Below are 90,328 nucleotides of genomic sequence, written 5' to 3' on the forward strand. Positions count from 1 at the left end.
TTACCAGTCCTGACGCTCGACGATGCGGCAGGCGACCGAGAGTTTCGCGGCGCCGAGGCGCAGGGCCTCGCGGGCGATGACTTCGTTCACACCGTCGATCTCGAACATGACGCGGCCGGGCTTGACGCGGGCGGCCCAGTAATCGACCGAACCCTTACCTTTACCCATACGCACTTCGGTCGGCTTCGCGGTCACCGGGGTATCCGGGAAGATCCGGATCCAGACACGGCCCTGACGCTTCATGTGACGCGTGATCGCGCGGCGAGCCGCCTCGATCTGGCGTGCCGTGACGCGCTCGGGAGCGGTGGCCTTGAGGCCGAAGTGACCGAAGTTCAAATCAAAGCCGCCTTTGGCTTCGCCGTGAATCCGGCCTTTGTGCATCTTGCGGAATTTCGTCCGTTTCGGTTGCAGCATGACTATCTACTCCCTCAGCGATGATCGCGACGCGGGCCGCGCGGTGCCGGACCCTCTTGGGCCTCAGCGTGCTTGCGGTCGCGAGCTTGCGGATCATGTTCCATGATCTCGCCTTTGAAGATCCACACCTTGATCCCGATGATCCCGTAAGGGGTCATGGCTTCGGACAAGGCGTAGTCTATATCGGCACGCAGGGTGTGCAGCGGCACGCGACCCTCACGATACCACTCGGTACGCGCGATCTCGGCGCCGCCCAGACGGCCAGCGACGTTCACACGAATACCAAGTGCACCGATGCGCATTGCGTTTTGCACCGAGCGCTTCATCGCGCGACGGAACGAAACACGACGCTCAAGCTGCTGAGCGATCGACTCAGCCACCAGCTGCGCATCGAGTTCCGGCTTGCGGATTTCTACGATGTTCAGGTGCAGCTCGCTGTCGGTGAAGTTCGCCAGCTTCTTGCGCAGCGACTCGATGTCTGCGCCTTTCTTGCCGATGATGACGCCCGGACGTGCTGCGTGAATGGTCACACGGCATTTCTTGTGCGGACGCTCGATGATGACGCGGCTGACGCCGGCCTGCTTGGCTTCCTTGTGGATGAACTCGCGGATTTTGAGATCCTCGAGCAGCAGGTTGCCGTAGTCTTTGGTGTCGGCGTACCAGCGGCTATCCCAGGTGCGGTTGACCTGGAGACGCATGCCAATCGGATTGACCTTCTGACCCATTACGCTTGCTCCTCGATCTGACGCACCTTGATGGTGATTTCCGAAAACGGCTTCATGATCTTGCCGAAACGGCCCCGTGCCCGCGGACGGCCACGTTTCATCACCAGGTTTTTGCCAACCCAGGCTTCGACCACGACGAGCTCGTCCACGTCCAGGCCGTGGTTGTTCTCAGCGTTTGCGATTGCCGATTGCAGGCATTTCTTGACGTCGCCCGCGATCCGCTTCTTCGAGAAGGTCAGATCGGTGAGAGCTTTGTCGACCTTTTTACCGCGGATCATCGCAGCAACGAGGTTGAGCTTTTGCGGCGAGGTGCGAAGCATCTTGGTTTTTGCCATTGCTTCGTTGTCCGCCACGCGGCGCGGATTCTTTTCCTTACCCATGACGATTACTTCCTCTTGGCTTTTTTGTCAGCCGCATGCCCGTAATAGGTGCGGGTCGGTGAGTATTCACCGAATTTCTGGCCGATCATTTCCTCGGTGACGTTCACCGGGATGTGCTTGTGGCCGTTATAAACCGCGAACGTGAGACCCACGAATTGCGGCAGGATAGTGGAACGGCGCGACCAGATCTTGATCACATCGTTTTTGCCCGAATCGCGCGACTTCTCTGCTTTTTTCAGCAGATAGGCGTCAACGAAGGGGCCTTTCCAAACAGAACGAGACATATCTTAACGACCCTTTTTCTTCGCGTGACGCGAACGCAGGATGTACTGGTCCGTCTTCTTGTTGACGCGGGTGCGCTTGCCTTTGGTCGGCTTGCCCCACGGCGTCACAGGATGACGGCCACCCGAAGTGCGACCTTCACCACCACCATGCGGGTGGTCGATCGGGTTCATCGCAACACCGCGAACGGTCGGACGCACGCCCATGTGGCGCTTACGACCGGCTTTACCGAGGTTTTGGTTGCTATGGTCAGCGTTGGACACGGCACCGATGGTGGCCATGCATTCCTGACGCACGAGACGCAATTCGCCCGAGGACAAACGCAACTGCGCGTAGCCACCGTCACGACCCACGAACTGGGCATAGGTGCCTGCGGCGCGTGCGATCTGGCCGCCTTTGCCGGGCTTGAGTTCGACGTTGTGAACAATCGTCCCGATCGGCATGCCCGAGAAGGGCATTGCGTTGCCGGGCTTCACGTCGGCCTTGGCCGATGCAATCACGCGGTCACCCAAAGCAAGACGCTGGGGCGCGAGGATGTAGGCAACCTCATTGTCTTCATAGCGCACCAGCGCGATGAAGGCCGTGCGGTTGGGATCGTATTCGATACGCTCGACGGTAGCCGAGATGTCAAATTTGCGACGTTTGAAATCGACGATGCGATAGAGACGCTTTGCGCCACCACCTTTGTGCCACATCGTGATCCGCCCGGTGTTGTTCCGGCCACCAGTCTTGGTCAAACCCTCAGTGAGGGCTTTGACCGGACGGCCTTTCCAAAGCTCCGAACGGTCGATCAGAACCAGCCCACGCTGGCCCGGCGTCGTCGGTTTATACGACTTGAGTGCCATGCTTTCTGTCTTCCGTTAGCTTGAGACGGGTTGCCCCGCCTACTTATGTGTAGGGCCCCGAAGGTCCCCGAATGCAAAAGTCACAGGCCCCGGAACGAATCCGAGGCCTCGAGACTGGCGCGTAGCTAGCAGGGTTGCGCGGGGCTGTCTATAGGGGAGCCCTTGTTTTGCACGAGATTGCGCGCGGAACTGGCGCTTGGTACGCGCAACGGGCAAACTCGCGGCTGAGGCGAAAGACATAACAGGAGAAACTGATGCATCCAAACCGTATACAACCCCGTTTCCCAACCCGAATGATTGCGCTGATCGCACCGCTACTTGTCACGTCCCTTCTTGCATCCCCCGCCCTCGCCGGTTGGAGCGGACGCTACGAGGTGCGCGGCGTCAAGGGAGAGGATATGCTCAAAATGCGCGCAGGCCCGGGCATCGGCTATAAGGTGATCGTCGGCCTGCCCAACGGCACCCTGGTCCGGGTGAAGGATTGTGAGCGGATCGGGAATACGCGCTGGTGTGACGTGGCGCTTGAGGCTGCTCGCGGGCTGCGGGGCTATGTCTCTGAAAGCTACCTGCGCGAGAAGTGAGAGGCGGGGGCAAGTGGCCCGACGCCCCCTACCCTCCCCGACAAACGAAAAGGCCCCCGCAAATGCGAGGGCCTTTCCAAATCTTACGTCCGACCAGATTACAGGCCGGTGGAGACGTCGATCGTATTGCCTTCTTCAAGCGTCACATAGGCTTTCTTCACGTCCGAGCGGCGACCAGGGGTGCCACGGAAACGCTTGGTTTTGCCTTTGATGATGGTGGTGTTAACCGCCTTCACCTTGACGCCAAAGAGAACTTCGACGGCTTCTTTGATCTGCGGCTTCGAGCTGTCTTTCGACACTTCGAAAACCACCGCACCATGCTCCGAGGCCATCGTGGCTTTCTCGGTGATGATCGGCTTGACGATCACGTCATAATGTTCGGGTTTCGCACTCATTTCAGACTTGCTCATTTCAGACGAGCCTCCAGAGCTTCGATACCCGCCTTCGTGATCACGAGCGTGTCACGCAGAAGGATATCATACACATTGGCACCCATCGAGGGCAGCACGTCGATGCCTTCGATGTTGCGCGCGGCTTTGGCGAAGTTTTCATTCACCTCGGCCCCGTCGATCACCAGAACGCGCTTCCAACCCAACTCCTTCGCGGCTTTCGCGAGATCCTTGGTTTTGGAGCCAGCCATCTCAACGTTCTCCAGAACGATCAGATTGCCGGTTGCGGCTTTGGACGACAGCGCATGCTTCAGACCGAGCGCCCGGAACTTCTTGGGCAGGTCGTGGGCGTGGCTGCGCGGGGTCGGGCCTTTATAGACGCCACCTTTGCGGAAGATCGGAGCCTTGCGCGAGCCGTGGCGTGCGCCGCCCGTGCCCTTTTGGCGATAGATCTTCTTGGTCGAGTAGGACACGTCCGAACGACCGAGCGTCGAGTGGGTGCCAGCCTGTGCTTTCGCACGCTGCCAGCGCACCACACGATGCAGGATGTCGGCGCGCGGCTCGAGCCCAAAGATCTCGTCGGCGAGTTCGATCGAACCGGATTTACCGGCGTCGAGCTTGATCACATCGAGTTTCATTCTTTGTCTCCTTCGGGCGCAGCTTCACCGTCAGAGGCCTTGTCAGCTTCGATCGAAGCTTCGGCGTCTTTCAGCGCAGCAGCCTGCTCAGCGGCGGCAGCTTCTTCGGCGGCCAGACGGGCGGCTTCTTCCTCGGCGGCGGCAGCGGCAGCAGCAGCTTCAGCAGCCTTATGTGCAGCCTCGGCAGCCGATTTCAGCGCGGCCGGGTAGATGATGTTTTCAGATGCCGGCTTTTTGACCGCATCCTTGACCGTCACCCAACCACCTTTGGAACCGGGAACCGAGCCTTTGACCATGATCAGACCACGATCTGCATCGGTTTTCACCACTTGCAGGTTCTGGGTCGTCACGCGGGCAGCACCCATGTGGCCAGCCATCTTCTTGCCTTTGAACACCTTGCCCGGGTCTTGACACTGACCGGTCGAACCATGCGAACGGTGGCTGATCGAGACGCCGTGCGTGGCGCGAAGACCGGCGAAGTTGTGACGCTTCATCGCGCCCGCAAACCCCTTACCGATCGAGGTGCCCGCGATATCCACGAACTGACCTTCGAAGTAATGATCGGCGGTGATTTCTTCACCCACTTCAATCAGGTTTTCTGCAGCGACGCGGAATTCCGCGACCTTGCGCTTGGGGGCCACATTCGCCTTGGCGAAGTGACCACGCAATGCAGCGGTCGTGCGCTTGGCTTTCGCCTCGCCCGCGCCAAGCTGAACGGCCGTGTAGCCATCCGTGTCGGCGGTGCGCTGTGCAACAACCTGCAAGCTGTCGAGTTGAAGGACGGTCACAGGAACCTGACGACCATCTTCAAGGAAAAGCCGGGTCATCCCCAACTTCTTGGCAATAATACCAGTGCGAAGCATGTGACCCTCCTTACACCTTGATCTCGACGTCGACACCAGCCGCCAGGTCGAGCTTCATCAGCGCGTCCACGGTTTGCGGGGTCGGATCGACGATGTCGAGAAGACGCTTATGCGTACGGATTTCCCACTGGTCGCGCGACTTCTTGTCGATGTGCGGACCGCGAAGAACCGTGAATTTCTCGATTTTGTTGGGCAGCGGGATGGGCCCGCGCACCGTAGCACCCGTGCGCTTTGCGGTGTTAACGATTTCTTGGGTGCTGGCGTCCAGCACACGGAAATCGAACGCCTTGAGCCGGATACGGATATTTTGGCCGTTCATGTGTCATGCCTCTCGCATGGCGTGAAGATTGAGAGGCAGACGACGCCTCATGCGCGCCTGCATCGAACCTTTAATCTAAGCTAGATCAGAGGCGTCCCCTACGGGGCTCACCTGAGTCTGTCAAGAGCGAATGGCGCGCCTTGCGGCGCACCACCCAAATTCGTGTCACCTGTCGGTTTTCGGGGCCGCAAACACGGCCCCGGTCCCCTCGATCAAGCGAGGATTTTCGACACCACGCCGGCGCCGACGGTACGGCCGCCTTCGCGAATGGCGAAGCGCAGACCGTCTTCCATGGCGATCGGTGCGATCAGTTCGACTTCGAACTTCAGGTTGTCGCCCGGCATGACCATTTCCGTGCCCTCGGGCAGGTTAACAGTGCCGGTGACGTCCGTGGTGCGGAAGTAGAACTGCGGACGGTAGTTCGCAAAGAACGGCGTGTGACGGCCACCCTCTTCTTTGGTGAGGATATAGGCCTCAGCTTCGAACTTGGTGTGCGGCTTCACCGAACCCGGCTTACACAGAACCTGACCACGCTCAACGCCCTCACGGTCGATGCCGCGCAGCAGTGCGCCGATGTTGTCGCCAGCTTCACCACGATCCAGCAGTTTGCGGAACATTTCCACGCCCGTGCAGGTCGTTTTCTTGGTGTCGTTGATACCAACGATTTCCAGTTCGTCGCCAACGTTGACAACGCCACGCTCGATACGGCCGGTCACAACCGTGCCGCGACCCGAGATCGAGAACACATCCTCGATCGGCATCAAGAAGGGCTGGTCCACGGCGCGCTCGGGCGTCGGGATCCAAGCGTCGACAGCTTCCATCAGCGCCTTGATCGAGTTCTCGCCGATTTCCGGATCACGACCTTCGAGGGCGGCCAAAGCCGAACCACGCACGATCGGGATATCGTCGCCGGGGTAATCATACGAGCTCAGCAGCTCGCGGATTTCCATTTCGACCAGCTCGAGCAGCTCTTCGTCATCAACCTGATCGACCTTGTTCATGTAAACAACCATCGTCGGGATGCCGACCTGACGACCGAGCAGGATGTGCTCGCGCGTTTGGGGCATCGGGCCGTCAGCAGCGTTCACCACGAGGATCGCGCCGTCCATCTGCGCCGCACCGGTGATCATGTTTTTCACATAGTCAGCGTGGCCGGGGCAGTCGACGTGGGCGTAGTGACGGGCTTCGGTCTCATACTCAACGTGAGCGGTCGAGATCGTGATGCCACGTGCCTTTTCTTCGGGCGCGCCGTCGATCTGGTCATAGGCCTTGAAGTCACCAAAATACTTGGTGATCGCCGCCGTCAGCGTCGTCTTGCCGTGGTCAACGTGGCCAATCGTGCCGATGTTGACGTGCGGTTTGTTACGTTGGAACTTTTCCTTTGCCATGATGGCCTCCTGTCATTTCGGGACGTGGGGGAGGCGCCGGTTTCCCGGCGCCAAACCCTTACGCGTATTTCTTCTGGATCTCGTCAGAGATGTTCTGCGGCACGGGCTCGTAGTGATCGAAGATCATGGTGAACACCGCCCGGCCCGAGGACATCGAGCGCAGGTTGTTGATGTAGCCGAACATATTGGCGAGCGGCACGAAGGAGTTGATGACGATCGCGTTGCCGCGGGTCTCTTGTCCTTGCACCTGGCCCCGACGCGAGGTCAGGTCGCCAATGATCGAACCGGTATATTCTTCCGGCGTGACCACTTCGACTTTCATCATCGGCTCAAGCAGTTTTGCCCCAGCCTTGCGCAGACCTTCGCGCATCGCAGCGCGCGAAGCGATCTCAAATGCCAACACCGAGGAGTCGACGTCGTGGAACGCACCATCAAGGAGCTGAACTTTGAAGTCGATAACCGGGAAGCCGGCAAGCGGACCGGAATCCATGACCGATTTGATGCCCTTCTCGACGCCCGGAATATATTCCTTCGGCACCGAACCACCCACGATTTTGGATTCGAACGAGTAACCCTCGCCCGGCTCCGTCGGAGTGATTTCAAGCTTCACGCGCGCGAACTGGCCGGTACCACCGGTCTGTTTCTTGTGCGTATAGTCGATCTCGGTCGCGTGGCTGATCGTCTCACGATAAGCAACCTGCGGGGCACCGATATTCGCCTCAACCTTGAATTCACGCTTCATGCGATCAACAAGAATGTCGAGGTGAAGTTCGCCCATGCCCTTCATGATCGTCTGACCCGACTCGATGTCGGTTTCGACGCGGAAGGACGGGTCTTCGGCGGCCAGACGTGCCAAAGCGAGGCCCATCTTTTCTTGGTCGGCTTTCGTCTTCGGCTCAACCGCGATCTCGATAACCGGATCGGGGAAGGTCATCGTTTCCAGAACCACCTGGTTGTTGATGTCACACAGGGTGTCACCGGTGGTGGTTTCTTTCAGACCGGCCAACGCGATGATGTCACCGGCAAAGGCTTCATCGATCTCGTCGCGGTTATTGGAGTGCATCATCATCATACGACCGATGCGCTCTTTCCGACCTTTGGTGGCGTTCAGGATCGAGTCGCCCTTCTTCATTTTGCCCGAGTAGAGGCGCGTGAAGGTGAGCGTGCCCACGAAGGGGTCGTTCATGATCTTGAAGGCCAGACCCGACAGCGGCTCATCGTCGTCAGCGTGACGCGCGATGTTACGCTCTTCCGTTTCATCATCAGGCGAGAAGCCCATGTAAGCGGGAACGTCGAGCGGCGAGGGCAGGAAGTCGATAACCGCGTTCAACAGAGGCTGCACGCCTTTGTTTTTGAACGCCGAACCACCCAGAACCGGCACGAAGGACAGCGACAGCGTGCCCTTGCGGACCAGCTTGCGCAGCGTATCAACGTCGGGCTCTTCGCCTTCGAGATAGGCCATCATCGCGTCATCGTCTTGCTCGACCGCGTTCTCGATCAGGTGCGAACGCCATTCGTCAGCGGTTGCCTTGAGCGAGTCACGGATCGGACGACGGAACCAGGACGCGCCCAGATCCTCGCCTTCCCAAACCCATTCTTCCATGGTGATCAGGTCAACGATGCCTTCGAGATTATCTTCCGAACCGATCGGGAAGTTGACCGGAACCGGGGTAGCGCCCGTGCGATCCTTGATCATCTTCACGCAGTTGAAGTAATCCGCGCCGATTTTGTCCATCTTGTTAACGAACACCATCCGCGGAACCTTGTAGCGGTCAGCTTGACGCCACACGGTTTCGGTTTGGGGTTCGACACCGGCGTTGGCGTCCAGCAGGGCAACAGCACCGTCAAGCACAGCCAGCGAACGCTCAACTTCGATGGTGAAGTCAACGTGGCCGGGGGTGTCGATGATGTTGAAGCGGTGCTTGGGCGTCTGTGCCTCGGTACCGGTTTCGGTGCGCTCCCAGAAGGTGGTGGTTGCAGCCGAGGTGATGGTGATGCCGCGCTCGGCCTCTTGTTCCATCCAGTCCATGGTTGCGGCACCATCGTGCACTTCGCCGATCTTGTGCGATTTGCCGGTGTAATACAGGATCCGCTCAGTCGTCGTGGTTTTACCCGCGTCGATGTGCGCCATGATCCCGAAGTTACGGTAGAATGTAAGCGGATATTCGCGAGCCATAATGGCGTCCTTCCGTTTTTACCAGCGGTAGTGGCTGAACGCTTTGTTCGCGTCGGCCATCTTATGCGTGTCTTCGCGCTTTTTCACAGCCGTGCCGCGCGAGTTGACAGCGTCCAGAAGCTCGCCTGCAAGGCGCTCTTCCATCGTGTTCTCGTTACGGTTTTTCGCGGCGGTGATGAGCCAGCGGATTGCCAGCGCTTCACGGCGGATCGGACGCACTTCGACGGGCACCTGATAGGTGGCACCACCGACGCGACGCGAACGCACTTCGACAGACGGCTTCACGTTTTCCAGCGCTTCGTGGAACACTTCGATGGGCTCGCGCTTCAGCTTGCCCTCGACGCGGCTCAACGCGCTATAGACGATCCGCTCGGCGGCAGATTTTTTGCCGTCGATCATCAGGTTGTTCATGAATTTGGTGAGAATGCGGTCACCATACTTGGCGTCCGGCAAAACTTCGCGCTTTTCAGCGGCGTGACGACGAGACATGTGGTGATCTCCTTACTTCGGACGCTTCGCGCCGTATTTCGAACGGCGTTGACGACGGTCTTTAACACCTTGCGTATCGAGCACACCGCGCAGGATGTGGTAACGAACGCCCGGAAGGTCTTTCACACGACCGCCGCGGATGAGCACAACGGAGTGCTCTTGCAGGTTGTGCTTTTCGCCCGGGATGTAAGAGATGACCTCGAAGCCATTCGTCAGGCGCACCTTGGCGACCTTACGCATAGCGGAGTTCGGTTTCTTCGGCGTCGTTGTATAGACGCGCGTGCAGACGCCGCGTTTTTGCGGGCACTGCTGAAGGTGCTGCGATTTCGAGCCCTTCACTTTCGGCTGCCGCGGCTTGCGGATCAGCTGTTGAATCGTTGGCATTCCGGTTCCCCGTATCTGCTTGTCAATACTCGCACCCGGTCTCGGATGCGCCACTTCTCGACGGTATTTCGCGCCCATTCGCGAAACGCCAATTCACACCCTCCCCACCCGAAGGCAGAGGAGACTGCGTTGAATTCCAGAGGATCGGGGCTATGGGCCCGGATCGTGACCACTAGAAATCGGTGACCCGGCAGACACAATGCACCCGTCAGGTAGCGCGGCGTATAGGGGGAGTCGGATGCCTTGTCAACTGCGCGACCCACGCGCGCGCCAAGCCTGCAAGCGCGCAAGCCAGTCGCCAAAGATCAGCCCCCAGAGCAGCCACGCCACGCTAAGACTGATCATGCCAGCGAAAAACGCGTCCGACAGGAAATGCCGCCCCGTGCCCACTCGCTGCAGGGTAATAAAGGCGCTGATAAACACGGCGGTTGCGCGGAGATATAGCAGCCCCCAGCGCGGCAGTCGGTCGCGCATCGCCTCGGCGCCCAGCCAGATCACCACGCTCAACGCCACCGCCGCCGAAACCTCGCCCGAAACGAAGGAACAGTTGCGCGTGCATTGATCGGTGAAATCGCCCGCAATCGAGAAATGATGCGTGCCGCCAAACAGATCGACATTGGCCGGGCGCGCGCGCCCCGAATTGGGCTTGAGCAGCCCATTCACGATCACCACCGGCGCAAAGAAAAACAGCCCCAGCACAAAGCCCCAAGCCCGCGCCCCAAGCCGTGCCACCCTGCCCTTCCACAGCGCCAACGGCCAGCAAATCAGCGATGCCAGAAACACCAAAATCGCCAGATCCCAGATCCGCTGACGCAGCCATTCCCAAAGCGGATTGGTGATCACCGAAAACCCGGTATCGGCGCGGTAAAACAGCCCCGTCACGAACAGATCGACGCCGGGGGCCGCGCGAAACAACACCAGCGCGCCAAGCCAAAGCGCCAGCAGCACCCAGCCGCTGCGCGCGAGATCAATTTTGGGAACGGACACAGCGTGCCTCCACGAGATAAGGGGCATAGCCTTTGCCGGCCCAGGTTCCAGTTGCATCCAAGCCGGCCATCGGTGCCACCGGACCGTCGCCGCAATCGGGCGGCGTCGTCGCAATCACCAGCAGTTTGCCGGTATAGTCCTCGGGCAACGGCCACATCTGTTCATAATAGCTCTGCGCGCGTCTTTGAGGATTGGGCGCATAGATCACCACGTTCTCATCGCGCCCGGTATAGTACAGATCGGCCAGAATATCGCGGTTGGCCGAATAGATCGGCACGTGATTGGTCTGGGCAAGATCAAGGATCTGATCGCTCAAATCGACTCGTCCCAGCCAGCGGTTCAACAGCGGTTCATCATTGGGATCGGGCCAAGGTGCCAGCACAGTCAGCAGCGGGATCGCAATCGCGATGATCAGATTCACCACCAGCGCGGCAATCCGCCAGCGCCGCCCCATCACCAGCACCACCAGAACCGTGCCCGCGAAATAGGCCGCGATTGCCCAGTTGGCATAGGCGCGATCCAGCAGCGCCTCGATCGTCACCGCCACCAGTGGCGGGACCGATAGCATCGTCAAGCCGCGCTTGTCGGGATCGCCCCAACTGCCATAGCCGACCAGCAGCGCAACAAAGGTCAGCGGGCCAAACACCGCGAATTGGCTGCCCAGGAAATCGCTCATCGAGTCGAAGTTCAGCATCGCCCCGGTGCGCACCCAGCCGACATTGTCCATCGTATGCGACACGGTGGTCAGATCATGGGTCAGGTTCCACACAATATTGGGAGCGATCACCAGCCCGGCCATCACCACCATCGCTAGCGCATTGCGCCAGCCGATCCGCCAAGCGGGGCTGACCAGCGCGGCCAGCGCCAGACCCGGGATCAAATAGATCGCGGCGTATTTCGCCATAAAGGCCAGCCCTGCGCACAAACCCGCCACCAGCGCATTCTGCAGCCCGCCCCCGCGCGCGGCGCGATGGGCAAACAGCAGCGCCAACGCATAAAACGGCGCCATCACCGTATCGGTCGAGATCAGCACCGAGCCGAGCGCCACGAAGGGAAGCGTCACATAGATCGTCGCCGCCCAGAACGCCGCACTGCGCCCCGCAATCCGCCCCGCCAGCGCGCCCAGCACCAGCGCCGTCGCCCCATGCAGCACCGCTCCCGGCATCCGCACCCAGAACGGCGCATCAGAGCCCGCCAGCTCGGTCACCGCCCGGATCAGCCAGCCAATCAGCGGCGGCTTGGAGTAATATCCGAAATCAAGATGCTGACCCCAAAGCCAATATTGCGTCTCATCGACGAACAGATCGGTGTGATCAAAGGCCAGCGCGATCAGCCGCAAAACCGTGGCTGCGGCGACCAATGCCAGCGCGGGGCCAAACCAGCCCCGAGGATCAGGCTTCGCGGCGACGTTTGGCATGGATCAGCCAAAGATTGCGGGAATAGATGAACACGCCCAGCGACTGCCCGAGAATGAACACCGGGTCATGGCGATAGACAGCATAGCTGAACAGCATCAACCCGCCCGCCAGCGAGAAATACCAAAACGCGACCGGCACCACGGAATCGCGCTGCCGCTCGGAGGCGATCCATTGCACAATGAAGCGCCCGGTGAACATCAACTGCGCCAGCAGGCCGAAGACGACCCACCACAGCTCTGTTATGCTGTCGACGTGAAGCATATTCATCAGCCATTGCATGGGGCTCACTCCTTGCGCGCAGCTTCGGTGGCGCGGGCGCGCTTGCGGCGACGCAACAACCAAGCCACGCCCATCAGATCGACGATGCCGACAAGGCCGCGTTGCAAATTGTTGTAATTGGACGTCCCGCCCCCGCGCGAGCGATGGGTGACATCGACATGCGCCACTTCCCAGCCATCACGCGCAAACAGCGCGGGCAGATAGCGGTGCATGTGATTGAAATAGGGAAGCGCCAAGAAGGCCTCACGCCGAAATGCCTTAAGCCCACAGCCGGTGTCGCGCGTGCCATCCTTGAGGATCGCCGAGCGGATCGCATTGGCGAATTTCGAGGCCAGTTTTTTGGACAACGTATCTTGCCGCCCGACCCGCTGGCCCGCGACCAACCCGATCGCCTCAGAGCCGGGCGCGCGCAAAGGCGCCATCAGCGCGGGCAACTCGCTGGGCGGGTTTTGCCCATCGCCATCCAGCGTGCAGATGATCGCGCCCCTCGCGGCCATCACGCCCGAATGCACCCCGGCACTTTGGCCACCCGATTTGGCGTGATGCAGCAAGCGCAGGTTGGGATGATCGGCCATGCGCGCCTGAACGATCTCGCCCATGCCGTCATCCGAGCCGTCATTGATCACAATCACCTCGTAATCGCACACCGGTGCGCAGGCTGCGTCGATCTCATCGAGCAGGGCGGCGATATTGGACGCCTCGTTCTTGGCGGGGATGACGATGGAAATCTCGGGCATGGGGCCGGAACTCGCTTGGGGCGGCGCAGGATTGGCCCCTCATATCTGCGCCGCCGCGCCTTGTAAACGATCCTTGGGGCAGACCCACGGCTTCGTCAGCGCACAGATCAGCCGAATTTCGCGAAAAGCTTTGCGTAAGACGGCTTTAATTGCGCACGCGCGGCAAGTGCGACGGGCAGCTTGCCCGAAAGTGCCGCGTCATAAAAATTCGCGGCACTGATGGCGAGCCCATCGACCAGCTTTTGATAGGCGGGATCGTTGGCTTCGGGGGCGGGGTTTTGCACGATCTGGATCGCAAGATAGCGCAGGATCGCGGCATCCTCGATCAGTTGCGCGCCCGCCTCGCTGCCCATCGCGGCGTAGTTGCGCCCCAGCACCTCCTCCATTTCGGCGTGATAGGCGTTCATGCGGTCCGAGAACCCGATCACCCCGTTGCGGATATGCAAATCCCCCAAAGCATAGCGCACCTGTTCAAGCGTTTCATGCGCAGGGGCTAAGGCCCCATCCGCGACCTGCCCCTCGGCTTTGCGCACAATGTCAGAGACCTGCGTGAGCGTCGCGTCCAACTTGGGATCATCGCCATATTGCGGCGGTGGCGCGCTGCGCCATTGCGTGGCAAGCGCGCTCCAAGCGGCCTGAAATTTGCCAAGCGCGGCTTCGGTTTCGGGCCCTTTGCCCTGATTGCTTAGAAACAAGGCTGCGCGATAGGCGCCGTAGGCCTGACGCAACTGCGCCTCGCCATCGCTGTAGGGGCCGGCCCAAACGCCCGTTCCCGTGGCCCCAAGCAAGGCCAAAGCCAGTGTCGCTATTTTCAACATATCGCGCCCTTTCTCTGCTGGCGTCGCGGCACGCTGGCCCGCATGCGCCCCGCCCGTTGACCCGATCATAGGGCAAAGAAAAACCCCGCGCGAGAGGCTCGCACGGGGTCGTATCAGTTCAGCCGTTCAAGGCTGGGATCAATCGCGGCTTTCCGGCGTTTCGACCGGGCCAAAATCGGGCTCGACCTCGACCGGGGCGGCAAGCGCTGCGGCCTCGGCAGCCTCGGCTTGACGCGTCTCGATGACCTTGTTGTCGCGCTCGGTTGCGATCTTGCGCACCCGCGTGGTTGCACCACCCGTGCCCGCCGGGATCAGGCGACCCACGATGACGTTTTCCTTGAGACCGACCAGCTTGTCGCGCTTGCCCTGCACCGACGCCTCGGTGAGAACACGCGTGGTTTCCTGGAACGAAGCCGCCGAGATGAAGCTGCGCGTTTGCAGCGACGCCTTGGTGATCCCCAACAGCACCGGTTCACCCGTTGCCGGACGACCGCCACGGGCCACAACCTTGGCGTTCTCCTCTTCGAACTCGGCCTTATCGACATTCTCGCCTTTGAGAAGGGTCGATTCACCGGAATCGAGGATCTCGATCTTCTGCAGCATCTGGCGAACGATCACTTCGATATGCTTATCGTTGATCTTCACGCCCTGCAGTCGATAGACGTCCTGCACTTCGTCGATGAGGTAATCGGCCAAAGCCTCAATCCCCATGATGCGCAAGATGTCATGCGGCGCCGGGTTGCCATCCATGATGTAGTCACCCTTCTGCACGAAGTCGCCTTCCTGCACCGGGATGTGCTTGCCTTTCGGCACCATGTATTCGGCGGGCTCAAGACCTTCGTCGCGCGGATCAATCGAGAGCCGGCGCTTGTTCTTGTAGTCCTTGCCAAAGCGTACATAGCCATCAATTTCGGCGATGATCGCGTGATCCTTGGGACGACGTGCCTCAAAGAGTTCGGCCACACGCGGCAGACCACCGGTGATGTCCTTGGTCTTGGCACCTTCACGCGGAATCCGCGCCACAACGTCACCGACCTTGACCTGCTGGCCGTCTTCGACCGACAGGATCGCGTCCACCGACATCGTGTAGGTCACCGGGTTGCCCGCATCGTTGCGCACCGGTTCGCCATCTTCACCCAGGATCAGAACCTCGGGCTTGAGGTCGTTGCCTTTGGGTGCCGAACGCCAATCCGCCACGATCTTCTGGGTCATGCCGGTCGCATCATCGGTATCTTCGCGCACCGAGATGCCCGAAACGAGATCGACGAAACGTGCCAAACCGGCTTTCTCGGCGATGATCGGCAGGGTGTAGGGATCCCATTCGATCAGCTTGTCGCCGCGCTTGATCGGCGCACCGTCGGTGACAAAGACCTTGGTGCCGTAGCCGATCTTGTGGCTGGCCAGCTCTTCGCCCTGATCGTTGACGATCGCAATCTGCATGTTGCGGCCCATCACGATCTGGTCGCCTGCTTCGTTGGTGATCAGGTTCGCATTGCGGAACTCAATCTTACCTTCTTGGCTGGCTTCCAGGAACGATTGCGAACCACCCTGAGCAACGCCGCCCAAGTGGAAGGTCCGCATCGTCAGCTGCGTGCCGGGTTCCCCGATCGACTGCGCGGCGATGATACCCACCGCTTCGCCTTGGTTCACCAGCGTACCGCGTGCCAGGTCACGACCATAGCACAGCGCGCAAACGCCCTCTTCGGCCTCACAGGTCAGCGCCGAGCGGATGCGCACCGATTGCACGCCCGCCTGTTCGACCGCATCAGCCTTGCGCTCGTCGATCAACTCGCCTGCGCGCACCAGCACCTCATCGGTGCCCGGCACGTTGACGTCATCGGCAGCGACACGGCCCAAGATACGCTCGGACAGCGGCGAGACGATTTCACCGTCATTGACCGCCGCAGACGCGGTGATCGCACGATCGGTGCCACAGTCATGGCTGCGCACGATGCAATCCTGCGCCACGTCCACCAGACGCCGCGTCAGATAGCCCGAGTTCGCTGTCTTAAGCGCGGTATCGGACAGACCCTTACGAGCGCCGTGAGTCGAGTTGAAGTACTCGAGAACGGTCAGGCCTTCTTTAAAGTTCGAGATGATCGGCGTTTCGATGATCTCGCCATTCGGCTTGGCCATAAGGCCGCGCATCCCGCCCAGCTGTTTCATCTGGGTGACCGAGCCACGCGCGCCCGAGTGCGCCATCATGTAAACCGAGTTCGGTTCCATTTCTGCGCCATTCTCATCGTATTTGGGCGCGGAGATGGTGTTCATCATCGCGTCCGTGACCTGATCGTTACATTTCGACCAAGCATCAACGACCTTGTTGTATTTCTCACCTTGGGTGATCAGGCCGTCCATATATTGCTGTTCGAAATCTTTGACCTGATCGCGAACGCCTTCAACGATGTCCCACTTGTTATCGGGGATAACCATGTCGTCCTTGCCGAACGAAATGCCCGCCTTGAACGCCTCGCGGAAGCCCATGCCCATGATCTGGTCACAGAAAATAACCGACTCTTTCTGACCGCAATAGCGGTAGACGGTGTCGATCGTGTTCTGCACGTCTTTCTTACGCAGCAGACGGTTAACCAGTTCGAACGGTGCCTTCGCATTCAGCGGCAGCAAGCTACCAAGACGGCAGCGGCCCGGCGTGGTTTCGAAGCGTTGGAACACCTCGTTGCCGGTTTCGTCGATCTGCTTCACACGGCAGGTGATCTTGGCATGCAGACCCACTTCGCCCGCATTGAGCGCGTGTTCCACTTCCTCGACCGAGCCAAAGGCCATGCCTTCGCCCTTCATGCCTTTGCGTTCCATGGTCACATAGTAAAGACCCAGAATCATATCCTGCGAAGGCACGATAATCGGCGCGCCGTTGGCAGGCGACAGCACGTTGTTGGTCGACATCATCAACACGCGCGCTTCAAGCTGGGCCTCAAGGCTCAGCGGGACGTGCACGGCCATTTGGTCGCCGTCAAAGTCAGCGTTAAAGGCCGAGCAAACCAGCGGGTGCAGCTGAATGGCCTTACCTTCGATCAGCATCGGTTCAAACGCTTGGATGCCCAGACGGTGCAGCGTCGGCGCACGGTTGAGCAGCACCGGGTGTTCGCGGATCACCTCATCGAGGATATCCCACACTTCGGGGCGCTCTTTTTCGACCAGTTTCTTGGCCTGTTTGACGGTAGAGGACAGCCCCTTCGCCTCAAGACGCGAATAGATGAACGGCTTGAACAGCTCGAGCGCCATCTTCTTGGGCAGACCGCACTGATGCAGTTTCAGCTCGGGACCGGTCACGATGACCGAACGACCCGAGAAGTCCACGCGCTTACCCAAAAGGTTCTGACGGAAGCGACCTTGCTTCCCTTTCAGCATGTCGGACAGCGATTTCAGCGGGCGCTTGTTGGTGCCCGTGATCACGCGACCCCGACGGCCGTTGTCAAACAGCGCATCGACCGATTCCTGCAGCATCCGCTTTTCGTTGCGCACGATGATGTCGGGCGCGCGCAGCTCGATCAGCCGCTTGAGGCGGTTGTTGCGGTTGATCACGCGACGATAGAGATCGTTGAGATCCGAGGTCGCGAAGCGGCCACCATCAAGCGGCACCAGCGGGCGCAGTTCCGGCGGGATCACCGGCAGCACCGTCAGCACCATCCATTCGGGGCGGTTGCCCGACTCGAGGAAGCTTTCTACGATCTTCAAACGCTTGATGATCTTCTTCGGCTTCAGCTCGCCCGTGGCTTCCTTCAGCTCTTCGCGCAGCTGCTCGGCAGTCGCCTCAAGGTCGACCGCTGCCAGCATTTCACGAATGGCCTCAGCGCCGATATTGGCGGTGAAGGCGTCGGCGCCATAAGCGTCCTGCGCGTCGAGATACTCTTCCTCGGTCATCAACTGACCATAGGTCAGATCGGTCAGACCGGGCTCGATCACGACGAAGTTCTCAAAGTAGAGAATCCGCTCAAGGCTGCGCAGCGTGGTGTCCAGCATCAAGGCGATGCGCGAGGGCAGCGACTTGAGGAACCAGATATGCGCGACCGGCGAGGCCAGCTCGATATGGCCCATACGCTCGCGGCGGACCTTTTGCAGCGTCACTTCGACGCCGCATTTCTCGCAGACAACGCCGCGATATTTCATCCGCTTATATTTGCCGCACAGGCATTCGTAATCTTTGATCGGGCCAAAGATGCGTGCGCAGAACAGGCCGTCACGCTCGGGTTTGAACGTGCGGTAGTTGATGGTCTCGGGCTTTTTGATTTCGCCAAACGACCATGACAGGATCCGCTCCGGCGAAGCCAGCGAGATCTTGATCTCGTCAAAAGCTTTCGGCTGCGCAAGCGGGTTGAACGGGTTTTGCGTCAGTTCCTGGTTCATCTGTAAATCCTTGAATGAGGGCAGAGGGGAGGGAGTGAGGGCCTAAGCCCTCACTCGTCGTCCTCCGCATCCAGGAGTTCCATATTGAGGCCAAGGCCCCGGACCTCTTTGACGAGAACGTTGAACGATTCCGGCACGCCGGCTTCGAAATTGTCCTCGCCCTTGACGATCGACTCATAGACTTTGGTACGGCCAGCCACGTCATCGGATTTGACCGTCAGCATCTCTTGCAAGGTGTAGGCGGCACCGTAAGCTTCGAGTGCCCAGACCTCCATCTCACCCAGACGCTGACCACCGAACTGCGCCTTACCACCCAGCGGCTGCTGCGTGACAAGCGAGTACGGACCGGTCGAACGGGCGTGCATCTTGTCATCGACCAAGTGGTGCAGCTTGAGGAAGTATTTCACCCCAACCGTGACCTTGCGGGCGAATTGCTCGCCCGAGCGGCCATCGAACACCACCGACTGACCGGACTCGCTAAAGCCCGCACGCGTCAACGCGTCATTGATGTCGGCCTCTTTCGCCCCGTCAAAGACCGGGGTTGCAATCGGCACGCCACCGCGAACGGTTTCCGCGCTTTCCAGCAGGCCTTCATCGTCCATGTCCGAGAAGGCCTCTTCAAAGGTCTCATCGCCATAGCCGTGACGCATCGCAGCCTTGACCGGGGTCATGTCGCCATCGCGGCGATAGGCCCGGATTGCCTCGTCGATCTGGATGCCCAGACCGCGCGATGCCCAACCCATATGGGTTTCAAGGATCTGACCGACGTTCATGCGCGACGGCACGCCCAGCGGGTTCAGCACCAAGTCAACCGGCGTCCCGTCGGCGAGGAAAGGCATATCCTCGACCGGCACGACCTTGGACACGACACCTTTGTTGCCGTGACGACCAGCCATCTTGTCGCCTGCCTGAAGCTTGCGCTTCACGGCCACGAACACCTTGACCATCTTCATCACGCCCGGAGGCAGATCGTCGCCCTGACGGACTTTCTCGACCTTGTCTTCAAAGCGCAGATCAAGAGCGCGTTTCTGCGCCTCGAACTGATCGTTGAGAGCCTCGACCTCTTTCGCGTCACCCTCGTCTTCAAGGGCAAGCTGCCACCACTGACCTTTGGACAATGTGCCAAGCAGCTCTTCGTTGATCTCGGAACCCGGCTTGACGCCTTTAGGGCCTTTGACAGCCTTTTTGCCCATGATCAGCGTGCGCAGACGCGCGTAGATGTTGCGCTCGAGGATCGCCAGCTCGTCGTCGCGGTCGCGTGCGAGACGTTCGACTTCTTCCCGCTCGATCTGCAATGCGCGCTCGTCTTTTTCCACACCATGGCGGTTGAAGACACGCACTTCGACGATCGTGCCAAACGCACCCGGCGGCAAACGCAGCGAGGTATCGCGCACGTCGCTGGCCTTCTCCCCGAAGATGGCGCGCAGAAGCTTTTCTTCCGGCGTCATCGGGCTTTCGCCCTTCGGAGTGATCTTGCCGACCAGAATGTCACCCGGGCCAACTTCGGCACCGATATAAACAATCCCGGCCTCGTCGAGGTTGCGCAGAGCTTCCTCACCGACGTTGGGAATGTCGCGGGTGATCTCTTCCGGCCCCAGTTTCGTGTCGCGCGCCGCTACTTCGTATTCGTCGATATGGATCGAGGTGAACACGTCATCGCGGTGAATGCGCTCAGAAATCAGGATCGAGTCTTCGTAGTTATAGCCGTTCCACGGCATGAACGCGACGATCACGTTGCGCCCGATAGCCAGCTCACCTTGATCGGTGGACGGACCGTCGGCCACGACCTGACCTTTTTGCACCCGGTCGCCAACTTTGACGACAGGACGCTGGTTGATCGTCGAGGACTGGTTGGAGCGTTTGACCTTGCGCAGACGGTAAATGTCCACGCCCGGAGCGCCCGCTTCAAGGTTTTCGGGCACGCGGATAACGATCCGCTGTGCGTCCACCTGGTCGATGATACCACCACGGTTGGCCATGATCGCCGCGCCAGAATCGCGCGCCACGATCGCTTCCATCCCGGTGCCCACGAACGGAGCCTCGGAGCGCAGAAGCGGAACCGCCTGACGTTGCATGTTCGAGCCCATCAAGGCCCGGTTAGCATCGTCATTTTCAAGGAACGGGATCAGCGCCGCGGCGACCGAAACCAGCTGCTTGGGCGAGACGTCGATCAGGTCAATCACCTCGGGCGGGTTGAGCGAGTATTCGCCCGACTGACGCGTCGAGATCAGGTCGCTGGTGAACTTGTTGTTTTCATCCAGCGTCGCGTTGGCCTGCGCCACGGTGTGACGCATTTCCTCGGTGGCCGACATATAGACCACCTCATCGGTGACCTTGCCGTCTTCGACCTTGCGATAAGGCGTTTCGATGAAGCCATACTTGTTCACGCGGGCGAAAGTGGCCAGCGAGTTGATCAGACCAATGTTCTGACCTTCGGGCGTTTCAATCGGGCACATCCGACCGTAGTGGGTCGGGTGAACGTCGCGCACCTCAAAGCCGGCACGTTCGCGCGTCAGACCACCCGGGCCAAGCGCCGAGAGACGGCGTTTGTGGGTGACTTCCGACAGCGGGTTGGTTTGGTCCATGAACTGGCTCAGCTGCGAAGAGCCGAAGAATTCACGCACCGCAGCCGCAGCCGGTTTCGCGTTGATCAGATCTTGCGGCATCACCGTGTCGATCTCGACCGAGGACATACGTTCCTTGATCGCGCGTTCCATACGCAGCAGACCGACGCGATACTGATTTTCCATCAGCTCGCCGACCGAGCGCACCCGGCGGTTGCCGAGGTGGTCGATATCGTCGATCTCGCCCTTGCCGTCACGCAATTCCACCAGCCCGCGGATACAGGCGATGATGTCTTCGCGACGCAGCGTGCGCTGGGTATCGGGCGCATCCAGATTGAGACGCATGTTCATCTTCACCCGGCCAACAGCGGACAGGTCATAGCGATCGGAATCAAAGAACAGCTGGTTGAACAGACCTTCGGCCGCCTCAACGGTCGGGGGCTCACCCGGACGCATCACGCGGTAAATATCCATCAACGCGGTTTCGCGGTTGAGGTTCTTATCCGCCGCCATCGTGTTGCGGATATAGGGGCCGACATTGACGTTATCGATGTCAAGGATCGGCACTTCGGTGATGCCGTTATCCACGAGCACCTTGACCGAACCACCCGACAGCTCGCCGTCTTTGTTGTATTCCGCCGTCAGCTCATCGCCCGCTTCAATATAGATGAAGCCGGTCTCTTCGTTGATGATATCCTTGGCACAATAGCGGCCCAGAATATGATCGAAGGGCACCAACAGCTCGGGGATCGCATCGTCATCGCGCCATTTCTTGACCATGCGCGGGGTCGCTTTCTCGCCCGCTTTCAAGATCACTTCGCCGCTTGCCGCATCGACCAGATCAAAGGTCGGACGGGTGCCGCGCATCCGGTCGGGGAAGAACTTGGTCACCCAGCCGGATTTGCCTTTGGCGGTGTAGCTCACGGTCTCGTAGTAAGCATCCATGATGCTTTCCTGATCGAGGCCCAGAGAATACAGAAGCGTCGTCACCGGCAGTTTGCGGCGACGGTCGATGCGTGCGAACACCAGATCTTTGGCGTCGAATTCGAAATCCAGCCACGAACCGCGATAGGGAATGATGCGGCAGGCAAACAGCAGCTTGCCCGAGCTGTGGGTCTTGCCGCGATCATGGTCAAAGAACACGCCGGGGCTGCGGTGCATCTGGCTCACGATGACACGCTCGGTGCCGTTCACGATGAACGTCCCGTTATTGGTCATCAAGGGCATGTCGCCCATGAAAACGTCTTGTTCTTTAATGTCTTTGACCGAGCGAGCGCCGGTATCTTCGTCGATATCAAACACGATCAGACGCAGCGTCACCTTGAGGGGCGCTGCGTAGGTCATGTCGCGGTTTTGACACTCTTCGACATCGTATTTCGGCTTCTCAAGCTCGTATTTCACGAACTCCAGAATGGCGTTGTCGTTGAAATCCTTGATCGGGAAAACCGATTGGAAGACGCCCTGAATCCCGTCGCCATCGGTGGGCTGATCAGCCTCCCCCGAGCGCAGGAACAGATCGTATGAGGATTTCTGAACCTCAATGAGGTTCGGCATTTCAAGGACTTCACGGATTTTGCCGTAATAGCGACGGATGCGTTTCTGACCAACGTAAGCTTGAGCCATGCTCTGCGTGACCTTTCGTCTCTTCGCGGCTGCGCAATGTCGGGGCCCATTGCACGCCGCAAGGCGAATGAAGGGGGGCGGTTCCATACCTGCCATCCGTCCCACCGGATAGCTCCCGAACCGCGAACACCGCCTTGGAGAGGGCTTCTAATAGGCCAAAGCCCTCTCCAAGACAGGTTCGGCTGGGCCCGGAAATTCCCGGACCCAGCCCTATCTCATGTCGGATGCGAGCGCATCCGGCGAAATTACTTGAGCTCGACTTTCGCGCCAGCTGCTTCAAGTTTTTTCTGGATCTCTTCAGCTTCGCCTTTCGACGCGCCTTCTTTGACTTTGCCGCCAGCCTCAACGAGGTCTTTGGCTTCTTTCAGGCCGAGGCCCGTGATGCCGCGAACTTCTTTGATCACGTTGATTTTCTGAGCGCCGGCTTCGACGAGAACGACGTCGAATTCGGTTTTCTCTTCAGCGGCTTCGCCAGCTGCTGCCGGGCCAGCCATCATCACAGCGCCACCAGCGGCGGGCTCGATGCCATACTCGTCTTTGAGGATGGTTTTCAGTTCCTGGGCTTCCAGAAGGGTCAGGCCCACGATTTCTTCGGCGAGTTTTTTCAGATCAGCCATTTCTCAGTTCCTAGATTTGGGGTTCCAACGTCGCGGTTTCAAGCCGCTACGGGACATGTCGATTGCTTAAGCAGCCTTTTCCTCGATCGAGGACAGGATGCTCGCGATGTTGCTTGCAGGCGCGCCAATGGCACCGGCGATGTTGCTTGCAGGCGCACCAATGCACGACGCGATCTGAGCAAGAAGCTCTTCGCGCGAGGGCATATCGGCGACGGCTTTCACACCGGCGATATCCAGAGCCGACTCTCCCATAGAACCACCAAGGATCGAGAGTTTCTCGTTTTCCTTGGCGTACTTGACAACCACCCTCGCCGCAGCGACGGGATCATCCGAGTAGGAAAGCACGGTCATGCCCGTCAGGTAATCAGCGATGCTTGCGCAGGGCTGACCTTCAAGGGCGATCTTGGCGAGCTTGTTCTTGGCAACGCGAACCGACCCGCCAGCTTCGCGCATGCGCGCCCGCAGGTCCTGCATATTGGCAACCGTCATACCCTCGTAGTGGGCAACCACTACGACGCCAGAGCTTGCGAAGATCTGGCCGAGTTCCTCGACCACTTTCTCTTTTTGGGCTCTATCCACAGTTACACTCCAAGTATGGGGGTTTCCCCCCGGCTCTCATTTTCCCGGTTTCCCGGGGTCGGGTCCGAAAGGGCCCGAGGCCAGATCGCCCGAGATCAGCCAAGCGGCTTACCCCGGAAATGGTCTCGATCCCCATCTCAGGAAGGAAATTAAGCCAGTTTCCCGGCACCCTCCGTCTCGGACAGGTCAGGGCGGTTGTACAAGACACCCGCCCCACCATCCACCGGTTTCCCGGTGGAATTCTGTTAGTTGCCGCTTGCGGACGCGACGTCCAGCGACACGCCCGGGCCCATCGTGGAGCTCAGCGACACCTTCTTCAGATAGGTGCCCTTCGCGCCAGCGGGGCGAGCTTTCGAAACGGCGTCCACGAAGGCGCGCACGTTCTCAACCAGCTTGTCTTCCGAGAACGACACCTTGCCGATGCCGCCATGGATGACGCCAGCCTTCTCAACCTTGAACTGGACTTCGCCGCCTTTGGCCGCAGCCACAGCCGTTGCGACATCCATCGTCACCGTGCCAACCTTGGGGTTCGGCATCAGGTTGCGTGGGCCCAGCACCTTGCCCAGACGACCGACGAGCGGCATCATGTCCGGGGTTGCGATGCAGCGATCGAATTCGATCTTGCCCGACTGGATGGTTTCCATCAGGTCTTCGGCGCCAACGATGTCAGCCCCGGCTGCCTGTGCCTCATCGGCTTTGGCACCACGAGCGAACACAGCCACGCGCACGGTTTTACCGGTGCCGTTGGGCAGGGCGACAACGCCGCGCACCATCTGGTCTGCGTGACGCGGGTCAACGCCCAGGTTCATCGCGATTTCCAGCGTCTCGTCGAATTTCGCATGTGCGTTCGACTTGATCAGCGCCACGGCCTCTTTGATCGAGAGGTTGTCTTTGCCAGCGAAAGCTTCGCGGGCGGCTTTGGTCCGTTTACCGAGCTTTGCCATGACTTACCCTTTCACCTCGATACCGATCGACTTCGCCGAGCCGAGGATGATGTTCATCGCGCCTTCGATGTCGTTGGCGTTCAGGTCAGACATTTTCGCTTCAGCGATCTGACGCACTTGAGCCGCGGTGATCGTCGCAGCGGTCACACGACCGGGGGCCTCAGAGCCCTTCGGACGGTTGCGCTTGCCAACCGGCTTGAGGCCAGCAGCTTGCTTGATGAAGAAGCTCGCCGTCGGCTGCTTGATCTCAAAGGTGAAGGACTTGTCAGCGTAATAGGTGATGACCGTCGGGATCTTCGCCTGCTTGTCCATTTCCTGCGTTTTGGCGTTAAACGCCTTGCAGAATTCCATGATATTGATGCCGCGCTGACCCAGCGCAGGACCGACGGGCGGGGACGGGTTTGCCGCACCAGCCGCGATTTGCAGCTTCAGCTGCCCAACTACTTTCTTGGCCATTTGGCCCTCTCCTTATCACTGTCACACCCGAAGGGGCGCGAAGTTTAGTGGTCCGGTCCGGGGATGCCTGCTCTCAGGGCCCCTCGCCTCCCACGGGTTACACTCAGGCGGTTTTCTGCACCTGCGTGAATTCCAATTCGACCGGCGTGGGCCGACCAAAGATCGACACCGTCACCTTCAGACGGCTTGCCGCCTCGTCCACTTCCTCGACCATGCCCGAGAAACCCTCGAACGGGCCGTCGGTCACGCTCACGTTCTCGCCGATCTCGAAGAAGATCAGGTTGCGCGGAGCAGCGGCCTCACCGGTCTCATCGACACGGCTGAGGATACGGTTCACCTCGGCATCGCCCATCGGCATCGGGCGGCCTTGCGGCCCCAGAAACCCGGTGACCCGGTTGAGCGAGTTCACAAGGTGATAGCCCTTGTCGGTCATCTCCATGCGCACCAGCACATAGCCCGGCATGAAGCGCCGCTCAGAGGTGACTTTCTTGCCGCGACGGACTTCGATTACTTCTTCCGTGGGCACCAAGACTTCTTCGATCTGGTCCTCAAGACCCTGATCGATAACAGCCTGACGGATCCCCTCGGCCACTTTCTTCTCGAAATTCGAGAGAACGCTCACCGAATACCAACGCTTCGCCATGCCGACCTTAGCCCCTTCATACCGACGCAAGAGCGCCGTAAAATTCAAATCTTGCAGCGGGTTAGCCCGCACGCTCCGAACAAAAAACAGCGCGCACCACGCGAATCGATGCACGCCGCCTCTGGGAAAGTTCCGCTCCCATACCGCCGTGCGCCAATGATTTCAAGACCGTTAAAGACGCGTTCGCGCGATCTCGCCCTGTTTGACGCAATCGCAGGCGGGCGCGATCAACTTCCGATAATCTGGCTAACACCCAGACGGATCACCCAATCCACCAGCGAAAAGAACAGTGCCGTCAGCGCCGCCATCGCCAGCACCATGCCGGTCGTCAGCAGCACTTCGCGGCGCGAGGGCCAAGTGACCTTGCCCGCTTCCGAGCGCACCTGCTGGAGAAACTGAAGAGGGTTCGCCATGATCGTTATCCCTGTAAAGCGCGCCCATTTGCGGCGCCTGCCTGTCTGTCTTGGCGCAACCATCAGCGCGCAACTGCTGCCAGATACGCGCTGAGGGGCGGGATTTCAACCCATTTGCGCCCCCTGCCCCGAAACGCAGCGCTGACGTGGCGCTGACGGGGCCCTGCTACCCCTGCAAGACGGCTTTGCGCCGAAACCCGCGACGGGATCGGGGGATCGAACCGTTAATCCTTACATGCGCCGCGCATTGGCGCATGGACCTATGACGCAACAGGAGCCCGCTATGCCCAGCCTTCTCAATCGCTACGCCACGCCGCTGATCACCGGGCTGTTTCTGGTCTCGCTGATCTCGGGGATAGCGCTGTTCTTTCACTGGGGCAGCAACTGGTTTCACAGCATGCATGTTTGGCTGTCGATGGTGCTGATCGTGCCTTTCGTGCTGCATATCTGGCGCAATTGGCGGCCGATGACCTGCTATCTCAAACGCGCGCCGATGGCGATTGCAATGGCGGTTTCGCTGGTGGCCGCTCTGGCCTTTGTCGTGCCCCAGATCGGCGCGTCCTCAAGTCGCGGCGCGCGCGGTGGCCCGCCGCAATTTGCCTTGGCGCAAAAGCTGCTCGATGCCCCGCTAGAGGCCGCAGCCCCGATCCTGGGCCTCAGCGCACAAGCCCTCGGCACCAAGCTGACCCAAGCCGGCTACACCGTGCGCGACACCAGCACGCGCCTCAGCGACATCGCCACGACTTCGGGCAAATCAAGCGCTGCCCTCGCCAACCTGCTGAGCGCGCCGTAATTTCGCCCGCCCCCTGCGCCCCCTGCCCAAAGGTCTTTTGCGCAATCACCCAGCGCAGAAACGTCTCGCGCTGCGCCTCGGTCAGCCGTTTCGGCCCCTGCTGGCTTTCGCTCCACGCCAGAACCCCACAGACCGCCGCAATGATCAGCCGGACCCAAAACGGCCCGGAAAAGACGTTGATGATGTAACCGCCCTCCGACGGCATCGATGTGCCAAAGTGGGTCTGCAACGATCCACAAAGGAGAGCGGTCACATCAACACTGCCGTGCCAAACCCGTGATGCAGAGAGGGTTTCTCGATCACGGGTTTGGAAATCGACTTGGGAGCGGGTGAGACTTGCTGTGCTGCATGAGAACTAGATCGTTTGTCGCTCAGGTTTTAACGCTTTCCCCTCTGATGGGAGTGAACCTGCACTCACGCAAGCAAAGACAATCTCCATCAGTTCCGCTTTCAGCTCTCCTCCTCGAATAGATGCGCCTGCTCAGGGGCGAAGATCAGATCGACGCGCTGACCGCGCTCGAACTCTTTGTCTTCGCCAAACGCGGCGATCACGTTCTTGCCGTCCTGCATCACCAAATCGACGACCGTCTCGCTCCCAAGCCGTTCGGTCAGGGTGACCTGACCGTGTAAGACACCCTGATCGGGCGCGCAGGCCGAGATATGTTGCGGGCGCAGGCCCAGCACCGCGCGGGCACCGGGAACAAAGCGCCGTCCACGCGTGGGCACCACGATCGGGTCCATCGAAGGACGCGCAACCTTGGCGGTCTCGTTGTCTGCCGCGACAATCTCTACGTCGAGGAAATTCATCGACGGCGCACCAAGGAAGCCCGCCACGAAACGATTAACCGGGTTTTGATACAGTTCCATCGGTGCGCCCGCCTGCATCACCTGCCCATCGCGCAACACGATGATCTTATCGGCCAGTGTCATCGCCTCGACCTGATCATGGGTAACATAGATCATCGTCGTGCCAAGTTGCTTGTGCAGTTTGCCAATCTCCATGCGCATGTCCATTCGCAGCGCCGCATCGAGGTTCGAGAGCGGCTCATCGAACAAGAACACCCCCGGATTGCGCGTGATGGCCCGCCCGATGGCGACCCGTTGGCGCTGACCGCCCGAGAGTTGGCTTGGGCGACGGTCCAGCAGATGCTCCATCTGCAATATCTCGGCAGCGCGCTGGACTTTCGCGGCCTTCTCCGCCTTCGACGCATGAGCAATTGTCAGCCCGAAGGCCATATTCTCGCGCACGCTCATATGCGGAAATATTGCATAGTTTTGGAACACCATGGCGACGCCGCGGTCGCGCGGCTGCGCCTCGTTCACCCGCTGCCCACCGATTTCGAGCGTTCCATCGGTGATGTCCTCGAGCCCCGCGACCATCCGCAAAAGCGTCGATTTTCCGCAGCCCGATGGCCCGACAAAGACGCAGAACTCGCCGTCCGCAATGTCGATATCGACGCCGCGGATCACCTCATGTCCGCCATAAGATTTGCGCAATCCGCGCAGCTTGATCTCGGCCATCTCACGCCCCTCCCTGGTCAGGATGCGGCCCAAGTTGCAGATAGCCAGCAGCATCGACATGGACCGGCTCAGGATCGCGGATCTGCCCCACAAACGCATCGCGCCCGTTATCGTCAAAGCCAATGATCACCAGCCCCTCCTCGGTCTGCAAAATGCGCGCGGCATAGCGCCGGCACGGGTTTGCGCCATCCAGAAATCCGGGCGCAATGCGCCAGGGCCCGCGCGGATGCTCGGCGATCAGATAGTGGTTTCCGGTCACTGGCGTCATGCCGGTCTCTGCGATGCGCGCTTCGCTCCAATGCTCGGCCGCGGTGCAAAACAGGCAATACCACCGCCCGTTCACCGTGAAGACCTGCGGCACTTCAAGCTGGCCATAGCCGCCCGTGAACACCGGGGGCTGCAACTCCCAGTGCATCAGATCGCGGGAGGTTGCCAAGCCGATCGCCCCTGCGGCATTGCCCTCGGCGATCCCCGAGGCGCGGCCGGTGAAATACATCAGCCAGCCCTCACCCGCTGGATCACGCATAACCCACGGATCCCGCATTGCCCGGTCATGCCAGTGACCGCGCTGGTGCTCGGCCTCGTAGAAGGTCGCATTCGGGCCAGTCATATCCAGACAAAGCCCGTCGCCGACCCGGGTCCAATTGTGCAAGTCGTGCGACGTGGCATGACCGATACGCTGATACAGCGCCTGCTCAGAGCGCCGGCCACCCGTATAGAACAGGTGCCACAGCCCCTGCTCATCGCGCAGCACCGAGCCCGTCCATGTCACCATGTCGTCCCACGCGGGTTCCGGCGCAGGGGCCAGCGAGGTACCCAAGTGATGCCAGTTTTTCAGATCATCCGAGACGGCATGCCCTTGGCTGACATTGAAGTGACGCAGCTCCGGATTGCCCAGCGACTTGTCGGCTTTGAGAAACCACGCATGCCAGCGCGCGCCATCATGGGCATACCAGCTGTCCCAGACCCATTGGTTTTCGAGTGAGAGAACCATATCGACTTATCCTTTCACGCCCGTCGTGGCGATAGAGGCGATGAACGCCCGTTGTAGCGCCAGGTAAAAGGCGAGGACCGGCACCGTGATCAGTGTCAGGTAAGCCATGATCTCGCCCCAGGCTGGGCTGAGTTGGAAGAAATATTGCAGGCCGACCATCACGGGCCGATATTGCTCTTGCTGGACCACGATCAGCGGCCAGAGGTACTGGTTGTACATCACAAGGAATTTCAAGATCGCCGCGGTGGCGATTACCGGGCCCGAAAGCGGCAGGACCACACGCAGATAGATCTGCAGCCAACTGGCCCCCTCCACCCGCGCCGCCTCGATCAGCTCCTCCGGCAGGCCCTTGAAATACTGCACGAAGAGGAAAATCGTCAGCCCGTCCGCGATCCACGGAATGATCTGCACGCGGTAGCTGTCGAGCCAGCCCCATTCCAGCCCGGACAGGCCCAGCCACGGCAGTTTCGACACTTCCAGCAGCAGCGGAATCGCGATGGTCTCAAAGGGCACAATCAGCGTGGCCAGAACGATCGACAGCATCACGTCGCGCCCCCGCCATTGCAGAAAAACAAAGGAGAACCCAGCCAGCGAACAGACGAGCAGCGACAGCAGAACCGTCGTACTCGTGACGAAAATCGAGTTGACCACGAACAGCCCTACCGGCGCGCGCTCAAACGCGCCCATGTAGTTATGCAGGCTCAGATCGCCCACTGGCAGGAAGGCCCGCAAGCTTGAGGTATCAGACAGCAGCTGATCGCTGGGCTTGAAGCTCGACATGACCATGAACATCAGCGGGAAGATGAAGATCGCCGCGATCAGGATCAGCACAAGGTAGCGCACGGCAAGCCGCAGGCGGTGGTTATCGGCACGAATGGCAGCCATCTCAGCGCTCCCTCGTCAGCCAGCGTTGCAACAGCGAAATCGATAATACGATCACGAACAAGATGACCGAAATTGTCGAGCCCCCGGCGATATCTTGCAGCCCGTAGCCGCGCTGCACGGCCTGAAAGACCAACGTCTGCGTGGAATCGAGCGGTCCGCCCTTGGTCATCACGTCGATCTGGCTGAACAGCGCAAAGGACTGCATGGTGATCACAATCAGCACCAGCACCGCCGTATGGCGCAATCCCGGCCAGGTCACGTAGCGAAAGGTCTGCCAACTCGACGATCCCTCGATCGCGGCGGCCTCGTAAAGCGTGGGCGAGATCGTTTGCAACCCGGACAGCCAGATCACCATGTGAAACCCGACGGCCTGCCAGATCGACATCACCATGATCGATCCCAGTGCAGTATGAGGGTTGCCCAGCCAGTCGACCGGGTGAAAATGCCCAAAACTCAGCCCAGCAAGCATGTTGTTAAGCAGCCCGTCATGCCCGTCATAGATGAAGCGCCACAACAGCGAGACCACGACAATCGAGACCACCACGGGCATGAAATAAATCGTTCGGAACAGTGTGATCCCGCGCAATTTCTGGTTGATCAACAAGGCCAGCCCCAAGGCGAGTCCCGCCTGCACTGGTGCTACGATCAGAACGAAGAGGCAGGTGTTCACCAGCGCCTTCCAGAACACCACGTCCCGCGCGATCACTAGATGCGCTTGCGTGCCCGTCTCCCAGCGGAACCATTCCTGCATGCCGCGATATTGCGGGGTGTCGGCGTTGCGCGTGATCGTGCGCAATGGGGGAAATTCGGGATGGCCGCTCGGATCTGTCGCGACCTTGCCGTTTGGGTCTTGCTTGGCGTCAAGCGTCACAAACGCCAGCCCCAGCATTTGCTGATAGTTCTCCAGCCCGACATAGCGCGTCGGATTCGGCGAAATCAGCCGCTGATTGGTGAGCGAAAAGCCAAAGGCCAGAATGAACGGCGTGATGATGAAGGCAAAGATCAGAACGATCCCCGGCAAGGCAAAGGCCCAGCCCTCACGGTTGGCGGATGTCAGCGAGGAGCGCATGACTCAAACTCCAGATCTTGGGGAAGACGGGAAGGGCACGGGTGGCCCGTGTCCTTCCGCAGGCGCAGGGCTTAGTTTTTCTTGTAGCCATCGTTGCGCTTGATATCGGCGTCGATCTGATCGACCGAAGCATCCAGCGTGTCAGTCACCCCAGCGCCATCGGCGATATCAGCCGCGGCCTTCTGAAACACCTTCGACTCCACGACATAGCCTGGCGTTACCGGACGTTTCTTGGCCTGCGCCTTGGACAGGTTGAAGAACACCGATAGCGCGCCGCCATCCTTGTAATTATCGGTCATCTGGGCGGCAGAGGCAGTGGCCGGTATCAGGCCAATCGCGTTCGAGAATTCCGCCAGATACTTGTCCTGAGTCGCGAATTTGATGAAATCAGCCGCGCCGTCGGGATGCTGCGAGCTCGCCGAAATTCCGAATTGCCACGAGGCCGCGCCAATGGTCGGGCCCTGCCCGAAATCGGGCGCGGGCAGAAACTCGACATCATCGACCTTGGCCATCGTCTTGACCGCGTTCCAGTTGCCATTCCACGAAAAGGCATATTTCCCGTCGATGAAGCCGTTTTCATGATCGGCCGGATCCTGACTGGTGCCCGGCGCAAGTTTGTCTTTGAACAGCGACTGCCACCAGTTGCCCCAAGCGATCGCAGCATCGCCATTCAAAGCGCCCTCGGCCGTGTCGTAGGTCTTGCGATCGACAAGTCCGCCACCGAAGCTTTGAAGAAACGGCAAAAACGCATAGGTATACCACTCCGACTTATCCGACATGCCAAGATCGATGGCGTAATCGAACTTGGCACTGGATTTCGCAGCCTGCAGGGCGTGGTCAAATTCATCTTTGGTCCAAGGCTTGTCCAGCGTCGGAGTGCGCAGACCAAGCTCCTTCAGCGTCGACTTGCGGGCGTAAAGCACCACTGCCGCATCCCACAGACCGATCGAATAGAGCTTGCCATCATAGATGCCCTTGGTGCCGGGCAGGAAGTTTTTGAAATGATCCTCAGGGATCGGCAGCGGCTGCAAATAGCCCGACCAAGCCCAGTTTGGCATGATCGGCCCGTCCATATCGAGGATGTCAGGCAGCTTGCCGGCCAGTGCCGCGGCGGTCACCGAGTCATTGTAGCTGTTTTGCGGAAAGCTCTCGAGCGCAACCTTCCAGTCTGACTGGCTCGCGTTGAAATCATCGATGATCTGATTGATGATCTTGCTTTCCACCTTGTTGCCCGCGCCGTGATACCAAATCGAAAGCGTGGTCGTCGCAAAGGCAGCATTGTACAGCCCGGTGGCGGCGATCACCGCCCCGGCTGTCACGTTGAAGAGTTTCATGTCATCCTCCCTTGGATGTCTGGCGATCGGGTTCGAGATCAATCACGGAAGAGCGCCAGAATACGCCCCCCGGCACCCGCACGGGATCGTGCGGAGGGGGCGCCTCCTCCGAGATCAGGGACAACAAAAGCTCGGCCGAACGACGCCCCATCTCCGCATAGGGCAGCTCGACCGTGCTGAGCGACGGGTACAAGGTTTCGGCAATGGTGCGGTAATTGTCGAAACCGGCGACCGAGATTTCTTCGGGGACACGGATGCCTCGCGTGCGCAACAGCCCGTAGAGTCGCATCGCCATCTCATCGTTGCCACAGCAGATCACGCTTGGCCGATTGGGCAGCGCAAGCATTCGGTCCAACGCCGCGCCCAGCCATTCATGCGAGGGCCCGTCGGTCATTTTGTACCCAGTCGCGACAAGCTCGGGATCAAACTCGACCCCCGCGGCCTGCAGCGCATCGCGATACCCCGCGACGCGCAAGGGCGTGGCCAGCATGTCCTGATCCAATGTCAAATAACCGATCCGGCGATGCCCATGCGCAATCAGGCGCTCGACCAGCGATTTTTGGCAACTTTGGTCGTCAGGCACGACGGCGGGCGTCCCTGACGCATCATAGCAATTGGCCAGAACCAGCGGACAGCCTTGCGGCACCGGATCAAACGCGACCTGCTTGTGATAATCCGCGACATAGATCAGCCCCTCGACCCGATACTGCTGAAACGTCCGGATCAGAGAGGGAACTTTTTCGAAGCTGCCGCCAGTATCTGCGATCATCAAGGTCAGATCCTGCTGCGCGATGATTTGCTGGATCCCCTGGACGATAAACAGGTCCGGCAGGCCCTTGGGATCTGACAACTCCGCGGTGCGCGCGATCGCGCCAGTGATCACACCAATCAACCCCGAACGGTTCGAACGCATCATCCGCGCCGCGCTGGAGGGCACATATTCGAGACTGCGGATCGCCGCCTCAACCTTTGCACGCGTCTTCTCGCCCACGGGCGCATCACCGTTGACCACTCGCGAGACCGTCTTTGGCGAAACGCCCGCCACTTTCGCAACATCGTATATTGTGGCCAAAGTCTTCCCCCTTGCCGCGTTCTATCTGCACATTCGATCGCGCATGATCAAAAAGACATCGATGTCATACGACTCAATGACATCGATGTCAATCGTCGTATGACTGCGCAAAGTCAAGCAACGCAGCTACAGCGCAAGGTACCTAGCTGAGACTGGGTGACGGGCATATTCGGCACTCGTTGGACCTGTCACGGGTCGATGCCGCCCCTTTGATAGCATTTACTGCAACAAAGGAGACGAGCGATGGGACATGGGAGAACGGACGAATTCCCCCAAAATGCGGTGCGGATCGCGTTGACCAGTGGGCAGACGCGTCCGCAGGGGACTGACGATCTGGGTGTCGGCATGTCGACGCTAAGCCGATCCTCCAGAAAGATCAGCCATTCCCGCTTCCAAGTTAGGCGCATGAACGATAAGCGGCCCGTTTCTAAGATCGGGCAGCTTGAGAGCTAAGGCGAGTCGCTACGGTCGTTGGCCTCTTGACCTGCGACGCACTACCCGCACATTCGTGCTCCCCGTGCCGCTTTCCCGGATGCTCGCAGCATACACCTTGATCCGAGAAACAAAGCCGAACATCGGCACCGAGATCCGGTTACCAACATCATCGCGTCGATGAACAGCGTGATCCGCCAGGTCTGCCGCAACGTGAAGCAGTGGCGGAACGCGAAGACGGACCTTGCGCTGAATCGCCGTCGGCATATTTGAGGCCGCCAAGGGCTTTCGCCGCCTCAAGGCCCACAATCAGCCACCCATCCACAAGGCGCGCTTGAGAGGGGCCGCCAAAAGGACGCCAGGACCTCCGTTTCCCGGATTCACAGCGGCCGCCTAACCGTCAACCACGCAGCCCCACCCACGCGTTGTTCAACATCGCGCGGGACATTTTCGCCCCACCTCAAGACCGCTTCCTTTGACAGAGCGAGAACTGATGCAAAACCGGGGCCGTCCACAAATGACACTGCCAGCGAGACGACAGCGCTCAGCCGGCGACCATTTCCCTAACCTTCCAGCGGTCGCCGCGCGCCGCGTCCAGCCAGGCTTCGCGATGCAGGCGCTCCATTGCGCCCGCGTGGCGCAAAAGCAAGGTCTTCTCAGAATCCAAGAGCGCGGCCGGGCCGTCGCTCAGCGCCTTGTCGAGGGCGCGCGACTGGGCGTCGGTGGGCGCCCGCAGGCGTTGAAGCCCGATATGAATCGCGTTGATCTGCGGATCGACGACGACGCGGGTGAAGACGTCCACCCCTTCGAGGCGCGGGTCAGAGAACGGCCGCAGGTCAAGAAGGGGCGTGCCCAACGTCTCTTCAGGGATCGCGAAGATCGAGCGTCCACGCAGCCAGCGCCCAACCCTCAGGCTCGAGGTCAGCACCGCCATGGGAACCGAAAAGGTCATCCCACCGAGCACTGGGCTGAACCACAGGAGGATCGAGGCCCCACGCGGATCGAGACCGATCGTCGCGAGCGCCCCCATCATATTCGAGGAGGAGACCAGCCAGTAGAGCCCCAGCCAGACGGTGAGGCCGATAAAGGAGGTCGTTCCGAAGGCGTGCCAGGCATCGGCCCAGCTCAGCCCGCGGTCGTCGCGTGTCTGAACGCCCCATTTCACACTTGACCCGGCCAGCGCGCGGATGACGAAGAGCGAATGGAACAGCATCTTGACCGGGGCAATCAGGATCGAGGCGACGCTTTCGACGATGACGCCGCAAAGTAGCTTGTCAACGCCGCCGTAATGCTTCGCCTCGCCCCGTCTGGCAAGCACGGCGACGGACAGGAACTTGGGCAGGAACAGGAAGGTCAGTGTCAGCGCCCCGATCCAGACCGGGATTCGCGGCAAGGAGATCACGAACTCGACCATCGAGAGGCCCGTATTCGCGCGGTTGATGCCGATGAAGAGGGCGATGTTCATCAGGATGAACAGCGCCCAGATCGGCGCCGCCAGAAACCCCATCGCGCCGTTGAGGAACAGGAAGCGGTGGACCGATTTCAGATTGTCCATCAGGAGGATGCCGAGATGCTGGGTATTGCCCTGGGCCCAGCGGCGGTCTCGGCCGAGCTCGTCGATCAGCGTCGGTGGGATTTCTTCGTAGGAGCCTTGGATCTCGGGCATGAACCAGACTTCCCAGCCGCCGCGCGCCATCAGAGCCGCCTCCACGAAATCGTGGCTGAGCAGATGCCCGCCGAAGGGCTGGCGGCCGGGCAGGATGGGCAAGCCGCAGGCGTCGATGAAGGCCCCAATGCGGATGATAGCGTTGTGACCGATATAGTGGCCGTCGCCCATCTGGATGTATTGCAGCCCGGCCGAGAAGAGCGGGCCGTAGACCCGGCCGGCGAATTGCTGGAGCCGTCCGAACATGGTGTCGCGTAGCACGGCGATGGGCTGGGTCTGGATCAGGCCGAGCTTCGGGTTGCCTTCCATGATGCGCAGCATCTCCGAGATGCTGGCGCCATCCATGATCGAATCCGCATCGAAGATGACCATGTAGTCGTAATCGGCGCCGTGCCTGCGCAGCCAGTCCGAGGTGTTGCCACTTTTCGAATGCTGATTCATGCCTCGGGGGCGGTAAAAGAGCCGCGCGGTCAGGTCCTGTTCCTGCGCGAAGAGAAAGGGTAGCAATTGCTCCCGCGCCCAGGCATCCGCGTTGCGGCTGTCGCTGAGGACGTAGAAATCGAACAGGTCGAAATCCGGGGTCTTCCGCAATGTCCGGATCAGCACCTCCAGCCCGGCGAGAACCCGGGGCATATCCTCGTGATAGACCGGGAACAGCACCGCGACGCGGGTGCCAGGAGCGGGCGCGCGCCTGTTGCGGCGCGGGTGCCATCGGTCGTCGCCGTGCGTGCGCAGCAGCCGGACCGCGCCGACGATGGCAGTCCAGAAGCCAATGGCGATCCAGACATAGAGCGTCATGTAGCAGGTGAAGAAGGCAAGCGAGACGGCAACCGGAAGCGTGCTGTCGATCAGGGCGCTGGCGATCGTCCAGCCGACGAGGCAGATGGACCCGCCCGAGAGTAGACCGAGCAGGCGGCGTCGGCGGCGGGCTTCCGCCTCCCAGGCGGGCGGCTCGTTAGTCATCCTCGATCATCCGCCGGATCTTGCGCTTCAGCGCCGCGCCGATCGAACGTTCCATCGGGCGCGCCACCACCACGCTGCGCCGGACCTGTGCCGCGCTCACCTCGTTCAGCCGACCATGGCTCATCCCGGTTGCGATCTTGATGCGCTCCGACGTGGCCTGCCAGCTTCTGGTTTCGGAGGGAAACAACGCCGCCGCGATTGATCTGTCGACGTCGAGCATTTTCGCATAGCGCTGATGCAGCTCTTCCACCATTGCGCTGGCTTGCTGCAGATCGGGGGCATTCTTGCTCATCTCAGGAAACTCCAGACGAGGAGGGAGGCGAGAAGGGTTCCCAGAATGATCCAGACTTCGCCGGTGTAATCGGGCTGATCCGGCAGACTTGGCGGACTCAGAACCTCAATGAAGTAATCCGACTTCGCGGCATTCACGCGGGCGGCCTGTTCGGCCTCGCGCGCTGACAGAAGCAGTTTCTCGGTGATCTGGCCCGCCGACTTGATCGAGGAGATCTTCAGGTCGCTGCTCGAAATGGAGTTGCCCGACCCGCTCAGCTCGGCATTCAGATTCTTGATCTTCTTTCGCATGTAGTTCAGCTGGAATTGCAACTCGGGGATCTGCACGCTGTCCGGGGTCTTTTCCTGCAGATACTGAAGCTGTGCTTCTTTCTTGAGCACTTCCTTCTGCACCGCTTCGATCAGGTCCTGAACCTGCTGGGCGTCCGCCTTGGGGCTGAAAACCGCGCCCTTCGAACGCGCCGCCAGCATCTCGGACTCGAGTGTGGCGAGCTTGGCCTTCACCACCTCGACATTACTGTGCGCGACCGTCGCAACCTGATCGACACGCTGCTTGTTGAGCGAGTTGATGACCTCAAGACTCTGGCTCAGCACCGTCTTGCCGATCTTCCGGGCGTCGGCAGGCGAATAAGCGGCTACCTTCAGCGTGCTGACGCTGCTTTTCTGGTTGATCGTGTCCGAGATCCGGCCGCGCATGTAGCGTTGCAGGCCAATGTCAGTGGTGACGGGATGAAGCAGGCCGCCAAAGCGTTGGGCGAAATCGCCGCGCGGTGCCGCGTAGGCCTTTCGCAAGTCCAACGACGAGTTCAGGCTCTCGATCGAGGCGGGGGAACGGATGTAGCTCTTGACCAGATCCGCGCCGCCAAGCGAATAATCCGCCTGGGACAGGATGCTGCTGAGGCTCGGGGCCTGACGTGCGCCGGACTGGTCCACGACGAAGCTCGCCTCGGAGACATAGACCGGAGCGGCGAAAAGGCCGAAATAGCCCAGAACAAGGCTATTCGGCAGCATGAAGACAAGCCAAAAGAGCCTGCTGCGAAAGAGTGTTTTTAGCATGGATGAGGATTGCCCTGTAGGATGGATTGCGCTTGAACTTTAACGATTTCTTGTAGTGCTCTGATGCCTCACCCGTAGCCGCACTAACCTTGTGCGACATCCAAGCTCGAACAACCTTAGGATGTGCCTTGGCCCGTTTCCAGCGAGAGTTGTTCAGTCTTTCGTGAGGTGCATTTTTGTGGGGGTGGGGGGCTGGTTTCAGCGCAAATTGCGGATTGTTCAGTATGCTAAGAATATCGGGCACGTCGCCAAGGCGTGCCGCAATTTTTGGGATTTGCAGGACGCGTTTTTACCGATGGCGCAAAGCCTATTCCGAGCGCGGTGAAGCAGGGCTGATCAACGCACCCCCGATCCCCAAACGTCACGCCAATAGGACGCCAGTGGGGCCAAATTCCCCCAACCAAACGCCCAACTGTCTCGGATATACGACTTGGCCAATGAAAAATCGTCAATTTTCATTGGCAGGGGCAGAGGGACTCGAACCCACGACCCTCGGTTTTGGAGACCGATGCTCTACCAACTGAGCTATACCCCTATGCCGTGCGGCGGTTGCTAAGCCAGCGCGCAGGCGAAATCAAGAGCGATTTGCGCAAATCGCGCGAAGCTTTCGCCGCACGCCCTGCGCAGGCCCGTTTTTGTCCAAAGCTGCGGGGGTGTGCCGCCCTCAGAACGCCGCAAACCACGGCGACTCGCCTAGCGCACGGCGCGGCGCAGCACCCAGCGCACCAATCCCATCACGCCAAGCTGAGCAATCACCAGCACCACGCAGCCCACCACCAAAAGACCAAAGGCGACAGGCGATTGCAGCCCCGGCATGCCGCCCAGATTGACCCCGAACAGCCCGGTCAAAAAGCCCAGCGGCAGAAAGATCGACGTCACCACCGACATCACGAACGTGTTCCGGTTGACCCGGTCTGACAGCTGGCTCGACAGCTCCTCGCGCAGCACCTGCGCCTGATCGCGCAGCTCATCCATATCCTCGGCAATCCGCGTCATCTTGAACGCCTCTTCCTCGATCTCGCGCCGTGTAACCGCGTCGATGATCGGGGATTGCGCCTGTGACACCTTGATCAGCACGTCACGTTGCGGCCCCAGATAGCGGCGCGCCGCGATCACCTTGAGGCGCAAATCCAGCACATCATGGCGCACATGATCCCCCTGCCCGCCAAAGACCCGATCCTCCAACTCTTCGGCATGCGCGTCCAGATCGCTTTGAAACACGTTGATATTGCCCACGATATCTTCGGTCATACGCACCAGAAACGCGCCCGCATCCAGCGGCCCGGTGCCCTCGCGCAAGGCCTCATTCATCCGCTCGACAGCGCGTACCCGCTTGCGGGAAATCGTCAGGATTCGCTGCGTGTCCAGATACATCCGCAGCGAGACCATATCTTCGGGGTCTTCGCCCTCGTTGAAGTTGATCGCGCGCAAGATCACCAGCACCCCATCGCCCACAAGGCTCATCCGCGGGCGCGTGTTGACGTCCACCAGCGCCTCGACCGCCTGCGGATCAAGGTAATCCAGCTCTTCGCGAATCCAGTGCTGCGCGTCGGGATGGGTGCCATCCAGATGCGCCCAGGCCAGCCGCTCATCGCGCAGGGCCGCAACGATATCGACAGGCCCGTCGGGATCGGGCGCGCCAGAAAGAAAATGGGAATACAGGATCGGGCTGTTGGTCATCGGGCGCAGGCTAACCTTATGATTTCGCAAATCCTAGCGCAGAAGCCCGCCAGTGCAAGCGCGCTTAGGGGCGAAACTGCGCTAGGGCTGCGACATCGCCCGCCTCAAGGGCGGGCAGCGCGGCGCGGATCGAGGCCACCGGCCAGTCCCACCACGCCAGCTCCAACAGCCGGGTCACCTGATCGGGCGCAAAGCGCATCCGCACCAGCCGCGCCGGGTTGCCCGCGACAATCGCGTAAGGCGGCACATCGCGGCTCACCACCGCGCCCGCCGCCACGATCGCCCCCGCCCCGATCGTGACCCCCGCCATCACGCGCGCCTCAAAGCCAAGCCAGACATCGGGGCCAATCACCGTATCCCCAATCGCGGCATTTTCATCGCGATATTTCTGCGCCGTGGGCATATCGAATATCCGAAACGGATAGGTGGTGATCCCGCCCATCGGATGATTGGCCGATGCGGTAATGAACACCACTCCGTGGGCGATCTGCGCGAAGGGACCGATCACCAGCCGCTCGGGCGCACCGGGATACAGATAGGGCGCCAGCACCGCCGCCGGATCGGGCTCGGGCGCATGCGGGCTGTAATAGGCATAGGGCCCGACCGCGATATTGGGATGGTCGATCACCGCCTGCAGGAACACGGTCGGTGCGTGCGGCGTGCCATCGGGCAGGATCACAGGATTGCGGGTCTCGGGTGCAGGAAAGCGCTGGGGCAGCGGATAGTCAGACATGAACAGCCTCTTTCGGATCGGGTTACGGGAACGGGATCAGAAAAGGGTCTTGGCCATCGCAGCCTCCATCGGTGTGCGCTCAGGTTAGCGGATTTCAAGGCGCTGCGCCAGTTGGGGACGGGGAATGACTGCTTCGCGCCCGCATCTACTGGAAAATAAGCTCTTGATCGGAAGTGGATTTGAGGTTGGAAAAACGTCTCGTGATCCAAAACAGTGGAGCCCTCTATGACAATCGCAAAGTTGCGCATCGCGCGTCCGACTGATGACATCGAGGCGCTGAAACCCTTTTACATCGATGGCCTTTGTTTAAAGGTTCTTGCCGAATTTTCGGACCATAGCGGCTTTGACGGCCTGATGGTCGGCGATCCCGAGCTGCCCTATCATTTTGAATTTACAAAAAACTTCGGGCACCTAGCAGGTCGAGCGCCGACCAAAGACAACCTGATAGTCTTCTACCTGCCCGACACGCGCGAATGGAAGCAAGCGGTTCAGCGGATGCAAGACGTTGGGTTCGCGCCTGTCACGTCGTTCAACCCCTATTGGGATATTCTAGGACGCACTTTTGAAGACCCCGATGGGTATCGTGTCGTCTTGCAAAATGCGTCTTGGGGTTAAGTCCCCCATGCCCCGAACGGCAGCGAGGTTCCACACCCCCCAACGCAAAAGGGCCGCCCAACCGGGCGGCCCTTTCGTTAGCAAGTGATCGCGATCAAGCGAGGATTTTCGACACCACGCCGGCGCCGACGGTGCGGCCGCCTTCGCGGATGGCGAAGCGCAGACCGTCTTCCATGGCGATCGGTGCGATCAGTTCGACTTCGAACTTCAGGTTGTCGCCCGGCATGACCATTTCCGTGCCCTCGGGCAGGTTAACGGTGCCGGTGACGTCCGTGGTGCGGAAGTAGAACTGCGGACGGTAGTTCGCAAAGAACGGCGTGTGACGGCCACCCTCTTCTTTGGTGAGGATATAGGCCTCAGCTTCGAACTTGGTGTGCGGCTTCACCGAACCCGGCTTACACAGAACCTGACCACGCTCAACGCCCTCACGGTCGATGCCGCGCAGCAGTGCGCCGATGTTGTCGCCAGCTTCACCACGATCCAGCAGTTTGCGGAACATTTCCACGCCCGTGCAGGTCGTTTTCTTGGTGTCGTTGATACCAACGATTTCCAGTTCGTCGCCAACGTTGACAACGCCACGCTCGATACGGCCGGTCACAACCGTGCCGCGACCCGAGATCGAGAACACATCCTCGATCGGCATCAAGAAGGGCTGGTCCACGGCGCGCTCGGGCGTCGGGATCCAAGCGTCGACAGCTTCCATCAGCGCCTTGATCGAGTTCTCGCCGATTTCCGGATCACGACCTTCGAGGGCGGCCAAAGCCGAACCACGCACGATCGGGATATCGTCGCCGGGGTAATCATACGAGCTCAGCAGCTCGCGGATTTCCATTTCGACCAGCTCGAGCAGCTCTTCGTCATCAACCTGATCGACCTTGTTCATGTAAACAACCATCGTCGGGATGCCGACCTGACGACCGAGCAGGATGTGCTCGCGCGTTTGGGGCATCGGGCCGTCAGCAGCGTTCACCACGAGGATCGCGCCGTCCATCTGCGCCGCACCGGTGATCATGTTTTTCACATAGTCAGCGTGGCCGGGGCAGTCGACGTGGGCGTAGTGACGGGCTTCGGTCTCATACTCAACGTGAGCGGTCGAGATCGTGATGCCACGTGCCTTTTCTTCGGGCGCGCCGTCGATCTGGTCATAGGCCTTGAAGTCACCAAAATACTTGGTGATCGCCGCCGTCAGCGTCGTCTTGCCGTGGTCAACGTGGCCAATCGTGCCGATGTTGACGTGCGGTTTGTTACGTTGGAACTTTTCCTTTGCCATCTCGCGGGGCGCCTCTGCTTTAGGGGGCCGCTAGCGCGGGCCCGAGTCAATATCGCGCGCTACCTATTGCGCTGGCGGGAAAAAATCAAGCCCGGATCGTCGAAATCCACCATCTGGCCCCGTGGAAAGTTTGCGCAATCGCGCGCGCACGCCTACCTTCGCAAGATGGATCACGTCACACCCACTGCCCCGCTGCGGCTTCCCGCGCGCGCCCCACTTGGGCGCAAACCGCTGGGCATTGTCGCCAGCCTGCGCGCCGCACGGCGCAACCTGCTGGAAATCATACCAGAATTGGCCACATATGCGCCGATCATTTCGGGCAATACCGGGGCGCGTTGGCATATGGTGATGGACCCGGACGCCGCGCGCCATATCCTCAAGGACCGCGTCGAGGACTATCCCAAATCGGTCGTGACGAAGCTGATCCTTGGCCCGGCGGTCGGTAAGGGGCTGTTTGTCGCCGAAGGCGCGGAATGGCGCTGGCAGCGCCGCGCCGCCGCGCCGGTTTTCGCGCTGCGCAACATGCAAGCGCTGGCCCCGGTCATGCAGGCCGCAGCCCAAGCGAGCGTTGCTCGCATCGGCCAACATGCCGGGACCGGGCGCGCGGTCGATCTGCATCAGGAAATGGTCACTGCGACCTTCGAAGTGATCTCTGAGGTCACTTTCTCGGGCGATGAGGGGTTTGACCGTGCCGCGATCCATCGCGCGATCGACGCCTATATTGCGCGCACCGCCAAGGTCTCGCTGCTCGATTTTTTCGCCCTGCCCGGCTGGGTGCCGCGTCCGCATCGCATCGCCTCGGCCCATATCGTGCGCGAGCTAAAGCGCCATGCCGATGCCGCCATCGCCGCACGCGACAGCGGCCGCGCGAAACCACTGCCCGACCTGCTGGACCTGCTCAAAGGCGCAAGCGATCCTGAAACCGGGCGCGCGCTTAATGCCGCTGAGCTGCGAGACAATCTGCTGACCTTCATCGTGGCGGGGCATGAAACGACCGCGCTGACGCTGGCTTGGGCGCTTTATCTCTGCGCTTTCGATCCTGCCATCCAGACCGCCGCGCGCGAGCAGGCGCAAGCGGTGTTGGGGGGGCGAGTGGCAAGCGTCGAGGACTTGGACAAAATGCCCCTGATCCAACAGATCGTGCAGGAAAGCCTGCGCCTTTACCCCCCCGCCGGGTTCCTCTCGCGCACCGCACAAAAGCCCGACCGCCTGCTGGGCCGCGAGGTGCGGCGCGGCGATACAGTGATGCTGCCGATCTATGCGCTACATCGCCACCACGCGCTGTGGGACGAACCGGATGCGTTTCGCCCCGCACGCTTTGCCACCCCGACCCATGACCGCTACGCCTTTTTGCCCTTTGGCGCGGGGCCGCGCATTTGCATCGGCGCGGGGTTCGCGCTGCAAGAGGCCGGGATCATTCTGGCCACGCTGCTGTCGCGCTTTGCGTTCACCGCCGTGCCGGGAAAAGATCCGGTCCCCGAGATGATTATCACAACGCGGCCCAAGGGCGGCATCTGGCTCACTGTCCAAGCGATGTGAGTAGATTGCGAAGTTTTTCCCATATCCCTGCGCGTCACGGCGGGTAAAGTTCCCCCGTAAAACTTTACAGGGGGAACAAAATGTCTCTGGTCGGAACACTCGCGAAAGTGGCAATCGGCATTGCCGTCGCCAAAGGCGTCTCAAGCATGGGGCGCAGCGCCTCCGCCGGCACGTCCAGCGCCCGCACCTCGGGCGGAGGCGGGCTTGCGGATATGATGGGCTCGCTGCTGGGCGGATCAAGCGCCTCGGGCAGCGCCGGGCCCGCAGGCGGCTTGGGCGGCTTGCTCGAAAGCCTCAGCGGTGCCGGATCACGCACCATCGCCACCCGGTCCTCGCCACGCGGCCAGACCAGCGGCGGCTTGGGCGATCTGCTGGGCCAGTTGACGGGGGGCAGCGGTGGCGCGTCCTCTGGCGGCTTGGGCGATTTGCTGGGCTCGCTGACAGCCGGGGGCGCTGCGGGCGGTCTTGGCGGGATGCTGGGTGGCATGTTGGGCGGCGGCTCGGCGCAAGCGGCCCCCACGCAAAGCTTTGGCGATCAGCTTAACTCGGCCTTCGCCAATGGCGGCGAACCCGCAACCCCGCCCAGCGCGGCGCAGAATGCGGCAGCGGCGCTGATGCTCAAGGCGATGATCCAAGCGGCGAAATCCGATGGCAAGATCGACGCCGACGAAGAGACAAAACTGATGGGCCAGCTTGGCGATATCAGCCCCGAAGAGCGCGCCTTCGTGCAGCACGAACTTGCCGCGCCGGTGGATGCCCAAGGTCTGGCGCGCCAAATTCCCGACGGGCTTGAGGCGCAGGCCTATACGATGTCGGTCACCGCGATTGACCTCGATAATCAAACCGAGGCGCAATATCTGGACAGCTTCGCAAGGGCGCTTGGGCTGGATCATCAATCGGTCAATCACGTCCACGCCCAGCTTGGCGTGCCCCCGCTTTACACCTGAGCGCGGGGAAGCCGCCTAGTTAAACCGGTTGTCGCGCGGGAAACCGCGCGGCGCCATCCGCCCCGCCGAGGCGCGCTTACCCGCCCACTCGCTCAAGTCCAGTTCGGTGCGGGTACGTCCAGCCGGATCTTTCCAGCTCAGACCATCGGCCAGCGTGAAGGTGGTGGCATCTGACAACCCGCCATCCTTATACTTTTGCAGCCGCACGCCCTTGCCGCGCGCCATTTCGGGCAATTCATCCAGCGCAAACACCAGCAACTTACGGTTTTGACCAACACAGGCGACATGATCGCCGCTCGTCTTGGCGCACACCATCGTCTTGGCCGTGCCGCGCATATTCAGCACCTGCTTGCCCGAACGCGTCTGCGCGATCAGCTCTTCACCGGGGCAGATGAACCCATCGCCATCGCTTGAGGCGAGCAGGTATTTCTCGCCCGGCTTGGGCAGCAACAGATGCGTCACCTCGGCCTCATTGGGCAGATCGACGATCAGGCGCACCGGCTCGCCCATGCCCCGCCCGCCGGGCAGATTGGCACCCAGCACCGTATAGGCCCGCCCGTTCGCGCCCATCAGCACGATACGATCCGTGGTCTCGGCATGCATGGCGAACATCGGACCGTCGCCATCCTTGAACTTGACCTCGGCATCCAGCGCATTGTGCCCCTTCATCGCGCGTACCCAGCCCATCTTGGACAGGATCACGGTGATTGGCTCGCGCTCGATCATCGCCTCGATCGGCACCTCTTCGACTTCGCCCGCCTCGGCAAAGCCGGTGCGGCGCGCGCCACCGGGCGCGGATTTGCCGAATTTCTTGGCGACATCCTTCAACTCGCTGCTGATCTGCTTCCATTGCAGCTTGTCCGAGGCCAGCAACTCCACAAGCCCGGCGCGCTCAAGCGTCAACGCTTCATGCTCGCGTTTCAGCTCCATCTCTTCAAGCTTGCGCAAGCTGCGCAGCCGCATATTCAGAATCGCCTCGGCCTGCACATCCGACAGCTCAAACTCGGCCATCAACAGGGCTTTGGGCTCATCCTCATAGCGAATGATCTCGATCACCCGATCAAGGTTGAGGAAGGCAATGATATAGCCCTCAAGCACCTCAAGACGCGCATCGATCTTGTCCATCCGGTGCTGGCTGCGCCGGATCAACACTTCGCGGCGATGATCAAGGAAGGCACGCAACACCTCTTTGAGCGAGCAAACCTTGGGCACCCGCCCGTCGATCAGCACGTTCATGTTCATGCTAAAGCGCAGTTCCAGATCCGAGCTTTTGAACAACATCCCCATCAGCATTTCTGGCTCAATGGTGCGGGTTTTCGGCTCCAGCACGATGCGGATATCATCAGCACTTTCGTCGCGCACATCGGCCAAAGCGGGCACTTTGCGGGTCTGGATGACCTCGGCCAACCGCTCGATCAGCTTGGATTTCTGCACCTGATAGGGAATCTCGGTGACCACGATCTGCCATTGACCACGGCCCAGATCCTCTTTTTCCCAACGCGCGCGCAACCGAAACGCCCCGCGCCCGGTGCGATAGGCCTCAAGGATATTCTCCTTCGGCTCGACCAGCACGCCACCAGTGGGAAAATCGGGTCCGGGAATCAGATCGACCAAATCATCATCGGGGATCGCGGGATTCGCAATCATCGCCAGACAGGCCTGCACCAGCTCATCCAGATTATGCGGCGGAATGTTCGTCGCCATGCCCACCGCGATACCGCTGGCACCATTGGCCAACAGATTCGGGAAAGCAGCGGGCAGCACGATCGGCTCTTCCAGCGTGCCATCATAATTGGGGCGGAAATCGACCGAATTCTCGGCCAGACCATCCAGCAACGCCTCGGACGGGGCGGCCAGTCGCGCCTCGGTATACCGGCTCGCAGCGGGGTTATCGCCGTCGATATTGCCAAAGTTGCCCTGCCCGTTCACCAGCGGGTAGCGCATCGCGAAATCCTGCGCCAAACGCGCCATCGCGTCATAGATCGCAGCATCGCCATGCGGGTGATAGTTACCCATCACATCGCCCGAAATCTTGGCCGATTTGCGAAAGCCCCCGGTGGGCGACAGCTTCAGCTCGCGCATCGCAAACAGGATGCGGCGATGCACCGGCTTGAGCCCATCGCGCGCATCGGGCAACGCCCGGTGCATGATGGTGGACAGCGCATAGGTCAGATAGCGCTCGCCAATCGCTCGGCTCAGCGGCTCGGAAACCATGGATAGGGGATTTTCGTCATCATTGCTCATGATCTAGGGTGTAAAGCCGCGCCGCGTCCCGGTCCAGCGGGAAAACGAAGCAGTACATCCCGGCGCCCTATTTTTTGGCCAACTGCGGAATTCCCCAACGAAGCCCTATAGCAAAATGTGATAAACTAAATGTGATCCGATTCTGCCACGGGTCTGGGGGGTATTATGGGAAAACTGCTGTTGGTCACGCTTGCGGGGCTGTTTGTGACCCTGTCTGTGCTGGGACGAGAGATGCCCGATGATGGCGCGAAAGCGCAGATCGGGGGCGACTCTGAGCCGCAGGTGACGCGTACCGCCAGCACGCCTGATCCGCTTTACGCACCTGACAAGATTGCGACACAAGCGCCACCCCAAGTGGTGCCCGTCGCTGCCGTTGTCACACCTGTCATCGCAAAGTCGCGCATGCCCGGCCCTTCGCTCAAACCCTCACCCGAATATCGCACGACCGAGCCCCCCGAAGTCGCGGGCGGCTCCCTCTGGGTCGTCTCGGCAAAATCGCTCAATGTGCGCTCGGGACCCTCGACCTCCAACAGCGCGCTAGACCGCATCCAGCGCGGCGAACAGGTGCTCGTCATCGCGCAAAGATCGGGCTGGGCGCAGATCAAGATCGAAGGCGACGGCATTGAGGGCTGGGTCGCCGCGCGCTTCCTGACGCCCGCAAACTGACGCGCAACGCCGCCAAAACCTTGCCTTTTCATCTAGCTCGAAATACTCCCGCCGGAGGCTGAGCCGCCAAGGGCACCCTTTCGGGTGTCTGCGGCGGCGAACAGATAGGGCGGGACAGATGGCCAAGACAATCCTGATTACCGGTTGCTCCTCGGGCATCGGTTACGACGCAGCCCATGGGCTCAAGGCGGCGGGCTGGAAAGTGCTGGCCACGTGCCGCAAGGAAGAAGATTGCGAACGCCTGCGCGCAGAGGGGCTGATCTCGTTCCAACTCGACGTGGCCGATCCGGCCTCAATCGAGGCGGGCTTCAACGAGGCTCTCGCGCGCGGCCGCGGTCGTCTGGATGCGCTTTACAACAATGCCGCCTTCGCCTGCCCCGGCGCGGCCGAAGACATCCCCACCGGCGCGCTGCGCGAAATATTTGAGACCAACCTGTTTGGCCTGCACGACCTGACCGCGCGCGCCATCAAGGTGATGCGCGCCCAAGGCGACAACGGCGAGGGGCGGATCATTCAATGCTCGTCCGTGCTCGGGATGGTCGGCTATCGCTGGCGCGGCGCCTATGTGGCCACGAAATTCGCGCTTGAGGGCCTGACCGACGTGCTGCGTCTTGAGATGCGTGACACCGGTATCAAGATCGTCCTGATTGAACCCGGCCCGATCACCTCGAAATTCCGCAAGAACGCGATCACGCATTTCGAGAAATGGGTGGATTGGGAAAACTCGGCGCGTCGTCAGCAATATGAAGACGACCTGCTTAACCAGCTTTACAAAAGCCGCGGCCCCGCCAAGTTCGAATTGCCCGCCTCGGCGGTGACGCGCGCGATCCTCAAGGCGCTCGAAGCCCCCAACCCGAAACCGCGCTACGCAATCACCGTCCCGACTCATCTGATGGGGGTGGCGCGGCGCATCCTTCCGGGACGTGCGCTCGACTGGTTGCTCGCGAAAGGGTGAAAAAGCTTTCGCATTTGCCCTTGTCCCAGCTATGTCTTTGGGAACCGGGAGAGGAACTCTATGCGAAACGACCCTTTGTTTTATTTGGTAGCTGCGGCCAGTCTGTCGGTCTTGGTAATTTTGATGATCGGGATTGCGGGGTTCGGGCGTGGGGGTGATTTCAACCGCAAGCACGCCAACAAGCTGATGCGCTTGCGCATTGCGGCGCAGGCCGTGGCGATCGCGCTGATCCTGCTCTTTGTCTATCTTCGGAAAGGTGGCTGAATGGTCGTTCTCAATCGCATCTATACCCGCACCGGCGATGCCGGGGAAACCGCGCTGTCCAATGGCGCGCGGGTGGCGAAACATTCCCCCCGCGTCGCCGCCTATGGCAATGTCGATGAACTCAACGCCACTGTCGGGCTGGCGCGGTTGCATGCCAACGCCGAGGTGCAGGCCGCGCTGTCACTGATCCAGAACGACCTGTTCGATCTGGGCGCCGATCTCGCGCGCCCTGAAATGGAGCGCGACGGTGAGGCGGGCTATCCGGTCTTGCGGATGATCGAAACGCAGGTGACCAGGCTCGAGACCGAGATCGACGCGATGAACGTGAAACTCGAACCGCTGCGCAGCTTTATCCTGCCCGGCGGCACCGCGCTGGCGGCCCATCTTCACCTGTGCCGCACCGTCGCGCGCCGGGCCGAGCGCGGCGCGGTCGAGCTTGCCACCACCGAGGGCGTGAACGAATGGGCGGTGAAATATCTCAACCGCCTGTCAGACTGGTTCTTTGTCGCAGCCCGCATCGCCAATAATGACGGCCAGGATGACGTGCTGTGGGTTCCCGGCGCGAACCGGTGATGATTGGTTAGCCGTCTGCGCCCGTCTCACCCGCGGGCGCAAGCGGCTAGACTGCAAGACCGTCCTTGTCGAAAAACACCAGCTTTTCAGGCTCGAATGACAAGCCAACACTGTCGCCGGGCACCAGATCGGTATCACCCGCGACGCGCACATTGATCGCGCCCAGCGCGCCGCAATCAAACAGAATGAACGTATCCGCGCCAAGGAATTCCACCACATCGACGCGGCCATCGCATTGCCCGTCCCCCGGTGCGACCAGCGTGATATGTTCGGGCCGGATACCCAGTTGCGTGGCGCTTGGTGGTGCGCTGTCGCCCCCGCGCCCGCCTTCCAAACTATAGCCCCCGCCCGAGGCCGAGGCCGAACAGGGCATCACGTTCATTTTCGGACTGCCGATGAACTGCGCCACGAACAGGTTGGCGGGGCGTTCATACAGCTCGCGCGGGCTGCCCACCTGTGCGATTTTCCCATATTCCAGCACCACGATCCGGTCGGCCAGCGTCATCGCTTCGACCTGATCATGGGTGACGTAGATCATCGTGCGATGCAGCTTGCGATGCAGCCGCGCGATCTCGAGGCGCATCTCGACGCGCAAGGCGGCATCAAGGTTAGACAGCGGCTCGTCAAACAAAAAAGCGGTCGGATCGCGCACAATCGAGCGCCCGATTGCCACGCGCTGACGCTGCCCGCCCGACAGATCCTTGGGGCGACGATCCAGATAGGGGTCGAGCTTGAGAATTTCTGACGCCGCACTGACCTTGGCGCGCCACTCCGCTTCGGGCGCCCCCGCCATTTTCAGCGAGAAGCCCATATTTTCGGCCACCGACATATGCGGATACAGCGCGTAGGATTGAAACACCATCGCCAGCCCGCGTTTGCTGGGGGGCTGATCGGTCACGTCGCGCCCATCAATCGAGATCGCCCCGCGCGAAGTATCTTCCAGCCCGCCGATCATGCGCAGCAACGTGGATTTCCCGCAGCCCGAAGGGCCGACAAACACAACGAATTCGCCATCGGAAATCTCAAGGTCGATGCCCTTGATAACCTGCGCCTCGCCGAACCATTTCTCGACCCCTTTGAGAGTGATCGCCCCCATGTTCAGCCCTCCTGCCCGGCCCAGGCCAGCCACACGGCCGCCGTCCATGTAAACGCCTTGCCGCCCGCCGCTGCGCCGGTCATCGGGTCGAAATATTCAACAAACCCGTATTTCCCGATCACCTCGCGCGTGCGCGCACGCACCTCCTCGCCCAGCGCCACGCCCTGCTCGCTCGCGCCCTCGCCGATCATCATGTTCATCATCGCCCAAGTCGGGCCGCGCCAGTATCGCTTGGCGTCAAAACGCGGATCGAACGGCGCAAGCGAGGGCACGCCATAAGGCGCTGCATCCAGAACGCGCGCCAGATGCGCCTCCATCTGCGGCGCTTTGAGCCCACCGAACCAGCACAGGAACGAGGCATTGCTTAGCGCATTCGACCAAATGCCATTGGCGCAATTATAGCTATCGTAATACCCCATGCCGGGGTTGAACAAAGCCTCGGCGCCGGATTCCAGCGCGGCCAGTTGATCGGCCAGACCATCAACGTCCAAGCCCTGCGCAGCACCTGCCGCCAGCAAATCGCGCACGCCGCGCATCAAGGTGAAATGCATCGTCGGATCGGCCACCCGGAACGGGTTGTCTTGCGCCATCAAAGCGTCGTCCCACCCCAAGGCCTTGGCGCGCTTCACCAGCCAGATATAGCGGTCGTAATCGTATTTCGTAGGCCGCATCGAGGCATCGACATGCTGGGTATCACGGCGCTCGTAATGGCCCACGCCCTGCGGGTCGATCGCATCCATCGCATTGTCCCAATCAGGCGCATTATCGCGACCCGATTCCCACGGGTGGATCACGAAAATCGCGCCTTTCTCATCGCGCCGCCAGCGCAAAAACCAATCGGCCCATTTGCGCATCTTCGGGTAAAGGGCGGCAAATTTCGCAGCCCCCAGCGCCGGATCGGCAGCCAGCAACCTAGTCGCGAAACTCAGCGCCACGGGCGGCTGCGTGATACCCGACGATGCAATCGGCCCGCTGCATCCCCAGACATCGGGCCCCGGAAAATAGCCCGGATCGGGTTTGTGGAACAGGATATGGGGCACCATCCCGCTATCCCATTGACCCGAAAACAGCGTCTCGATTTCCGCCCAGGCGCGGGTCATATCGAACTGCGCAAATCCCAGCGCGGCAAAGGCGCTGTCCCAGTTCCACTGGTAAGGATACAGCCCCGCCGTAGGCACCGTGTAGCCACCGCGATCATTGGCGGTCAGGATCGCGCGCGCCTCGGCGTTACGTTCAGAGACCGCAGCTTCAGCGGCCAGAGTTTCGGTATTCATCATCTTATCCTTTCACCGCGCCAGCCGTCAGGCCGCGGGTCATGAAACGCTCCAACCCAAGGAACAGCGCCATGATCGGCACCGTCGCAATCACTGCGCCCGCCATCAAATGCTGACGCGGGATCTCGGAGGAATTGAGCGAGGCAATGCCCCGCGTGAGGGTGAATTTGCTGGGATCGTCCAGCAGCATGAAGGCCAGCAGGAACTCGTTCCACGCAATCATAAACACATACAAACCGACCGAGGCCAGCGCGGGCAGCGCCAGCGGTAGCGTAATTTTCCAGATCACCTTGAGGCGGCTCAGCCCATCCATCAGGCCGGCCTCTTCGACCTCGACCGGCAGGCCCCGGAAATAGCCTTGCAGCATATAAAGCGCGACCGGAATGGTGGTGACCGGATAGATCATCACGATCCCAAAGACCGAGTTGCGCAGCCCGACCATCGAATAGGCGATGTAGATCGGCAGCGCCAAAACGATCATCGGCACCATGTAAATCAGCAAAATCCCGCGCGAAAACACCTTGCGCCCGGAAAACCGCAACCGCGCCACCGCATAGGCTCCGGGCACCGAAAACAGCAGCGTCAGCGCCACCGTCAGCACCGAAACATAGAAGCTCGTCCACAGGTAGCGGCCAAAATGGAACTTCGTCATCAGCTCGTAATAGCTGTCAAACAGATGCCAGCCCTTGGACAGATCCAGCGAGAAATCGAGCGGATTGAGCATCAACTGTTGCTGCGATTTCATCGAGGTCATCACCATCACGTAAAACGGGATGATCACGATGGCGGTGAAAAACAGATAGCCGAACCCGGTGAGAAACCGGATCACCGCCGCCTCGAATTCATGTCGGTTTGTCGCGCCGAAAGGCAGGTCCTTCAGGATCGTATTAAGCGGTATGGCCACTATTCCCGCCAGCACGATGCTGAGCGCGACACGGCTGCCCGGCGCGAAGCCCGCACCAAATTGCAGCGCGCCCAGCCCAATCGCCGACACGCCCAGCGCCACGACCACCGCGACCCCAAGGCTCAACCAGCGATTGGCGCGCCACACATGCACCAACCCCGTCACCACGCCAAGGATCAACGCGCCCCATAGCGCAGGCCGCGCTGCCTCGCCCGTGGCAAAAGAAATCGCGACGCCCAAAGTCACCGCCATCACAACCGCCCAAAGCGCCCCGATGATCGGCCCGGTCAGATAGCCTTTGTAGAGAAATTTCATAGCCCTTCCTCCCGGCTCATGGTGCGGAAAAAGAGCGCCGCAAAGATCAGCAGACAGCCAAACACCACGACCGCCACCGCCGCCCCCGCGCCGATATTTGAGATCGCGAAGGCCTGCTCATACACATCGACGGTCAGCGTGCGCGTGCCCGCATTTCCACCCGTCAGCAGAAAAATGTCGTCGAATTTGTTGAAGGTCCAAATGAAGCGCAGCAGGAACAACACCGATAGAATGCCCAGCAATTGCGGCATCGAGAGATACCAGAATTTCTGGAACGGCGAGGCCCCATCCATATCGGCCGCCTCATACATATCGCTGTCGATGCTTTGCATCCGCGCAAGGATGAACAGAAAACTCAACGGGAAATAGCGCCAGATTTCAAACACCGTCACCATGATCAGCGCCAGCGGCTTTTGCCCAAAGAAATTGATCGCGCCCTGACTGACCCCCATCTGGATCAGCAGCGCATTGGCCGAGCCCGAAAACGGATCGAACAGCGTGATCCATGTGAAGGCGACCGCGATCACCGGGGCGACATAGGGAAACAGGTAAAGCCCGCGCAAAATCCCCTGTCCGCGAAAATCCTTGTTAAGCAACAGCGCCGCAAACAGCCCGACCAGCAGCGCGCCAAGCGTGCCAAAGATGGTGTAAAACAGCGTCACGCCAAGCACGGACCAGAATTCGCTGCCATCAAACAGCTTGCGGAAATTCTCCAGCGTAAAGGTGGCGTTGGTCAGCATGTTATCGACCTGCCCGCGCGCCACCGAGACACTGTCGCGCACCGCACGATTGGCCGCTTTGGCATCGCCCGTGACCTGCGCGTCGATCCGGTAGCGCTCATTGAACGCCGGCGCCAGATCGCCAAACTCGCAGCGCAAATCCTGCCCGCTCAGCGCACATCCCTTGGGCAGATCGCCCGTCAGGGTCACGCCCTTGGGCAGCGTGTTGTCAAATCCCGCGCCGTGGATCGCATGATCGCGCGACGGGTTAATCACGCGATACTCGATCTGGGGCTGCGCTCCGGCTTCGCGCAAACTGACCCGCAGCCGCATCTCGGCGGGGCGCAGGTCACCCAGTTTCACCGGCTTAACCGAGATCCAGAATATCGCAAGCAGCGGCACGATCACCACCAGCGACACAATCGCGATGGTCGGGAACAGCAGGCCCCAAGCCAGACGCGCTTCGCGTTTCGCCAGCGCGCCGCGCCCTTTGGGCGGCGAAATATCGGTCATGACAGTCTCCTGGCTTGCCCCCATCTTGAAGGGGCGCGCAAAAGGGGGCGGGCGCGAACGCCCAGCCCCGAAGGGCAGCTCTCGGATCAGTTGATCTTGGACAGCTCGTCGTTCATTTTCTTGACCGCATCTTCAGCCGAAATGCCGCCGTCGATATAATCGCGCACCACCCGGTTGATCACTTGGCTGTTGAGCATTTTCGACGCCAGTGCCAACTGCCCGTCAGTCACACCCCAACGCTGCGCGGTATCCAGACCCTTGGTGATTTCGTCGATCACGGCAGGCGCATACAGATCCTTCAGCGGTGCCTTGCGATCCACGCCGACGGGCAAGGTCGCCCAAAGCGTGGTGAACTTGGCGGGATCGGCATCGGTGCCGCGACGCACCGGGAACTTGCCTTCGGGCGCGATCGAGAGCGTCTCGCCATAGCCGTCATTCATCGAATAATCGACGAATTTCTCAGCCGCCGCCGTATCGGCGTCACTGGTGATCCCGAAATAGCGAATATCGGCCCAGCTTGCGCCCGCCGGATCGGACGGCCCCGACAGGTTGGTGACAACGCCCGTATCCTGCGCCAGCGCGGTCGAGGTCGGATTGCCGTCAATCATCGGCGGCGCGCTATCGCGCAGACCGGCGAGCTCATCAAGAATGAAGGGCGACCACATGATCATCGCCGCCTTGCCCGAGAAATACAACTCGCGCGATTGCTTCCAGTAATTGTCACCCGGCGGCGAGGCTTTGGCGAGAGCCTTGTAGAAGTTCAGCACCTCGACGGTCTTCTTTTCGTCCAGCGGTTTGAACCCGTCCGGGCCCACCGGCGAAACGCCATTGGCGAGGAAAATCTGCTCCAGCACCTGGCTCATGTAATTGTCGTCCACCTTTGTAGCGGCAACGAAGCCATACATATTCGGCGGGTTATTAAGCTTTTTGAGCGCGGCTTCGATATTGGCAAAGCTGGTTGGCGGGGCCAGACCTTCTTTTTCGAAAATATCCTTGCGATACAGGATCATCTGCGTCCAGCCATCGACCGGAACGGCGGCATAGTCGCCATCCGTTTCGACCATTTTCAGCGCGCCGGGCGCGAAGGTTTTCGGGTCCAGCATGTCCACGACATCGCTGGACGCGGCGCTATCGAGAATGCCCGCCTCGGTCCAAGGCAGCACGTTCTGAATCGGCGTGTAGATCACATCGGGCAGATCGCCCGCGGCAAAAGCGGCCGTCGCGCGGGTGTTGAGATCGCTTTCCGTGACCGGGATCACCTCGACATCGATACCGGTTTTCGCCTTGAAATCATCGGCCAGCTTTTGCTGTTTGGCCAGACGCTCGGGCTGTTCCTCGGTCGTCCAGAATTTGATCGCTTCGGCCTTTGCCGCCACGCCGCCCAGCATCAGCGCGACTGCCGCCGTGCCCAGCAAACCGGCCACTCCCGTTCCTCGAATAAGTTTCATTTATTTTCCTCCCGGTCGATTAAGTTTCTCTTTTGGTGAAGACAGGCGGCCCATCCGAGCCCCCCGGTTGCAATTGCGCCGAGACCAGCTCGGTCAAGTCAGCGACAGGCGCGCCGCGCAATTGCGCGATCAACAGCGCCGCAAGCCGTTCCCCGGCATGGCGACTGTCAACCGCAAAGGTCGTCAGCGGGGGCTCGATCATGCGGCCCTCGGGGATGCCGTCATAGGCGATCAGCGACAGATCACGCCCGATCGTCAGGCCGCGTTCGCGCGCCACATCATACGCGCCCAGCGCCGTGGCATCGGTAGCATAAACGATCGCTGTGGGCGGGTCGGGCAGGTCCAGCAACGCGCGCGCAGCCGCCGCCCCTTCGGCGCGATCCGAAACCCCCATGATCTCAAGCGCGGGGTCATGCGCAATTTGCGCCAGCGCCAGCCCATCGCGATAGCCATCGCGGCGCAGCATCGCGAAATTGTACGCCTCGCACGGACCAACAAAAGCGATCCGTTTGTGCCCCAGCGCGACCAGCCGCGCCACGCCATCGCGCATCGCGCCCCTGCCATCCACATCATACCAAGACAGCCCCGGATCGGGCTGGCCATACCCGACGCGCCCGTACAGCACGAAGGGCACCCCTTTGGCGCGCAAAAACAGCGCGCGGGGATCGTGAATACGCGTGCGCGGCAGGATAAACCCGTCGACCTTATGTTCTTGCAACAGCCGCGCCAGCGTCGCTTCCATATCCGCGCGCGAGGTTGAGGAGGCGATGGTCAGCGTCCAGCCCTCCAGCGACGCCTCTTGCGTGATGCCGCCCAGAAAATCCGCCAAGAACGGGCCGTAGCGGTCGGGGGCATCGAGTTCCAGCACGAGACCCAGCGCACGCACCCGCCCCGTGCGCACAGCTTGCGCATAGGGCATCGGCGCGTAGCCCATCTGCGCAGCCATTGTGCGCACACGCTCACGCGTGTCAGGGGCGATGTCGGCATAATCGTTGAGGGCACGCGAAACGGTGCTCTTGGTTAGCCCAAGCGCCGTTGCGAGATCAGAAATGCGCACCCGGCGTGCGGGGGCCGTTTGATCTTGCGAATTGGTGTCGCGAATCTCCTCCATGACGATAGCCTAAGACAACGAAACCGGTTTCGTAAAGCCGAAACCGGTTTCGGACGCGATAAAGAGTCGGTGAACTCCGACCCACAATCCCTTGCGTTCAACTCGAACGGGGGGCCAAAACGGATCGAAATCACACCGGCGAAATCGCCGCGCAAAGGTACGATCACATTTTGCCGCTTCCGTGGGGTCTCGATCCCTCTATGTCGCATAGCTCTGGGGAAATTGAAAAAATCAGATAAGAGGGGATTGAGGCCCAAGGTGTTTGTATGACTATTGGTAGAAACTACATGAAGACGAAATTAACACCCGAATGAGGTCCAAGCCTGTCACGCATTTCTGACCCTCAGCGCCTTCGCGCGCTTCAGCAGACCGGTCTTTTGGACGCCCCGAGCCAAGAGGCGTTTGACCGTGCAACGCGGCTCGCGGCCCGTATCGTGGGCACACCGGTCGCACTGGTGTCGCTGGTCGATGAGAGCCGGCAATTCCTGCTGTCGCAAACCGGGGTCGATGACAGCACAGCCGGGTTGCGCGAAACCCCGCTGAGCCATTCGTTTTGCCGCCACGTGGTGGAGAACGATAGCTCTTTGATCGTGTCGGATGCGCGCCAAGACCCGCGTGTGCGCGACAATGGCGCGGTCGATGATCTGAACGTGATCGCCTATCTGGGCGTTCCGCTGCGCACGATTGAGGGCGATGTGCTGGGCTCATTTTGCGTGATCGGCCATGAGCCGCGCGTCTGGACCGATGAGGACCACGCCACCCTGCTGGATCTGGCCGCCGGGGTTGAGGCGGAAATTCGACTGCGCCGTCAAACCAACCTCGCCCATCAAGAACACGAGGTGTTTCGCGCCATTCTGGATCAGATGCCAATCGGTGTCGCGCTGGCCGAGGCGGGAACCGGGCGCTTGCTTGATGCCAACAACACGGCGCGCAATCTGATGGGCGCTGCGGTGGAAGTTTCGGCGGGCTTGGCCAATTCCGGTCTGCAGGCGTTTGATGCCAACGGCCAGCCTTATAGCAACGAGGCATTGCCGCTGAACCGGGCCGCTTTGCGCAATGAGGTGATCACCGCAGAGGAGGTCACCATTCAGCAACCCGGGCGCGCGCCGCTGCATCTGTTGATCTCGGCGCACCGGATCGACAGCGACCCGCCTCTTGCGGTTGCGACCCTGCTGAACGTGACCGAGCGCAAACGCGCCGAGCGCAACGCCTTCCAAAGCGCCGAGCGATTGGCGCATTTTCACGAGGTGACGCGCGACGGCATTCTGGAACTCGATGCCGAGAATTGCGTGCGCTATTCCAATGGCGTGATGCGCGAACGCGTGCGCAGAGCCCATAGTGCGCAACTGGCCGACGCGCTTCTGGGCGCAAATATATTACAGGAATTCCCCAATTTGCAGGGTACAGAGTTGGAGGCCGCGATGGGACGTGCGCGCGCAACCCAACAGCCTCAGGCCGCCGATGTGGTGGCCCATGACTCGCGTGTCCTTGAGGCGCGGTTGTTTCCCGAAGACGGCACGCTGCTGATCTATCTGCGCGATGTCACCGATGAGCGCGCCGTCGCCCAAGCCCGCGAAATTCTGGCGCGCGAGCTGAACCACCGGGTCAAGAACCTGTTTGCGATGATGTCAGGGCTGATCGGCATGACCGCGCGCCATGCCACCTCGCCTGCATCGATGGCCGAGGGGTTGCGCGCGCGCATCAACGCTTTAGCGCGCGCCCATGATCTGGTCAGCCCGACCGCGACGCTGGAAACCGGGTTTCGCGGCGAGGTCGATTTCGATGCGCTGATCCGCGCCATCCTTGCCCCTTATGTCAGCGCGCAGGACCTGCGGGTGGTGCTGGAGGGGCTGCCGGTGTTGCTCAATCAGGCGGGGGCGACGAATTTCGCGCTGGTGCTGCATGAACTGGCGACCAATGCGGTGAAATACGGCGCCCTTTCGTGCGAAACGGCCAAACTGCACCTGAGTTGGCAAATTGTCCCCGGCGATGAGGGCCCGATGCTGGCCTTTGACTGGCACGAAAGCGGTTGCCCCGAGCGCCTTGAGCCGCCCCGCCCGACCGGCTTTGGCAATCGCCTGATCGATCTGACAATTCACGGCCAGTTGCGCGGCACCTATGGAACCGAGTGGCCCGCTGACGGGTTCCTTGCACGAATTCACGTGCCAATGGAGCTTATTAAAGGGTAATTCGATGCGTATCGAACGGAAAGAGTACTGGCTCAGGGGCTGCAAAGTCCTTGTGGCAGAAGATGAAATGCTGATCGCCTATGACATCGCCTATTCCATCGAAGAGGCCGGTGGCGAGGTGGTCGGCCCCGTGGCGACGCTCGCCAAGGCCCGCAGCCTGATCGCAACCGATCAAATTGATGCGGCCGTGCTGGATATGAACCTGCTGGATGGTAATTCCGAACCGCTGGTGAAGGAATTGCGCGCGCGTCATATTCCGGTGCTTGTAAACACCGCCGAGCGTCTGCCGCTGCCGTTTCAAACGGTATTGCCCGAGGTTTTGGTCTTTGGCAAACCCACCATGCCCGAGACATTGGCGCAGGCGCTAGGCGAGAGTCTGCAGGGCGAACTCTGGGCCTGATCAGGCCCAAGCTTTGCGCCGCAAGCGCGCACACCCACCACATAACCTAGCGTAAACGTGATCGGGGTGCGACGTTTCGGCCCCTCGCCGGATCGCCCTCAGTGTCGCGATACTTCCCTGATATCTTGATTGCGCCAAAGGGAGGTGACGCATGACTGGACGAAACACACGCACCCCAATCGACAAGACCCCGCGCCGCACGGCACCGTTTCACACGATGAACGGGCTGTTGGCGGCGCTGGGCTTTATCGTCTTTGGATTTGAGATCGATCATGGCGGGGCCTCGCATGCTCAGACGCTCGGACTTGAAGCCGCCAATGCCACGCCGCATGACGATGATGCAAACCCGGCGCTGCGCGCAGAAATGCCACCGGAACTGGCGATTGGCGGGGATGGGGCGCAGATAACGCTGCGCGGCCATATCGCAGAGGGAGACGCCGCACGCATCGCGCGCACGCTTTCGGCGCGGCGCGCACAAGGCACGCCGGTGCGCGTCGTCAGCATGAATTCCACCGGAGGCTCGCTGCATGAGGCGCTGGTGATCGGGCGGATGCTGCGCGCGGCCGGGGTCACCACGCAATTGCGCGCAAATGCGATCTGCTATTCCGCCTGCCCCTATATGTTTGCCGGCGGACAAGACCGGAGTGTTGATGTGCAGGGACGGCTGGGCGTCAATCAGGGATATATCAATCCTGCCAGCCCCCAAGACAGCGCGCAGACCGCCGCTGATGTGCAAAACGGCACCGCGCGGGTGATGCGCTACCTTGCGGAAATGGGGGTGGATGTCGGCCTTTTGGAGCCTGCATTGGCAACCCCGCCCAACCGCATCCACCTGCTGAGCCGCCCGGATTTGACGCGCTATCATCTGACCACGGGTGCTTAGATTAGCTAAGGAAATTCGGCCCAATCGCTGGACCCTATTGAAACTTGCCCTAGTCTTTTCCCCATCAACGATCTGTGAAAACACAGTGATGGGGGAAAGATGTTTACCGAGATCATGGTTCCGGTGGATTTGCGCCACGCGGAAAAACTCGCCAAAACGCTTACGATTGCCGCCGATCTCGCGCAGAAATATGGCGCGCGGATCACCTATGTCGGCGTGACCGCGAACGTCCCGAGTTCGATCGCGCGAAACCCTGAAGACTATCACGAGAAACTCGTGCAATTCGCGGCCTCGCAGGCAGCGATGCATAGGCTGGAGACGCGCGCGCACATGATTGTGGCCGATGACCCGGCCGTCGATCTGAACCACAAACTCTCGCAAGCGGTGCAAGAGCTGCGCGCCGATCTGGTGGTCATGGCATCCCATCTGCCCAATGTGGGCGATTACGTCTGGTCGTCGCATGGCGGCCTTCTAGCCTCGCATTCCAAAGCCTCGGTATTTCTGGTGCGCGCGTAAGGCGCGCCGCCACCCCCTCGCAACGACAACACACAATAACAAGGAGGACGGCACATGGCCGAAGCCGACGAAAGTCAGGGCATCCCCGCACCCCAAGGCGACACGCAACTGATCGACACCGATTATGAGATCGGTCAGGACAACCTGGAAGGCAGCGTTGGCCCGATCGGGTTTGACGTGCACAACCCGGTCTTCATGGTCTCGGCGCTGTCGATCATGGCCTTTGTATTTTACGCGCTGGCCCTGCCCGAACAGGCCAGTGCGGTCTTTGGCTGGTTGCGCCCTTGGCTGACCTCGACCTTCGACTGGTTCTTCATGTCGGCGGCGGATTTCTTTGTGCTGTTTTGCCTGTTTCTGATCGTCAGCCCTTGGGGCAAGGTCCGTTTAGGCGGCAAAGATGCAGCGCCCGATTATTCCTATATCGGTTGGTTCGCGATGCTGTTTGCCGCCGGGATGGGCATTGGCCTGATGTTCTTTGGGGTGCTTGAGCCTGTCTATCACATGGCGATTTCAAGCCCGCTGGGCACGCCCTCGCCCTTTGATGCCGACGGCAATATCATCCCCGGCAATGTCGATCGCGCCAAGGCGATGGGTTTGGCGGCGACGATCTATCACTGGGGGCTGCACCCGTGGGCGATCTATGCGGTGGTGGCGCTGGCCTTGGGGCTGTTCTCTTTTAACAAGGGCTTGCCGCTGACGATCCGTTCGGCATTTTACCCGATTTTCGGCGAAAGGATCTGGGGCTGGACCGGCCATGTGATCGACATTCTGGCAGTGTTTGCGACGCTGTTTGGTCTGGCCACGAGCCTTGGGTTCGGGGCGCAGCAGGCCAATGCGGGGCTTAATCACGTCTTTGGCGTGCCGATCTCGATCACGGTGCAGGTAATCTTGATCACGATCATCACCGGCATCGCGCTGTTTTCGGTGCTGCGCGGTCTGGATGGCGGGGTCAAGCTGCTGTCTGAGATCAACATGGGCATCGCCGCGGTCTTGTTGCTGTTCGTTCTGCTTGCAGGTCCGACGCTGGCGATTTTCACGGATTTCGGCAAAGGGCTTTGGGCCTATGCCAAAGAGATCGTCCCGCTCTCGAACCCGATCGGGCGCACCGATGACGCCTATCGCGATGGCTGGACCGCGTTTTACTGGGCGTGGTGGATCAGCTGGTCGCCCTTCGTGGGCATGTTCATCGCGCGTGTTTCGCGGGGGCGCACGGTGCGCGAGTTCATCACCTGCGTGCTGATCATCCCCTCGATGGTCTGTGTGCTGTGGATGGCGGTGTTTGGCGGCGTGGCGATTGATCAGGTGCTGTCGGACCCGGCGACCTCGGCGGTCAAGGCGCAGGTGATCGATAACTACAACCCGCCGCTGTCGCTGTTTGCGATGCTCGAAGGGCTGCCGCTTTCCTCGATCACCTCGGTGATTGCGATTGTGCTGGTGATCGTGTTCTTCGTCACCTCGTCTGATAGCGGCTCGCTGGTGATCGATACGATCACGGCTGGTGGCAAGGTCGACGCCCCGGTGCCCCAGCGCGTGTTCTGGGCGACGTTTGAAGGCGCGGTGGCGATTGTGCTGCTGGTGGGCGGCGGTCTCAGCGCGTTGCAGGCGATGGTGATTTCCACCGGGCTGCCTTTTACCTTGGTGCTGTTGGTGATGTGTTGGGCGATCCTCAAGGGCTTGCGCGCCGAGCCGCGCTGAGCGGTCTGGCCTAAAACCACGACGAAAGCGGCGGGTCAGATCCCGTCGCTTTTTTCATGTCGCGATGCGGCTTCACCTCAGGCTGGCATGCCGTATTCTGCCACGATGGCCCAGATTTCTGTATTCAGCGCCCCGAGTTCCACGAGGGCCGCGTTCAGATCGTCCAGCGTGGCGCGATCCAGCACGGCCTCTTCGCCAATCCGCAGGCTGGTTTTGCGATCGGCGATGCGCATCTGGATCGTGCGCACCGGACCGCCACCCGCATCAAAGGCGTAAAGACAGTGATTGTAATGATTGCGCAGCCCGGAGACTTTTTTCATCCGGCCTGCCACTTTGATAACGCGTGCGCGCGCCGCTTCGGGCACCGGGCTTGCGCTGCGCTTGGCCAATCGCTCGACCAGATCGAGTCGCGCCCGCGTTGTGTTCAACGTCAGGTGCAAGATCACCGCCGTTTCCTTGTCGGTTTGCGCCAAACCTGCGATCAGGTGAATCAATAAACTCTCGGTATTGGTCCAAGCGTAGTTGATGCGCCCTATCTGCATCAGGAATGTATCAAACTCTGGCGGTGGTGCGCCCAGCGGCCCCTCAGGCGCCGCCATTGCGATGAAACCAGATCGCCGCCTCGGTGCGATTTGAGACGCCCAATTTGCCGATAATGCGGTGGATATGAAGCTTTACCGTATGCTCGGATAAAGAGAGTTGATTGGCGATAATCTTGTTGGGCTGACCCGAAGCGAGCATTCCCAACACCTCGGTTTCGCGCGGCGTCAAACCGGTGACCGGGCGTTCGCCATTTTGCGACGAAATCCCCGGGCCAGCGTCAAAGCCGTTCATACCGGGCAGATGCGGATTGCTCGGGCGGCAGCGCACCAGAACAGGGGGGATATAGTGCCCCCCCGACACCACCATCCGCAAGATCAAGAGCCATGTCGTCAGATTCACGTTCATCGGCAGCACGCTGATCTGGTTGGAGATGATTTGCGCGCCAAAGCGATCCATCAACTCGCGCCCATAGTCTTCATTCTCATAGGCGATCACGAATTTCACCCGAGAGAAGCGCGCATTCGGCTCTTGCGACAAGGCAATCAAGGCCTCGGCTTGGCTTTCATCCGCGATAAGCGTGCAAAGATGGCCCACCCCATCAAAGCGCCCGTCTTCCTGTAGGTCCGCATACAGAGTCTCGACATCAGAAATCCGCAGGCATTTGGCCGGTGAGATTTCCGCGTCAACCGTACGCAGAACCGTTTCCGAAAATTGTTGTCCCGTCCCCAAGAAGCAGATTGCAGCATTATCATGATGACAGGATGGACTCATTCGAGAGCCCACTAGTTCACTCTTACGCAACGCATTCATGGCGGCCCCTTTCCCCAACCAAGAACTATTGACGTTTATGTCAATCGCAGAGCCCACACGCTCTACGATCTACATCTTAACACAAAGGCGTGAGGCGAGCGTCGATCATTCGGTTTACCTAGGGGTAAGGGATTCCAGAATTGCGATCTATTTGGTCAAAATTGGGGCAAATTCGACTGATTCTCAACACATTAGAAGCTTCCCGAGAGCAGGTATTGAGGGTCCCGCGACGCCTTCCACAAGCTTTAGTGGTCGCTACGATTTCGTTACGGCGGCATGAAAATCAACGACAAGCGCAAAAAATTTTTGCGTGATGCACGAAGCTCACAAAAAAGTGTGAATTAAGTGCAATTTTTTCAGGCAATTGACCTCTTTTGCGGGCGTGTTCACCCAATGGCTAACTATGTCGCGGCCCCCTGCTGACACAGGATATTAGGGTCGCAGCAGGGGGCTGTGATCCTTTTCAGTAGCTCGACAGATCTGTCGAAGTGGGTCTCGCGCAAAGCAATCGTTTTGCGCTGCGTGAGAGGCATGTCTGAGGGCAAACGGAGAGGCGGGGGAAACCCCGATCAAACCCCGTAACTGGTTCGGTAGACCCGTTTGAAAAATGAGTGACGGATGCCGGGCCCTGTCTAACAGGGAGAGACACGATGTCTTCGAAGAGAAATCACCACAACAACATGGGCGATCCCGACAGCAACCAATCGCAGGATCAGTCGCAAGACCAGATGGAACTGCAAGGCCAAGGGCAAGCGCAAGCTGAACTGCAAGGCCAGATGCAGGATCAAAACTCCACCACCACCAATGTTTCAGATTCCGGGTCGACCTCGGATTCCGGATCGGGCGCAGGTAGCCTGGCGGGTGCTGGTAGCTTGGCCGGGGCTGGTAGCCTTGCCGGGGCGGGTGCCCTTGCCGGTGCAGGCGCCGGGAGCCAATCTGATTCAGGCAGCACGTCCGGTTCGGATGCCAATGCGAACAGCTCAAGCGCCAACATGAATGGCAACGGGAACCTCAACGGCAATCTCAATGGCAACCTGAACCACAGCTCGAACACCAGCGCGACCAATGTCGACGTGCAGGTTGGCATGAACATGGAAGGCTATGTGCCCACCGATGATGACTTTGCTGACTTCGATCTCGCTGGCAGTTCGTCCGTCGGCGATGTGCTGATGGCGAAGGGCGATGTCAGCTATGATCCGGGCAATGATGTCAGCCTGTCCGACATTCTGCGCGATGCGCTTAATGGTGCGGGCAACGATGTTGGCATGGTTAATAACATGTCCAACCAGCTCACCGACAATGACACGCTGTCCAACGCTTCGGTGTCGAATGCGGGCGGCACGTTCAACGCTACCGGCTCGATCTCGGGCAATGCTGCGACCTCGGATGACGGGATCAAGGCTGAAGGTGGCACGGGTGGCAACGGATCGGACGCGCCCTCGGCTGATGGTGGTCTGGCACTTGCCACGGGCAGCATTTCGCTTGCTGGCGGCGGCACGGCCATGTCGATGTCTGATGCCGCGGGCACGGGCGGAGATGGCGGCGCTGGCGGGGCTGGCGGTGCGGGTCTTGGTCTGGGCCTTGGGCTTGGTCTGGGGGCTGCAGGCGCAGAAGCGACCGATGGCAGCGCCACCTCGTCGGCCAATGACTCGGTGACGGGCGACACCAACTTGGGCGCTCCGGGGCCGGGCGACTTCTCCTCGGCTCTTGATGGCGGCTCGATGGCAGGCGCAATCGGCATGGGCGCAGGTCTGGGAGCCGGTATGGGTACGGGCGGCGCTGGCGCTGATGGCGGCAATGGTGCAGCAGGCTATGGCACCTCAAGCTCGACGGCTGACGCCATGGGCGGCATGGCGACCTCGACGGGTGGTCTTGCAACCTCGGGTGCTGGCGGCTCGGTGATGGGCGGCAATGGCGGCACTGCGGGCGGCCTTGGCAGCTGGGGATCGGGCAATGGTGACGACGGAATGGTGACCGGCCAATCCTATGCGGATGCCAGCGCGGCAATCGACACCACCGCGTTCAACCAGTCGATCGTGATGGGCGCCAATGTCCTTGGCAATGCCGTGGATACCACGATTGTCGGCGGCTCGATGAGCTCGACCTATATCGGCGACGACGACGCCAGCTGATCAAAGACCTGCGGCGCGCCCGGGCAACCGGGCGCGTCTGCGTCCCGGCGCCCGGCTCGGCATGGATGGGCAGGCGCACAACGGGACGGCCAAGTTCGAGGGGGCAATCGCGACACGATCACATCGCCCAGACCTCTTTGGACCCGGCCCAACGCAAGGGAGCTGAACAATGCTTGACCGTCAGACAGAGATAATCGCCCATTTCATTGGTGCGTTTCAGCTGACGACCGAACAGGTTTCGGCCCGACATCATTATGATACATTCCGCGCGCTCCAATTGGCTCAGAAAGAGCCGGGGGCGCTGCTGAACGTCAATGTCCATGTGACCTCCGACTATCTGTTGCAGGACTTCACGCCGGGACTGCGTCTGGCAGTGCCGCCGCCGCTCGCGCCGACGGTGCCGATGCTGCCCCATGCCGATCATGTCCGGCTGCCGCAGCCGGGGCAGCCCGTATATCCGGGGGACAGCTATGAACCCCAAAGCGTGATGTCGTTTCAGTCCAGCATATCACAAAGCTTTTTCGTCACGCTGGCGCCGCCCTCTTCGGTGGCGACCCTGACGGTGCAAATCAACAATCTGAGCGACACTGACAGCGTGATGTCGCAGCCTTTCACCTTGCCCGAACAGTTCGCCGGCGCGTTTTCGTCCGAAGCGATTGCGGCCAAGATGGCGGATCTGGTGGAAACGGCCAAGACGCTGGGCGCGCCCGACACCTCAGTGCAATGGCTGTCGGTGCAAGATCAGGCCAGCGTCCTGCGCGACCGGCTTGATACGCTTGATCCAGAAGACGCCCCGGCGGGGGCTGAGGTCGCGATGTTTCATCATCGCCCCTGGGTCCCTGAAGCAGCACAAGAGACAGGCGCGGGTGGCGGCGATGCGGGGTCCGACGCGCAAGAGGCCCCTGCCCCGAGTGTCTTTGGCGGCGCGCCGGTGCTCAACGGACAGATTGTCAGCGACGCACCAACCACGCTGAGCGATCGTTTGGAGGCGCGCAACCCTGCGCCAAGCCCGACCGAAACACCCCAAGGTCAGGTTCTGGTCGAGGATGGCGCAGCGGGAACGGTGATCAGCCCAACGCTGAGCGGCGGCGCCATAAGCGCAGATCAGAGCCTGAGCACGGGCAATAATCTCGCGTTGAATGAGATCCATATTCAACATAACTGGATCGACGCGCCAGTGATCGCGGTGGCGGGCATGGCGCAATCGCTAAGCCTGATTTCGCAAATCAACGTGCTGCGCGATTTCGACAGTTTTAACGGCGATGCAGGCGCGCCCAACATGGGCGGCGGCATCGGTTCGCAGATCGTCAATCTGGCGACACAAAACACGCTGGCCAATCCCGCCCAAGACCTGGCACCCGCCGTGACGGGGGGCGCGAAACTGCTTGGGATGGTGCGCATTGATGGCGATCTGATGATCGACAACACCACCTACCAGATCAATCACATCAACGATTCCGATGTGGTCAGCTATGAATTCGGCACCCATCACATTGAGATTTCGACTGGCGGCAACACTGTCTCCAATCTTGAGTTGCTGTTGCAACTGGGCGGGCATTTCGATGCGATCTTTGTGGGCGGCGACATGGTGCAGCTTGCCTCGATTGAGCAAATCAACGTGCTGCTGGATGATGATCTGTTTCTCAGCAACGGCAGTGGGACGGCGCTGTATTCGGGCCACGACAACCTGCTGTGGAACGAGGCCAGCATCACCCATCTCGGCACCGACACCGCCCTTGAGATGTCGAGCAGTTTCCAATCCACGCTGGATGCGCTTGGCGCGATGGCGGGGACCGGTGACAGCGCCGCGTCCAGCGGGTCGGGGGCGCAAAGCACGCCTGACGCGGCTGCGTACGCCGCTGTCTCGGGGCTGTTTGGCGACCCGCTTTTGGGCGATCTCGATGCGATGCGGGTGTTGTGGATCGAGGGCGATCTGCTGATCCGCGACTCGCTGACCCAGATCAATCTGCTCAGCGATAGCGATGTGATCTCGGTCGCGTTGCCGGGCGATGACGCGCTGGCGGATATCTCGGCGGGCGACAACATTCTGGCCAATGTCGCGTCGCTGACGGTCGCAGGTGTGGACAGCACGATCATGGCCGGGGCGGGCAGCTACAGCGATGCGGTTCTGTATCAGGCGGGCATGTTTGCTAGCGATCAGGGGCCGTTCGATCTGGCGGGCACGTTTAGTGCGCCCCAAGGCGATCTGGCCTCCGAAGCGGTGGTTTTTTTGAGCGATGATTTCAACGACGGGCCGGGCAGCGGGTTCGTCGAGGGCGCGGGGTTCATTCCAGACACGATGAACTCGGGCTCTCTTGATGCGCTGCACAGTGTTTTGGCCTGACCGTGGGGGTCACCAAAACGCGCTAAATTCACACAAAACTCGAAGGGGAGAGTGACGTGAGCAAGATTGGGGATACCACCGGTGGGGGACCGGATCGCCAAGGGGATGTAAGCAAAACCGACATGGTGGAGCGGCTGGTGTTGGATGCCGGGATGCGCGCCGAACGGTTTCGATCCTGTAGGACCAAAGGCAGGGCAATCCCTGCCAACGAAACCGGGCAGTGCACGGCGCCAACGCAGGCGCTTGCCCGGGAGGAAGGTGGCGTGGAAAGCCCTATGGGGGTGAAAAACGTCCCCGCGAAAGACGCCTCCGGCTCCCCACCCGCGCCACCTTCCGCCACCAAATTTCACCAGCGCGTCGCGCCGCTGGATTACACGCGCACGCTGTCGCTGATGAAGCGCAAACTCAGGTCCAATCTGGCCTTTGTGGTGCTGATGACATGCGCCACCAATATCTTGATCCTCGCGGTGCCGATCTACCTGTTTCAGATCTCGGACCGGGTGTTCACCTCGCGCTCCATCGACACGCTGGTGATGCTCACGATCGTGATTTTGGGCGCGATCATGGTGCAGACGATACTGGATGCGCTGCGCCGGCTGGTTCTGATGCGCTCGGCCGTCGATGTGGCAGCGCGGCTGGGTGCGCCGGTTCTGTCGGCGGCGGCGCAGGCCTCGTTGCATTCCAACGGGCGCGAATATCAGGTGCTCGGCGATCTGGGCGCGCTGCGCAGCTTTCTGGTATCTGGCACGCTGCTGTCGTTTCTGGACGTGCCGTTTGCGCCGATTTTCATGGTAGTGGTGTTCCTGATCCATCCGCATCTGGGGATGATCGTGGTGGGCACGGCGGCGCTGCTGGCAGTGTTTGCCTGGGTCAACCAAAAGATCACCAGCGACGGGTTTCGCCGTGCCAATCAGGCGCAGACCCGCGCCAACCTGCATCTCGAATCCATGTCGCGCAACAGCCAGATCATCAACGCGATGGCGATGATCCCCGAGGCAGTGGCGATCTGGGGGCGCGACACCGCGCAATCGCTCAAGGCGCAGATCGAGGCGCAGGACCGCAACGTCTATACCGCCTCGCTGTCGCGGATGTTTCGTCTGTTCACCCAGATCGCAATGCTGGGCTGGGGGGCGTGGCTGTCGTTGGATGGCCAGATCACCGGCGGCATGGTGATCGCGGCCTCAATTGTGGCGGGGCGTGCGCTGGCACCGATCGAAGGCGCGATCGAGGGCTGGAACAGCTTTCTTCTGGCGCGCGGTGCCTATGACCGGGTGGCGCAGTTGCTGGCCTCGGCCAAAAGCCGCAATGACAAGCTGCGCCTGCCCAAGCCGCTAGGGCGGCTGGATGTCGAGCGGCTGCTCTATGTCCCGCAAGGCACGAAACATGTGGTGCTCAATGCGCTGACCTTCTCGCTGGCGCCGGGCGATCAACTGGCGATCATCGGCAATTCCGGCGCAGGCAAGACGACGCTGGGCAAGATGCTGGTGGGTTCAATCCTGCCGACCTCGGGGGCGGTGCGGCTGGATCTGATGGATCTGCGCAACTGGGATCCGCGCCAGCTGGGCGAAATTCTGGGCTATCTGCCCCAAGACGTGCAGCTGTTCCCCGGCACGATCAAGGCCAATATCGCGCGGATGCGGGAGGATGCCAGCGACGAGGAAATTCACCGCGCCGCCGATCTGGCCGATGTGCATGACATGATCGCAAGCCTGCCGCAGGGCTATGAGACCGTGGTGTCCAGCGATGGCTCGCCGCTGTCGGGGGGGCAGAAACAGCGCATCGGGTTGGCGCGCGCTTTCTTTGGCGATCCGAAATTCGTGGTGCTGGATGAGCCGAACTCGAACCTTGATACGCTGGGCGATGCCGCCCTTGTGCGCGCCTTGGGCCATGCGAAACGCTCTGGCATCACGACGATTGTGGTGACGCAGAAACCCTCGCTGCTGAGCGCGGTCGATAAGATCATGCTGCTGTCAGATGGCAATATCGCGCTGTTTGGCTGGCGCGCGCAGGTGCTCGCCGAGCTGGAACGGCGCAAGCGCCCGCAACAGCCCCAAGTCGCGCCACAGGGCCGCACGCCCGCATTTCAAGGAGCTCCGGCATGAACAATCGTCAGGACATATCCGATAGCGCAAGCTGGTTTGCCGAGGTGCCGCGCTCGATCCGGGGCATGGTAATCATGGGGCTGGTGGTGTTTCTCGCGGCCTTTGGCGGGTTTGGCGTCTGGGCCTTTAGCGCGCCACTTGCGGCGGCAATCATGGCGCCGGGGTCGTTCGTGGCGACCGGGCGCAACAAGATGATCCAGCACCTCGAAGGCGGGATCATCAAGGAAATCCATATCTCCGAGGGCGATTTTGTTCAAAAGGGCCAGCCGCTGATGCGACTGGATGAGACCTCGGCGCTGGCCAATGAGCGCGCACTGTTTTTGCGCCGCGCCCGGCTGGAGGCGATGGAGGCGCGCATCACCGCCGAATATGACGGCTGGCGCGAATTGCGCCTGCCCGAATGGCTACTAGAGGCGCGCGCCGATCCCGAAGTGGCGGCGATGCTGGATGCTCAGCAACTGTCGTTCAACGTCACCAAGGCCAAGGTCGAAAGCGAGTTGGACCTGCTGTCACGCAATATCGCCGCGATGGAAAGCCGCATGCGGGGCTATAGCGCGCAGCTTGAGGCCACGCGCGCCCAGCGTGGGATGTTGGCCGAAGATCATGCGAGCAAAAAACAACTGTTCGAAAACGGACTGATCCGGCGCACCGAGTTCAACGCGATCCGGCGCGCGCTGGCGGATGCTGATGGTCAGATCGGGCGGCTGGCGGCGGAAGTGTCGGAAAGCGAGGAGATGCGTGCGAAATATCAAGCGCAAACGACACAGACGATTGAAACGCACCGCCAAGCCGCGCTGGATGAGCTGGAAACCGTGCAGGCCGAACTGGACGGCGTGCGCGAACAGGAACGCAAGGCCAACTCGATCCTGAAGCGTATTGTGATCGAAAGCCCCGTGTCGGGCACGGTCGTGGCGCTGAATTATTCGGGCGCGGGCGGCGTGGTCGAGGCGGGTAAGGTGATTGCCGAAATCCTGCCCTCTGAGGCGCCGCTGATCATCGAGACGATGATCGCGCGCACCGATATCGACGCGGTGAAGATCGGCCAGACCGCCTCGGTGCGCCTGACCGCGCTGAACCAGCGCACCACCCCGATCTTGAAGGGCGAGGTCTATTACATCTCGGCGGATGCGATTGTCGAACGCTCGGCGGCAACCCCGCGCGAGGTCTATCTGGCGCGCATCCGGCTGCCGCAATCCGAATTGCGCCGGGTGCCGGGATTTGCGCCGATGCCGGGGATGCCCGTTTTGGTGATGATCGAGACCGCTTCGCGCACATTTGCGCAATATATCGCCAAGCCTGTGGCGGATTCGATGCAACGCGCCTTTCGCGAACATTAAAGCCCGCCGCAGGGTTTGACCTTACGTAAAACGCGGGGCCATATGAGTTGGTCCCGCGTTTTAAAGTTAGGTTTTTTAGATGTCGCATCGCTCCCTTTTGCCTCTCGCTATTGTCGCCAGCTTGCTGCCCGTGGGTGCGAACGCGTTTGAAATTGGAGTGGGCTATGAGGGCCTGAACAATCCGCGCACCCCGATTGAGGGCTTGGCGCGGGTCTATTTCGGGCGCGATCTGGGGCGCGGCATCAGCTTTGGTCAGTCGATCTATGCCGGGGCCAAGGGCGATGGCGGGGGCGCGTTTTTCTGGGGCATTGAGGGCATCAAACGCTTTGCGCTGAGTGAGCGCATTTCGCTGAACACCGCGTTGTTTCTGGGCGGAGGCGGTGGCGCGGCGGTTGTCGTGGGCGATGGTTTCATGACCCGCGCCGGGATTGGCTTTGGCTATGCGCTGAGCGAGCGTGTCGATGCCGAACTGGGCGCGAGCTATATCAAAATCGCGGGTGCAGACATTGAAAACACGGCCCTGACGGCGGGGCTGACCTGGCATATCGGCGCAGGCGAAGATCAGCGCGCGCTGACGGGATCACCGCTGTCGATGCCGCTGCGCTCGGTTTCGATCCGGGGGTCGTATGCGGATATGGGCGGCAGTCGTGACCGCACCGGCGCACCGCAGACGAATTTGAAACTGGCGGGCGCTGAGGCGAGTTTTCTGCTGGGCGGGCGCAATGAGTTGGTGCTGTCGGGTGATGGCGCGGCGAGTGGCGGCGAAGGCTATATGCAAATCTTTGGCGGACTGCGCCACCGCATCGCGCTGGGCAATCGCGCCTCGGTTTACGGGCAAGCCGCGCTTGGCTTTGGCGGCGGTGGTCAGGTCGATACCGGGGGCGGCGTTTTGCTGGATGCAGGGCTGGGCGTCAGCGTGGCGCTGCTGCCTTGGGCCGATCTAGACCTGTCGGTCGGTAAAACCCTTGCGCCCGATGGCGATATGAACGCCACGGTGGCACGCATCGGTTTGACGCGGGTGTTCCGGCGCAGTGTCGAGGCCGGACCGGTCAGCGCACAGCCGCAACACTGGGCCTATACGCTGGGGATTTCGATGCAAGATCCCAATACCGCGTTTCGCAAAGCCGGGGCGACGGCGACGGGCAAGCCTGTGATGCAGGAAAGCTCGATTGATCTGTTCCTCAATGACAAGCTTTATGTCACCGGCAATGCGCAGACCGCTTTGGGCGGCGATGTTGCGGGCTACGCGATCGGGCTGCTGGGTCTTGGCTGGCGTCAGCCGATCGCGGATCGCTGGGCGATTTCGCTTGAAGGGCGCGTAGGCGCGGCGGGCGGTGGCGGCGTTGATGTGGCCGGCGGCGTGATCGGATCTGTGGCGATAGAGGCCGATTATGCGCTCAATGATACGATGAGCCTGTCGGTCGGACTGGGCAAGATCAAGGCACTGAAAGGCGGCGGCATGGCCCCCACCACGCTGACTGCGGGGCTAAAATTTCCCTTTACAACGCATTGAGCGACGGCCCCATCGGGCCAGTTTTTGCCTTGAAAATCAGCGGCGGCGCTATTCCTGACAAAAATAATCGTCATATTTTCGTGAAAAATACCAGAGTTGAATTGTCAGAGATCAAATCGCGCGCTATCTCCTGATTGTAAGGATCGAGAGATTGAGTCGTATCCGCCATGGAGTTGATCGCATGATGGCCAGCCCTGAAAAAATCGAAGCCGCCGTGGCGTTGCCCCTTGGCGAATGTCGCCGTGGCTTTCGCGGCACGCTGGTTTCCGTCTCGCCCGTTGCGACCCAAGGTGGGTTTGACCCCGAAGAACTCGAACGCCGCCTGCTGGAGCTTGGTTTTATCGAGGGTGCCTCGGTTCACATCCTGCACGAAGGCCCGTTCGGGCGTGACCCGATTGCCGTGCGTGTGAATGACACCACGGTTGCGCTGCGCCGACATGAGGCGATGGCGATCCTCGCGGAATGAGTTCGGCGTCCGCCATATCCCAGCCCCAAGCCATCCTGCCAGACCCCGACGCGCAACGCTTTGAGGCCGCGCTGGTGGGTGCGCCCAATTGCGGCAAGACGGCGCTGTTCAACGCGATGACGGGGGCCACCCAGAAGGTTGGCAACTATTCCGGCGTCACGGTCGAGCGCAAAATCGGCATTGCCACCACGGCGGCGGGGCGGCGGTTTTCCGTGATCGACCTGCCCGGCACGCATAGCTTGCGCGCGCGCTCTCCGGATGAAGAAGTCACCCGCGACGTGTTGCTGGGGCAGCGCAAGGGCGAGCGTGTGCCCGACATGATCCTTGCGGTGGCCGATGCCACGAACCTGCGCGGCGCGCTGCGTCTGGTGGGCGAGCTGAAAAAGGTCGGACTGCCGATTGTTCTGATCCTGAACATGATCGATATCGCGCGCCATCGTGGCTTGCAGATCGACCATGAGGCGCTGTCGGATGATCTGGGCATTCCCGTTGTCACCGCAACCGCTGTGCGCCGTGGCGGGCTGGATGCGCTGTGGGCCTGCGTCGATCCGATGCTGGAAGCGGGCGTCGAACCTGCCAAGGAAAGCACATGGCAAGCGCCCAGTTCGCATGATCTGCGCGTCGCGATGCGTGAGGCAGAACGGCTGGTCAACGCCCATGTCATCCGCCCGCCCGAACCCGATACCGTCTCGGCCAAGATCGACCGGGTGGTGCTCAATCCGATTGCCGGGCCGCTGATCTTGCTGGCGATCCTGTTCACGATGTTTCAAGCGGTGTTTAGCTGGGCCACGCCGTTTATGGATGCGATTGACGCTGCTTTTACCGGGCTGGGCGTGCTGGTCAGTGATCTGTTGCCCGAGGGGCTGATCCAGAGTTTCCTCGTGGATGGGGTGATTGCCGGGATCGGGTCGATCCTCATTTTCCTACCCCAGATCCTGTTCACTTTCTTCTTCATCCTGCTGCTTGAAGATTTCGGCTACATGGCGCGCGCGGCGTTCCTGATGGACCGGATCATGGGCAAGGCGGGGCTGAACGGGCGCGCGTTTATCCCGCTGCTGTCCAGCTTTGCCTGCGCGATCCCCGGCATCATGGCGGCGCGCGTGATCGACAATAAACGCGACCGGCTAACGACGATTTTGGTCGCGCCGCTGATGACCTGCTCGGCGCGTATCCCGGTTTACACGCTGATCATCGCCGCCTTCATTCCGCCCATCAAGGTCGCGGGGCTGAGCCTGCAAGGCCTGGTGATGTTCGGGCTGTATGCGGCGGGGGTGCTCAGCGTGTTGGTCGTGGCTTTTGTCGCGCGCTACCTGTTCTCGCGCGAAGAGCGCAACGCGCCGCTGATGCTGGACCTGCCCGATTACAAACTGCCCCGCCCTCGCAATATCTTTCTGGGCCTTTACCAACGCGCGCGGGTGTTTTTGCGCCGCGCGGGCACGGTCATCTTCTGGGCGATGGTGATCATCTGGGTGCTGTCGACCTTCCCGATGGCCCCCGAGGGCGCGACGGGCCCCGCGATCAACTATTCCTTTGCGGCGATGATCGGCAAGTTCATTGCTCCGGCGTTGGCACCGCTGGGCTTTAACTGGCAGATCGCGGTGGCGCTGGTGCCGGGCATGGCCGCGCGCGAGGTTGCTGTGGCGGGTCTGGCGACGGTTTATGCGGTGTCGGGCGATGGCGGGCTGATCCACACGCTGGCCGGGCAATGGAGCCTTGGCACCGCGCTGTCGCTGCTCGCGTGGTATATCTTTGCGCCGCAATGCATCTCGACGCTGGCGGTGATCCGGCGCGAGGCAGGCGCGGCGAAATGGATGTGGGTGGCGCTGATCTATATGTTCGCGCTGGCCTATCTCGCCTCGCTGGTGACCTATCAGATCGCGGCATCCTTGGGCGCGGGTTAAGCGTCGATTCGCGATCCGCGCGCGACGTATTTGCGGCGCGATACGCACCAAACCGCTCTCTTTTAACTCACAACCCATCACATACCTGTGCTTCGCGCGTCAGGTGTCTGGCCACTTCAGAGCCTTGCGGGCTGCGCGATGCGCTAAGTGGGACTGGGATTTTGCGTCAAATTCAGCCCCGCGCAGCAATCACGCGCGCCTTGCACATGCTGAAACCCGTTACAGAACTGTCAAGAACCGACCCTAGCGAAGGGGTTAAGCCATGCCCGAACGTTCGGCGTGGTGGTGAACCAATCACCTGGGATCAAGACAAGGACCGTATCATGATCACCCTTCGTATTCTCGCCCGTGGCGCTGCCCTCGCCGGAGCGACCCTCGCATATGCTGCCGTCGCACAGGCCGCTGACCTGTCGGGCGCTGGCGCGACCTTCCCCTACCCGATCTACTCGGACTGGGCGAAAACCTATCAGGCAAAAACCGGCACCGGCCTGAACTATCAGGCAATCGGCTCGGGCGGCGGGATCAAGCAGATCGAAGCGCGCACCGTGACCTTTGGCGCGTCCGACAAGCCGCTGGGCGGGGATGAGCTGGCCAAGAATACGCTGGTGCAATTTCCTACCGTAATGGGCGGGATCGTTCCGGTCGTGCATCTCGATGGCGTCAAGCCCGGCGAGATGGTTCTGGACGGTGCCACGCTGGCCGCGATCTATGAGGGCAAGATCACCAAGTGGAACGACCCCGCGATTGCCAAGCTGAACCCGCAGGTCAAGCTGCCCGATGCCGCGATTGCCGTGGTGCATCGCTCGGACGGTTCGGGTACCACGTTCAACTTCACCTATTATCTGGCCGCTGTTGACGCGGGCTGGAAGAGCGACATTGGCGTCTCGACGGCAGTGGAATGGCCCGTGGGTCTTGGGGCCAAGGGCAACCAAGGCGTCGCTGCGAATGTCGATCAGACCGCCAATTCGATCGGCTATGTCGAATATGCCTACGCGCTGCAAAACAAGATGACCTACACCGATATGATCAACAAAGACGGCAAGCGCGTGGCCCCGAAATCGGACGCCTTCGCCGCTGCTGCCGCGAATGCGGATTGGTCGAGCCAGCCGGGCTTTGGTGTGATCTTGGCAAACCAGCCGGGTGCGAACACGTGGCCGATGACGGCAGCGACCTTTATCTTGATGCATTCCGATGCCAAAGATCCGGCTGCTTCAGCGGAAGCGCTCAAGTTCTTTGACTGGGCCTATGCCAATGGCGGCACGGCGGCTGCCAAGCTCGACTACATCCCGATGCCCGACAATGTGGTCGCGCAGATCAAAAAAGAATGGGCTCAGATCAAGGGCAAAGACGGCGCTGCCGTCTGGGCAATGAACAACTGATCTGTCCCTAAGAGATGTGGGGAGGGCTGCCATTGGTAGCCCTCCCCTTGCCTATTTTCGCGGAGACTAAAATGGCCATCACGCAAGAGTTCAGCGGCAGGGCACGCGCAAACCCGGCGGCGCGCGCGGACCGGATTTTCTTTGCCCTGACACTGGGCGCGGCGCTGATCGTGTTGGCGGTCTTGCTGGGGGTGTTTGTCTCGCTGAGCTGGGGCGCTTGGCCTGCCTTTCAGGAATTCGGGCTGCGGTTTCTGATCACCGAAAAATGGAACCCCGTGACTGACAAATTCGGCGCGCTCGCACCGCTTTACGGCACGGTTGTTACCTCGGTGATCGCGATGGTGATTGCGGTGCCCGTTGGGCTGGGGATCGCGATTTTCTTGACCGAGACCTGCCCGCGCGTGCTGCGCCGCCCCTTGGGCATCGCGATTGAGCTGCTCGCGGGGATTCCCTCGATCATCTACGGGATCTGGGGGATGTTCGTCTTTGCGCCGTTCATGCAATCGGTGGTGCAGCCCGCCTTGATCGACACGCTGGGGCATGTGCCCGGTATCGGTATGCTGTTTTCGGGCGCGCCCTACGGGATCGGGATGCTGACGGCGGGGCTGATCTTGGCAATGATGGTGCTGCCCTTCATCGCCTCGCTGGCGCGCGACATCTTTCTGACGGTGCCCGATATGCTGCGCGAAAGCGCCTATGGGCTGGGCATGACCCGCTGGGAGGTCAACCGCCATATCGTCATCCCGCATGTGCGCACGGCGCTTGTGGGGGGCGTGATGCTGGCGCTGGGGCGGGCCTTGGGCGAGACGATGGCAGTGACCTTTGTGATTGGCAACGCGCATCGCATTTCGGGCTCGATCCTTGCGCCGGGGACGACGATTTCCGCCGCCATCGCCAATGAGTTCACCGAGGCCACGACGCCGCTTTATACCGCCTCGCTGATCGCGCTGGGGCTGGTGTTGTTCATCCTCACCTTCATCGTTCTGGCCTGCGCGCAATGGATGTTGCGGCGGATGAAACGCAAAGCGGGGGTGTGAGATGTCTGTTCGAATGACCCGGCGCAAACTGACCAATGCGCTGATGATGAGCCTGAGCACCGCCGCCGCCGGGCTGGGTCTGCTGGTGCTGGCGCTGATCTTGTTTCATCTTGTGGTGAAGGGGGCGGGCGCGCTGAATTTGGCGGTGTTCACCCAAGACACCCCCGCGCCCAATGCGGTGGGGGGACTGCGCAACGCGATTGTCGGCTCGTTGATCATGAGCGCGATGGCCGTGCTGATCGGCACCCCGATTGGCATTCTCGCGGGCACCTATATGGCCGAATACGGGCGGTTTTCGCGCCTCTCCACGGTGATCCGCTTTGTGAATGACATCTTGCTCTCGGCCCCCTCGATCATCGTCGGGCTGTTTGTCTATCAGGTACTGGTGGCCACGCTGGGCCATTTCTCGGCGCTGGCGGGGGCGGTGGCGCTCGCGATCCTGGTGATCCCGACCGTCGTGCGCACGACCGAGGATATGCTGCGCCTTGTGCCCGATCAGCTGCGCGAGGCGGGGCTGGCAATGGGTGCGCCGCGCTGGATCGTGATCCGCCAGATCGCCTATAAAGCGGCGCGTGCGGGTATGGTGACAGGGGTGCTACTGGCGATTGCGCGGATCTCGGGCGAGACTGCGCCGCTACTGTTCACGGCGCTCAGCAACAACTTCTTTAGCCTCAATCTGAGCGCGCCGATGGCCTCGCTGCCGATCACCATCTTTCAGTTCGCGCTGAGCCCCTATGACAACTGGCAGGCGCTGGCTTGGGCCGGGGCGCTGCTGATTACGGTGGCGGTGCTGGCGCTGTCGATCTTGGCCCGCCTTGTTACCTCGCAAAAGGACAAATCCTGATGGATACGTTGACCCGAGACCGCAATCCGCTGACGTTTCAAGGCATCGACCCGGCGCCGAAATCGCGCATCTCGATCCGCAATCTGGAGTTTTTCTACGGCGCGACCCGCGCACTCAAAGGGATTGATCTGGAACTGCCCGAAAATCAGGTTACGGCCTTTATCGGGCCCTCGGGTTGCGGGAAATCCACGCTATTGCGGGTGCTCAACCGGATGTATGATCTGTATCCCGGACAGCGCGCTACGGGCGAGGTTTTGCTGGATGGCGAGAACATTCTGGCCAAGGGCACCGATCTGAACCGGCTGCGCGCCAAGGTCGGGATGGTGTTTCAAAAACCCACGCCCTTCCCGATGACAATCCATGAAAATATCGCGTTCGGGCTGCGCTTGATGGGGGTCGCGAAAACCGAAATGGAGGGGCGGATCGAGGCCGCCTTGCGCGGCGCGGCGCTGTGGGAAGAGGTCAAGGACAAGCTGGGCAGTTCGGGGCAGTCGCTTTCGGGCGGGCAGCAGCAACGGCTGTGCATCGCACGCACCATTGCCGTCGAGCCCGAGGTGATCTTGCTCGATGAACCTGCTTCGGCGCTGGACCCGATCTCGACGGGCAAGATCGAAGAGACGATCCATCAGCTCAAGGCGCGTTTCACCATCGCCATCGTTACCCATAACATGCAGCAGGCCAGCCGCGTCAGCGACCGCACGGCATTCATGTATCTGGGCGACCTGATTGAGGCGGGCGAAACCGCACAAATCTTTACCCGGCCCCAGCATGAGCGCACCTCGGATTATATCACCGGGCGCTTTGGCTGACGGCTTGCGCCGCAACATTTCTCAACGGATGGTGAGAGACAGAGACGTTTTACCACCTTGAGTTTTCGGGGCCGATCCAGATTATGCCGCGACATAATCACAACCGAAAGATCGCCCATGTCGCATCGCCGCCTTGCTGCTCTCACGGCCCTGATCGTGCTGTTTATCCCGCAAATCGCCGCGGCCCATATCACCAGCACCGGCTCGGGCGGGTTTACCGCAGGCTTTGAGCATCCGCTAAGCGGCTATGACCATTTTCTCGCGATGTTCGCGGTGGGTCTTTGGGGTGCGCAGATGGGTGGACGGCGTGTCTGGTCGCTGCCCGTCACGTTCCCGATGATCATGGTGATCGGGGGCATCGTTGGCATTTTGGGCCTGCCCGTTCCCGGCATCGAAATTGGCATCGCGCTGTCGATTGTCGTTCTGGGTTTGGCGATTGCCGCCGCGTGGACGCCTGCGGAATGGGTGTCGCTGGCGATTATCGCGGTGTTTGGGTTCTATCACGGCTATGCCCATGGCGCAGAGCTTCCGATGGCCGCCGACCCGGCCGATTACGCGATCGGTTTCGTGCTGGCGACGGGGTGCATCCACGTGATCGGCGTGGGGGTTGGACTTGCGCTCAACCCGGTCTGGAAAGGGCGGCTGTCGCAGCTTTTGGGGGCATTCATCGCCTTTGTAGGCTGTGGCTTCCTCGTGCTGGCCTTTGGCTATATGAAGGGGCAATTGGGCTTTCTCGATGGGGGGCTGAGCCTCTTTGGTAGCTGATAGAACATTGTCCTTCGCAGGTCGGATTTCGTGGTTGCGCCATCTGTGGGTGCTGGCCGGGTTGGGCACGCTGATCGCGCTGGCACTGCTGCCAGTGGCGCAGCGCGGCGAGGTTGGCGCATGGCTGATCCGCGACGCGCTGGCCGTCGAGCGGCTGTTTCCCCTGTTCGGCTTTGGCATCGCGCTGGCACTGGTGCCCAAGCGCTCTGCCCAGATCGCCTGCGTGCTTTGGGGGATCGGGCTGGCGACAGGGTTTGCGTTGCGCATCGAGATGATGGCCGCGCTGCAACAGATCCCCGGTGCGATCACCCATCACTTTCTAACCATGCCGATTTCCGCCATCGCAATCGGGGCGACCTTGGCATTGGGGCGGACGCCGCGCCCGGTGTTGATCCTGCCTGCCGCGCTGATTTTGGGCGCGATGTATGCGCTGGCCACGAAATTGTCCGACCCCAGCTATGGCGGCACGCCTTGGGTCAGCCTCGCGGGGGTGGCGCTTGGCGTCTGGCTGATCGGGGCGGTCGCGCTGAGCCTGCGCTCATGGCGCGCGGACTGGTTTGAGATCGCGGGTCGCATCATTGGCAGTTGGCTTGTGGCGATCGGCATTCTGTATGGCGGCGTGGCGTTGATGGGCAACAAGCTCAAACCCAAGAACGTCCCGCCACAAAACGCCGCCTCGGAAAACGCCCCTGCCGCGCAATCTGCCGTGCCCGAAGCCGATGCCTTCCCCTCTTTCGGGGCCCCGCCCCCTGCCGCCCCGCCGGGCGAGAAAAAGCCAGAGTTCCAACCATGATCCGCCCCCTCGCACTGGCCCTGCTTTGCACCGTGATCCCGCTGGCCGCGACCGCCCATCCCGAGGATGAGTTGCTGGTGCGTCTGCTGGTGGGCATGGACAAGGGAAAGATCACCCATATCGGCGAAAGCTGGACTTTCGACCCCTCGGTCTCGGATTGGTTACTGCAGACCTATGACGCGAATGGCGATGGTAAATTTGACGGCGATGAGTTGAACGCGGTGCACGAGGCGACCAAGCAAAACACCGAAGGGTCATATTACTACACCCGGATCTGGAAGGGCGAGACGCAACTGCCTGACCCCCAGATTTACGGCTTTCAGGCGACGGTGAAGGATGGCGTGGTGACGCTGGCCTTCGCGCTTGGCTTGGCCACGCCCGAAGACCCCAACGCCCTGCGCATCGAGATGTATGACCCCGAGAACCTGACCGGACTGGTGCCCGTAAAATCCGACCCGGTGGTCATTCGCGGGCTGGCTGAGGGACAAACCTGCGTACCCAACATCGCAATAAACAAGCCCGACGTACATGGCGGGCCAGACGATATTCCGATTGCCTTGACGCTGGCCTGTAGCGAGTAGCATGGGTGGGGGCGCCCCCCCCGGCGGCGAATGGCGACAATCATCGGTCAGGCAGGGGGCGCTGCCCCCCAGCGCGTTCCGCGCCTCCCCCCGGGATATTTTTATCAAGAGGAAGAGGGCAGTTTCGGTGCCGGGCGCGGATCGGCCAGTGGCGTGTCAGACAGCACGATCGGGGTGCGAATGCCTGCGATGCCATTGGCCTCGATACGCATCTGGCGCGCTTGCACTTGCGGGTTGGCAAAGACTTGATCGAGCGTATTGATCGGGCCTGCGGGCACGGTCGCGGTCTCAAGCGCGGCGAGCAGATTATCGCGCGGCCATGTCGCAAGCTCGGGCAGCAGGATGGCGCGCAGGGCGGCGCGATTGGCGACGCGGGCCTCGTTTGTGGCGAAGTCCGGCTGGTTTGCCAGATTGAGACCGAGCACCGCGCAGAGCCTTGCGAACTGCCCGTCATTGCCGACCGCCAAGATCAAGTCGCCATCGGCGGCGCTAATCACCTCGTAAGGCGCGATATTGGGATGGGCATTGCCTAGCCGATGCGGCGCGCTGCCAGTGGCGAGGTAGTTCATGCCCTGATTGGCCAGTACACCGACCGCACAGTCGAGCAGTGCCATATCGACCAACTGCCCCCGCCCGGTGCGGATGCGCGCGGCCAGTGCCGCCTGAATGCCGATCACCGCGTAAAGCCCGGTGAAGATGTCAGCGAAAGCCACGCCGACCTTTTGCGGCTCACCTTGCGGATCGCCGGTGAGGTCCATCCAGCCCGCCATGCCTTGGATCAAAAAGTCATAGCCCGCGCGGCTGGCATAGGGCCCGTCCTGGCCAAAACCGGTGATCGAGCAATAGACAAGGCGCGGGTTGAGTGCACTGAGGCTATCGTAATCAAGGCCGTATTTCTTGAGGCCGCCAAGCTTGAAATTCTCGATCACGACATCAGCGTCGGCCACCAGATCGCGCACGATTTTCTGGCCCTCTGGCGTGCGAAAATCGGCGATGACGGAGTGCTTGCCGCGATTGGTGGCGTGGAAATAGGCGGCCGAGCGACCCTCGGGACCGTCCCCCTCGCGCGAGATGAAGGGCGGGCCCCAGCGGCGGGTATCATCACCCTCGGGGGCCTCGACCTTGATCACCTCGGCGCCGAGATCAGCCAGCACCTGGCCAGCCCAAGGACCGGCCAGAATGCGCGCCAATTCGACGACTTTCACACCCTCAAGCGGTGCGCTCATGCGAAGGCCTGCAAGCCCGTCTGCGCACGCCCCAAGATCAGCGCATGCACGTCATGGGTGCCCTCATAGGTGTTGACCGTTTCAAGGTTCACCATATGGCGGATCACCTGAAATTCGCCCGAAATCCCGTTGCCGCCATGCATGTCGCGCGATAGCCGCGCCACGTCCAGCGCCTTGCCGCAATTGTTGCGCTTGATCAGCGAGATCATCTCGGGGGCGGCATTGGCCTGATCCATAAGGCGGCCGGTTTGCAGCGCGGCTTGCAGACCCAAGGTGATCTCAGTCTGCATATCGGCGAGCTTCTTTTGGAACAGTTGGGTTTGCGCCAGCGGACGGTTGAACTGTTTACGCTCTAGGCCGTAATTGCGCGCCGCGTGCCAGCAGAACTCTGCCGCGCCCATCACGCCCCAAGCGATGCCGTAGCGCGCGCGGTTCAGGCAGCCAAACGGCCCGTTGAGGCCCTGCACATGGGGCAGCAAAGCGTCTTCGCCGACCTCGACGCCCTGCATCACGATCTCGCCGGTGATGCTTGCACGCAAGGACAGTTTGTTACCGATTTTCGGCGCGGACAGGCCCTTCATGCCTTTTTCCAGAATGAAGCCGCGGATCTTGCCGCCATGGGCCTCGGACTTCGCCCAGATCACGAACACATCGGCGATCGGGGCATTGCTGATCCACATCTTGTTGCCGGTGATGCGATAGCCGGTGGCGGTTTTTTCCGCCCGTGTGACCATGCCGCCGGGATCGGACCCGGCATCGGGTTCGGTCAGCCCAAAGCAGCCTATATATTCGCCGCTGGAAAGCTTGGGCAGGTATTTGCGGCGCTGTTCCTCGCTGCCATAGGCGTAGATCGGATACATCACGAGGCTGGATTGCACCGACATCATCGAGCGATAGCCGCTATCGACGCGCTCGACCTCGCGCGCGATCAGACCGTAGGACACATAGCCCGCGCCAAGCCCGCCATATTCCTCGGGGATGGTCGCGCCCAACAGGCCCATCGCGCCCATTTCAGTGAAGATCGCGGGGTCGGTCTGCTCGCGCTCATAGGCCTCGATGACGCGCGGTTGCAATTTGTCCTGAGCATAGGCGCGCGCGGCGTCGCGCAGCATCCGCTCATCCTCGGTCAGTTGATCGTCAAGGCGCAGCGGGTCGTCCCAGCTGAATTGCCCCAGATCGGGGGCGTCTTTGGCTTTGATTACGGGTCTGTCGGTCATGCTATCCTCGCGGCCTGTCTGTCTTGGGTTGGGCGCAATCTTAGGCATGTAGCGCGCACAGGCAAACGATTTTAATTTTGAAGATGATGAGTTATTCGCATAAAGTCACCCCTTGCCCGATGAAGGGAGTCGCGATGCGCAAAGCCTATATTCCGACCGTGAGCGAGTTGCAGGCCTTCACCGCTTGCGCGCGTCATGGCACGACGACCCGCGCCGCCCAAGAGCTGAACCTGACGCAAAGCGCGATTTCGCGTTCGCTGGGATCATTGGAGGAACGACTGGGCGTAGCGCTGTTCAACCGGGTGCGCAAACGTCTGGTCCTTTCGCCCGCAGGACAAGCGTTTCTGGAGCGCGCCGAGGGAGTTTTAGCGAGCCTTGATAGCGCCGCGATGGGGGTGATGGCCTTTGGCGGCGCGGATGCGATTTTGCGTATCGCGGTGCTGCCCTCGTTCGCGCGCAGTTGGCTGATTGCACGACTGGCCCGGTTTGAGCGCATCGCGCCGCAGATCAGCCTTGATGTCACCGCCCGGCTGCATCCGGTGGATTTTCAAAGTGACCCGTTCGATCTGGCGATTATGCGCACACAGCATGAAGGGCCGGGAACGCGTGTTGTGGAACTGCTGCGTGAGACGCTGGTGGCGGTCTGTGCGCCGGGGCGGCTTGAGGGCGGCTCGCGCCTGGACGATGCCGCGCTGCTGAGCCATCCGCTGTTACAGCAATCGACGCGCCCGACGCTCTGGCTTGATTGGTTTCGCGACAGCGGTAGCGACCCGCGCCACATCCTGCGCGGCGCGCGGTTTGACCATTTCGACATGATTATGGATGCGGCGGGGGCCGGAATGGGGATTGGCCTTGTGCCCGAGATCATCGCCACCCCGGCGCTGGAGCAGGGGCGGCTGGTTCTGGCCTCAAGCCGACGGTTCGAGACGGGCGAGACCTATTCGCTGATCCTGCCCGAGCGCACGATGGGCAGCGCTCCGGTAGCGGCGTTCCAAGACTGGCTGATCGCCGAACTGGGCGCGCGTTAAAGGCCCATCGCGCTCAGGCGATGCCACGCGATCCGCTCGACCTGCGCGCAGGCTTCGGCCAGTTCCCTATTACGGTTATGGGCCAAGCGGCGATGAAACGCGTGCAGGATTGACGCCTTGGTGTTGTCTTTCACCGCGATGATGAAAGGAAAGCCGAATTTCTTGGTATATTGTGTGTTCAGCGCCTCGAAGGTGGCGCGCTCGGCGTCGCTGAGCGCATCCAGCCCGGCACTGGCCTGCTCGTTCGTGCTTTCCGCCGTCAGCCGCTTCGCCTGTGCCAGCTTGCCCGCCAGATCGGGATGCGCGGTCAGAACGCCCAGCCGTTCATCGGCGCTGGCGCTGCGAAACATCCGCGCAAGGGCCGAGGCCATGCCCTCAAGACAATCATGCGCGGGGCCGAGTTGCAGATCGAAGGCGCGCTCGGCGATCCAAGCAGAATGTTCGTAAACCCCGCCAAAGACCTCAATAAAACGTGCGCGCGACATCTGGCTGGGGCGCTCGCACCGGACCGGGGGATGTGTGGCCGCCCAATGCGCCGCGATCTCGCCGCGCGTGGCAAACCACACGCCCTCATGCCCGCGCGCGTATTCGAGAAAGCGTTTCAGCCCGGCAACCTTGCCCGGCCGCCCGATCAGACGATTGTGCAGCCCGACCGAGAACATCTTGGGCGCGCCTGCCAGCCCTTCGGCGTAAAGCGTATCAAAACTGTCCTTGAGATAGGTGAAAAACTGCTCGCCCTCGATATAGCCCGGCGCAGTGGCAAAGCGCATGTCATTGGCCTCAAGCGTGTAGGGGATCACCAGTTGATCGCGTTCCCCGGCCTCGACCCAATAGGGCAGATCATCGTCGTAAGTGTCTGAAATCCAGTCGAAACCGCCCTCTTCCGCCGTCAGGCGCACGGTATTGACGCTGCAACGGCCCGTGTACCAGCCGCGCGGGCGCTCGCCCACGACTTCGGTGTGCAGGCGGATCGCCTCGGCAATCTGGGCGCGTTCTTCAGCTTCGGGCATGTCCTTGTGCTCAACCCATTTCAGGCCATGGCTGGCGATCTCCCAGCCCGCCTCTTTCATCGCGGCGACCTGTTCGGGGGCCCGCGCGAGGGCTGTCGCCACGCCGTAAATCGTCAGCGGCAGGTTCAGCCCGGTAAACAACCGATGCAGCCGCCAGAACCCGGCCCGCGCGCCATAGTCATAGATCGATTCCATGTTCCAATGGCGTTGACCGGGCCATTGTGCAGCGCCCGCGATATCGGACAGGAACGCCTCGGACGCGGCATCGCCATGGAGCACGCAATTCTCGCCGCCCTCCTCGAAGTTCAGCACCATCGAGATCGCCACACGCGCCCCGCCGGGCCATCGCGGATCGGGGGTGGTGCGGCCGTAGCCGCGCAAGTCGCGGGGGTAGCGGGTCATCAGGGGGCGCTCCGTCATGTTCTTTAACCGCCTTAGAAGAAAGTAAATCGCGCCAAAGGGAAAGCCCCCATCCGCGCAACTCCGCGTGCTGCAGGGCGATGGACAGGGTATCAGAAAATTGGCTATGGTCCGTGGGTGTCATCGCGAAAATTCATCGGAGAGTGCCCGCAAATGGCCGCTGCTTATCGACCTATCGCGTGGCCGCGCCTATGCGGGAATGACGCGGCGATCAAAGCGCAGATATCGCCGCTTGAGTATGCCCACAAGCGGTGCACATACGCGCGCGCCTTTGCCCCGCCACTTTCGAGCCGACAACCGATATGACCCTTGAAGATGCCCTTTTGCCCGCAAGCGCACAGGCGCAGGGCGTGCAGGTTTTGCCATTTGGGCAAGATGGCCTTCTGGTGCGGTTCGCGCTAAGCGCAGAGCCATGGGCAAGCACGGCGGCACAAGCGTTTTATGATCATGCCAGCGCCGCCGCCCTGCCCTTCTTGCGCGAATTGCTGCCCAGTTTGACCTCGGTTCTGTTTCGGTTTGACGACACGAAAATCTCCCGCGCAGACTGCGCCCGCCAGATCAGCTCCCTTCTGTCAGAACGCGATTGGCAGTCGGAAACACCGCGCCCGGCGACCCGAGTTTGGCGCATCCCCGCCGCGTTTGGCGGCGAGAATGGCCCCGATCTTGAGGCGGCCGCCAAGCTTGCAGGTCTGCGCCCCGACGCCGCGATCGAGATGATTTGCGCCACGCCGCTGCGCGTGCTCGCCATCGGGTTTGCACCCGGTCAGCCCTATCTTGGCCTGCTGCCCGAGGCGTGGAATTTGGCGCGCAGGCAAACCCTCAACCCACAGGTTCCCAAAGGCGCTATCGCAGTTGCGGTGCGCCAGTTGGTGCTGTTCTCCAATGCCTCGCCCACCGGTTGGCGCCAAATTGCGCGCACCGCTTTTGCGCCGTTTCGCCCTGATGCAGAGCCAGCCGTGCCATTGCGCGCCGGCGATGCGCTACAGCTTGTGCCGGCCTCTGGCGATCAGTTGCGGGCACTGTTGGAGAGTGGCGACCCCGCAGGCGGCGCGATTTGTGAGAGCCGCGCATGACGGCGCAGATCATCATTCACAAGGCAGGACCAGGGCTGAGCGTGCAGGATCTGGGCCGCGTCGGGCAGACCCATCTGGGGCTGTCTCGTGGCGGTGCGGCGGATCGTCTTGCCCTTTATGAGGCCGCCGCGCTGCTGGGGCATTCTGCCCCGATTGCGGCTTTGGAAATGCCAATTTTCGGAGGTGTGTTTGAGGTGAGCGTGCCCAGTCGGTTCGCGTTGACGGGGGCACCGATGCGCGCTCAGATCGGCACGCGCGCCCTTGCTTGGAACGCAAGCCACCACCTGCAGCCCGGCGATATCCTGACCATTGGCGCGGCCACCGCCGGGGTGTTTGGCTATCTCACCTTTGCCGCCGGGCTAGAGGTGGCACCTCGGCTTGGCAGTCGCTCAACCCATCTGACGGCGGGTCTGGGAAACGCCCTTCAGGCCGGCACGCGCCTTGCGCTTGGCACCGATACCTCACGAGATCACACGGATATGGTGCTGCGCAGCGACACCCGGTTTCAGGGCGGCTCACTGCGCTATATCTATGGCCCGCAAACGGGGCTGTTTGATGCGCAAACCGTTGCGCGCTTTGATCACACGACTTTCACGCGCGCGCCTTCGGGCAATCGTCAGGGCGTGTTGCTCCAATCCGATACGGCGCCATTTCCCGCGCAGGCCCCCGCCGGGCTGGCCTCGGATTTTATCCAAGAGGGCGATATTCAGATGACGGGCGACGGGCACCCTTTCGTGCTGCTCAGCGAATGCCAGACGATTGGCGGCTATCCCCGCATCGGCACCGTTCTGGCCTGCGACATCCCCCGCATCGCACAGGCCCCCGTGGGCGCGTCGGTGCAATTTGTCCATGTCACATTGGCCGAGGCCGACCGCATTGCCGTCAGCCAAAAGACCCTGCTGCAAGACCTGCGCCGCCAAATCAGACCGTTGATCCGCGATCCGCGCACGATCCCTGATTTGCTGGGCTATCAACTCATTAGCGGCGTCAGTGCCGGGCGCGAACCAGAGGAGTGAGCGATGCTCAAAGTTGATCTCAACTCAGACATTGGCGAGGGCTTTGGCCCTTGGGCGACGGGCGATGACGCTGGGCTGATGGAGGTTATCTCTTCGGCCAATATCGCTTGTGGGTTTCATGCGGGCGATCCCGATGTGATGGCGACGACGATGGATTTGGCACAGCGCAAGGGTGTGGCACTTGGCGCGCATCCGGGGTTTCCCGATTTGCAGGGCTTCGGGCGGCGGCGGATGGGGCTGTCACCGGGCGCGATCCGCAACTTGATCACCTATCAACTGGGGGCCGCACAAGCGATGGCGCGGGCTGCGGGCGGGTCCTTGCGCCATTTCAAGCTGCACGGAGCGCTGTCAAACATGGCGAGTGAGGACGCCGCGCTGGCGCGCACCTGCTTTGAGGCGGCGCTGCGCGTGCAGTCCGATCTGGTGATCATGGTGCAACCGCTCACCGCCATGGATCAGGCGGTGCGCGATCTGGGCTGCGCCTGGGCGGGCGAGATTTATGCCGATCGCAGCTATAACGACGATGCGACGCTCTGCGCACGCTCTGCCCCCGGTGCGGTTTTACACGACCCCACAGAGATCGCCACGCGGATGCTGGAGATGCTGCGCGCGGGCGCGATCATTGCACGATCTGGCAAGCAGATTCGTTGCCGGATCGACACGATCTGCGTGCATGGCGACACAGCGGGCGCGCTTGGCGTGGCGCGCAAGTTGCGCCAAAGCCTTGAGGCCGCCGACGTTGCCATCGCCCCGTTTTGACCCGCCAAGCGTGCCAAGCTGTCCGGGTCTGATGGCGCGCAAGCCCCCTAACCCTTTGTAAAAAGGGGCCGCAGTGCAGTTCGCATCCCGCAGCCCAAGAAAATTTGCGCCCGCCCTCATCGGTGTCAAAAAAACTTCAAACTTTCTACTGTGAAGCCATTGCGCTTCCCCGCGTGGTGGCCTATCTAGCCCCCATTGGCGCGGGATGGAGCAGCCCGGTAGCTCGTCAGGCTCATAACCTGAAGGTCGTAGGTTCAAATCCTACTCCCGCAACCAATAAAA

Annotated in this window: 82 protein-coding genes, 2 tRNA genes and 3 pseudogenes; 36 read left to right on the forward strand and 51 right to left on the reverse strand. The window is 61.0% G+C overall.

Going from position 1 to position 90,328, the window contains the following annotated elements:
- The 5 genes from rplP to rplB are packed head-to-tail and all read right to left on the reverse strand — an operon-like array spanning position 1 to position 2,646.
- Positions 1-414 (reverse strand): 50S ribosomal protein L16, encoded by a 414-nt coding sequence (gene rplP, locus QZ571_RS07340; protein WP_295533066.1) that lies wholly within the window; start codon positions 412-414, stop codon positions 1-3.
- A 14-nt stretch (positions 415-428) separates the two neighbouring features.
- Positions 429-1,139, reverse strand: a complete 711-nt coding sequence (gene rpsC, locus QZ571_RS07345) for a 30S ribosomal protein S3 (protein WP_038130264.1) — start codon at positions 1,137-1,139, stop codon at positions 429-431.
- A complete protein-coding gene (gene rplV / locus QZ571_RS07350) occupies positions 1,139-1,519 on the reverse strand; it encodes a 50S ribosomal protein L22 (RefSeq protein ID WP_038130262.1) in 381 nt (126 codons plus the stop codon). Before rplV ends, rpsC begins: the two co-directional genes overlap by 1 nt.
- A 5-nt stretch (positions 1,520-1,524) precedes the next feature.
- Entirely contained in the window at positions 1,525-1,803 is a 279-nt protein-coding gene (gene rpsS / locus QZ571_RS07355; protein ID WP_295533067.1) for a 30S ribosomal protein S19, read from the reverse strand.
- Between the two features lie 3 nt (positions 1,804-1,806).
- Positions 1,807-2,646, reverse strand: a complete 840-nt coding sequence (rplB, locus tag QZ571_RS07360) for a 50S ribosomal protein L2 (RefSeq protein ID WP_038130259.1) — start codon at positions 2,644-2,646, stop codon at positions 1,807-1,809.
- Positions 2,647-2,900: 254 nt separating this feature from the next.
- On the opposite strand from rplB, the gene QZ571_RS07365 reads away from it, so the two are divergent.
- The gene (locus tag QZ571_RS07365; protein ID WP_295533068.1) at positions 2,901-3,227 is read left to right on the forward strand and encodes an SH3 domain-containing protein; all 327 of its coding nucleotides are present in this window, start codon (positions 2,901-2,903) and stop codon (positions 3,225-3,227) included.
- A 98-nt stretch (positions 3,228-3,325) separates the two neighbouring features.
- Here QZ571_RS07365 and QZ571_RS07370 read toward each other — a convergent pair whose 3' ends face one another.
- The 21 genes from QZ571_RS07370 to secE form a co-directional block, all read right to left on the reverse strand.
- A complete protein-coding gene (locus QZ571_RS07370) occupies positions 3,326-3,622 on the reverse strand; it encodes a 50S ribosomal protein L23 (protein WP_295533176.1) in 297 nt (98 codons plus the stop codon).
- Positions 3,623-3,633: 11 nt separating this feature from the next.
- Positions 3,634-4,254, reverse strand: coding sequence for a 50S ribosomal protein L4 (gene rplD / locus QZ571_RS07375; RefSeq protein WP_295533069.1), 621 nt, complete (start codon positions 4,252-4,254; stop codon positions 3,634-3,636).
- Positions 4,251-5,117 (reverse strand): 50S ribosomal protein L3, encoded by an 867-nt coding sequence (gene rplC / locus QZ571_RS07380; protein ID WP_295533070.1) that lies wholly within the window; start codon positions 5,115-5,117, stop codon positions 4,251-4,253. The genes rplD and rplC overlap by 4 nt, the downstream gene beginning before the upstream one ends.
- A 10-nt stretch (positions 5,118-5,127) precedes the next feature.
- Positions 5,128-5,436 carry a 30S ribosomal protein S10 gene (gene rpsJ, locus QZ571_RS07385; RefSeq protein ID WP_038130254.1) on the reverse strand — a complete coding sequence of 103 codons (309 nt, stop codon included), beginning with the start codon at positions 5,434-5,436 and terminating at the stop codon, positions 5,128-5,130.
- Between the two features lie 212 nt (positions 5,437-5,648).
- Positions 5,649-6,824 carry an elongation factor Tu gene (tuf, locus tag QZ571_RS07390; protein WP_295533071.1) on the reverse strand — a complete coding sequence of 392 codons (1,176 nt, stop codon included), beginning with the start codon at positions 6,822-6,824 and terminating at the stop codon, positions 5,649-5,651.
- A 58-nt stretch (positions 6,825-6,882) separates the two neighbouring features.
- A complete protein-coding gene (gene fusA, locus QZ571_RS07395) occupies positions 6,883-9,000 on the reverse strand; it encodes an elongation factor G (protein WP_295533072.1) in 2,118 nt (705 codons plus the stop codon).
- An 18-nt stretch (positions 9,001-9,018) separates the two neighbouring features.
- Positions 9,019-9,489 (reverse strand): 30S ribosomal protein S7, encoded by a 471-nt coding sequence (gene rpsG / locus QZ571_RS07400; RefSeq protein ID WP_038131509.1) that lies wholly within the window; start codon positions 9,487-9,489, stop codon positions 9,019-9,021.
- A 12-nt stretch (positions 9,490-9,501) separates the two neighbouring features.
- Positions 9,502-9,873, reverse strand: coding sequence for a 30S ribosomal protein S12 (gene rpsL / locus QZ571_RS07405; RefSeq protein WP_038131511.1), 372 nt, complete (start codon positions 9,871-9,873; stop codon positions 9,502-9,504).
- Positions 9,874-10,119: 246 nt separating this feature from the next.
- On the reverse strand, positions 10,120-10,860 hold the full coding sequence (locus tag QZ571_RS07410) for a phosphatase PAP2 family protein (protein WP_295533073.1): 741 nt from the start codon (positions 10,858-10,860) through the stop codon (positions 10,120-10,122).
- Complete coding sequence (locus tag QZ571_RS07415; protein WP_295533074.1) at positions 10,841-12,277, reverse strand: glycosyltransferase family 39 protein; 1,437 nt, start codon at positions 12,275-12,277, stop codon at positions 10,841-10,843. Before QZ571_RS07415 ends, QZ571_RS07410 begins: the two co-directional genes overlap by 20 nt.
- Complete coding sequence (locus tag QZ571_RS07420) at positions 12,252-12,557, reverse strand: lipid-A-disaccharide synthase N-terminal domain-containing protein (RefSeq protein ID WP_295533075.1); 306 nt, start codon at positions 12,555-12,557, stop codon at positions 12,252-12,254. Before QZ571_RS07420 ends, QZ571_RS07415 begins: the two co-directional genes overlap by 26 nt.
- A gap of 5 nt (positions 12,558-12,562) precedes the next feature.
- Positions 12,563-13,294, reverse strand: coding sequence for a glycosyltransferase family 2 protein (locus tag QZ571_RS07425; RefSeq protein WP_295533076.1), 732 nt, complete (start codon positions 13,292-13,294; stop codon positions 12,563-12,565).
- Between the two features lie 107 nt (positions 13,295-13,401).
- Positions 13,402-14,112, reverse strand: a complete 711-nt coding sequence (locus QZ571_RS07430; protein WP_295533077.1) for a hypothetical protein — start codon at positions 14,110-14,112, stop codon at positions 13,402-13,404.
- Between the two features lie 138 nt (positions 14,113-14,250).
- Positions 14,251-18,477 carry a DNA-directed RNA polymerase subunit beta' gene (gene rpoC / locus QZ571_RS07435; RefSeq protein ID WP_295533078.1) on the reverse strand — a complete coding sequence of 1,409 codons (4,227 nt, stop codon included), beginning with the start codon at positions 18,475-18,477 and terminating at the stop codon, positions 14,251-14,253.
- Between the two features lie 50 nt (positions 18,478-18,527).
- Positions 18,528-22,664 carry a DNA-directed RNA polymerase subunit beta gene (rpoB, locus tag QZ571_RS07440; RefSeq protein ID WP_295533079.1) on the reverse strand — a complete coding sequence of 1,379 codons (4,137 nt, stop codon included), beginning with the start codon at positions 22,662-22,664 and terminating at the stop codon, positions 18,528-18,530.
- 245 nt (positions 22,665-22,909) lie between these two features.
- On the reverse strand, positions 22,910-23,281 hold the full coding sequence (gene rplL / locus QZ571_RS07445) for a 50S ribosomal protein L7/L12 (protein ID WP_295533080.1): 372 nt from the start codon (positions 23,279-23,281) through the stop codon (positions 22,910-22,912).
- A 66-nt stretch (positions 23,282-23,347) separates the two neighbouring features.
- The gene (gene rplJ / locus QZ571_RS07450) at positions 23,348-23,860 is read right to left on the reverse strand and encodes a 50S ribosomal protein L10 (protein ID WP_295533081.1); all 513 of its coding nucleotides are present in this window, start codon (positions 23,858-23,860) and stop codon (positions 23,348-23,350) included.
- A gap of 245 nt (positions 23,861-24,105) precedes the next feature.
- On the reverse strand, positions 24,106-24,804 hold the full coding sequence (gene rplA, locus QZ571_RS07455; protein ID WP_295533082.1) for a 50S ribosomal protein L1: 699 nt from the start codon (positions 24,802-24,804) through the stop codon (positions 24,106-24,108).
- Between the two features lie 3 nt (positions 24,805-24,807).
- A complete protein-coding gene (gene rplK, locus QZ571_RS07460) occupies positions 24,808-25,260 on the reverse strand; it encodes a 50S ribosomal protein L11 (RefSeq protein ID WP_295533083.1) in 453 nt (150 codons plus the stop codon).
- 103 nt (positions 25,261-25,363) lie between these two features.
- Positions 25,364-25,903, reverse strand: a complete 540-nt coding sequence (gene nusG, locus QZ571_RS07465; protein ID WP_038131524.1) for a transcription termination/antitermination protein NusG — start codon at positions 25,901-25,903, stop codon at positions 25,364-25,366.
- Positions 25,904-26,130: 227 nt separating this feature from the next.
- The gene (gene secE, locus QZ571_RS07470) at positions 26,131-26,316 is read right to left on the reverse strand and encodes a preprotein translocase subunit SecE (protein WP_295533084.1); all 186 of its coding nucleotides are present in this window, start codon (positions 26,314-26,316) and stop codon (positions 26,131-26,133) included.
- 283 nt (positions 26,317-26,599) lie between these two features.
- Here secE and QZ571_RS07475 point away from each other — a divergent pair, with 283 nt between their 5' ends.
- Positions 26,600-27,109, forward strand: a complete 510-nt coding sequence (locus QZ571_RS07475) for a DUF4405 domain-containing protein (RefSeq protein ID WP_295533085.1) — start codon at positions 26,600-26,602, stop codon at positions 27,107-27,109.
- A 450-nt stretch (positions 27,110-27,559) separates the two neighbouring features.
- Here the strand turns inward: QZ571_RS07475 and ugpC are convergent, their stop codons facing one another.
- The 6 genes from ugpC to QZ571_RS07505 all read right to left on the reverse strand — a co-directional run bounded on the left by ugpC (position 27,560) and on the right by QZ571_RS07505 (position 33,984).
- A complete protein-coding gene (ugpC, locus tag QZ571_RS07480) occupies positions 27,560-28,630 on the reverse strand; it encodes a sn-glycerol-3-phosphate ABC transporter ATP-binding protein UgpC (RefSeq protein WP_295533086.1) in 1,071 nt (356 codons plus the stop codon).
- Between the two features lies 1 nt (position 28,631).
- Positions 28,632-29,624, reverse strand: coding sequence for a levansucrase (locus QZ571_RS07485; RefSeq protein WP_295533087.1), 993 nt, complete (start codon positions 29,622-29,624; stop codon positions 28,632-28,634).
- 6 nt (positions 29,625-29,630) lie between these two features.
- Positions 29,631-30,509: a carbohydrate ABC transporter permease gene (locus QZ571_RS07490; protein WP_295533088.1), complete on the reverse strand. Its 879-nt coding sequence runs from the start codon at positions 30,507-30,509 to the stop codon at positions 29,631-29,633.
- 1 nt (position 30,510) lies between these two features.
- Positions 30,511-31,578 (reverse strand): carbohydrate ABC transporter permease, encoded by a 1,068-nt coding sequence (locus tag QZ571_RS07495; RefSeq protein ID WP_295533089.1) that lies wholly within the window; start codon positions 31,576-31,578, stop codon positions 30,511-30,513.
- A gap of 71 nt (positions 31,579-31,649) precedes the next feature.
- The gene (locus QZ571_RS07500) at positions 31,650-32,912 is read right to left on the reverse strand and encodes a sugar ABC transporter substrate-binding protein (RefSeq protein WP_295533090.1); all 1,263 of its coding nucleotides are present in this window, start codon (positions 32,910-32,912) and stop codon (positions 31,650-31,652) included.
- A 1-nt stretch (position 32,913) separates the two neighbouring features.
- Positions 32,914-33,984: a LacI family DNA-binding transcriptional regulator gene (locus QZ571_RS07505; RefSeq protein WP_295533091.1), complete on the reverse strand. Its 1,071-nt coding sequence runs from the start codon at positions 33,982-33,984 to the stop codon at positions 32,914-32,916.
- Positions 33,985-34,227: 243 nt separating this feature from the next.
- Between QZ571_RS07505 and QZ571_RS07510 the strand changes: the two are divergent.
- Positions 34,228-34,344: pseudogene (locus QZ571_RS07510) on the forward strand (IS3 family transposase); the annotation flags it as partial.
- Positions 34,345-34,578: 234 nt separating this feature from the next.
- Positions 34,579-34,813, forward strand: a pseudogene (locus QZ571_RS07515) (IS256 family transposase); the annotation flags it as partial.
- Positions 34,814-34,960: 147 nt separating this feature from the next.
- Here QZ571_RS07515 and mdoH read toward each other — a convergent pair.
- The 3 genes from mdoH to QZ571_RS07530 are packed head-to-tail and all read right to left on the reverse strand — an operon-like array spanning position 34,961 to position 38,347.
- Entirely contained in the window at positions 34,961-37,045 is a 2,085-nt protein-coding gene (gene mdoH / locus QZ571_RS07520) for a glucans biosynthesis glucosyltransferase MdoH (protein ID WP_295533092.1), read from the reverse strand.
- Positions 37,038-37,337 carry a hypothetical protein gene (locus QZ571_RS07525; RefSeq protein ID WP_295533093.1) on the reverse strand — a complete coding sequence of 100 codons (300 nt, stop codon included), beginning with the start codon at positions 37,335-37,337 and terminating at the stop codon, positions 37,038-37,040. Before QZ571_RS07525 ends, mdoH begins: the two co-directional genes overlap by 8 nt.
- Positions 37,334-38,347 carry a hypothetical protein gene (locus tag QZ571_RS07530; RefSeq protein ID WP_295533094.1) on the reverse strand — a complete coding sequence of 338 codons (1,014 nt, stop codon included), beginning with the start codon at positions 38,345-38,347 and terminating at the stop codon, positions 37,334-37,336. The genes QZ571_RS07525 and QZ571_RS07530 overlap by 4 nt, the downstream gene beginning before the upstream one ends.
- A 223-nt stretch (positions 38,348-38,570) precedes the next feature.
- Between QZ571_RS07530 and QZ571_RS07535 the strand changes: the two are divergent.
- Positions 38,571-38,772 (forward strand): annotated as a pseudogene (locus QZ571_RS07535) (helix-turn-helix domain-containing protein); the annotation flags it as partial.
- A gap of 79 nt (positions 38,773-38,851) precedes the next feature.
- Here the strand turns inward: QZ571_RS07535 and QZ571_RS07540 are convergent.
- The 3 genes from QZ571_RS07540 to QZ571_RS07550 all read right to left on the reverse strand — a co-directional run bounded on the left by QZ571_RS07540 (position 38,852) and on the right by QZ571_RS07550 (position 40,805).
- Positions 38,852-38,927: transfer RNA gene (locus tag QZ571_RS07540), tRNA-Trp, on the reverse strand.
- A gap of 158 nt (positions 38,928-39,085) precedes the next feature.
- Positions 39,086-40,072: a zinc transporter ZntB gene (locus QZ571_RS07545; RefSeq protein ID WP_295533095.1), complete on the reverse strand. Its 987-nt coding sequence runs from the start codon at positions 40,070-40,072 to the stop codon at positions 39,086-39,088.
- 64 nt (positions 40,073-40,136) lie between these two features.
- Positions 40,137-40,805, reverse strand: a complete 669-nt coding sequence (locus tag QZ571_RS07550; RefSeq protein ID WP_295533096.1) for a CatB-related O-acetyltransferase — start codon at positions 40,803-40,805, stop codon at positions 40,137-40,139.
- A 225-nt stretch (positions 40,806-41,030) separates the two neighbouring features.
- Between QZ571_RS07550 and QZ571_RS07555 the strand changes: the two genes are divergently transcribed.
- The gene (locus tag QZ571_RS07555) at positions 41,031-41,420 is read left to right on the forward strand and encodes a VOC family protein (protein WP_295533097.1); all 390 of its coding nucleotides are present in this window, start codon (positions 41,031-41,033) and stop codon (positions 41,418-41,420) included.
- Between the two features lie 94 nt (positions 41,421-41,514).
- Here QZ571_RS07555 and tuf (QZ571_RS07560) read toward each other — a convergent pair whose 3' ends face one another.
- Positions 41,515-42,690, reverse strand: a complete 1,176-nt coding sequence (gene tuf, locus QZ571_RS07560; RefSeq protein ID WP_295533071.1) for an elongation factor Tu — start codon at positions 42,688-42,690, stop codon at positions 41,515-41,517.
- A gap of 165 nt (positions 42,691-42,855) precedes the next feature.
- Between tuf (QZ571_RS07560) and QZ571_RS07565 the strand changes: the two genes are divergently transcribed.
- Positions 42,856-44,229, forward strand: a complete 1,374-nt coding sequence (locus QZ571_RS07565) for a cytochrome P450 (RefSeq protein ID WP_295533098.1) — start codon at positions 42,856-42,858, stop codon at positions 44,227-44,229.
- Positions 44,230-44,309: 80 nt separating this feature from the next.
- Entirely contained in the window at positions 44,310-45,176 is an 867-nt protein-coding gene (locus tag QZ571_RS07570; RefSeq protein WP_295533099.1) for a tellurite resistance TerB family protein, read from the forward strand.
- A gap of 15 nt (positions 45,177-45,191) precedes the next feature.
- Here QZ571_RS07570 and parC read toward each other — a convergent pair whose 3' ends face one another.
- Positions 45,192-47,420, reverse strand: coding sequence for a DNA topoisomerase IV subunit A (gene parC / locus QZ571_RS07575; RefSeq protein WP_295533100.1), 2,229 nt, complete (start codon positions 47,418-47,420; stop codon positions 45,192-45,194).
- A gap of 165 nt (positions 47,421-47,585) precedes the next feature.
- Here parC and QZ571_RS07580 point away from each other — a divergent pair, with 165 nt between their 5' ends.
- The 4 genes from QZ571_RS07580 to QZ571_RS07595 all read left to right on the forward strand — a co-directional run bounded on the left by QZ571_RS07580 (position 47,586) and on the right by QZ571_RS07595 (position 49,878).
- Entirely contained in the window at positions 47,586-48,086 is a 501-nt protein-coding gene (locus QZ571_RS07580) for an SH3 domain-containing protein (RefSeq protein WP_295533101.1), read from the forward strand.
- Between the two features lie 118 nt (positions 48,087-48,204).
- Positions 48,205-49,041: an SDR family NAD(P)-dependent oxidoreductase gene (locus QZ571_RS07585; protein WP_295533102.1), complete on the forward strand. Its 837-nt coding sequence runs from the start codon at positions 48,205-48,207 to the stop codon at positions 49,039-49,041.
- A 60-nt stretch (positions 49,042-49,101) separates the two neighbouring features.
- Positions 49,102-49,305: a twin transmembrane helix small protein gene (locus tag QZ571_RS07590; RefSeq protein ID WP_295533103.1), complete on the forward strand. Its 204-nt coding sequence runs from the start codon at positions 49,102-49,104 to the stop codon at positions 49,303-49,305.
- Positions 49,306-49,878 (forward strand): cob(I)yrinic acid a,c-diamide adenosyltransferase, encoded by a 573-nt coding sequence (locus QZ571_RS07595; RefSeq protein WP_295533104.1) that lies wholly within the window; start codon positions 49,306-49,308, stop codon positions 49,876-49,878.
- A gap of 46 nt (positions 49,879-49,924) precedes the next feature.
- On the opposite strand, the gene QZ571_RS07600 is transcribed toward QZ571_RS07595, so the two are convergent.
- From QZ571_RS07600 to QZ571_RS07625, 6 genes are all read right to left on the reverse strand, one after another.
- Complete coding sequence (locus QZ571_RS07600) at positions 49,925-50,974, reverse strand: ABC transporter ATP-binding protein (RefSeq protein ID WP_295533105.1); 1,050 nt, start codon at positions 50,972-50,974, stop codon at positions 49,925-49,927.
- A gap of 2 nt (positions 50,975-50,976) precedes the next feature.
- On the reverse strand, positions 50,977-52,248 hold the full coding sequence (locus QZ571_RS07605; protein WP_295533106.1) for a hypothetical protein: 1,272 nt from the start codon (positions 52,246-52,248) through the stop codon (positions 50,977-50,979).
- Between the two features lie 4 nt (positions 52,249-52,252).
- The gene (locus QZ571_RS07610; protein WP_295533107.1) at positions 52,253-53,467 is read right to left on the reverse strand and encodes a carbohydrate ABC transporter permease; all 1,215 of its coding nucleotides are present in this window, start codon (positions 53,465-53,467) and stop codon (positions 52,253-52,255) included.
- Complete coding sequence (locus QZ571_RS07615) at positions 53,464-54,699, reverse strand: carbohydrate ABC transporter permease (protein WP_295533108.1); 1,236 nt, start codon at positions 54,697-54,699, stop codon at positions 53,464-53,466. Before QZ571_RS07615 ends, QZ571_RS07610 begins: the two co-directional genes overlap by 4 nt.
- An 86-nt stretch (positions 54,700-54,785) precedes the next feature.
- Positions 54,786-56,147, reverse strand: a complete 1,362-nt coding sequence (locus tag QZ571_RS07620) for an extracellular solute-binding protein (RefSeq protein WP_295533109.1) — start codon at positions 56,145-56,147, stop codon at positions 54,786-54,788.
- A 19-nt stretch (positions 56,148-56,166) separates the two neighbouring features.
- The gene (locus QZ571_RS07625) at positions 56,167-57,258 is read right to left on the reverse strand and encodes a LacI family DNA-binding transcriptional regulator (RefSeq protein WP_295533110.1); all 1,092 of its coding nucleotides are present in this window, start codon (positions 57,256-57,258) and stop codon (positions 56,167-56,169) included.
- 377 nt (positions 57,259-57,635) lie between these two features.
- On the opposite strand from QZ571_RS07625, the gene QZ571_RS07630 reads away from it, so the two are divergent.
- The 5 genes from QZ571_RS07630 to QZ571_RS07650 all read left to right on the forward strand — a co-directional run bounded on the left by QZ571_RS07630 (position 57,636) and on the right by QZ571_RS07650 (position 62,941).
- Entirely contained in the window at positions 57,636-59,447 is a 1,812-nt protein-coding gene (locus QZ571_RS07630) for an HWE histidine kinase domain-containing protein (protein WP_295533112.1), read from the forward strand.
- 4 nt (positions 59,448-59,451) lie between these two features.
- A complete protein-coding gene (locus tag QZ571_RS07635; RefSeq protein WP_295533114.1) occupies positions 59,452-59,847 on the forward strand; it encodes a hypothetical protein in 396 nt (131 codons plus the stop codon).
- Between the two features lie 151 nt (positions 59,848-59,998).
- Positions 59,999-60,730, forward strand: a complete 732-nt coding sequence (locus QZ571_RS07640; RefSeq protein WP_295533116.1) for a hypothetical protein — start codon at positions 59,999-60,001, stop codon at positions 60,728-60,730.
- Positions 60,731-60,829: 99 nt separating this feature from the next.
- A complete protein-coding gene (locus QZ571_RS07645; RefSeq protein WP_295533118.1) occupies positions 60,830-61,246 on the forward strand; it encodes a universal stress protein in 417 nt (138 codons plus the stop codon).
- A gap of 54 nt (positions 61,247-61,300) precedes the next feature.
- Positions 61,301-62,941, forward strand: coding sequence for a BCCT family transporter (locus QZ571_RS07650; RefSeq protein WP_295533122.1), 1,641 nt, complete (start codon positions 61,301-61,303; stop codon positions 62,939-62,941).
- Positions 62,942-63,018: 77 nt separating this feature from the next.
- Here the strand turns inward: QZ571_RS07650 and QZ571_RS07655 are convergent, their stop codons facing one another.
- A complete protein-coding gene (locus tag QZ571_RS07655; RefSeq protein ID WP_295533124.1) occupies positions 63,019-63,540 on the reverse strand; it encodes a hypothetical protein in 522 nt (173 codons plus the stop codon).
- The gene (locus QZ571_RS07660; protein WP_295533126.1) at positions 63,527-64,255 is read right to left on the reverse strand and encodes a response regulator transcription factor; all 729 of its coding nucleotides are present in this window, start codon (positions 64,253-64,255) and stop codon (positions 63,527-63,529) included. The genes QZ571_RS07655 and QZ571_RS07660 overlap by 14 nt, the downstream gene beginning before the upstream one ends.
- Positions 64,256-64,944: 689 nt before the next feature.
- Between QZ571_RS07660 and QZ571_RS07665 the strand changes: the two genes are divergently transcribed.
- The 14 genes from QZ571_RS07665 (at position 64,945) to QZ571_RS07730 (ending at position 82,297) form a co-directional block, all read left to right on the forward strand.
- Positions 64,945-66,426, forward strand: coding sequence for a hypothetical protein (locus QZ571_RS07665; RefSeq protein ID WP_295533128.1), 1,482 nt, complete (start codon positions 64,945-64,947; stop codon positions 66,424-66,426).
- A 169-nt stretch (positions 66,427-66,595) separates the two neighbouring features.
- Entirely contained in the window at positions 66,596-68,770 is a 2,175-nt protein-coding gene (locus QZ571_RS07670; RefSeq protein ID WP_295533130.1) for a hypothetical protein, read from the forward strand.
- A gap of 56 nt (positions 68,771-68,826) precedes the next feature.
- Positions 68,827-70,872, forward strand: a complete 2,046-nt coding sequence (locus QZ571_RS07675; protein WP_295533132.1) for a type I secretion system permease/ATPase — start codon at positions 68,827-68,829, stop codon at positions 70,870-70,872.
- Complete coding sequence (locus QZ571_RS07680; RefSeq protein ID WP_295533133.1) at positions 70,869-72,209, forward strand: HlyD family type I secretion periplasmic adaptor subunit; 1,341 nt, start codon at positions 70,869-70,871, stop codon at positions 72,207-72,209. The genes QZ571_RS07675 and QZ571_RS07680 overlap by 4 nt, the downstream gene beginning before the upstream one ends.
- A 79-nt stretch (positions 72,210-72,288) precedes the next feature.
- Positions 72,289-73,722 carry a hypothetical protein gene (locus QZ571_RS07685; protein WP_295533135.1) on the forward strand — a complete coding sequence of 478 codons (1,434 nt, stop codon included), beginning with the start codon at positions 72,289-72,291 and terminating at the stop codon, positions 73,720-73,722.
- A 181-nt stretch (positions 73,723-73,903) separates the two neighbouring features.
- Entirely contained in the window at positions 73,904-74,188 is a 285-nt protein-coding gene (locus QZ571_RS07690) for a FeoA domain-containing protein (protein ID WP_295533137.1), read from the forward strand.
- Positions 74,185-76,089: a ferrous iron transporter B gene (locus QZ571_RS07695; RefSeq protein ID WP_295533141.1), complete on the forward strand. Its 1,905-nt coding sequence runs from the start codon at positions 74,185-74,187 to the stop codon at positions 76,087-76,089. The genes QZ571_RS07690 and QZ571_RS07695 overlap by 4 nt, the downstream gene beginning before the upstream one ends.
- A 323-nt stretch (positions 76,090-76,412) precedes the next feature.
- Positions 76,413-77,468: a phosphate ABC transporter substrate-binding protein PstS gene (gene pstS, locus QZ571_RS07700; RefSeq protein WP_295533144.1), complete on the forward strand. Its 1,056-nt coding sequence runs from the start codon at positions 76,413-76,415 to the stop codon at positions 77,466-77,468.
- A gap of 71 nt (positions 77,469-77,539) precedes the next feature.
- The gene (gene pstC / locus QZ571_RS07705; protein ID WP_295533146.1) at positions 77,540-78,505 is read left to right on the forward strand and encodes a phosphate ABC transporter permease subunit PstC; all 966 of its coding nucleotides are present in this window, start codon (positions 77,540-77,542) and stop codon (positions 78,503-78,505) included.
- 1 nt (position 78,506) lies between these two features.
- Positions 78,507-79,349, forward strand: a complete 843-nt coding sequence (gene pstA / locus QZ571_RS07710; RefSeq protein ID WP_295533148.1) for a phosphate ABC transporter permease PstA — start codon at positions 78,507-78,509, stop codon at positions 79,347-79,349.
- Positions 79,349-80,158: a phosphate ABC transporter ATP-binding protein PstB gene (pstB, locus tag QZ571_RS07715; RefSeq protein WP_295533150.1), complete on the forward strand. Its 810-nt coding sequence runs from the start codon at positions 79,349-79,351 to the stop codon at positions 80,156-80,158. The genes pstA and pstB overlap by 1 nt, the downstream gene beginning before the upstream one ends.
- Before the next feature lie 117 nt (positions 80,159-80,275).
- Positions 80,276-80,923: a HupE/UreJ family protein gene (locus tag QZ571_RS07720; protein WP_295533152.1), complete on the forward strand. Its 648-nt coding sequence runs from the start codon at positions 80,276-80,278 to the stop codon at positions 80,921-80,923.
- A complete protein-coding gene (locus QZ571_RS07725) occupies positions 80,913-81,716 on the forward strand; it encodes a hypothetical protein (protein ID WP_295533154.1) in 804 nt (267 codons plus the stop codon). The genes QZ571_RS07720 and QZ571_RS07725 overlap by 11 nt, the downstream gene beginning before the upstream one ends.
- Positions 81,713-82,297: a DUF1007 family protein gene (locus QZ571_RS07730; RefSeq protein WP_295533156.1), complete on the forward strand. Its 585-nt coding sequence runs from the start codon at positions 81,713-81,715 to the stop codon at positions 82,295-82,297. Before QZ571_RS07725 ends, QZ571_RS07730 begins: the two co-directional genes overlap by 4 nt.
- A gap of 104 nt (positions 82,298-82,401) precedes the next feature.
- Here QZ571_RS07730 and QZ571_RS07735 read toward each other — a convergent pair whose 3' ends face one another.
- Together QZ571_RS07735 and QZ571_RS07740 are read right to left on the reverse strand one after the other, a co-directional pair.
- Entirely contained in the window at positions 82,402-83,523 is a 1,122-nt protein-coding gene (locus QZ571_RS07735; RefSeq protein ID WP_295533160.1) for a CaiB/BaiF CoA-transferase family protein, read from the reverse strand.
- Positions 83,520-84,740 (reverse strand): acyl-CoA dehydrogenase, encoded by a 1,221-nt coding sequence (locus QZ571_RS07740; RefSeq protein ID WP_295533163.1) that lies wholly within the window; start codon positions 84,738-84,740, stop codon positions 83,520-83,522. The genes QZ571_RS07735 and QZ571_RS07740 overlap by 4 nt, the downstream gene beginning before the upstream one ends.
- Before the next feature lie 134 nt (positions 84,741-84,874).
- Here QZ571_RS07740 and QZ571_RS07745 point away from each other — a divergent pair, with 134 nt between their 5' ends.
- Positions 84,875-85,768, forward strand: a complete 894-nt coding sequence (locus QZ571_RS07745) for a LysR substrate-binding domain-containing protein (protein WP_295533166.1) — start codon at positions 84,875-84,877, stop codon at positions 85,766-85,768.
- Here QZ571_RS07745 and puuE read toward each other — a convergent pair.
- Positions 85,765-87,180: an allantoinase PuuE gene (gene puuE, locus QZ571_RS07750; RefSeq protein WP_295533168.1), complete on the reverse strand. Its 1,416-nt coding sequence runs from the start codon at positions 87,178-87,180 to the stop codon at positions 85,765-85,767. The two genes, QZ571_RS07745 and puuE, sit on opposite strands and share 4 nt — an antisense overlap.
- Positions 87,181-87,500: 320 nt before the next feature.
- Here puuE and QZ571_RS07755 point away from each other — a divergent pair, with 320 nt between their 5' ends.
- The 4 genes from QZ571_RS07755 to QZ571_RS07770 all read left to right on the forward strand — a co-directional run bounded on the left by QZ571_RS07755 (position 87,501) and on the right by QZ571_RS07770 (position 90,322).
- Positions 87,501-88,271, forward strand: coding sequence for a carboxyltransferase domain-containing protein (locus QZ571_RS07755; protein WP_295533170.1), 771 nt, complete (start codon positions 87,501-87,503; stop codon positions 88,269-88,271).
- A complete protein-coding gene (locus tag QZ571_RS07760; protein ID WP_295533172.1) occupies positions 88,268-89,287 on the forward strand; it encodes a biotin-dependent carboxyltransferase family protein in 1,020 nt (339 codons plus the stop codon). Before QZ571_RS07755 ends, QZ571_RS07760 begins: the two co-directional genes overlap by 4 nt.
- A 3-nt stretch (positions 89,288-89,290) precedes the next feature.
- Complete coding sequence (locus QZ571_RS07765) at positions 89,291-90,046, forward strand: 5-oxoprolinase subunit PxpA (RefSeq protein ID WP_295533174.1); 756 nt, start codon at positions 89,291-89,293, stop codon at positions 90,044-90,046.
- Positions 90,047-90,245: 199 nt separating this feature from the next.
- Positions 90,246-90,322, forward strand: a tRNA-Met gene (locus QZ571_RS07770).
- The last annotated feature ends 6 nt before the right edge of the window (positions 90,323-90,328 follow it).

The sequence above is a fragment of the uncultured Thioclava sp. genome, from assembly GCF_913064665.1.
In the GTDB taxonomy this organism is placed as follows: Bacteria; Pseudomonadota; Alphaproteobacteria; order Rhodobacterales; family Rhodobacteraceae; genus Thioclava; species Thioclava arctica.

Excerpts from the sequence above, each read along its gene's own strand:
- QZ571_RS07485 (WP_295533087.1), bottom strand. The coding sequence starts at position 29,624 with ATGGTTCTCTCACTCGAAAACCAATGGGTCTGGGACAGCTGGTATGCC.
- QZ571_RS07545 (WP_295533095.1), bottom strand. The coding sequence starts at position 40,072 with ATGACCAACAGCCCGATCCTGTATTCCCATTTTCTTTCTGGCGCGCCC.
- rpsG (WP_038131509.1), bottom strand. The coding sequence starts at position 9,489 with ATGTCTCGTCGTCACGCCGCTGAAAAGCGCGAAGTTTTGCCGGACGCC.
- rplB (WP_038130259.1), bottom strand. The coding sequence starts at position 2,646 with ATGGCACTCAAGTCGTATAAACCGACGACGCCGGGCCAGCGTGGGCTG.
- QZ571_RS07640 (WP_295533116.1), top strand. The coding sequence starts at position 59,999 with ATGACTGGACGAAACACACGCACCCCAATCGACAAGACCCCGCGCCGC.
- QZ571_RS07475 (WP_295533085.1), top strand. The coding sequence starts at position 26,600 with ATGCCCAGCCTTCTCAATCGCTACGCCACGCCGCTGATCACCGGGCTG.
- QZ571_RS07665 (WP_295533128.1), top strand. The coding sequence starts at position 64,945 with ATGTCTTCGAAGAGAAATCACCACAACAACATGGGCGATCCCGACAGC.
- QZ571_RS07415 (WP_295533074.1), bottom strand. The coding sequence starts at position 12,277 with ATGCCAAACGTCGCCGCGAAGCCTGATCCTCGGGGCTGGTTTGGCCCC.
- QZ571_RS07745 (WP_295533166.1), top strand. The coding sequence starts at position 84,875 with ATGCGCAAAGCCTATATTCCGACCGTGAGCGAGTTGCAGGCCTTCACC.
- QZ571_RS07620 (WP_295533109.1), bottom strand. The coding sequence starts at position 56,147 with ATGAAACTTATTCGAGGAACGGGAGTGGCCGGTTTGCTGGGCACGGCG.
- QZ571_RS07720 (WP_295533152.1), top strand. The coding sequence starts at position 80,276 with ATGTCGCATCGCCGCCTTGCTGCTCTCACGGCCCTGATCGTGCTGTTT.
- QZ571_RS07595 (WP_295533104.1), top strand. The coding sequence starts at position 49,306 with ATGGTCGTTCTCAATCGCATCTATACCCGCACCGGCGATGCCGGGGAA.
- QZ571_RS07555 (WP_295533097.1), top strand. The coding sequence starts at position 41,031 with ATGACAATCGCAAAGTTGCGCATCGCGCGTCCGACTGATGACATCGAG.
- rpoC (WP_295533078.1), bottom strand. The coding sequence starts at position 18,477 with ATGAACCAGGAACTGACGCAAAACCCGTTCAACCCGCTTGCGCAGCCG.
- QZ571_RS07755 (WP_295533170.1), top strand. The coding sequence starts at position 87,501 with ATGACCCTTGAAGATGCCCTTTTGCCCGCAAGCGCACAGGCGCAGGGC.
- QZ571_RS07600 (WP_295533105.1), bottom strand. The coding sequence starts at position 50,974 with ATGGGGGCGATCACTCTCAAAGGGGTCGAGAAATGGTTCGGCGAGGCG.
- rpsJ (WP_038130254.1), bottom strand. The coding sequence starts at position 5,436 with ATGAACGGCCAAAATATCCGTATCCGGCTCAAGGCGTTCGATTTCCGT.
- rplA (WP_295533082.1), bottom strand. The coding sequence starts at position 24,804 with ATGGCAAAGCTCGGTAAACGGACCAAAGCCGCCCGCGAAGCTTTCGCT.
- QZ571_RS07430 (WP_295533077.1), bottom strand. The coding sequence starts at position 14,112 with ATGTTGAAAATAGCGACACTGGCTTTGGCCTTGCTTGGGGCCACGGGA.
- QZ571_RS07645 (WP_295533118.1), top strand. The coding sequence starts at position 60,830 with ATGTTTACCGAGATCATGGTTCCGGTGGATTTGCGCCACGCGGAAAAA.
- QZ571_RS07550 (WP_295533096.1), bottom strand. The coding sequence starts at position 40,805 with ATGTCTGACTATCCGCTGCCCCAGCGCTTTCCTGCACCCGAGACCCGC.
- pstS (WP_295533144.1), top strand. The coding sequence starts at position 76,413 with ATGATCACCCTTCGTATTCTCGCCCGTGGCGCTGCCCTCGCCGGAGCG.
- rpoB (WP_295533079.1), bottom strand. The coding sequence starts at position 22,664 with ATGGCTCAAGCTTACGTTGGTCAGAAACGCATCCGTCGCTATTACGGC.
- QZ571_RS07565 (WP_295533098.1), top strand. The coding sequence starts at position 42,856 with ATGGATCACGTCACACCCACTGCCCCGCTGCGGCTTCCCGCGCGCGCC.
- QZ571_RS07655 (WP_295533124.1), bottom strand. The coding sequence starts at position 63,540 with ATGGCGGCGCCTGAGGGGCCGCTGGGCGCACCACCGCCAGAGTTTGAT.
- rpsS (WP_295533067.1), bottom strand. The coding sequence starts at position 1,803 with ATGTCTCGTTCTGTTTGGAAAGGCCCCTTCGTTGACGCCTATCTGCTG.
- QZ571_RS07590 (WP_295533103.1), top strand. The coding sequence starts at position 49,102 with ATGCGAAACGACCCTTTGTTTTATTTGGTAGCTGCGGCCAGTCTGTCG.
- QZ571_RS07625 (WP_295533110.1), bottom strand. The coding sequence starts at position 57,258 with ATGGAGGAGATTCGCGACACCAATTCGCAAGATCAAACGGCCCCCGCA.
- QZ571_RS07685 (WP_295533135.1), top strand. The coding sequence starts at position 72,289 with ATGTCGCATCGCTCCCTTTTGCCTCTCGCTATTGTCGCCAGCTTGCTG.
- QZ571_RS07610 (WP_295533107.1), bottom strand. The coding sequence starts at position 53,467 with ATGAAATTTCTCTACAAAGGCTATCTGACCGGGCCGATCATCGGGGCG.
- puuE (WP_295533168.1), bottom strand. The coding sequence starts at position 87,180 with ATGACCCGCTACCCCCGCGACTTGCGCGGCTACGGCCGCACCACCCCC.
- nusG (WP_038131524.1), bottom strand. The coding sequence starts at position 25,903 with ATGGCGAAGCGTTGGTATTCGGTGAGCGTTCTCTCGAATTTCGAGAAG.
- mdoH (WP_295533092.1), bottom strand. The coding sequence starts at position 37,045 with ATGACTAACGAGCCGCCCGCCTGGGAGGCGGAAGCCCGCCGCCGACGC.
- QZ571_RS07530 (WP_295533094.1), bottom strand. The coding sequence starts at position 38,347 with ATGCTGCCGAATAGCCTTGTTCTGGGCTATTTCGGCCTTTTCGCCGCT.
- QZ571_RS07495 (WP_295533089.1), bottom strand. The coding sequence starts at position 31,578 with ATGCGCTCCTCGCTGACATCCGCCAACCGTGAGGGCTGGGCCTTTGCC.
- QZ571_RS07695 (WP_295533141.1), top strand. The coding sequence starts at position 74,185 with ATGAGTTCGGCGTCCGCCATATCCCAGCCCCAAGCCATCCTGCCAGAC.
- QZ571_RS07420 (WP_295533075.1), bottom strand. The coding sequence starts at position 12,557 with ATGCAATGGCTGATGAATATGCTTCACGTCGACAGCATAACAGAGCTG.
- QZ571_RS07740 (WP_295533163.1), bottom strand. The coding sequence starts at position 84,740 with ATGACCGACAGACCCGTAATCAAAGCCAAAGACGCCCCCGATCTGGGG.
- rplD (WP_295533069.1), bottom strand. The coding sequence starts at position 4,254 with ATGAAACTCGATGTGATCAAGCTCGACGCCGGTAAATCCGGTTCGATC.
- QZ571_RS07365 (WP_295533068.1), top strand. The coding sequence starts at position 2,901 with ATGCATCCAAACCGTATACAACCCCGTTTCCCAACCCGAATGATTGCG.
- QZ571_RS07500 (WP_295533090.1), bottom strand. The coding sequence starts at position 32,912 with ATGAAACTCTTCAACGTGACAGCCGGGGCGGTGATCGCCGCCACCGGG.
- QZ571_RS07690 (WP_295533137.1), top strand. The coding sequence starts at position 73,904 with ATGATGGCCAGCCCTGAAAAAATCGAAGCCGCCGTGGCGTTGCCCCTT.
- rplP (WP_295533066.1), bottom strand. The coding sequence starts at position 414 with ATGCTGCAACCGAAACGGACGAAATTCCGCAAGATGCACAAAGGCCGG.
- QZ571_RS07570 (WP_295533099.1), top strand. The coding sequence starts at position 44,310 with ATGTCTCTGGTCGGAACACTCGCGAAAGTGGCAATCGGCATTGCCGTC.
- QZ571_RS07585 (WP_295533102.1), top strand. The coding sequence starts at position 48,205 with ATGGCCAAGACAATCCTGATTACCGGTTGCTCCTCGGGCATCGGTTAC.
- rplV (WP_038130262.1), bottom strand. The coding sequence starts at position 1,519 with ATGGGTAAGGAAAAGAATCCGCGCCGCGTGGCGGACAACGAAGCAATG.
- rplC (WP_295533070.1), bottom strand. The coding sequence starts at position 5,117 with ATGCTTCGCACTGGTATTATTGCCAAGAAGTTGGGGATGACCCGGCTT.
- QZ571_RS07370 (WP_295533176.1), bottom strand. The coding sequence starts at position 3,622 with ATGAGTGCGAAACCCGAACATTATGACGTGATCGTCAAGCCGATCATC.
- rpsC (WP_038130264.1), bottom strand. The coding sequence starts at position 1,139 with ATGGGTCAGAAGGTCAATCCGATTGGCATGCGTCTCCAGGTCAACCGC.
- parC (WP_295533100.1), bottom strand. The coding sequence starts at position 47,420 with ATGAGCAATGATGACGAAAATCCCCTATCCATGGTTTCCGAGCCGCTG.
- QZ571_RS07760 (WP_295533172.1), top strand. The coding sequence starts at position 88,268 with ATGACGGCGCAGATCATCATTCACAAGGCAGGACCAGGGCTGAGCGTG.
- QZ571_RS07735 (WP_295533160.1), bottom strand. The coding sequence starts at position 83,523 with ATGAGCGCACCGCTTGAGGGTGTGAAAGTCGTCGAATTGGCGCGCATT.
- ugpC (WP_295533086.1), bottom strand. The coding sequence starts at position 28,630 with ATGGCCGAGATCAAGCTGCGCGGATTGCGCAAATCTTATGGCGGACAT.
- tuf (WP_295533071.1), bottom strand. The coding sequence starts at position 42,690 with ATGGCAAAGGAAAAGTTCCAACGTAACAAACCGCACGTCAACATCGGC.
- QZ571_RS07730 (WP_295533156.1), top strand. The coding sequence starts at position 81,713 with ATGATCCGCCCCCTCGCACTGGCCCTGCTTTGCACCGTGATCCCGCTG.
- QZ571_RS07670 (WP_295533130.1), top strand. The coding sequence starts at position 66,596 with ATGCTTGACCGTCAGACAGAGATAATCGCCCATTTCATTGGTGCGTTT.
- QZ571_RS07635 (WP_295533114.1), top strand. The coding sequence starts at position 59,452 with ATGCGTATCGAACGGAAAGAGTACTGGCTCAGGGGCTGCAAAGTCCTT.
- QZ571_RS07425 (WP_295533076.1), bottom strand. The coding sequence starts at position 13,294 with ATGCCCGAGATTTCCATCGTCATCCCCGCCAAGAACGAGGCGTCCAAT.
- rpsL (WP_038131511.1), bottom strand. The coding sequence starts at position 9,873 with ATGCCAACGATTCAACAGCTGATCCGCAAGCCGCGGCAGCCGAAAGTG.
- QZ571_RS07650 (WP_295533122.1), top strand. The coding sequence starts at position 61,301 with ATGGCCGAAGCCGACGAAAGTCAGGGCATCCCCGCACCCCAAGGCGAC.
- pstB (WP_295533150.1), top strand. The coding sequence starts at position 79,349 with ATGGATACGTTGACCCGAGACCGCAATCCGCTGACGTTTCAAGGCATC.
- secE (WP_295533084.1), bottom strand. The coding sequence starts at position 26,316 with ATGGCGAACCCTCTTCAGTTTCTCCAGCAGGTGCGCTCGGAAGCGGGC.
- QZ571_RS07490 (WP_295533088.1), bottom strand. The coding sequence starts at position 30,509 with ATGGCTGCCATTCGTGCCGATAACCACCGCCTGCGGCTTGCCGTGCGC.
- QZ571_RS07615 (WP_295533108.1), bottom strand. The coding sequence starts at position 54,699 with ATGACCGATATTTCGCCGCCCAAAGGGCGCGGCGCGCTGGCGAAACGC.
- tuf (WP_295533071.1), bottom strand. The coding sequence starts at position 6,824 with ATGGCAAAGGAAAAGTTCCAACGTAACAAACCGCACGTCAACATCGGC.
- pstC (WP_295533146.1), top strand. The coding sequence starts at position 77,540 with ATGGCCATCACGCAAGAGTTCAGCGGCAGGGCACGCGCAAACCCGGCG.
- pstA (WP_295533148.1), top strand. The coding sequence starts at position 78,507 with ATGTCTGTTCGAATGACCCGGCGCAAACTGACCAATGCGCTGATGATG.
- QZ571_RS07680 (WP_295533133.1), top strand. The coding sequence starts at position 70,869 with ATGAACAATCGTCAGGACATATCCGATAGCGCAAGCTGGTTTGCCGAG.
- rplK (WP_295533083.1), bottom strand. The coding sequence starts at position 25,260 with ATGGCCAAGAAAGTAGTTGGGCAGCTGAAGCTGCAAATCGCGGCTGGT.
- QZ571_RS07580 (WP_295533101.1), top strand. The coding sequence starts at position 47,586 with ATGGGAAAACTGCTGTTGGTCACGCTTGCGGGGCTGTTTGTGACCCTG.
- QZ571_RS07525 (WP_295533093.1), bottom strand. The coding sequence starts at position 37,337 with ATGAGCAAGAATGCCCCCGATCTGCAGCAAGCCAGCGCAATGGTGGAA.
- QZ571_RS07605 (WP_295533106.1), bottom strand. The coding sequence starts at position 52,248 with ATGAATACCGAAACTCTGGCCGCTGAAGCTGCGGTCTCTGAACGTAAC.
- QZ571_RS07765 (WP_295533174.1), top strand. The coding sequence starts at position 89,291 with ATGCTCAAAGTTGATCTCAACTCAGACATTGGCGAGGGCTTTGGCCCT.
- QZ571_RS07660 (WP_295533126.1), bottom strand. The coding sequence starts at position 64,255 with ATGAGTCCATCCTGTCATCATGATAATGCTGCAATCTGCTTCTTGGGG.
- rplL (WP_295533080.1), bottom strand. The coding sequence starts at position 23,281 with ATGGCTGATCTGAAAAAACTCGCCGAAGAAATCGTGGGCCTGACCCTT.
- fusA (WP_295533072.1), bottom strand. The coding sequence starts at position 9,000 with ATGGCTCGCGAATATCCGCTTACATTCTACCGTAACTTCGGGATCATG.